A 115,343-nucleotide genomic window follows, 5' to 3' on the forward strand; every position below is an offset into this window, starting at 1 on the left:
AAAAGATCGAAGTGGAATTTGATTCGGGACCCGCTGCGGATGATTACGGCCGATATTTGGTCTATGTGTATGCAGATGATGAAATGATCAATAAAGTACTTGTAAGGGAAGGCTTGGCAGAAGTGAAATATGTCAATCCCCCAAATGATACCCACGCTGATCTGCTTTATGAAGCGCAGGAGGAGGCACAGTCGGAAAATTTGGGTATCTGGTCTCTAAGTAATTAAAAAATGAGCGTTCCCTTCCATTATGAAGAGAGACACTCATTTTATTGGTGGGTTTCGGTCAAATCTGTCTCATCAGACGTTGTGGGTGGAATCCAGTCCTGGGACCATTGCTCAATATCTCTTAAGACAGGTTCAAGAGAACGCCCTTTGTCTGTAAGTGAATATTCGATTATGACAGGAGTTTCGGGGTATACGTCTCTTTTGACAAGACCCTCCCGCTCCATATCTTTAAGTCTGTCGGAAAGTACCTTGCCACTTACACCGACGGCTGACTGTATAGCGCCGAATCGCTGCGGTGCGTCAAGCATCTGGTAGATGACCAGCGCCGTCCATCTCTGGCTGAGTAATGAAACAGCTTTTTCAAACCTTGGACAAAGTGCCGATTGTTTCATTTCTTATCACTTCCTTCCAACATATTGTATCATAACAACCAATTAATTAAAAGATATTAAATCCCTTTACATAATTAATTAATTATTATATACTTAGTTACATAAAGTAATTAATTAAAATCAATGGAGGACACAAAGATGAATTTTCATACACCACCTGCTGTACATGTAGAACACGTAAAGTTGAACGTCTCCAATCTGGAGCATTCAATTGAATTTTATACAAAGACATTGGGTTTTTCCCTATTGGACAAAAATGACCAGTCTGCAAGCCTGACCGCAGATGGAGAAACGAGCTTAATTTCTCTCCACCAGCCGGAAAATGCCAAACCAAAAGGCAGAACTTCAGGATTGTACCATTTCGCGATTCTGCTACCGGAGCGTTCAGACCTTGCTGCGATCACTTTACAGCTTGCCCATAAGAACATCCGTTTCGGATCTGCCGACCACCTGGTCAGCGAGGCTCTCTATCTGAACGACCCTGATGGAAACGGCATTGAAATATATATTGACCGTCCGGCCGAAGAATGGAGCTGGAAAAACGGACGTGTTGACATGACGACCGACCCGCTGGATTTCGAAGACTTATTGAAATCATTCGATCCCAATACACAATGGGACGGCATGCCGGCAGGCACTGTGATGGGCCACCTTCACCTGCATGTGGGAAACATCGGTGATGCAGTCAAGTTCTACACAGACGGTCTCGGCCTTGAAATCGTCTGCGACCTCGCCGGCCAGGCGATGTTCATGTCCACAGAAAAATACCACCACCATATCGCAGTGAATATATGGAATGGAATCGGCGCCCCTGCTCCGGATGAAAACAGCGTCGGCCTCAATCATTATGTTCTTAGATACCCTGATGAGACTTCAAGGGATACTGCAGTTTCAAGACTTGAAGAAACCGGATTTAATGTCACACGAGAAGATGGCAGGATATTTTCCGCCGATCCTTCAGGAAGCCGCGTGGAACTTGCCTTTTAAATTTATATATGCAGTCAAAAAAGCTATCCTCAACAGGATAGCTTTTTTATCATGCTCTTACCAATTTTCGGTTATTGCTGTTAAAATGGCAGGAGATAAGAAAACAATGAAATGCAGGAGGCAGACATGAAACTACGTCCGTTAGAAGAAAGAGACCTTGAATTCATCCATGAACTCGCCAATGATTACTCATTGATGTCATATTGGTTCGAAGAACCCTATAATTCATTGGAGAAATTGAAAGAACACTACCGGAACAACACTTCCGGAGAATCTGCAAGAAGATTCGTTGTCATGAATGAACTGGACAAGGTTGGAATCGTGGATCTTGACTATATCGACTTTATCCACCGCCATTGCGAAATCATGCTGATCATCAAGCCCGAGTTCAGTGGAAACGGCTTCGCAAAATTCGCATTCAAAGAGGCGACTAAATATGCTTTCGAAGTGTTGAACATGCACAAAGTGTATTTGTATGTAGATGTTGAAAACGAAAAAGCAGTGGGAATATACAAAAAACAAGGGTTTAAAAATGAGGGTGTCCTCAGAGAACACTTTTATGCAAAAGGAAAGTACAAAGATGCTGCATTCATGTCCATATTGAAGCATGAATGGCTGAAAGAAAGAGCGGAAGGACGATAAAATCCCAAACGTTCGTCTATTTCAGACCAATCCCCTGAAAGAGGTTCGTCTATTATTTTATAAAGGCTGTGCCACATTATATGGAAACATTCAGAGTTACTGTCGCCCCATCATTGGATGAATATCTTTCACTTATAAACTAAGACACAAAGACTATTTTAAGCGCTTGACCTTCTTCACCTGATTCGGAAAAATTTCATTCCCGTTCAGCATCAAGTGTCCACGGCCCTCTTCCTTGGCCTTCTGTATCGCTTCCTTCAGGCTCTCAACTGTGTGGATATTGGTATAGATGGTCTGCCGCAGCCGGTTCTTATATATTATTCTGAATTTCTTTATAGTAATCCCCCCTCAAAATCCCTCTATCTATAATTTTAATATTATGTAAAGAAATTATCAAATCATTAAACCGTTAAAATGAAAAAGACCCGTAAACACATGGTTTACGGGTCGAAACGGAGATGGAGGGATTTGAACCCTCGCGCCGGGAAAACCGACCTACACCCTTAGCAGGGGCGCCTCTTCAGCCACTTGAGTACATCTCCATGGCTCCACAGGTAGGATTCGAACCTACGACCGATCGGTTAACAGCCGATAGCTCTACCACTGAGCTACTGTGGAACAATGTTATTTTTTCAATCGAACATTTACAATTATATCTATTCCCACAGAGTTTTTCAAGCGTTTCAGGCCATGTTTTATGTTAAAATTTACACCCCTCCCCTTGATTGCAGGCCGTTTATATAATTTATATAGGAGTGGTATATTGTTTCATGGATCTGGGCGGATTCACCTCTTCCGAGTGCCGGATACTGGAAGTGCATCCCCATCTCTTTCTTCTGGTACTTTTCCTTCTGCTGATTGAACCGATAATGCAGTTTAAGTGCATTCAGGTACTGGTTGTTGAATGATGAATAGGAAATATCCACTTCGAGTTCTTCATTATTGGAGAATTGTATGCGTGTCATGCCATTATTGTCCCAGTAGGCCTGGATATGCTTTATATTGAACCAGTTGTTCTCCTGGACCCTGTCTGAGTTTGTGCAGAAATATATGTATGCTCCAAACAAATCCACAATCACCGGAATTTTACTTGTGATATTCGTCAGGGATTTTGTAAGGTCTTTTCTGGCGATGTAGTTCTGAGAATGGTTCCGGCAGTTCCTTTCTATCACTTTGTTGGGAGTGAGCTGGCACCTGCGGCTGTCCCCATAGGTTTCCCCCACCCTGCTCTCAATACTGCCATCATTGTTGACTGAAACGATGTACATCGTTTCTTCATGTATCTGATATTGGAGTCTGTTCATGCTGTTCCCCCTTATCTAAATATTCTAAATACATGATACCATATGTTAACTCATTTGTTAACAATAATATGGTTTAATTGAATTATTTGTTAATAAAAGTCAAATAGTGTAATATTACATTAATAAATAGTCTAAATATTCAAAACTCTGTTTGACCTGACCAGAAACGTGTTATATAATTTGTAACAACCATTTAGATGAAGGGGGAATAGGGATGAATAAACAAGTATACCCGGTTAATCAGTTGCGAGTCTTCATCAACACGATCAATGACCTTTCTGCTGAACTCCTGTTACAAGAAGCGATGGATGAATACAATCGTAAATCATACAATGATAGGATTGAAGAAGCTCTCTTGGAAAAAGACGAGGAAAAGTTCATTAAATACACCACTCTGCTAAAGGAATTGACTGATGAAGATACAGAAGATGATGAATGACGATAAAAAAAGCTGACTTTACCTGTACTGAGTACATAGCGTAAAGTCAGCTTATTTATGTTATACGATAAGTTCCAGCAGCTCTTCACGGGTGATTCGGCCCAGATAATGGGAAATGTCCACATCTTCCAATGCTTCCGCAATTTTTCCCCTGTCATGCTCCACTCCGATCAGCCTTTCTTCTATGACATCAATTTCACCGACACCAAAGAAATCACCGAAAATTTTTGCGTGCTCTATCCGGCCTTTCTTTACATCCAGCCTGATATCCAACAGCCCTGCCGGAAACTTATGGGATACATTGAAGTTATATTTTGGATTTTTACCATAATTCCAGTCCCATGTCTGGTATTTCTCTTCAGAAAGCTTATTGATTTTCTTCCAGTCTTCGTCAGTGAGTACATATTCTTCTATATGGTCGTCACCGCCGAAAATATACCTCAGTATTTTACGCTTGAATTCCTCTATATCAATTTTCTCATCCAGAAAATCATTGATATTCCCGACACGGCCCCTGACGGATTTTACTCCTTTGGATTCAATCTTTTTGGGGTTTACTTTGAGTGCATTCTGCACCTCTGAAACATCACTGTCGAGCATGAGCGTACCGTGTGAAAACATCCTGCCCCTCTGGCTGAACATAGCATTACCCGATACTTTCTTCCCATCAATTTCCAGATCGTTTCTGCCCGACAGCTCTGCCGGTATGCCCATATCATTAAGCGCATCGACGATCGGCTGCGTGAATTTGCTGAAATTATGGAAACTGTTTCCGTCATCCTCTGTAATAAAACTGAAATTCAGATTCCCTTCGTCATGATACACTGCTCCACCGCCCGAGACACGCCTTACCACTTTGATGTCGTTCTCCCTGATGTATGATTCATTGATTTCTTCTATGGTGTTCTGGTTTTTACCAATGATGATCGAAGGCTGATTCACATAGAACAGGAAATAGGAATCATCAGTCGGTATTTCACGGAGGACATACTCCTCCATGGCAAGGTTGATCATTGGATCAGTAATATTTTTGTTTGATATAAACTTCATTTTTCCCCTCCTCAAAAAAATGACCGGATATTATTATAATAACATTCCGGCCTCAAGATTCCATTTATTTGGTTATGCTTTCCACAGCTGCCTTTGCCTGACTGACACAATCCGGCAGACCCACACCATGATGGGATGCCCCTGTAAGGACGATGCCCGGGTAGTGCTCCGTCATATACTTCCGGACTGCATCCACTCTGGATTTGTGCCCCACTTTATACTGCGGCATGGAGCGCTTCATCTTCGTAACGATTGTGAACTCGGGTTCACCTTCAAGATCCATGATCTTATCCAGGTCCTTCCTTGCCAGGCTGGCGATTTCACTCTCACTTTTCTCATGGACGATGAAATCTCCCGGTCGGCCGACATAGGCCCTGAGGAGCGCCTTCCCTGATGGAGTGGAGTGCTTCCATTTCTTGCTTGTCCATGTACATGCTGTAATGGAAGTATCCATCCTCCGTGATACGACGAAGCCTGTGCCGTCGATATCATTTTTCACCTGATGCTGATCAAATGCCATGACGACTGTCGCCACACTGGTTGCTTCCATATGTTTGAAATACTCAAGGGGCAGGTCGTCGAACCATCTCTTGTACTGGAAATGGGGGGTAGTGATGATTATGCGGTCGTACTCTTTCACCCCACCATCCACCTGCACCGCATATGTTTCACCATTTTTGGTGATGGCTTCCACATCACTCCCAAAATGAACATTGACCCCGCTTTCAATATTCACTTTCAGAAGACGGTCGATGAAAGACTGGAGACCGTTCCTGAACTGCAGGAACTGGCCTACTTTCCTGCCTTTGGGCTTGTCCGATGAAGCCGGCTTCTCCGCAATGGCACCTTTGATGAGACTGCCATACTTCTCCTCTCTCTCTTTGAAGTAAGGAAAGGTGGACATCAGGCTCAACTCATCGATGTTTGTCGCATATATCCCCGAAAGGAGCGGCTCTATCATATTTTCGAGAACATCATCCCCGAGCCTTCTTCTGAAGAAGCTTCCCACAGATACATCCGTATACAGAGGTGTGGGTTTCTTGAAGAGATCAAGTCCGGCGGCGAGCTTTCCGGTGGCTGAGACCAGATCGGTGGTAAGGAACGGGCCGAGCTCCGTCGGCACACCGAGCACAGAACCTTTTGGCAATGCGGATAATTTATTGTTCGAATATATATAGGACTGCCCGGTTGAATTCCTTACCAGGTCATCCCCCATGCCGATTTCTTCAGCCAGTTCGGTCATTATCGTCTTTCTTGCCAAATAGGATTCCGGGCCGAGCTCGATGGTATAGCCGTGCCTCTGGTGCGTCCTGATCTTACCGCCGGCCCGGCTGTCTTTCTCAAACAGGTCTATTTCCAGATCACTGTGCTTTGAGAGGTAGAATGCCGCTGAAAGTCCGGTAATACCTGCTCCGATTATGGCTACTTTCTTCACTTTGATCAGCCTTCTTTACTACAATTTGTTAATTTCGTTGATCATCGCCTGTATGAAGCGGTCATCCGTATTCGGCATTGCAGGGCGGTGGTATCCCGCCCCCACTTCATCACACACTACTTTACACTCATAGTCATTATCATACAGTACCTCAAGATGTTCACACACAAAGCCAACCGGCAGGTAGATGAAATGACTGTAGCCGCGGGATTCATGAAGGTTTCTGGTCAGATCCTGGACATCCGGGCCAAGCCACGGGTCCGGTGTGTTGCCTTCAGACTGCCAGCCGATATGCACGTTCTGGAGGTCCGCATGCTTTCTGATAAGCTCCGCAGTAGCTTCCAGCTGGGCCGGATACGGATCGTTGTGCTCTTTGATTTTTTCTGGAAGACTGTGTGCACTTACAATGACTGCTGTATCCTGCAATTCCGCTTCAGGTATTTCCATGAGAGAAGATTTCACGGCTTCTGTCCAGAAATCGATGAAGGGCTCCTGCTCATAGAATGATTGAACAGACTTGATGCTGATGCCATATTTTTCCCCCTCAGCCTTCGCCCGTTCATTGTAGGTGCCTACTGAAAACTCGGAATAATGCGGTGCCAGTACAACGGAAACCGCTTCTTTGATACCATGATCGCTCATGGATTCGACCGCATCCTCTATGAACGGGTCGATATGCTTGAGTCCGATGAACAGTTCATATTCGACTTCGTTTTGCGATGCGTTCAATTTATTGACGAGCGCTTCCGCCTGCCGTTTGGTGGTATCTGCAAGCGGAGAGATGCCCCCGATTGCTTCATAACGGTCTTTCAGATCCTGAAGTGCTTCCTCTGAGGGTTTTCTCCCGTGTCTGATATGTGTGTAATACGGTTCAATGTCTTCCTCTTTGTAGGGCGTACCATACGCCATCACCAATAGTCCCTTTTTCACTGCCATTCCAAATCACTTTCCTTTGCTGTACTCATGTACAAATGTAGTCAGTCGTTTCAATGTTTCCGGCTCGACTTCGGGGAATACCCCGTGCCCCAGATTGAAGATGTGGCCATCGTTCCCGCCCTGGTCAAGGATTTCTTTCGCCCTTTGTTCAATGACTTCCCAGTCGGCGAGAAGCAGTGCCGGATCCAGATTACCCTGGAGGGCTTTTGCCACGCCCATTTCACGTGCTTCACTGATGGAGGTTCTCCAATCGAGGCCCATCACATCCATGTCCAGCTTATTCCACTCCGGGATAAGATGGGATGCACCGATACCGAAGACGATGACTGGCACTCCCATATCCCTGATACTGTCGATTATCTGGTTCATGTAAGGCGCAAGGTAATGTGCATAGTCCGCTTTGTTCAATGCACCGCCCCAGGAATCGAATATCTGGATAAGTCCCGCACCCGATTCAACCTGTGCCCTGAGATAGCGGATGCTCATTTCAGCCAGTTTTTCCATGAGTCTGAACCACGTATCGGGCTGATTATACATCATTGATTTAGTTTTATGATAGTTCTTTGTCGGCCCGCCTTCAATCATGTAGCTTGCCACCGTAAACGGCGCCCCGCAGAAACCGATCAAGGGAACATTCAATTTCTCTTTGGTCAATATTTCGATCGTCTTATAGACATAGTCAAGATCTTTATACGGATCAAGCTCACCAAGTTTCTCCACATCACTGATGTGGCGGATAGGATTATGGATTACAGGACCAACTCCCGCCTTTATCTCCACGTCTATACCGATGGGAGCCAGCGGGGAAACAATATCCTTGTACAGCACTGCAGCGTCAACGTTATAATTTTCGACAGGGGTCGCTGTCAAGTATGCAGTCAGCTCCGGCTGATGCGTAATTTCCATAAGGGAATATTTCTCTTTGACTTTATTGTACTCCGGCTGGCTGCGTCCAACCTGTCTCATGAACCAGACAGGAGTGTAATCCGTCTTTTCCCCTCTTGCCGCTTTGATGATAGTATCATTGAACAATGTATTTTCCTCCAATATTCTATATATCACTCAATATTCTAACATACTGTTGATAATAATTATTAATTACATGCATAATGTCAAAAAATCGATTTATTTGGTTTGCGTTTAGTGAAAGTTGATTTAAGGTATGTATATACCAAGACTATTTAAGAGGTGAACATAATGGAACTACATTTGACAACAGGAACACTGAGGTATTTGAAAGACATCAAACACGAACATCCGGAAGTCCATATCGGTGCAATGGGCCAGGATGCCATCCTTTTTTATGAAGATGACAACAATGATTCATTTTTCACTTCACGCCACACCTACGATATCAAACATTCAAAAGGGGAACTTGATGATGAAAATGCCACGTCGGCGCATTTCATTCCCATACCCGACAACAAAAAGGGAACGATGCACGGACACCTTTCCGACCTGGTGGCAGCATTAGAGACTGCAAACGGGGTAATGGCCTACAGAACAGGGGAGGCCGTAAACGATGAGTCTTTTGTCGTCATGATCCAATGGGCACAAGCATCCACATACAGCGATTTCAAACATACAGATGTATATCACTCATACCTGAGCAGCGAGGTATTGAAAAAATTCCGTACAGCGGAGTCACTATTCCACCAATCCATCTCCGCAAAGTTCTTCCTGCCGCTTAAGGACAATGATGAACAGGCCGAAGACTCTGAAGACGGATTTTAAGCGACTGATGACATCAGTCGCTTAATTCCTGTTCTTTTTTATATACAGCTCTGCTGAACACTCTGTTTGTCAAGTATCCCCATAGCGGGAAGACAAAGGCGATGTAGGCAAACCCCGGATGGACGATGGCAAAAATGATGCCGAAGACCAGCGTTACGGCGAATACCGCCTTGTGTGAGAATGTAACATAGCTTTTCTGGATGAAGGAGCGGTCGACCGGCCACACTTTCGGCCAGAGCAGATAGGCCTGGGCCGAATAGATCTGGGACATCTGAAGCACTATGACATATATCCCGAACAGACCTGTGACGATGGAAACGTAGAGGTTGCCCATCCATACCATCACGATGCCGAAGAGTATGATGAGCCTCAGTATGATCATCGGCAGGTCATGGTCCCTGGCAAACGTTCTGTAGAAAAGGAACTCATACATCTTCTCCTTGCCGAACGACATACCCGCCGGCTTCCACAGTAGCGGGTCCAGGTATTTCCTTCTTTTAAACTGCTTGTCGATATGGTTCACATTGGTGAACATGGAGACATTTCTGTAATACCGGTTGAGTTGCACTTCCTCATGTTCTATATATGCATTCCAGTCGAAAGCGGGGTGCTCACGCCCCTTTACGTATCTGTCCGCCGCCAAAAGGAATACCAATGATAATATCAGCCATACCGGGTGCTGCAGCACGAGTATCAGACTGAGTACATCCATTACAAAGAGGATGACGGTCATTAAAGAAATGGAAATTCCGGTATTGATGACGCGCTTCCTTACATGGAAGTTGACAGTGTAATGGATGAGCGCCAGGAGCAGGAACAGCATTATTCCAATCGCCCCATGCCCGACTGTCAGGAGGAGCAGGGCAATCACTGCAGCCGTGACGGCTTTTGAAATACCGAGCATGAGCGAATACCGGCCGGCATTTTTAAGATAGGTTCCCATATGTGTTTCATACGGCAGCAGAAAGATGCCGTCTGCAGGCTTCAGGAGCGAACGGTACCCGGGCAGCAGGAACAGGGCTACCACGGCAGAAGCAATCAAATCCAGCCATACTGATGGTTCCAGTGTCTGGAGTATCCCGAGCAGCGAATAAATGAATACGCCGCCGGCGATGGTGAGGAATATCAGAAAATGGCTGTTGAATATGAATTTACCGTAGTAGCTGCGGCGCCTTATATCTTCATTCACCCTCGGTCTGAATAGATTATCGGGCATCGGCGGAGGTACCTCCTGTAATCTTCAGATAAACCTCATCAAGAGAGGCAGCTGCCATATCAAGGGAAATGCGGAGTTCCTCGAGAGTGCCGTCCGCAACCATACGTCCGCTGTCGATGATTGCAAAACGGTCGCAGTATTTTTCCGCCGTGGCCAGTATATGTGTACTCATCAGTATAGAGCGCCCGGCGTCCCTCTCCCTGACCATCAGGTCGATGAGCGAATCTATGCCTAATGGGTCAAGACCTAGAAACGGTTCATCGATGATGTACAGGTCCGGCCGGGCCAGAAATGCACAGACCAACATCACTTTCTGCTTCATACCCTTGGAGAAATGAGTAGGAAACATATTGATCTTCGAATCCAGCCTGAATATTCCAAGCAGTTCCCCCGCCCGTTCCAGTGCATCCTCTTCCTCTATACCGTATGCCATGGCGGTCATCAGTATATGTTCTTTGAGTGTCAGTTCCTCATATAGTACAGGGGTTTCCGGTATATATGCGAGGCGCTTCCTGTAGTTTTCGGCATCTTCACTGATTGTGGTGCCGGCCACACGGATTTCACCCGAATGCGGCCGCAACAGGCCCAGTATATGCTTGATGGTTGTACTCTTCCCTGCACCGTTCAGGCCTATGAGCCCGACGATTTCCCCTTTTTTTATATCAAGGGAGACATCATGTATGACAGGTGTCTTCGAGTACCCACCCGTCAGATGTTCTATTTTCAGTACCATAACCGACTTCCTTTTATTTGTAATCATTTATTTGTATACTTATATTAAATTAATATATCATAACTGAACAATGGAGGTACAATGAATGACTAAAACAATTTTCGAGAAAATAGCCGACCGTGAAATCCCTTCAAACATCGTATATGAAGATGAGGTATGCATCGCTTTCACGGATGCTTTCCCGCTTTCCAAAGGGCATACACTCGTCATACCGAGGAAACCTGTGCCGGATATATATGACCTGGATGACGAAACCGGCGCACACATCATGAAAGTGATCTCCAAAGTTGCAAATGCCATAAAGGATGCTTTCGAACCGGCCGGACTGAACATTGTCCAGAACAATGGTGAATATGCCTCACAGACTGTTTTCCACCTCCACTTCCATCTCATACCCAGATATGAGGACGAATACGACGGGTTCAGCTACAATTGGCAACAGGATCCTGATGAACGTACAGATGAGCAGAAAAAAGAGATCGAAGAGTCAATCAAAAACCAGCTCGATGTATAACTCTTCGACGCTTTGGGTAAAGAGACATAAATGGCAAAAAGGACGTGACACTTAATGAAACTCAGAAACGCAGGTATCGGTTTCCTCGTCGGTGTAACCGGGGGGACACTGATTGCAATGCTCAACGCCCCAAAATCAGGGAGCGAGCTTCAGGCATCGCTGAAGTCCGGTTCGGGCAACATGAAATCCCAGATGGATCAGCTGAAAATCGAAGCGGATGAAGTCAAATCTTCTTTTCTGAAGACAAAGCATGAATCCCAGGAAGTGTTCAAAACACTGGGAGATGAAATCAAGACAATGATCAGCAACTACCAGGCGGACATTTCACCGAATATTGAACGCATACAAAAAGACGTGGAAAATCTTCAGAACCGCGGTGAAGAGGTCCAGGAATCAGTGGGGAAAATCCAGGATAACTTCAAATTCAAATTTAAATAGGCCTTTACACAGCAGCAGGGTACAAAGATTTGTGCCCTGCTGCTTTCTTGTGATATATTAGCCTCTGTAGTCTAAACTAAAGGAGACTTGAACAATGAAAAAGAAATTAGCTCCGATTGTCATTAGTTTCGGACTGATTGGCCTGGCCGGCTGCTCAGACGATAATGGAAGCGGAAACAGTGAAAATGATGAAACGGAATTCGGCAGCGTACTCTCAACGAGTGATGCGGGGGATGTCACTACAGACGATATCCTGAACCAGATTGGCACAAGTACGGTTGCAAACCAGACATTCCAGCTCACCCTCGACAATATCCTGCAAGATAAATACAGTGAAGAAGTTGACACTGAGCAGATTGAGTCCCAGACAGATGAAGAGATTGAACAGATGGGCGGAGAGGAACAATTCTCCATGGCACTTCAACAGCAGCAGCCCGGCATGACTGTTGACAAATATAAGGAACAGCGTATAACAAACGCCTACCATGATAAATTCTTCGAAGAAAAGTTTGAAGTGACGGATGAAATGGCGATGGAAAACACAAGGGAAGCTTCCCATATACTTATTGCAGTGAAGGATGAAGAATCTGAGGAATCCGCACCGCAGCAGCAACAGGCATCCGAAAGCGATCTGACTGATGAAGAGGCGAAGCAAAAGGCTGAAGACCTTAAAAAGCAGCTTGACGAAGGTGCTGATTTCGGGGAACTCGCCAAGGAAGAATCACATGATACCGGCAGTGCCGAAAATAACGGGGCCCTCGGCTACGTCCAGAAAGGACAGATGGTAGAAGGTTTCGATAAAGCATTGTTCGAACTGGAAAAAGGTGAAGTTTCTGATGTGGTCAAATCAGAATTCGGCTATCATATCATAAAGCGCCATGATGAGGAAAACATCGAAGACGAACTGCCGCAGATTAAAAAACAGATGGTGAGCAAGAAAATCCAGGAAAACCAGGATAAAGTGCTTGAATACTACAAAGAAGTGCTCGAAGAGTATAACGCAGACTTCGAAAACGAAGACATCAGGACGTTCATCGAAGACACTTATCTGAACCCTGAATCCCAGCAGTCACCTGAGCAGCCGACAACAGAACAGCCTGCAGAGAACGAAGATGCTTCTGTAGAGGAATCCTCTGAAGAAGAAACTTCAGAGGAGGAAGCCACTGAAGAAAACGCAGAATAACAAAAGACTGCCGCGGAATTCCGCGGCAGTCTTTTGTGTCATTCAAATTTTTCCGGACGGTAGAACGCCCGGTTCTCGAGCGGAAATATACGGTCGGTAAATGTCCCCTTATCCGTCTGGCCCGTGTGTTTGTCCATCATCATCATGCGGGCATCGATGTTGTCTATGAAATGCAGGATCTCCGCCTCTTTGATCATAGGTTGCTTTGGAGATCCGTATTCAAGTTTTCCATGATGGCTGAGTATCAGGTGCTTCAGAAGCATGACTTCCTCGCCTTCGATGTTCAGTTCATCAGCCACGCGTGTAATTTCATCATTCGCTATCACGATATGACCGATGAGATTCCCTTCCACGGTATAGGTGGTGCCCACCGGTCCGGTCAGCTCCTTCACCTTGCCTATATCGTGCAGGATGATTGAACTGTACAGAAGACTCCGGTTCAGGGACGGATATATGTCACAGAGTGCTTCTGCCGTCCTGAGCATATAGTGGACATGGTATGCGAGTCCTGAGACGAAGTCATGATGGTTTGTCATGGCTGCCGGGAATGTCAGGAACTCCCTGCCGTATCTATTAAGAAGCTGGCGGACAATCCTCTGCAGACTGCCGTTTTCAATCTTGATCACATAATCCATTATACTTTCATAAAGCGTGTCTTCGTCCATCGGCGCTTTTTCAACGAAATCTTTGGGGTTGAGGCCGTCCTCCTCTTTAGCTGTTCTGAAAGTGGCTATTTTCATCTGCCTCTTATTGCGGTAGTCGATGACGTCGCCTTTGACTTTGATCAGTGTTTCAGGCTTCAACACCTCCATGTCCTCTTTTGAAACTGTCCACAGTTTCGCTTCTATTTCTCCCGTGCGGTCCTGGAGGAATAGAGTCATATAGGGTTTCCCCTGTGTGGTTACCCCCTGCTGACTCCTTTTTATAAGGTAGAAAGTTTCCACGCTGTCCCCCGGCTTAAGCTTTGATATATTATTAATCAGAGCCACCTCATTTCACTTTTTCTTTTAGTTTTATCGTCTGCTGGGAAGGTATCGAACTGTCAAGATTGCAAGTAAAGTACAACACCTGATCTGTCACTTCATTGCGGAGATAATCCATGATGATTTTTTTGCGTTCCCTGTCGAAATGTACAAAAGCATCATCTATGATGAGCGGAAGCTGGTAGTAGCCCTTTAGTGCTTTGATCAGGCTCAGTCTGAGACTGATGTACAGCATTTCCTTGGTGGACTGGGAAAGCTCCAGCGGATGGAACAGCTGTCCGTTGCTGTGCCTCACTTTGATGCCGTCCTCATCGTATATCACATTGATGTATCTTCCGCGCGTCACACTTTCAAAAATGGACCTTGCCTCCTCTATGACGATCGGCAGGCGCTCATCCTTGATCGCTTTGATGTGGGTTTCAATCAATATGCGTATATAGTTCAGGGACATATACTCTCGGGAGAGTCCCTGGATCTGATTTTTGCGCATTTCAAACATATGGTTGAGTTCACTGAGCTTCCCGTCGCTTTCGAGGCCGGCGATTTCAGAGTTGATTTCCGCAAGTGCCTTCTGTTCATGCTGGATCTTGCTGTTGAACTCCTCGATCTGAGTTGAAATATTCTCTTCTTCCTCTTTCAGGTCGGCAAGCAGGAAGCGGGCCAGTTCATTTCTTGAATCATAATCGAAATGTTCTTCATCAAGCTTCGTAGTCAGTTCTTTGAACTTTGCGATATTGTCATGATATTCTTCATGTTTCCTCGCATAGTAGTAATACTCTTCCTCGTCTTCCGCATCCACATATTCAAACAGTTTCTGGACTTTCTGTGCAGAGACGGAATTTCTTTCTTCCAGAACATTGATTTCATTTTCAAGCAGTTTGATCTGATCATCCAGCCTTGTGTAATGCGACTGGTCCTTGTACATTTTTGAAACCGTGCTCTTCACATCATAAAAAATACTGCTGTCATCATATTGCATATCCATTGAAGAAATATCATTTTTCACTTCAGTCTTAAATTCCCGGAGTTCTTTTTTGATATTGTCGATTTCAAGTTTATGCCTGTTGATCTGATTGCGTTTCTGCTTGATCTCCCGGATTGTGTGGATGGCATCCACAATATATTTGTTCTCAATATCCGGGTTTACCCTGAGATTTTTTTTCACATTGAGCAGATCGGTGTTGAGGGAGTCATTAAGCGCTTCTTTTACGGAAAGTGCCTCCTTCATCTCTTCAAGCTTCACATTGGAAGAAATCCGCTTTGTGTTCTGGGTTTTCAGATCCATTTTCAGATTCCTGGCATCATTGATATCAAAATCCACATCATTGTTCCGTTTGATTGTATCGATGATGTCCTCGAGCTCATGGACTTCCTTCTGGTAGTCCGTCTTCAATGATTCATCCTCTTTCTGGTTGGTGAGCATGAGCAGCAACAGGGTCACGATACCGATGGCTGCAAACACACCGCCCATCAGCCAGTTCGATGAGAACAGATAATAGATTCCAATCAGCAGTGCGATGACACTGATGCCGATTATGAGGATGGACTGCCCTCTTTTGACTTTGTTCCTCTCCCGTTTTTCCCGCTCATAATCCTTCTCAATCAGCTTAAACATCTTCTCTTTCTCTTTGAGTTCATACTCGCGGTCTATCAGCTCTTTTTTGATGCGCAGGCGTTCTTCGCCGATCTGTGAATCTTCGAGATGTTCAATGTCCTGATCAAGCTGTCTGATATCGGACTTCAAATGGTCTATTTCCCTGATCAGATACTGCTCTTCAAGTACTGCCTCATCCAATTTTGAAAGAAGCTTCTGGACGGATTCCTTGACTATATTAGAGTCATCCACATCGTCATATTCCTGCTGCCAGCCGATATCTTTCTGAAGATTATGGATATCATCCTCGAGATTTTCAACAGCTGTATTGAGCCGGGTGACTTCGAGTTTCTTCTGCTTGATATCCGGCTCCCTCTTCTGGATCCTTTCAAGACAGGCAAGGTGATCTTTATCAGGCAGATCTATCAATGAAATTTCGTTTTTCAATGATTTCAGTTTTTCCGCCCTTAACCCGATATCCCTCTGAATCTGCTGACTCTGGTTTTTCAGACCTTCGTACCTTTCCACCCCCTGTTCAGGGAACACGACAGGTTCTATGTTGAGTTTGTCTTCAAGCGACTTCCATGCTTTGATATCAGAGTGATACATGACTTCCTTCATCTTCTGTTTCCTGATGGTTTCAAGCTGATGCAGGGCATTCTTCTTTGCATTCAAGCTTTCTTCGGTCTTAGACTGCTCATTGATGAGCGTCTTATACCTCTCTTCGTGCTGTTCGAGCTTTTTGATTTTCTCATTCACACCTGCGATTTCTTCAAGCTCCTGGTTGACCTTCGGATTGATGCCGTTCTTTTTATAGATCGATTTGAGCTCCGCATCGATTGCACTCAGCATTTCATCATATTCATGTGATCCGAGGGCACCGGCGCGGAGGAGGTATTCCTGAAGCTTGTCTTCGGTCATATTTTTATGGATATCCTGCAGACCGAGTACATCAAATGAAAATATCGACCGGTATGTCTTCTTGTCGATGAAGTTCAGTTTCTTGATCAGCCAGTCCTCGCTTCTCACAGTACCGTCATTGAGATATATTTTTACATCACCCTGCACCTTCCCCTTGATGCGTTCTATCTCAACCGGCCCCGGTTCATCGGGGAATTGGACCGTCAGCTTCCCCCCGTACAGGTTATGCATACGGGGCTCCCTTCTCGGTTCCTGTTCCTTCCTCGTCGGAAAACCGAACAGTATGGAATGGATGAAGGACTGCATGGTTGATTTACCCGCTTCATTCTCACCGAATATCTGGACAAACTTCTGATTTGTATTAAGTTCCGTTTCTGTAATCTTTCCGTAACCGTATATATTCAACGATATGATCTTCATATACCCACTACTTCCTCATAAGCATTTTAAGGCGTTCTTCGCCCTCATCCAGCAGATCTTCCTGTTCCAGTTCCTGGATAGGCAGAAGATAGCGGTTAAGTCTCGGATCCATGTACATTGAATTGACAGCCTCTTTGAACAATGTATCATTGGATGAATAACTCGCTTTTATGTCATTTAACAGTGCTATGCTGTCCTGATTCATGTACTTGAGATGCAGGTTGTCGATCCATACAAAATCCTTGAGGTCCCTCTCATCTTCCTTAAGAAGTTCGATAACTTCATTGAAATCCGGTTCCGATATTATTTCATCACCATCATGGTAGAGTGTCAGCTGTATAATCTGTTTGCCTTTCTCCCTGAGCCTGTGCTTGAATTCCACTATCGACTGGTAAAGGTCCTGCTTATTGAGTGAAGAGACATCAAGTGTATATTCAGAAAACATGATGTCCTGAACAGGGATGAATTTCGTATCGAGGTATACATCATCCCCCTTCACATAGATGAACCCTTTCTCCCCGTATTCATTTTTATGCCGTCCCTGTATATTCCCCGAATACTGGATCGGCGGCAGGTCACTCAGCTGTTCCCGCTGATGGATGTGGCCGAGCGCCCAGTAATGATAGAGTTTCTGATTCAAAGTTTCGAGGTTGAACTCCGTATACCTTTCCTGCCTGTAGCTTCCTTTGGAATATGTCCCGTGCAGGAGGCCGATATGGATGCCTTCATTCATCGTGTTGACGGGATAGCCGTCCAGCTTGTTTTCATAGGAGTCATCAAGGAAATAGCTGAAACCATGCAGGAAGATTCTCTCGCCTTTCGAACTGATCATCTCATATGTTTCCACATTCTCTTTAAATACAGTGACATTATCCGGCCACACGGTTTTAAAACCATCCGTCAGAGGATCATGGTTGCCATGGATGACATAAGCGAAAATACCATTTTCCTTGAGCCTGCCAAACTGCCGCTTCATGAATATTTCCGATTTTAACGTACGGTTCGCCCTATCGAAAACATCACCGGCTATTACAATGAAATCCACTTTGTTTTCTATGGCGAAATCGATCATTCTTTCAACGCTTTTATATGTGCTGTCCATCAGAGCATTCAGGATTCCACCCGGCATCCTTGTTCTGGATTTGAAGGGGCTGTCCAGATGCAGGTCTGCACAATGTATGAATTTGACCATTCGTCTCACCTGACTTTTCATAAAATCATTTATGTATAGTATACCAAAAAACAGAAAAGAAAGAGGCCTGTAACAGACCTCTTTCCATATTATTTTTGATTCTCGAGACCGTAGAGTTCTTCAATCGGTTTCATGATCACTCTATTGAGATCCTGAATAAGCTGGCTCATTTTCTGCTCTGCTTCCATCAATGATTTGATGTTTTCATCTTTTTCAATATCTTCAGCAGACTTCTGAGCTTTCTGAACTTCCTCTTCCTGGATTTCCTCACCCTGCATCTGCTTTTGTTGAAGATTCATCTGGATCTCCCTGAATTCATCAAAAAGTGCTTTTGATTCAGGATTTTCATTTACTTTGCCGTAGAACTCCTTCATATTCTGGAATTCTTCAGATTGACGGAGTGCACTCTCAAGTGCGTTCGCCTGATCATATACGTTGACTGTCATTAGTTTAAAACTCCTTTTTACACAAGATATAACTACTGTAACACACTTGCCGCTGTTATAAAAAGGCTACGATGATCCCTTGGGAAACTCCTATGATGCCGCCCAGAACGAATCCCAGCACTTTGATCATCTTGAATTCCTTATCTGCAATATCAAGGACCAGTTTTTCAATGTAGCTCAGTTCAAAACTGTCGATCTGCCTTTTTATCACCTGTGCGAGGTGCAGCTTTTCAAATATCCTCCCGGTATTGCGCCCGAGATATTCCACAATATTGTCAAGCAGCCTGTACTTACCCCGCTCTTTGAAGGATTTGAACATTTCCGGATTGAAGTCGGCAATCGGTCGATCCAGGATTGCATCGATATTTATGCGCGCCTTCAGTATATCCGAGACACCCTCTAAAAGCCTGTCCCTGTCCTTTTCACTCAGCAGCTCACTGAGTTCATATGCCTTCACCCTCGCGTACTCTTCTTCTATGATCCGGGTCTGTATATCTGTCATCTTGGGATGATGGATAAGTTTGATGAGTTCACTCTGAATATTTTCGACGATGGATTCCTTGCTCATGATATATTTGATCGATCTCGCAAGTTTTCCCCTGTTCTCTATGAATTCATCCGTCATTGTATAAAGGTCCCTGTACCCCTCTTCAGAGAGCAGATACGCCTTTACTTTCATCATTGCCTGCGGCTGGATTGCTCCCACTTTGTCATCCATGGCTTTCAAGGCATCGGGCGGTATCAATTCATGGATCTCCCTATGATAGAGCTTTTCCCCTTCGGATGACACTTTATCTTCGATCTCCCTGTTGAAGCTGTAGACTATCTTATCAGACAGACCTTCACTCAGCCGCTCCAGAAAATACCTTGGACTCAGCTTTTCATGCTCGATGGTGTCGATCTGCTTATCTATGAACAGCATGATGAAATTTCTTGTTTCCGGACTCTCTATCTTTTTGATGAATACGTCAGGTGTCAGAAGATGTCCTATGATTATATTGCCAAGTTTTCCGGAAGCCTCGTCCCTCCGTCTCGGTATGACACCCGGTGTAAAAGGCAGCCTGCGTCCGAACAGGTATTTTGCTTCATATGGCCTGAACAGCATCTTGATCGCAAGTATGTTGGTCAGCCCGCCGATGAATGAACCGACGACTCCCATGAAAATTATCATTGTCACTGCATTCAACTAGAATCCCTCCAAAGTATTGCCATTATCCTGTGAATTGTCCCTGGATAAAAGAAAAGCACCTTCCGGTGCTTTTCTGAAAATATATTAAACCGGCTGCAGATCTGTCTGTCTCATAAAGAACGTGCGGATTTCACGCTCGATATACGACGCATGGACCGGATGATTGTCAGGGTCAATGACCCTGTATATATTATTGCTCTTATTGAATTCCAGACTGTAACCATTTTTCCTTTCGATTTCTTCCCAGTAGACCGCTTCTGCTTCATAGTTCGGGTATACACAGTGGCCTCTTGATATCACCTGTGCAAGCTCGAGAGGATCTCCGCCAAAAGTATTTGTGAGCACTTCGCTCTCTCTGAACAATGCACACAATGAAATGCAGGTAGTCCAATTTGGCAGAATACGTTCCTTTTCTATTTGTACGAGCGTCTTCTTTGAGAGCCCGATGGTATGACTCATGGAGTCCTGGGTATAACCCGCTTCAGTCCGGACCATTTTGAACTTGGACTGCAGTATCTCAGTAAAATCCTGTTTATCCATTTCTTTCTTCCTTTCAAATCTACCTTTTATATTGTAATATTTCCATGCTATAATAATACACTTTTAATATAATAATATATTTCGCCAAAAAATAAAAGGGGCATGCATCATTATTCATCAAGTGTTCATGATGTGCCCCTTTTAATTATTCATTTATCAGTCTGATCAGGCGTTCGGTTTGGTGCTCTGCAAACCTTTTTTCTCTTCCTTGACATCCTGCTGATGATCAAGGACTGTTGCAATGGCTGCATCACCTGTGATGTTCGTCATTGTCCTTGTCATATCAAGCAGACGGTCAATTCCGATGATGATGCCGATTGCCGCCGGATCGAGCCCGACCGCTGTGAGCACCATAGCGAGCATGACCAGGCCGACACCTGGAACCCCGGCAGTACCGATGCTCGCAACTGTAGCGATGACAACGACAGTCACCATCTGACCCAATGTCAGGTCCACTCCTGAGAGCTGTGCGATGAAAACTGTTGCAACCCCCTGCATGATTGCAGTGCCATCCATATTGATTGTCGCTCCCAGCGGCTGGACGAAGCTTGATATACCTTTACGGATCCCAAGCCTTTTCTGGGCAGTTTCCAGAGAGATAGGCAGCACAGCGCTGGATGAAGATGTACTGAATGCCACACCCATCGCCGGCGCAAAGTTTTTAATGAACCATATGAAACTCTTTTTCGCCATGAACTGTACCATCGAACCGTACACAAGTGCCAAATGGATGAACAATGCCAGCAGAACACAGATGAAGTAGAGTCCCAACTGTCTTATCGCACCAAATCCAGCCTGCGTAAAGGCAGTAGCAACAAGGCCGAATGCACCGATTGCTGCGAAATATTTCATGATTGCCATTACAATCCACATAACAACTTCATTGGCCTGTTCGAACAGATCCACAAGGCGGCCGATCTTATCTTTTACGGATATCATGGCGATACCGATGAATACGGCAAAGGCGATGACCTGGAGCATGTTGTCCGTTGCCATGGCATCGAAAACATTCGTCGGAATGATGTTGATCAGTGTCTGATCGACTGTCTGTTCAATCGCTTTACCGGTTTCCCCACCTTCAAGTTCTGAAGTACGGTAGTCTGAAACCTCCTCCGAATCGAGGAGTTCAGACTGTCCGACACCCGGGTCCAGAACGTTTGCTGTGATCATGGCAATTGAAATCGCAATTGCTGTAGTCAGCAAGTAAAATCCTATCGTCTTGACCCCCAGGCTTCCGAGCGTTTTCGGATCTCCGACATTATATACACCCAGCACAATGGAGATGAATACAATAGGCACAACCATCATGAAAATCATGTTAAGGAACAATTGTCCGATTACATTGAATATGTACTGGTCGATCCATTGAACCCACCCCTGATCTGTCATAGGGCTGAGTACTGAACCAACCGCTATACCTAAAATCAAACCTAATACGATATACAGAGTCATTCTGTTACCGACTTTCATAAAATCCCCCCATAACTTTGAAAGTGCTCGTCTCATTATAAAGCTATGCATTCAATTTTGTAAACTGATAATTTGTAACCGTTTACCATAGTGATACTGAAGGTCTGGCTAAAACTCCACGATGTTGTATTTGATGGCATAGATTACCGCCTGCGTCCTGTCTGAAACTTCCAATTTATTCAGTATGTGACTTACGTGGGTTTTCACTGTCTTCTCACTGACAAACAGCGCTTCACCGATTTCCTTATTTGATTTCCCTTTGACTATCTCTTTCAGCACTTCCAGCTCCCGGGCAGACAGTTCATTTTTTTCGTGCGGCATGTCACCTTCCCTGTCGATTACTTCCAGAATGTTCGGGTGAATGACTTTTTCGCCTTCTATCACATCTTTGATGGAAGCTATCAGTTCCTCCGCTTCCATTTCCTTTATAATATAACCGTCAGCCTGGGCGGCGAAAACAGGGCGGATATACTCCTCACTCGTATAGCTTGAGAGTACAAGCACCTTGACGTTCGGGTACTCTGCTTTTATCTGCTTTGTCACTTCGATTCCGTCCATCTCAGGCATCACCAGGTCAAGCAGGACCAGGTCTGCCTCTTCATGACCCGAGGACAGGAACTCCAGTGTCTCCGCGCCGGTGCCAAAGTCAGCGACAACCCTTATATCATCTGTCGTGGACAGCAAGAATTTCATGCCCTCCCGGACGATATGGTGATCATCCGTCATTATAATTTTATACATCTTAGGATTCTCCTCTCGGTATGGAAACTTTTACAGATGTTCCCTCACCCTGTTTTGATTCAATCTCCAGCTTGCCACCGAGCTTCCTCACCCTGTCTTTCATATTCCCGAGGCCGTAGCTGTACCCACTTTTGTCTTTCTGGTCGAAGCCGATGCCTTCATCTTTTATCCCTATCAGAAGTTCATCCGGCCTGGAGACTATGCTGATTGACGCCTGAAGAGATCCGGAGTGCTTCCGGACATTGTTCAGTCCTTCCTGCATCACCCTGTAAAGGCCGATTTCCACGTTATCCGGCACGTCATAGAAGCCTGTTACACTGACTTTTATTTCCAGACCCAGAAGCCCTGCATACTTCTCTATGGCGTCGATGATGCCCTCTTCCAGACCGATCGGCTTCAGCTGCCAGATCAGTGCCTTCATTTCACTCATGGCATGCTTCGAAGTATTTTCTATGGTGTCGAACGCATCGGACAGTTTTTCCCTGTCTTTAAGATTTTTGGCCGCATGGGAAGTGATACCTATCGAAAACAGCATCTGATTGACCGAATCATGAAGATCGCGGGCCAGACGCTGGCGTTCCCTGATTATCATGTTTTCCTGTTCCTGGGCGGTCAGTTCAATACGTTTTAAAGTCGAACCGATCTGGAAAGCAACGGATTCCAAAAGATCAAGTTCATCTTTGGCAAACTGCTCGGTGTCCGGACTCGCCACATTGAGCAGACCGAATGACTCATCACCTGAGAGCAGGGGGACTGTGGCATGATGGGTGATATTGTTGTTTTCCCCGGGATATGCCATCCTGGCCTTTTCCAGACGGGAACAGACGAATATGTTCGTCGCCCGTTCGAGTTCCCTTTTGTTGTATTTGTTGACACACCAGCACTTCCCCTCACAGAGATGATGATACCCTTCTCTTTCAAGAGAAGTTGGCAGCCGGTAGTGTGCCTTCAGCTCGGGATTTCCTTCACTATCTATGAAAAACAGCCAGCCGGTTTCAAACTCAGAATGGTCGACAAGAAGTTTCAACGCCCCCTCTATCATGGTATCCCTATCGGTTTCCTCATTCAGGAATTCTGCAATATCCTTCAAAAGCTGCAGTTTACTTTTCATAAGTCACTCACCTGCCATTTTTAAAGTTACTCAATTTGTAAAATTATTGTTACCATTTATCCAGAGGTATATTTTATAATGATATAGTATGCACTGCATACAAGTCGATAACAGGAGGTCAAGGATGGACCGCAGAAAATTATATCTACAATTGCTGTTTTTCACTTCGCTCATTTCAACCATGGGCTCTCTCTACTTCAGTGAAGTCAGACAGTATGTTCCATGTGAATTTTGCTGGTACCAGCGTATTCTCATGTATCCTATCGTCATCATTTCGCTCATCGCCCTGATAAGACAGGATTTCGGTGCAAAATATTATATCCGTGCCCTAAGTATACTCGGTATCGTCATGGGAGGTTACCATTACGCACTTCAGAAAGTGAGTTTTATCGGAGATGGCATGGCAGCCTGTGAAGGAGTGTCATGTACAGTCCAATATATAAACTGGTTCGGTTTCATTACAATCCCTTTCCTGTCGTTCATCGCATTCACTGTCATTATAATTCTAACATTTCTGATCAAAAAAGATTAAAGGAGAAATTTAAATGGGAAACAAAATATTTTACGGCATCATTATCTTGGTCGTCGTCATCTTTGCCGGGGTATTCATCTTCATGAACAGCGGCAGTGATGATCCGGAATCTCTCAGTGAATCGGGGTATTATCCATACACTGACAAAGAACCCGGTGATCTTGAAGGATCAACGATCGACAAACTCGACAACGAGGACTATCATCACAATAAAACGCCTGATGAAGTAAATGACCTTGTAGGCTCGGGTGAAGGTGAATTCGTTTATTTCTGGAGCCCTACATGCGTGCACTGTGAAGCTGCAACACCGTTTCTGATGGACGCATTCAACTCAGAGGACCAGGAGATTACCCAGCTGAACGTCCTTGAATACCAGCAGGCATGGCAGGATTATCAGATTGAGGCGACACCTACACTCATCTACTTCGAAGATGGCAAGGAAGTCGACCGCATAACGGGCAATCCGGGCAATTCCGAAGACTATGTATCATTCATCAACACCGTGACCGGAGAAGAATAGATGAAATTTATTGTACACGAACGGTTCGATTCGATGACACTTGAAAATATGCTTAAAACGCTGCATGTTCCAAAAAAAGAAATGCACCTTCTGAGGATGTCAAAGGACATCGCAATCAATGACGAAAAAATGCCACTCGTCAGCACTCTGTCGGCAGGTGATATAGTGATTCTGCCCGATGATCACGGTCCGAGCAGCTATAAACCGAGCTATCGCACCTGCGAAATCCTGTATGAAGACAGATACCTGGCCGTTCTTCTGAAACCGAGAGGTGTCAAAACCCATCCGAATGAGATGCATGAAACGAACACCCTGATGAACCATGCAATCTACACACTCGATACACCCTACCTGGAGCCGGTCCACAGGCTGGATCAGGAAACAAAAGGTGTTCTGCTTGTGGCAAAGCATCCACTCATCAAAAAGATGCTCGATCACATGCTTGCCGAAAGGGAGATAAAAAGGACTTACATTGCAAGGGTTGATACTAAAAAGCTGATTGAACCGCAGACCATCAGCCAGCCGGTTGCCAAAAATCCGAAAGAGCGCAACAAGTACCATGTGACGGAGAAAGGCAAAGAGGCAATCACCCACCTCCTTGGTTCCAAAGTGCATCAGGACTACTGTGAAATTGAAATCGAGCTTGAAACAGGAAGGACCCACCAGATAAGGGTCCACCTTGAACACATCGGCCTGCCCGTCATCGGAGATACACTTTACGGTGGCGCAACACTCCGCGACCTGCAGCTCTTCAGCTACAGAATCGCTTTCATACATCCAATAACACAACAGGAAGTCCTTGTCCAATTAGACAGAGAAACGATATGACAAAAGGCAGATCGATCAGATCTGCCTTTTGTCATATCTTCACTTTTATACCTTCAAGGACATTCTCAAGCATTTTTCTGCCATCAGCCGAGCCGATGGATTCCGGATGGAACTGCACGCCCTCAATAGAAAAGTCCCTGTGCCTTATGGCCATTACCTCCCCTTTTTCATTCTCTGCGCTCACTTCAAAACAGTCCGGCAGTGAAGCTCTGTCCACGACAAGTGAATGGTAATTCATCACTTCCGTCCCCTGCGGAATCCCACGGAATATTCCTATCCCGTCATGATGGATCTGTGACGTCTTTCCATGCATAAGCCTGCCCGTTTTTACAATATTACCACCGAAAGCATGTGCAATCGACTGATGCCCCAGACAAACGCCAAAAATAGGAAGGATTCCTTTGAATTTGTCTATCACTTCCAGCGTCATCCCTGTCTGTTCAGGTGTACGCGGCCCCGGGGACAACAGTATAAGGTCGGGCTGCAGCGCCTCTATTTCATTGAGCTGGACTGCATCATTCCTTCTGACTGTAATATCTTCGCCGCATTCTCCAAGAAATTGGACGATATTGTAAGTAAAGGAATCATAGTGATCGATCATATATATCATTTTATCTTCCTCCTGTGGACTTTGAGGACGTGGGCATTCCCCTGAACACGAGTTCCGCCAGATGAACGGCTTTTGCAAGCGCACTCGCCTTATTGATTGTTTCCTGATACTCCATTTCCGGATCGGAATCCGCGACAACGCCGGCGCCCGACTGGATATGAAGGTCACTCCCCATAAGGGTCATGGTCCTTATAGTTATGCATGAATCCATATTACCGTCAAAGCCGAGATAGAGGATACTGCCGCCGTAAAGATTCCGGGCCGTGGGTTCGAGTTCCCTCAATATCTGCATGGCCCGTACCTTCGGAGCTCCCGAAAGTGTGCCGGCCGGGAAAGATGATATGAAAGCATCGATCGGTGATACCTCTTGTCTCAGCTCCCCATTCACTTTGCTGATGATATGCATGACCTTTGAAAATCGCCCTATGGTCATATAATCGCTGACTGCAACTGAGCCGTATTCTGCGACCCGTCCGATGTCGTTCCGGGCAAGATCCACCAGCATGCGGTGCTCCGCGATTTCTTTGTCATCGCTCAGAAGATCCTCTGCAATCCGCTCATCTTCTTCCACGGTCTCTCCTCGTTTCCTGGTGCCGGCAATCGGATGGATTTCAAGCCTTCCATTTTGCACCTGGAGCTGCCTTTCAGGGGAACTTCCGATGACTTCCACATCATCGAATTTCAAATAATACATATAGGGTGAGGGATTAACATTCCTCAGAACCCTGTACAGTTCGAATCCTTCCAGCTCAGTCTTCGTCTGGAAACGCTGTGACAGGACCGCCTGGAGAATATCCCCTTCCTTGATATATTCCTTTACTCTGCAGACATCCCCCTTGAATTGATCTTTGGCATAATTGCTTTCCATTTTGGGGGGCGGAGTATCATACAGGTCAACCGGCATCATTATGTCAGTCAGCCCGCTTTTTCCGACCAGCTGTTCCCTGACGTGCCTGATGTGCTGAAGCGACCTGTCAAACACCTCCCGCCTATCCGCCTCTTCATCGACCCTGGCAAATGTGAGTATCGTTATCTTTCTTGTACGGTGGTTGTAGGCGAGCAGCGTCTGGCAGAATAAAAGATGATAATTCGGCAGTTTTTTCTCCGACCCGGTTCTCACGGGCACCGGCTCATAGTCAGAAATGGCATCATAGCTGATATACCCGACTCCTCCCCCTTTGAAAGGGATATCGATTTCCGGGATTTTAACATCCAGCTCCAGGAGCACTCGCTCGAATGCCTCTTTGAAGGAAGATGCTTGCGTTTTCGAACCATAATGCAGATCACTGATCACGAATTCTCCGGCTGTTTCCACCACATCCATCATCGGATCTACACCTATAAATGAAAAATTCGACCACGGCGATTCCGGTTCCTGACTTTCCAGCATATATACCGCTTCATCTTTAAGGGCATGGAACATATGTACCGGTGTCAGTACGTCTGTGTAAAAAGACTGTGCCACCGGCACGGTCCTGTGATTCCCGGCATCATGTACAAACGATTCATATGTAGTCAATTCATCACCTCATTCATATTGACTGAAATATATGTGAATAGTCTATAGAATTCAGAAAACAAAGTCAATCGAATACAAAAACTTCCTGACATACATATCTACTAAGATACCTGTATGTCAGGAAGGCTCATATGAGACCGGCATTGCCCTTGAATTATCGTTTCCTCTTTTTGAAACGCTGTCTCACTTTCAACAGAAGTTCGTTCTCTTTTTGGACTTGTTGTTCGCGGCCGTAACTCTCAGCCCTTCTCATAAGTTCGTCCTGGGCGCTGACTGGCTCATATGCATTTTTTACATACTGATATGTCCCATCAGGTTTCTGGGCACGGGCCTTGATATTATCCATGAGATAGAGCCGGTTGATGGATTTCAGCTCATCAAGTATTTTTGGATCGTTTATCGGAAAAAGTATTTCAACCCGTTTGATCATGTTGCGTGTCATCATGTCGGCAGAGGACAGATACATCTTTTCCTCTCCATTATGGTTGAAATAATAAATTCTCGAATGTTCGAGGAAACGTCCGACAATACTGATGACACGTATGTTGTCACTGACGCCTTCAATTCCCGGTTTCAGGCAGCATATGCCCCTGATGACAAGGTCCACTTTCACGCCTTCCTGGGAAGCCTGGAGCAATTTATTGATGACTTTTTTATCAGTGAGTGAATTCATCTTGGCAAAAATATAACCATTGCCGTTTTCCTTGTGGAGTTCTATCTCCCTGTCGATGGATTCGCCGAACAGATCCCGTATTTCAAACGGCGCAACATGCAGAGAATGGTATTCAGGTTTAAGCGAATATCCGCTCAGGTAGTTGAAGAAATTGATTGCGTCAATTCCAATGTTCGGATCTGTAGTAATAACCCCCATATCAGTATACTGCTTCGCAGTTGAGTCGTTATAGTTGCCTGTACCCAGATGGACATATCTCACTATCCTGCCCTTCACCCTTTTGACGACAAGTGTGATTTTGCTGTGGGTCTTGAGATAATGCATTCCGTAGATGACATGGCATCCCGCATCCTCGAGTTCTTTCGCCCACTGCACATTGTTCTCCTCATCAAAACGCGCCTTCAGCTCGACCAGGACGGTGACCTGCTTGTCATTTTCTGCAGCACGCTTCAGTGCATCGATGACAGGGGAATCGCTTGAAACCCGGTACAGTGTCTGCTTGATTGCAAGCACATCCGGGTCTTCCGCCGCCTCCTTCATGAAATCCACAATAGGTTCAAAGCTCTCAAACGGGTGATGGAAGAAAATATCTTCATCCAGCGCCTGTTCATAGATGTTCTGTGAACCGAGAAATTTTGGTTCCTGGGGTACAAATGGCTGATATACAAGGTGCGGCAGACGTTCTTTAAGCCTGGAAGACAATTCAAAAAGGAATGTCAGGTCAAGCGGACCATCGAATTTGTAGACATCATCATCATGCAGGTCGAGTTCGCTCCTGAGAAATGATCCATTTATCGTCGGATCTTTGCTGATATCTATTTCGAGACGGACAGCCGCCCCTTTTGTCCGCTCTTTCAGAAAGCGCTCTATCTCTATAAGGAGGTCTGCCGCCCCTTCCTCATGGATTGTCAGGTCGGCATTCCTTGTTATCCTGAACGGGAAGGTTCTGTCGATCCGGTAGCCCTTGAACAGCTTTTCGATATACGTTTCGATGATATCTTCTGTGAGGACGTAGTATGTGTCCTCCCCGTCCTGCATTTCATAGAATCGTCTGATGACCGTCGGCAGCTGGACGATTGCTGTCTGGTCACCGATATCATCCGACAGATTGACGAATATATTTATCTTCTTGTTCTTCAGTTTCGGGAATGGGCGGTAGGCGTCAATACCGAGCGGTGTAAGCGAAGGATAGATTTCCGAATTGAATATATCTTCAAGCTCAAGGCGCAGATGCTCAGGCAGCTCATGCGGGTGTCTGAAATATATATTATACCTCGCAAGTTCATCCTTCAGCTTATGATAATATTCATATTGTACCTTGCTGTTTTCCCTGTTCAGTTCCCCTATGCCCCTCAGTTGCTGTCCCGGGGTCAACTGTGTTTTTGTATCCGGTTCATGATAGTTCATCTTCACCTGGTCTTTCAGTCCGGCGACACGGACCATGAAGAATTCATCCAGATTTGAGCTGGTGATTGCCAAAAACTTCAGACGTTCCAGAAGAGGATTATTCGGGTCTATCGCTTCCTGGATTACTCTGTAGTTGAATTGGAGCCAGCTCATCTCCCTGTTGTTGTAATAGTTTCGGTCATTCAATTTGTATGCCATCTCAATCCTCCCCTTCGATATTATACAATCTGAATATTAAGCTTTTGTAAACCTCAGTTCCACATTTTCATCCATTATTTTCTCGATATGCTTCTTCTGACGGTTCGCCTGGTAGTCTTCTGCAATCGGGTCCCCCTGATACTCGACTGTCAGCACCATCCCACCATCCTCCTCCTCGAGGTAGAGCTCTTTGACAACGCCGGTATCAGAGACATTAAGCGCATTTGCGAATTTCAATATGCTGCCGAGGGCATGTATATCCTCCACTTCATCATCATCAAACCAATCCGTCTCATCCGCATAGAACTGCAGCAGAGTCTTGTTTTTGTAACTGGCCATCAGTGCAAGCCTGACCCTGTCCTTGTGCACAATGCCGTTGATATTACTGTTGGAAATAAGATAATAGGTATGCTGGCTCGTGGCATCACGATCTATGAAATCTCCCAGATAGAAGAGATAGGCTGCATTTTTCATCAGATTCTTCTCATGTTTCTTAAAATCAATGTACTGATGTTTTTCCAGCTCATGAAAAATCCTCTCAGCCAGTTCGGTCCGCCGCTGCGCTCCGGATGGTTTGATTTTGAAGTCATTTGCCAGTTCAATCAGCGAATCCCTGAACACCTCATGCTTGTCAAATGCATCCGGAAAATCTTTTGAGATGATCGAAATCGCCATCCCTTCACGTATCCCTTTCCGGCTGAATTTGAACTCGTCCGCTTTGACGACATCATAGAGCGCCCTGAACACTATGACACTCGGCAGAATGATGTCACTGCGGTCTTTGCTGAGTCCATCTATATCGTCGAGGTCATCACTGTCTGTATTTTTCAGCAGACTGTATACACCTTTCAGGTCCCCTTTGGACATGGAGTACCCGTGGACACCTGCAATGGGATAATTTGTCTGTGACTGATGGATTCGGGCGATGTTACGTGCACTGCCCCCGATGGCGAGGATCGGTACTTTCCGCTTCGAAAGCCATTTTACACCCTTCAGCTGTTCCTTGACGTATTTTTCTGTCTCGGCAATCGCTTTTTTATCATTATGATCACTGTCTTCGAAAAACATCGATTTCAACGTCACCACGCCGAAAGGCAGGCTGATGGAATGTATGAGTTTCTTATCTTCAAAATAGGTGAGCTCAGTACTTCCACCGCCGATATCAATCGTTACGGCATCAGTGTTGCTGATCGTGTGAGTGACCGCGTGATATCCATAATATGCCTCTTCTTTACCGGTTATGACCTTGAGTTTCATGCCGACTTCCGCCTCGACCCTATCGAGTATTCCGTCGACGTTTACAGACTGCCGGATAGCTGCTGTGGCAACAGGATAGATGTCTGAAACATCATACTTTGCAGCAATCTGTTTGAAGCTGTTCAATATGGAGATGAGGTTGTCTATTCCCTCATCTTCCATTTCATGATCTTCATTCAGAAATTGTGCCAGTCTGGCAGGCGTCTTAATATTCTGCAGTTCCTTAAGTCCGGTACTTTCATCATATGCGAAAAGTACTAGACGGATGGTATTTGAACCTATATCCACTAAACCGATTCGTTTCATAAAATACCCCTTAATCTCTGGATTGAATCATATCTTCCGGTTTGATCCACTCATCAAACTGTTCTTCAGTCAGCAAACCGGATTCAATTGCAGATTCTTTCAATGTAAGCCCTTTTTCGTGCGCATTCTTGGCGATTTTGGCTGCATTCTCATAGCCGATATGCGGGTTGAGTGCCGTAACGAGCATGAGTGAATTTTTCAGGAAGCGACCGATGTTCTCCTCGATTGGTTCGATGCCGACAGCACACTTGTCGTTGAATGTCTGCATGCCGTCTGCGAGAAGATAGATGGACTGGAGCGTATTATAGAAAATCACAGGTTTGAACACATTCAGCTCAAAATTACCTTGTGAAGCTGCAAATCCGACTGATGCATCATTTCCGAACACCTGTGTCGCAACCATCGTCAGCATTTCAGACTGCGTCGGATTGACTTTTCCCGGCATGATGGACGAACCCGGCTCATTTGCAGGAATCTCGATTTCCGCAATACCTGCCCTTGGGCCTGAAGACAGCCATCTGACATCATTCGCAATCTTCATCAGGTCTGCAGCCAGGGCCTTCAATGCACCGTGGAGGTAGACGACTTCATCATGTGCAGTGAGTGCATGGAACTTGTTCGGTGAAGAGATGAATTCATATCCCGTCTGGCTGGAAATCTCTTTGGCAACTCTGTCACCGAATTCCGGGTGTGCGTTGATGCCCGTGCCCACAGCTGTACCGCCGATTGCCAGATTCTTAAGCTGCTCCTTCGACTCGCCGATCAGCGTCTCACATTTTTCAAGCATGTATCTCCAGCCGCTGATTTCCTGACCGAGTGTGAGCGGTGTAGCATCCTGAAGATGGGTTCTCCCGATTTTGATGATATTTTGAAACTCATCCTCTTTTTTCTGGAATGTTTCCTTAAGATTCTCAAGTGCCGGAACCAACTGCTCTTCGACAGACTGATAGAGAGCAACATGCATTGCTGTAGGATAGGTATCATTCGAACTCTGTGACTTGTTTACATCATCATTCGGGTGGACCTTCTCATCAATCCCTTTTTCAGACAGATACTCGTTTGCCACATAGCTGACCACTTCATTTACGTTCATGTTGCTCTGGGTACCGCTGCCAGTCTGCCATACTACAAGCGGGAAATGCTCATCCAGCTCACGCGCAATGACTCTGTCGCATGCATGGACGATCGCATCTTTTTTATCATCTGAAAGTTTACCCAATCCATTATTCGCTACCGCTGCCGCTTTTTTCAGATGTGCGAAAGCTACAATGACCTCAATAGGCATCTTCTCCTTGCCCACCGGAAAGTTCTGTCTGCTCCGCTCTGTCTGTGCAGCCCAGTATTTTTCACTCGGCACCTTGATTTCACCGATAGTATCTTTTTCTATTCTGTATGCCAATTTAAAAACCTCCTGAAAAATTAGTATTCATTGAATATTTTATACTAATTTCCAGGAGGATTCATCTGTTATTGTTGTTTTTCATTTCCATTCGGGTCCATACCATGCGACTCATCATCTGAGGAATCAACCGGATAGTCCTCATTTTGGGATATCTGTTCCATCTCTTTACCGAGCGCCCTGACATCTTCCATATCTTCAGTCATCTCGTTTTCTTCCGGTTCGACGTCTTTTCTGTAGTCAAAATCCTTTTCCTCTTTCAATCCTGCCACCTTCTTTAAGCAAATTCAGACGTGTAATAGCCTACGATATCCTGGTCCAGTTCGGATGCAGCTTCTTCATCAAGCACCACGGTCACCATGCGGTGCTGTTTGATGCTGCCGAAGGCACCCCCGCCATTTTCCTTTGCGTTGTACAGTTCCCTGACCATCTTCGCCTTATCCTTCCCTGATGCGACGAGTATCATTTCCTTCGCATCGAATAAAGCATCGTTGCTTCCGGAATCACCATATCCTACGCGACCGTCCTTATCAATTGTAAGAAACGCAAGGTTCACCCGTTTTTTGCTGTCCAGCACATCATTAAGTGCCTCTGCTGTGCCATCGGTTCTCAGCTGGCTCTCCGGTATATCCAGTTTGCTGAACACATCTGCATCTCCCCCTTTGCCGACACCGACAAGGTACACCTGGGAAAAATCAGCCGGATGCTGCTTCGCTTCCCCGACAAATTTCTCATATGCCCATGCAAGGTCTTCATCCAGCTGCAGAGCCATGATGCTGGTCGGATTATTATGAACCTGCTTCCTTAGAATATCAGCAGCATATATGCTGAGCAGTTCGTTGTCTTTGTAGATTTTGAAATTCATAGCCATGATGATTCCTCCTAGTTTCTTCACTGTCAGTCCTATTGTACCCTGATTTCTACAGTTTCTAACAATAAAATTTATCCGTATACGGCTTTTTTCTTGCCTCACTTTAGTTTATAATGAATGTATGTATTGAACACAGGAGGGCCAATAATATGAAAGCATTTCTTATACTTATGGTTTGTGTCTCCTTTATGACCGCCATCATGACAGCGTGCCGTGAGTCTGAATGGGGTTATAAGGATAACGGGGAAGAGAAACTCAACTGATTCCTAAAAGAAGTCATGCATATTCTGCATGACTTCTTTTTTACTGTCCTAAAAACCCCTGTCCTTTGATGACCGCATCTACATCAATCCTCTGTTTCTTCGACAGCATGCCGATGACCTGATCGCTCCATGTATCATCCCTCCTGCCGCCACTCCGCTCTTTATAGTATTCACTTATTTCCTTGTCATATGCGTCAATACTGTCTTTCACATCCTCAACAGGTTTATACATATTTTCATGATATATGACCTCAAACGGCAGCCTTTCCTTCCGGCTGCCCGCGTGGTCCGGTTTTCCCACGACCATGCCGAACAACGGTATCACACCTTTTGGCAATTCAAGTATTTCAATCACTTTGGCCATATCGTTCCTGAGTGAACCGATGTAACACATGCCAAGCCCCATGCTCTCCGCCGCCACTGCAAGATTCTGTGCCGCAAGTGCCGCATCGACTGTGCCGACGATCAGCTGTTCCGTCTTGTCATATGCAATCGGTGTCCCTTTATCTTGCGACAGTTCATAGTGCCGGTGATAGTCTGCGAGAAAGACGAACAGATGGCCGTTATTTTCAACATAGCTCTGCGTGCTTATTTCACTCAATGCCTTTTTCCTGGCCGGGTCTGTCACTCCCATGATTGTATAGGCCTGTACATAGCTTGATGTACTCGCACTCTGTGCGGCTTCCACCAATTCCCTGACAGTCTCCCCATCCAAACTTTCATCTTTGAACTTCCTGATCGAGCGGTGGTTTTTCAGAATATCAATAGTTTCGTTCATCTTCATGTTCCTCCTAATGTAGTTCGCGGTATCCCTGCTGCCTCAAAGCCTCATACAGAAGTATCGCCGCAGTATTGGAAAGGTTCAATGACCTTATCTTATCATTCATCGGAACCCTTAGCGCATTATCTGCATAGCTTTCCATAATCCATTCAGGAAGACCGGAGGTTTCGCGTCCGAATATGAAGTAATGTGCTTCGTCAATGTTGCTGAAATCCGCATCTGAATAGAATTTCCCGCCAAATTTTGTCAGCAGATAATAAATGCCTTCGGTCTTCTCAAAAAACTGTTCAGCCGAATCGTAGTATCTGATATCCATATGATTCCAGTAATCGAGTCCCGCCCGCTTCAGCATTTTATCATCTGTCGAAAATCCCAGCGGGCGGATCAGATGCAGAGTTGTATCCGTCCCGGCACAAGTCCTGCCAATATTGCCGGTATTTGCCGGGATTTCCGGCTGATAGAGTACAATGTGATTTGCCATATCTAGTCGCTCCTAAATTGCTTCCTGGATGCCTTTCAGCATCTCTTCTTTGACTTGCCCGTCCGTTTCCACCTGAAACCTTTCATTAATATATACAAGCGCATCATTCCCCATGATGCGCCCGATAGCCCAATACGCCGTCCCTTTGATCACCGGGCGCTGATCTTTCTCAGCCACTCGCTTCAGAATCTCCACTGATTCCACTTCTTTAAAATGGGCAAGTGCGATAATCGCATTTCTCTGAATTGGTTTCTTTCCTCTCCACACACCTGCCAGATGACCATATGTTTCCTTGAAATCCCGGTTGGAGATCTCCAGAAGACCTGTAAGTTCCGGCTTCAGTATTTCCGGCTCCAGCACAATATCCTCGTGGTGGTCGGTGTTTATACCTTTGTTCCTCGGACATACCTGCTGGCAGGTATCACAGCCATAGAGGCGGTTTCCGATCTTGCTCCGGTATTCGTCGGGGAGGAAACCTTTTGTCTGTGTCAGAAACGAGATGCATTTCTGTGAATCGAGCTGGCCCGTCCCGGTCAGTGCACCAGTGGGACAGCGGTCTACACAAAGGTTGCAGTCGCCGCACGAATCTATCAGTTCCTCATCCGGTGGAAACGGATAACTGGTGATCATCTCACCCAGGTACGAGTATGTGCCGAGTTTCTGATTTATCATAAAACCATTTTTGCCGATGTAACCGAGGCCGCTTCTCCGCGCCACTTCTCTGTCACTCAGCACCCCTGTATCCACCATGGATCTTGTCTCGATATCCGGATCGAGCGACTTGATATACTCTTCAAGTTTTTTCAGTCTGTTATTTAACAGCGTATGATAGTCCATCCCCCATGATGCACGGGCGAAAAGCCCCCGACGCGCCCCTTTCCTGCTCTTCGGTGCATCAGGAAGCCTGTTGGGATAGCCTACCGCAATGGAAATAATACTTTTGGCGGATCCGAGACTTCTCCGAGGTTCTGTCCGCTCACCGACTGAACCTTTTTCGAAACCTGATTCATATCCCCTTTTATGATAATCGATCAGTTTTTCTTTGAATTCCAAAAACGGCTCGGCATGGGTGAATCCAATCTCATCTATGCCGATTGAATGGGCGTAATCCATCACTTTTTGCTTGAATTCACTGCGTTCCATTTAAATCCCCCTTTTATATATATTGAAATCCCCTGTTTTTTCATTTATCATTAAAAGTAACTATTAAACGAAATGGGTGAACTTTAGGCCGATGAAGTAATTATCTTTTTTCCACTGTAATTGATGTGACGTATGCGCAAGTCTGTTTTGTCGTGCGCAAAAATCATGTTGGAAAAGGGATAATTGAACGAGTCTGGCCACAATATCATTGATGTTCACCTTATGCGGCAAGCACACCTTCCATCATTGTATTATACAGCCCGGCTCCCTTTTCTGACAAACAGAATCGAGGGGATTTTTTATGTTCGAAATAAATGACGCCAGGATTGAAGTACAGGGTGAAACCATTCTTACTATCGACCGGTTGAGAGTACAATCATCAAAAACCATTGCACTCATTGGAAGGAACGGCAGCGGCAAGACTACACTGTTCAATTATATATACGATAACAGGATCAGGATTGCAGGCAGCAACGCCATCAAGCTGATTCCACAGATCAAAGAGAAAGACACCAGAAAAAGCGGCGGTGAAAACACAAAATCATATTTGCAGGAAGCGATGAAAGTGAATGCCCACATCATGCTGTTGGATGAACCCACCACCCATCTGGATGAAGGAAATGTCCGCTGGCTCGCCGGAAAACTCAGGAGATGGCCAGGCATCAAAATCATCATTTCCCACGACCGGGATTTTATAAACCAGGTGGCGGATGAAGTGTGGGCAATCGAAGAGCATACCGTAATGGTATATCCGGGAAACTATAATAAGTACCGTGAAATCAGGGATCATAAACTGAAAAGGCAGCATGACGAATATGACAAGTATATCGCAGAGAAGAGACACCTGGAAAGCGCAGCTGCGCACAAGGCAGCCAGATCCCAGTCCGTAAACAAACCTAAAAACAAGCATGATTCCGATTTCAGACAGACCGGGGCAAAACCATACTTCAACAAGAAAAAGAAGAAGATGGAACAGGTCGCGGCAAGCATCAAGACAAGGATTGACCAGCTTGAAGTCAAAGAAAAGCCGTATGAAGAGAAGGCCATTCGTTTCCATACACAGCATATCGAAGACCTCGGCAGCCGGACGATCATCAAACTCGAAGATGACGATATAGCCATTGAGGAAAAATCCCTTATAGAGAGTGCAAGACTTTTTATACGTGCAGGTGAACATATTGCCTTCACAGGAGCCAACGGCTCAGGAAAGACAACCCTATTCAACCACATCCAGCAGAAATATGATGGCGGCGTCCCCCACATCGGTTATTTCAATCAGCAGCTGGAATCATTGGATAATGATAAAACAGTCATTGAAAACATCATGGAGACAAGCATTTACAACGAAACAGCGGTCAGGACCGCCCTGGCAAGGCTTGCAATCGTCAAAGATGAAGTGTATAAGCCCGTCTCTGTCACAAGCGGGGGCGAGCGGGTCAAAATCCAACTGGTAAAGATACTGATGTCGGATGCTGCAGTCCTCCTCCTTGATGAACCGACCAATTTCCTGGACATCCATACAATCGAAGCCCTGGAAGGTATGATCAGGGATTTTCCGGGCACCGTCCTGCTTGCCAGCCATGACAGGATGTTCAGGGAAAACACTACAGAGAAATCCTACACAATCAAGAATAAAAAACTGACTGAAGAAGTCAGCATCAGGGAACAGGACGAGGCGAAAGAGGAGCTGATGGTGATAGAAACAAAGATCACAGAAGTCCTGGGCCGGATGGCCGAGGGGTCAGATGAAGCACTGGATGCGGAATTCCAGCAACTTCTACACAGAAAAAAAGCACTCATGGACAGATAGACCAAAAGACCAGTTGCCGTGAATTATCGGTGGGTACTGGTCTTTGTTCTATTATTCTACAATGTCTTTAGCGAGCCCGGCTGCACCGATGACCCCCTGGTCATCATCCAGTTTCGGCGGAGTGATATATGACTCAATGTCCTCAATTGTAATATAGTCATTCAAAATCCTTTGGAATTCCTTTCTGATCATCGGATACAAATGAGACTGTTTCATTACTCCGCCTCCGATGATGATGCGCTCCGGGCAAAGTACCAATGTATAGTTCACCAGCGCCTGGGCGATATAATGGGCAACACTTGCCCATACCGGATTGTCAACACTGATATCTGCCCCGTTGATGCCAGCACGTTTTTCGATTGCAGGACCCGAGACGAGCCCTTCAAGACAATCGCCATGGTAAGGACAGACGCCTTCAAAACTGTCATCATCCATCCTGCTGACTTTGATATGCCCCATTTCAGGATGGGTAAGTCCTTTGAACACCTTGCCTCCCTTTACGAATCCGGCACCTACCCCCGTGCCTACTGTGATGTACACAGCGGAATCAGCATCCCTGCCCGCCCCGAATCGGAATTCCCCGAGACAGGCGGCGTTCACGTCTGTATCCACAGCAACCGGTACGCCGAGCATCCGCTTCAGTTCTTGACGCAAAGGGAAATATTTCCATCCGCTTTTAGGGGTATTCTTTATCATCCCGTAAGTTTTGCTTCTGTCATTCAGATCAATGGGACCGAAGGCCCCGACACCAAGCGCGTCAATCCGATGCTTCCTGAAAAAATCAACGGCTTCCGCCAACGTCTCTTCCGGCCCCCTGGTCCTGATCACACATCTATCTCTCATTTCATTGAATTCATCCAACACGGAACAGACGAATTTGGTTCCGCCTGCCTCTATGGCACCTATCAGCATTTGGGACACTCCCGACATTTATTTGTATGTTTTATAATACAGGACCGGAAGCTGGTTTAACAGTTCCGGCCCTGTATATGATATCTAAATGAGTACACCCCGTTCAGGCATATTCGTTCATTGCTCTTTGGATACGTTTGGGAATCATGCATACCGAAGCTTTCATATCTTCTGGTCTGAATGTCTTATCGATGCATTCCTCCCAGAATTTGAGATGCGTCTCATCGATTGGCGGATCATCTTCATCCAGCTCTTTTCCGGTTTCATCCTGCACACTGTACCAATACAGGTATTCATGATTTCCTTTTTTTTCACGGAAGATAGTCTCAACGAACATTTTTTCTCCTTCAAGAGTGACAAGAACATCATCCATATGCTCCTGCATGTACTCAATCCATTCGTCCACACGCTCACTTTTATTTTCTTTTATCCTGAATTTGGTCAGTTCCACTTTCATTTAAGACTTCCCCCTATAACGGCTATTATAGTAACTATATGTCAGCTTATTAATTGTCTATTTGAAACACTACAATAATCTACACCATAAACACGAAAATTTAAAGCCTTTTTTAAAGTTTTTCACCTTTTTCCATTCCATTCTGCGTAAAATTGTTCCAGGTAATTTTCCAAGAACACATGCCTGTCATCGGCGATGCTTCTGGCGGCATTTGTATTCATCAGGCCCCTCAGCTTCAGCAGCTTTTCATAAAAATGGTTGATCATGGTATTATCCTCATTTTTATACGCTTCAAACGTCATATTTTCGCGGGCGCCCGTTTTGGGATCGTACATTTCATGCCCTTTGCTTCCACCGTATATAAATGTCCGTGCGATACCCACAGCACCCAGTGCATCCAGCCTGTCAGCATCCTGCACTATTTCATCTTCCAGACTCTCCGCTCTTACAGGGTTGCTCCCTCCTTTGAAAGACACTGCACGCATAGCATGGATGATGCGTCCTGCGGTTGTTTCATCCACATCATTTTCCCTGAGAAATACTTTCACTTTATCGGTCTGTTCATTCTCATCATCCGTCAATTTATAATCGATAAAGTCATGGAACAACGCAGCCATCTGAACGACGAATAGGTTGCCCCCTTCTTGAGATTGAATATGTAATGCATTGTTATAGACCCTGATGACATGCCAGTAGTCGTGCCCGGTGCGGTCATCCTTATGATACTTTCTTAGAATCTCATGCGCTTCTGATATGATTTTGTTTTTATCCATCATCATTACTCCAGTCTCTCTCCAAATCAATCACCCTGAATCCCTCTATCACAGGACATTATAACATGGTTCGTGATTAATGGAAGCTTTCCCGGAGATTACACAGAAAAGGATTGGCCGGCCGCCAATCCTTACTGTCTGATTAATTCTGCAATTTGTATTCTGGAAGCTGTCCCCTCTTTTATGGGATATAATGGAAAATTATGATTCATCCTATTATATTCAAAATAGTTATGCCCGATTCCTTTCTCATTTAAGATACGGGACAGTTCTGCCGCATCCGGAAAGCATATCTCATGTGTTCCGATAAATATGGAAATCCTCCCCATATTTTCAAAATCACCATAAATCGGCGACAGACGGTATGAGCCGGGGGATGACCCGCCGGCCCACATTCGTCCGATTTGCCTCAGATTGTCCACATTCAGCATCGGGTCCTTCTTTTCATATTTTCTGATGTCCTTATGCCCCAATGATATATCCAGCCAGGGGGAAATCAGTATCATCTCTTTTGGCTGCTGTATATTTTCATTACGGAGCATCTGGGCAAACCCGAGTGCCATCCCGCCGCCTGCAGAATCCCCCATCAGGATAATTTGCCGATAACCCTTGCGGACCAGTCCTGAATAGACTGTCATCAGCCGGGTATATGCCGATTTGTAGGAGTATTCTGGGGCTTTGGGATAGATTGGAACAAAAAACTCTGTATCCGTTTCCTGAACCAGCCTGTCGAGGAACCACCAGTGGAATAATGACGGCTGGTTGATGTATCCGCCCCCGTGGAGATACAGCACACATTTTTTACCCCCTCCGGTTTCAGGGGACATTCTGTAAACTTTCATGCCTTCGGTGGAATGGCTGTCCAGATCTGAATCTACAATGATACCGGCCGGTATTATATATTCCCTGCTGTTTTTCCTTTTCATTTTCCTGATGTAATTATCATCAATCTTGTCCGGCCACATATGCGCGAGAGCAACGGCCGCCTCCGCCAGTCTGCTGCCGACACTTCTTTTTTGTATGCGGACTGTGTACAGGGAGAATATCAGAGAAGCTGCTCCGATTGTAAGCATGCCCCATCCACCGGTTTTTGACAAACTGCGCATATGACTTCACCTCTTACCTTTAAATAGCCTGCCGGAGCAACGGTTAAACAAAAAGACCATATCCCTGCAGGGATATGGTGTATATATTAACCTTCCTGTTTTTCAGAGAACTGGAGTTCCAGCTGAACTTTAACATCTCTGCTTACAAGCACGCCGCCTGTTTCAAGCTGGGCATTCCATGTCAGGCCGAATTCTTCGCGGTTGATTGTGAATGCTGTTTCAAAACCATGAACTTCCTGTCCACCCATTGGACTGATGCCTTTACCGTTGTAAGTCAGTTCAAATGTTTTCTCTTTTGTTACACCGGCAATCGTAACATCACCCGTCACCTTGACAGTGTCTCCTGACTTTTCCACCTGTTTTGAAGTGAATGTGATCTGAGGATTGTTTTCTGTATCGAAGAAATCATCAGATTTCAAATGACCGTCACGGTCAGCATTTCCAGTGTTGATACTTGCTGTTTCAATTTCCGCTGTTACTTTGGCATCTTCAAATGTTTCAAGATTATCAGTTTCGACTTCGAAATTGAATTCTTCAAAACTGCCTTTTACTTTTGAGACCATCATGTGTTTGACCTGGAATTCTACTTCTGAGTGAACTGCATCTGATACATAAATTGTCATGTTTAATTGCCTCCTAGGATAACTAATTGAATTATCTCTAATTCGAGATAAACCTATAATACAACACTTACTTACTTTTAGCAACCAATAAACTAAAAATAACTTAATTAACCTTCACAGTCACCTATTACCCATGAAGGAGAAGAATATGCACATCCCCCATAAATTTACTGAAAATTAACATCATAATCTAAAAACCCTCCGATGTATGGATCGGAGGGGAGTACATTCAAGTTATCAGTTTACCGCTGAATCTACCTGCAGCAGCCCGTTGCCATACCAGTTTTTGTCACTTCCGATGTACTTCGATGCTGCCTCCATCATAGATCTTACATCACCAGCTCCTGCATCAGGATATGCTCCTCTGATGACTGCCCCTGCTCCCGCCACATGTGGTGAGGCCATTGATGTACCGTTGAGGCTGGAGTATCCATTACCAGGTACTGTGGAATTGATGTCAACACCCGGTGCTGAAATATCGACCGCCGGCCCTGTTGAAGAGAATGATGCACGCTGATCGTTCTCGTCTGTTGCCGCTACGGCGAACGCAGAATCATATTGCGCTGGATAACCTACAGTATCCCCTGTACCTGAAGCATTACCCTCGTTTCCGGCAGCCGCAACCACCAGAATATCATGATTGTAATATGCTGCATCGACTACGTCCTGAATAGCCTGGGAATGTTCGGAAGAACCGAGGGACATATTGACGACATCCATCCCGTTCTGGATAGCCCATTCAACACCCCGGGCAACTCCGGAAGAAGAACCGGATCCATTGCTGTTCAGTACTTTGACTGCGTAAAGATCTGCATCCGGCGCCACGCCCACAACACCAACATTGTTATCAAGTGCTGCAGCAGTGCCGGCTACATGCGTACCGTGACCGCTCCCGTCATAGTATGGATCTGCATCCACTCCGGACGTAAATACCGAGTAGCCGCCCAAAACATTAAGGTCTTCATGAGTTCTGTCAATGCCGGTATCGATGACTGCAAGCTTTACACCATCACCAGTATCTCCGCTCTGATGAGCAAGCGGTGCCTGGACTTTGTCGATGCCGTAGGGTATATCCTGCTGATAGGCATAGACCGGAATATCTTTTTCCACATAGCTGACGTTGGGATTTTCCTCCAGTTCAGCCGCTTTTCCCTCAGTGAGATCCGCTTCGATCATATCTACTGTCTCAAATTCGTAACGGACTTCCTCAGAGGCAATGTCAAAAGATGAATATGTAGTAAAATCAGATGTCTCTTCAAATTTTACTAAGTATTTTTCCTTTGTTTCCTGCGCAAATGCTGTAGCTGACAAAACAAAAAATGCCGTAATGACTGTAAGCAACGTAAAGAATTTCTTCATAAACCAAGTTTCCCCCTTTGTCTAATCTATCTCCATGATAAATCTTATAAATGTGCTATCAATATTCAGGTGTGCAAAAACTTTGTCCGTTTTCACACAGGGGAAACAATTCAACTGTGCAAGCTTCCTATTTGGTTCCCTGACCATCGGTATGCTATCATCATTATAATTCCTAGTTTTTATATATGTTTTAATTAGTAAGGAGTGGTTCATTTGAGTAAAATTCCATTTATTGTTTCTACAGATTGGCTGTACAAAAGGTTGGATGATCCGAACATCAGAATCCTGGATGCCACAACCTTCCTCCGTCATTCAGAAACAGGCTATTATGATATATGGTCCGGCAAAGAGGCATATGATGAGACACATATCCCCGGGGCAGTGTTCGCGGATATATTGAATGACCTGTCTGACCCTGAAGCGAAATACCCGCTTACAGTACCTTCCCGTGAATATTTCACACACAAAATTTCAAAATTGGGGATTGGGGACCCGGACACCTACGCAGTTGTCTATGATCGCGGAGCCGAAGTGGATAATTCCATTGCTTCAGCCGACTGGGCATCAAGACTCGCCTGGCAGATCCGTTACGAAGGATTTGAAAATGTCGCAGTCTTGGATGGTGGGCTTCCAAAATGGCAATCAGAAAACAAGCCCGTAACCAATGAAGTAAACACCTATCCCCAGGCTGAATTCACCGGCGCGAGAAATGATTCTCTCTTTTCCACAAAAGAGGATGTTAAAAGGGCACTTGATGATGATAATACCATCATCATCAACAGCCTTGATCCAGAGACTTATAAAGGCAGTAAAAAGACATATGCGCGTGCCGGACACATTCCGGGCAGTGTGAACGTATTTTTCGGCAATCATTCCGACCCGGAAACAAAGGCTCTATTTGATGATGATGAAATCCGTAAAACTTTTGAAAATATAGGCGCACTGGATCCGGACAAAAAGGTGATCACCTATTGCGGCAGCGGAATCGCAGCAACATGGAACGGCACCATTCTCAACAAACTCGGTCAGAATAATGTTTCAGTCTATGACGGTTCACTGACTGAATGGACAGACGATCCCACCCTGCCGCTGGAGACAGAAGATTAAAAAAGCAGCCTAACGGGCTGCTTTTTCCAGTCAATTCATGCTTATTCTGTAAGATAGCTTATGATTTTCCCATTCATGTCATCGAGATTTTTCCTCCTTATGAACGTATGACCTTCATTTTCATATGCGGTAAAAGTTACATCCTGTCCATTATTTTTCATACGGTCTGCCATCTGCACCGACTCTGTAAAAGGCACCCGGGAATCATGATGGCTGTGAAATATCATCAACGGCACTTCTACATTCCCCGCTCTCATCAACGGGGATATTTCATTAAACATTTTATCATCAAGGCCCAAAAACCCGTATTCCTCCGACCGCAGACCTCTTCTCCAGGCAGGGGTATCATTCAGGAATGTCGTCAAGTCGGATATGCCTACGATATCCACTGCCCTTCTCCATAATCCGGGATGGTGTGTAACCAGAAGAAGCGTCATGAATCCTCCGTAACTGCGGCCCATTATCGAAATCTCTTTATTGTTCATACCCCGCCTGTCAATAAGATGTGTTCTCAAAGCCACAACATCCTCCATCGCATCCAGTCTCTTTTCACGGTCATCCGCTTCCAGATAGAAGCGTCCGTAACCGAGGCTCCCCCTAATATTGGGCACCGCAACAGTGATTCCTTTTTTATATAATCTATAGTATAATTCATTGAACTCTGGCCTTGCCTGTGACTCAGGTCCGCCGTGTACATGGATTACCGCAGAACCGTGGCCGTTTTCCGGCTCATATAAAAAGTAAGGCACTTTCAGTCCATCAAACGAAGTAAAGGAAAGCATGCGCCATCTGACTTCTTCTGTATCCTCATAGTTTTGAAGTATGATCTTCTGTTCTTTCCTCTCCATATCCAGCCGATAGATGCAATGCGGCACGTCTGTCGAAGAAAACAGCAAGTATAGTACATCCGGGTCCTGCCATACCAAGGAATGGACGACCCCGTCCGCTCTGAAATCCATTTTTTGAGCTTCATGATTACCCAGATCATAATGATACAGAGTGGAACACCCGTTTTCATTCACAGCAATCACAGCTGACTTCCCATCATCAGATAGTTTACAGTGTTCTATATCCCATGGGAATGATGTCATCTTCACATAGGACCAGTCGGTAAGATTCAGCCTGTACAGGTTCAGGCACCCGTCTCCCCAATCGGATACCGCATACGCAAACCCGTCATCGCTATTCAGTGAAATGCTCTTGAAGCGCCCTTTAGGCATCGGTAATTTCGACAGTTTGCCTTCACGTATATTGTATGAATAGATTTCTTGATCGATGTTGTCCACATCAAGCGTCACCAGCAGTGTATCTTCATCCAGTTTCTTTTTTATGTAGGCGGGTGACTCGAACTCTTCCAAAACAACAATTCCTCCCTGCGTATTGTAACTGCACAGCTCAAATGCGGAAGATGAATGATGATTGCGGGTGACCATAAATTTTTCATTTGTGTCATCATAGATTCCGTAATGATGGAAATAATCCGGTTCCTGTATAAACGGCAGCGCCCCATCCCCTTCAAGTCTGTGCAGCTGGTTCCTTTCATTACCGTTATGATCAATCGCAAGTACCATTCCATATTCTTCAAGCCAATAGCCCTTTATATTTTCCTCTTCATATGTCACCTGCGAAACCTCACCATTGACAAGGTTCATTTGCCATAACTCCCTCTTGCCGCTTTCATCACTGATATAGAATAGCCTCTCTCCATTTTGCCCTGACTTCATGGCAGAATACTTTATGTAGTAACCCATCAATAATTCCCCTCTCCGCTTTATAAGCCCATTATAGTACAATGATTGATTATTCCGTCAATTATATTTTAATCCTTTCATGGGATAAATCATGAAATTGAAGACGAGCAGTTCATTCACTGGGAGGGGTATGCAGTATTTATCATCTATATCGAATAAAAACCTCCATCCACAATAATGGATGGAGGTTTACGGTTATATATGAAATCTTCTGCCCAGCTGTGTGAGAACTGCCTGCTGAGCAAATATCATCATGATTATTATGACCGATACTGCATATGCTGCGGCAAGCGCGCTCGGCCATATGACAGTGGTGACTCCCGCCGCGTATAGAGCCGCAGGAAGAAAACCGAGGATGAGCATCATGATCATGAAGCTGAAGTAGCTGCTCCATTTGATGCGTCTGAAAAAAACAATCGACGTTATCATGACCATCCCTGAAATGATCAGGAACGGAACGACATAATTCACCGACCATGAGAGGAACTCTGCCCCCGATTGTGAATCTATCAGCAGAAGCAGGATTGTCAGGCTCATTACCTGCATGACAATCTTACTTCCGAGATGAGACTTTGATAAAATCGTATGATTGAAGGAAACGAGCATATACATCACCGCACCCGCCACGTGGAAAATCCATAAAAATTGAGGCATGATTACAATATTGATCAGCAGACAGATTAAAACGGCTGTGATGCCTGCAAGCATAGTTATTCTCGGCGTCCGTCTCCTGGAGAATTTCCTGTCCGCATATGATGGATACCTTTCTTCTCCAGTTCCATCACTTAAACCTTCCATGCTTCCAAGGCATAACGGACATGCAGCATGGCTGGTCCAGATCCTGCATTCTTCACATTGTTTCATCATGTTTCCCCCACTCGTTTGAATAGACTTCTATGTCTATATCAACATGCTTCATCAGTTCGTTAAAAAAGTTTTTGATAATATCCGTTTCAGAGATGGATAGTGAAAATGTCACCGTCATCGTGTTGTTTGCCGTAGCAATTCCACATCCAACCGGACTTTTTACTGTTGTATAAAAAGCCAGTTCCACCCGTTCAATATGTCTGCTCATGGATGGCGGCAATGACACATTTCCCATATTGGTCATTGTCAATGCCTTTGTTCTCTCACCGATATAGTTAAATCCATAGCGCATCGCCGGATATTTCAGAAATACCGGAATTGTCCGTGTCATGAAGCTGTTTTGGAGATAGACATGCTGGTTGATGCCCTTTTGAAGTGATGTTCTCCCTGTGCGTTTCGCCAATTCCTCATTTACAACCTTTAAAATATCTTCAAAGGAAGTCGTTTTGTCTATAGTTGCTCCGATATTCGCAACTGAGAAGAAATTCCGTAATGTTTTCGACGGAAACTGTCTTCTAAGGTTTACCGGAACCGCAATTGTAACTTTCTTCGGTCTGCTGGATTTCAACAGTGCTTCTCTGCCTATAACCTGAATCATAATGGCTGAGAGGAATCCTGTCAACGTTGTCCCAAGGCTTTTGGCATATTTGTTAACAACTGACGCATCCATTATACCATGAATCATGTTCATTCCTTCAGTCCTAAGCGGAGTTCCTGTTATCTGGTAAGACGGTTTATCCTCTTTTCTGAAGACATTCCTGTCCACATTGTCAGCATACTGACTAAAGCTATCTTCGGTCTCCAATGAATCCGGTTCATCCTCAGGCATCAGGATGAGACCATCATCCATGACATTCCTTTTCCTGTACTGTAGATATTGATACACGAGCGTTTTCAGAAATTCAGTCGCTCCCGTGCCATCTGTCAGTGAATGAAATACTTCCACTGAAATCTTTCTTCCAAAATACAAAACCCGCAGCAGATATCCTCTGCTCTCCGCCGGTTTGATGGGCGCACACGGATAGTCTCTCTCCTTTTGAACAAGAAGCGCTTCATCATTCTTCTCCATATAATCCCAGAACAAACCTTTTCGAACTCTTACAGTCAGTGTAGGAAAACGGGGACTGATCACATCCAGTGCCTCCTGAAGTATTTCAGGATCCACTTCCTCTCTCATCACCATGGACACACGGAACACATAGGAATTATCCGTATTCGATACAGCGTGGAATACCTTACCCGTATTATCAATCCTGTACCAGCTGTCCATCCCATCCCTCCCCATTTCTGTATATGTCCTATTATACATGCCCATCCATTATTCTAAAATCATTAAAAAACACTCATGCATTGCATGAGCGAACAAGTATACTGTTAACGTCTTTTTAGAATTTCTTTGACCGTCTGGACTATGTCCTTTGTCTCTTGCTTATTATCCGTATTTTTCCTCTCCTTTACAGCAATTAATTCCCTAGTGTTCAACCAGGTTTTAAAGCGGGCAAAATAAAAGACGATCAGCGTTGAACTACATCTGATCGTCTTAAAATATTGAAATACTTTATATTGAATCAATTTTATAGTTAATTTAAATACCACCGGCCGGGATCGAACCGGCACTCCCGCAATGGGAACTGGATTTTGAGTCCAGCGCGTCTGCCAATTCCGCCACGGTGGCAAGACATTATCAAGCAATTGAAAATGGAGCGGAAGATAGGATTTGAACCTATGTCTTGCTTCAGGAAGAAGCATATTCTGAGCACTAAACTACTTCCGCTTGTCATTAGTTAAAATGGAGGCGCCAACCGGATTTGAACCGGTGATAGAGGATTTGCAGTCCTCGGCCTTACCCCTTGGCTATGGCGCCTTCTACTGGGCTAGAAGGATTCGAACCTTCGCATGACGAGACCAAAACCCGTTGCCTTACCGCTTGGCTATAGCCCAAAAAGGGGCGGATGATGGGAATCGAACCCACGAATGCCGGAGCCACAATCCGGTGCGTTAACCACTTCGCCACAACCGCCATATGGCAGGGGTAGTAGGAATCGAACCCACACCAAAGGTTTTGGAGACCTCTATTCTACCATTGAACTATACCCCTATATAAATGGAGGGGGGCAGATTCGAACTGCCGAACCCGAAGGAGCGGATTTACAGTCCGCCGCGTTTAGCCACTTCGCTACCCCTCCATCAGCTAAATGGTGCCGGCCAGAGGACTTGAACCCCCAACCTACTGATTACAAGTCAGTTGCTCTACCAATTGAGCTAGGCCGGCTTAATTTAAAAATGGTGGTTCAGGACGGAATCGAACCGCCGACACTGTGAGCTTCAATCACATGCTCTACCGACTGAGCTACTGAACCACTGCATATTGTATTTTAAAATGGCGGTCCCGACGGGAATCGAACCCGCGATCTCCTGCGTGACAGGCAGGCATGTTAACCGCTACACCACGGGACCTATTGAAAATTGCGGGAGGTGGATTCGAACCACCGACCTCCGGGTTATGAGCCCGACGAGCTTCCAGACTGCTCCATCCCGCGATAATGATAATAATAAAAATGGCGGAGGAAGAGGGATTCGAACCCCCGCGAGCCGTTAAGCCCCTGTCGGTTTTCAAGACCGGTCCCTTCAGCCAGACTTGGGTATTCCTCCGTATGATATCAATTGTACCAAAAACATGGTGGACCTTGCAGGACTCGAACCTGCGACCCAACGGTTATGAGCCGTTTGCTCTGACCAACTGAGCTAAAGGTCCAATATGGCGGCGGAGGGGATCGAACCCCCGACCTCACGGGTATGAACCGTACGCTCTAGCCAGCTGAGCTACACCGCCATGATTAACATAAAATTTAAATGAATGGTGGAGACTAGCGGGATCGAACCGCTGACCTCCTGCGTGCAAAGCAGGCGCTCTCCCAGCTGAGCTAAGCCCCCATACATATGATAAATGGTGAAGCGATGCGGGTGAAGGGAGTCGAACCCCCACGCCCGAAGGCGCTAGATCCTAAGTCTAGTGCGTCTGCCAGTTCCGCCACACCCGCTGACTTCTTAAAGAGTCGGGAAGACAGGATTCGAACCTGCGACCCCTTGGTCCCAAACCAAGTGCTCTACCAAGCTGAGCTACTTCCCGTAATTAAACTAAAAGCGCGCCCGAGAGGAGTCGAACCCCTAACCTCTTGATCCGTAGTCAAACGCTCTATCCAATTGAGCTACGGGCGCATGTTATAAAAGGTTTTAAATCTGGTGCCGAGGACCGGAATCGAACCGGTACGGTAATTACTTACCGCAGGATTTTAAGTCCTGTGCGTCTGCCAGTTCCGCCACCCCGGCTTAATAATGGAGCGGAAGACGGGATTCGAACCCGCGACCCCCACCTTGGCAAGGTGATGTTCTACCACTGAACTACTTCCGCCTATTATAAACCTAAATGGTGCGGGTGAAGGGAGTCGAACCCCCACGCCCGAAGGCGCTAGATCCTAAATCTAGTGCGTCTGCCAGTTCCGCCACACCCGCTTGGGTTATGAGCCATAGAGGATTCGAACCTCTGACCCTCTGATTAAAAGTCAGATGCTCTACCGACTGAGCTAATGGCTCATATTAGTAAAAATGGTGCCGGCCAGAGGACTTGAACCCCCAACCTACTGATTACAAGTCAGTTGCTCTACCAATTGAGCTAGGCCGGCTATTATTAATGGTGGAGAATGACGGGTTCGAACCGCCGACCCTCTGCTTGTAAGGCAGATGCTCTCCCAGCTGAGCTAATTCTCCTGTAGGAAGATGTAGATATCAAATTAATGCAACACTGCCCGGCAGCGTCCTACTCTTGCGGGACGTCAGTCCAACTACCATCGGCGCTGGAGAGCTTAACTGCTGTGTTCGGCATGGGAACAGGTGTGGCCTCTCCGCCATCGCCGCCGGACAATGTCATATGCGAATGTGTCAGATCCAGTGTCACTGCATAAACATCTGCAGTGCCCCGTTTCATGTCACATTCAAAACCGGATAGAAGCAATAGATTGCGCATAAACCGAAACACGGTTTCTTCATCATTCTTGAATAAGTCATCGATCGATTAGTATTCGTCCGCTGAATGTGTTGCCACACGTACACGCCGAACCTATCCACCTCATCATCTCTGAGGGATCTGATGGGGAAATCTCATCTTGAGGGGGGCTTCATGCTTAGATGCTTTCAGCACTTATCCCGTCCATACATAGCTACCCAGCAATGCCGTTGGCACGACAACTGGTACACCAGGGGTATGTCCATCCCGGTCCTCTCGTACTAAGGACAGCGCCTCTCAAATTTCCTGCGCCCACGACGGATAGGGACCGAACTGTCTCACGACGTTCTGAACCCAGCTCGCGTACCGCTTTAATGGGCGAACAGCCCAACCCTTGGGACCGACTACAGCCCCAGGATGCGATGAGCCGACATCGAGGTGCCAAACCTCCCCGTCGATGTGAACTCTTGGGGGAGATAAGCCTGTTATCCCCGGGGTAGCTTTTATCCGTTGAGCGATGGCCCTTCCATGCGGAACCACCGGATCACTAAGTCCGTCTTTCGACCCTGCTCGACCTGTATGTCTCGCAGTCAAGCTCCCTTATACCTTTACACTCTGGGAATGATTTCCAACCATTCTGAGGGAACCTTTGAGCGCCTCCGTTACTCTTTGGGAGGCGACCGCCCCAGTCAAACTGTCCACCTGACACTGTCTCCCGCCCGGATCACGGGCGCGGGTTAGAATCCCAACCACACCAGGGTGGTATCCCACCACTGCCTCCGTGTAGACTGGCGTCCACACTTCCTCGGCTCCCACCTATCCTGTACAGGTGAGGTCAAGATTCAATATCAGGTTACAGTAAAGCTCCACGGGGTCTTTCCGTCCTGTCGCGGGTAACCTGCATCTTCACAGGTACTATGATTTCACCGAGCCTCTCGTTGAGACAGTGCCCAAATCGTTGCGCCTTTCGTGCGGGTCAGAACTTACCTGACAAGGAATTTCGCTACCTTAGGACCGTTATAGTTACGGCCGCCGTTTACTGGGGCTTCGATTCGCACCTTCGCTTACGCTGAGCGCTCCTCTTAACCTTCCAGCACCGGGCAGGCGTCAGCCCCTATACGTCACCTTTCGGTTTGGCAGAGACCTGTGTTTTTGGTAAACAGTCGCTTGGGCCTATTCACTGCGGCTCATATCTCTATGAGCACCCCTTCTCCCGAAGTTACGGGGTCATTTTGCCGAGTTCCTTAACGAGAGTTCGCTCGCTCACCTTAGAATTCTCTTCCCAACTACCTGTGTCGGTTTACGGTACGGGCGGTGGCTGTCCTTGCCAGCGGCTTTTCTCGGCAGTGTGAAATCAATGGCTTCGCCTACTCTTTTCGGCTCCCCGTCACAGCCCATGGTTACACAGGGCGGATTTGCCTGCCCTGACCACTCACTGCTTGGACGTGCCCTTCCGGTCGCACGCTCCATCTATCCTACTGCGTCACCACATCACTCAAACGGACATCACCGGTACAGGAATTTCGACCTGTTGCCCATCGCCTACGCATCTCTGCCTCGGCTTAGGTCCCGACTAACCCAGAGCGGACGAGCCTTCCTCTGGAAACCTTAGTCATTCGGTGGACGGGATTCCCACCCGTCTTTCGCTACTCACACCGGCATTCTCACTTCCAATCGCTCCACATGTCCTCACGGTCATGCTTCCCCGCCATTGGAACGCTCTCCTACCATTAATACTTCGTATTAATCCACAGTTTCGGTAATATGTTTAGCCCCGGTACATTTTCGGCGCAGCGTCACTTGACTAGTGAGCTATTACGCACTCTTTAAATGATGGCTGCTTCTAAGCCAACATACTAGTTGTCTGTGCAACGCCACATCCTTTTCCACTCAACATATATTTGGGGACCTTAACTGGTGGTCTGGGCTGTTTCCCTCTCGACAATGGACCTTATCACCCACTGTCTGACTCCCATGAAGCACATCGATGGCATTCGGAGTTTGTCTGAATTCGGTAACCCGGGATGGGCCCCTCGTCCAAACAGTGCTCTACCTCCACGATGCTCTCATGAGGCTATACCTAAATATATTTCGGAGAGAACCAGCTATCTCCAGGTTCGATTGGAATTTCTCCGCTACCCACACCTCATCCGGTCACTTTTCAACGTAAGTCGGTTCGGCCCTCCATCCAGTGTTACCTGGACTTCAGCCTGGACATGGGTAGATCACCTGGTTTCGGGTCTGCAACCCCATACTCTGTCGCCCGCTTCAGACTCGCTTTCGCTGCGGCTCCGCATTCGCTGCTTAACCTTGCATGAGATCACAACTCGCCGGTTCATTCTACAAAAGGCACGCCATCACCCATTAACGGGCTCTGACTACTTGTAGGCACACGGTTTCAGGTTCTCTTTCACTCCCCTTCCGGGGTGCTTTTCACCTTTCCCTCACGGTACTGGTTCGCTATCGGTCACTAAGGAGTATTTAGCCTTGGGAGATGGGCCTCCCGGATTCCGACGGAATTCCTCGTGTTCCGCCGTACTCAGGATCCACCGTGCCAGACAATGCCCTTCGCCTACGGGACTGTTACCCCCTACGGCCGGCCTTTCCAGGCCGTTCGGCTCCGCATTGTCTCGCGTCTCGGTGTCCTACAACCCCAGCCGAAGCTGGTTTGGGCTCTTCCCGTTTCGCTCGCCGCTACTCAGGGAATCGATTTTTCTTTCTCTTCCTCCGGGTACTGAGATGTTTCAGTTCCCCGGGTCTACCGCCGCGCCAGCTATTGATTCACTGGCCGGCAACACATAATCATGTGCTGGGTTCCCCCATTCGGAAATCTCCGGTTCAACGCTTACTTACAGCTCCCCGAAGCATATCGGTGTTGGTTCCGTCCTTCATCGGCTCTTAGTGCCAAGGCATCCACCGTGCGCCCTTCATTACTTAATCGCAATGAATTTGTGAGTGTGCCGCCCGAAAGCGGCACAACGCGTGTTTGTGTGAACTCTTTTTAATTTCAGTTCTCGGTTTTCTACGCTTTGATTTTCGGTTAAAAATCATTTATTGCTTCTCTATCCGGTTTTCAATGTACATGATACTGAATACAATATGTCAACCATTCCGTTCCGTAATTATCCTTAGAAAGGAGGTGATCCAGCCGCACCTTCCGATACGGCTACCTTGTTACGACTTCACCCCAATCATCGGTCCCACCTTCGACGGCTGCCTCCCGTAAGGGTTGGCCCACCGGCTTCAGGTGTTACTGACTTTCGTGGTGTGACGGGCGGTGTGTACAAGACCCGGGAACGTATTCACCGTGGCATTCTGATCCACGATTACTAGCGATTCCAGCTTCATGGAGTCGAGTTGCAGACTCCAATCCGAACTGAGAACAGTTTTATGGGATTCGCTCAACCTCGCGGTCTCGCTGCCCTTTGTTCCTGTCCATTGTAGCACGTGTGTAGCCCAAATCATAAGGGGCATGATGATTTGACGTCATCCCCACCTTCCTCCGGTTTGTCACCGGCAGTCTCACTAGAGTGCCCAACTCAATGCTGGCAACTAGTCATAAGGGTTGCGCTCGTTGCGGGACTTAACCCAACATCTCACGACACGAGCTGACGACAACCATGCACCACCTGTCACTCTGCCCCGAAGGGAAGCCCTGTCTCCAGGGCGGTCAGAGGATGTCAAGATTTGGTAAGGTTCTTCGCGTTGCTTCGAATTAAACCACATGCTCCACCGCTTGTGCGGGTCCCCGTCAATTCCTTTGAGTTTCAGCCTTGCGGCCGTACTCCCCAGGCGGAGTGCTTAATGCGTTTGCTGCAGCACTAAGGGGCGGAAACCCCCTAACACTTAGCACTCATCGTTTACGGCGTGGACTACCAGGGTATCTAATCCTGTTTGATCCCCACGCTTTCGCACATCAGCGTCAGTTACAGACCAGAGAGCCGCCTTCGCCACTGGTGTTCCTCCATATCTCTGCGCATTTCACCGCTACACATGGAATTCCACTCTCCTCTTCTGCACTCAAGTCTCCCAGTTTCCAATGACCCTCCCCGGTTGAGCCGGGGGCTTTCACATCAGACTTAACAGACCGCCTACGCGCGCTTTACGCCCAATAATTCCGGATAACGCTTGCCACCTACGTATTACCGCGGCTGCTGGCACGTAGTTAGCCGTGGCTTTCTGGTTGAGTACCGTCACACAGGTAGCAGTTACTCTACCTGTCGTTCTTCCTCAACAACAGAGTTTTACGAGCCGAAACCCTTCTTCACTCACGCGGCGTTGCTCCGTCAGACTTGCGTCCATTGCGGAAGATTCCCTACTGCTGCCTCCCGTAGGAGTCTGGGCCGTGTCTCAGTCCCAGTGTGGCCGATCACCCTCTCAGGTCGGCTACGCATCGTCGCCTTGGTGGGCCGTTACCCCACCAACCAGCTAATGCGCCGCAGGCCCATCCATCAGCGACAGCCGAAACCGTCTTTCAACTCTCCACCCCGCGGTGGAAAGGATTATCCGGTATTAGCCACGGTTTCCCGCAGTTATCCCCGGCTGATGGGCAGGTTGCCTACGTGTTACTCACCCGTCCGCCACTCGATCCGAGGGAGCCAAGCTCCCTCTTCTCGCGTTCGACTTGCATGTATTAGGCACGCCGCCAGCGTTCATCCTGAGCCAGGATCAAACTCTCCATAATTGGAAAGCCCATCTCGAGCTCCTGCCGTGCCGTCTCCGGCACCGCACTGCGTTTATATTGTCCGCCTCAATCTGTGACACACTGTGTGTGTCGCTTTCTCGGAATTAACGTTGACATATTGTCATTCAGTTTTCAATGTTCTCTTTTGTGTCACTCGTTTTTTCTCACTCTTAGTATGTTACATCAGCTGCAAGTTTTATTCAAGCGTAATTTTTACACTTTCGAAAAACTATTTGCTGTATGAAATACTGTCTTGTTGCTGAGTTAAAAAATTTACGCCGCTCAAATCAGCGACAAGATATATCATAACAAGTGTGCATTTTAATGTCAACAACTTTGCTGAAGAATTTTAAAATCTTTTTTTGCGGCTGCTTTGTTCATCAAATGCTAAATATTAGGTTATCATAATGGCTCATAATTGTATATAATGAATTTCAGAGGTGAAAGTATGAAAAAGAAAGGCAATAAGATCCAACGGATTCGCGGCTATGCTCTGGCACTTGTGTTCATAGGCATGGGTATAATGTACCTGGGAGTATTCTTCAGGGAGTCGCCGATCATTTTCAGCATCTTCCTTATAGTAGGACTGCTTCCGATAATGCTCAGTTTCATCATATACTTCTGGGTCGGGATGATCAGCACCCGGACAGTCACCGTCCAGTGCCCCAATTGCGAAAAGCACACGAAGATACTCGGTCATGTCGACTTCTGCCAGCATTGTAAAGAACCCCTTACCATCGACAAGGAACTTGAAGGCCAGGATTTCTCGCTGGATTATAATGTAGAACATAGGAGAAACCAGGCAATCGATGAAATCAATAAAGAAACCGGTCAAAATGACCGGTCTCAGGACAAATAGGAAAAGCGGCCGCATGGCCGCTTTTCCTATTTTCTGTATGAATCTGTTTTTGCATTCTAAATCTCTTCCCTGCATTCCGGACAGAGCCCGTATATCTCGAGTCTGTGGTGACTCACATCATATTCTGTCACAGAACCGGCAAGCTGTTCCACTTCTTCGAGACCCGGATAATGGAAGTCTGTAATCTTGCCGCAATTGCTGCAGATGATATGGTAATGCGTATCTGTTATGAAATCGAACCTGCTGGATGAATCCCCGTAGGTGAGTTCCTTTACCAGCCCGGTATCCTTGAAGAGTTTCAGGTTATTATATATTGTAGCTACACTCATATTAGGATATTCACTGGACAACGCCTTGAATATATCATCAGCAGTCGGATGTTCTTCAGTTTCTATCATATACTTGAGCACTGCTTTTCTCTGTGGTGTAATCCTGACACCAGTCTTTCTGAGTGCATCAATCGAATCAGTGAACTGTTCATTGGCATCCATCATCTTCATATTGATACCTTCTTTCCTATATCAGACTACTGTAATATATTTATTGTACTTTGTCATTAAATTGTTTGTCAAATCAGATTTTCAGTAGCCGCGGGCATTATCGATGATATTCTTCATGGAGTTGAAATCATCAGCCCGTCTCAGATTATATATGAAGATATCGAATGCACGTGTCAAATATTCCGGCGTTTTGGATGATGCATGCGGTGTTATTGTCAGATTATCATATTCGTAGAATTTGTGATCGGACGGCAGCGGTTCCTGATTGAACACATCCAGGATCATGTGTCTGATATATCCTTCTGATAGAACGGCATTCACGGTATCATCTGTCATGATATCCCCGCGTCCGATATTGACGAATATAGCCGTGTCTTTCATTTTCCTGAATGTTTCTTCATTGAGCATGCCCCGGGTGGATCCGGTACTCGGTAGTATGTTGATCACTATATCCGCTTCGCCGATATGTGCATGCAGTTCGTCAACAGGGAGGGTCTGATCAAAATTTTCAACTTCCCCGCCCTTCGTATTGTAGCCTGTCGTTTCTGTGCCGAATGCCTTCAATACTCCAGCCAGGTGCGAACCGATGCTTCCTGTGCCGAGGATATGGACAGTTTTGCCGTATATTTCCTCGGTCACCGCCTGTTTCCTCCAATACGCCCGCTCCTGCTCAAGATTCAATTGATGGATACCCTTGTAGAAATTGAGCAGGAGTCCTATCGTGTATTCCGTCATCTGTATCTTATGGATGCCTTTGGCATTCGTGATGTGTATGCCCTCCATCTCTGACAGGGGCATATCATCCAGGCCGGCACTCATCACCATCACCCACTGCAGATTTTTGAAAGCCTGCATATCTTCTGCTTTCATGTCAGAGCCGTAAGTGACGAATATATCCGCCCATTCCCGGTCACTGTCTGTCACGTCACGTGATTTCACAAAACGGAATTCATATCCGCCGAATTCATTTTCAAGCTGATCCAGCATATCTTCCCTTAGTCTTGTTGTAGAGAGGATGTTCTTCATCAACCTACACCTCTTGCAAAAATTCTTTGAGGGAGTCCATATGCTCTTTCGCTTTTACATTGTCATACCGCTTCAGGATGTTGCTGTTTTCATCCACGACAAAAGTGGTCCGGACAATCCCCTTCGATTCCTTGCCGAACACTTTCTTCATCCTGTATACATCAAGACTCTCGGCGAGTTTGAAGTCATCATCCACCAGGAGGTCGAAGTTCAGACCCTGCTTCTCGATAAAATTCTGATGTTTCTTCTTGGAATCGCCGCTTACCCCGTAGACCGTTACTCCAAGGTCGTTGAGTAAATCCATATTGTCCCTGAGATCGCATGCCTGGGTGGTGCATCCGGGTGTGTTGTCTTTAGGGTAGAAGTAGATGACCGTCTTTCCTTTCAGGTCTTCATTGGAGACTGTCACCCCGTCCTGGTTTTCAAGTGCAAATTCCGGAAATTTATCCATCTGTAATCCTCCTATATAGTTTTATATATACTGATGATAACGGACTTCTGCATAACTCACAACACAATGAACCTCGCTTAATAATGGAAGGTATGTGTGATAGAATAACTAATATAAAAAATTGCAGTTAAAAGGATGAAAACGAATGTTCAGTCATGAAAAATCAAAAGCACTCAAAGATGAAGCGAACAAAGTCATACTGGGCGGTGTCAACTCCCCTTCCCGATCATATAAGGCAGTCGGGGACGGGGCACCGGTCGTGATGGAACGCGCAGAAGGCGCATACTTCTATGATGTGGACGGTAACAGATACATAGATTATCTGGCTGCCTACGGTCCGATCATTACAGGCCACGGCCACCCCCGTATCCATGAGGCCATTGCCGAGCAGAGCAGCAAAGGCATCCTGTACGGCACACCGACGACCCTCGAAATAGATTTCGCCAAAAAGATCCAAAAAGCAATTCCTTCACTGGAACGCGTAAGGTTCGTAAACTCCGGGACCGAGGCCGTAATGACCACTATCAGAGTGGCCCGTGCCTATACCGGCCGCAACAAGATCATCAAGTTCGAAGGCTGCTACCACGGCCACTCTGATCTCGTCCTGGTTGCTGCAGGAAGCGGCCCTTCCCAGCTCGGTACACCGGATTCCGCCGGCGTCCCTCAAGGGGTGGCCGAAGATGTAATTACCGTGCCGTTCAATAATATAGAAGATTTCAGAACCGCAATCAGCCATTTCGGTGATGAAGTCGCCGCAGTGCTTGTTGAACCGATCGTCGGTAACTTCGGCATCGTCGAACCGTTCGACGGTTTTCTTGAAGAGGTGAACCAGACTGCACACGACAACGGTTCACTCGTCATCTATGATGAAGTGATCACCGCCTTCCGCTTCATGTACGGCGGTGCACAGAACTTCCTTAACGTGGAACCGGATCTGACTGCAATGGGTAAGATCATCGGCGGCGGAACACCTATAGGTGCCTATGGCGGACGACTGGATATAATGGAAAAGGCAGCCCCTCTCGGACCGGCCTACCAGGCGGGGACAATGTCAGGCAATCCGCTGAGCATGGCAGCCGGAATCGCATGTTTGGAAGTGCTTGAGAAGCCCGGAGTCTATGAAGAGCTTGAGCGTCTCGGAAAAATGCTTGAAGACGGACTCACAGAATTGATTGGAAAATACGGGATCCAAGCCTCCATCAACCGTCTTGTCGGCGCACTCACAATCTATTTTACAGACAGGACGGTCACCGACTACAGCATGGCTGAGGAAAGTGACGGGGAAGTGTTCTCAAAATTCTTCAACGGTCTCATTCAGAGAGGCATCAATATTGCACCATCCAAATACGAAGCCTGGTTCCTCACAACAGAGCATACTGAAGACGATATCAGAGAGACGCTTTCCATCGTCGAAGAAGTTTTCAAAAATGATTTATAGGAGATGGTGCCATGCGTTTTGGTGCTAGAGTTTTTAAAACCGGAATCACCGTTGTATTCACTCTCATGATCACCAAACTGCTGAATCTTGAGCCCACACTGATTGCAGCCATCGCCGCGGTCTTCGCCCTGCAGCCGAACGTGCACCGCTCGGCAAAACGGCTGTGGGAACAATTCCAGGGAAACACCCTCGGCGCTATATCGGCAATTTTGATGGTCCTCTTATTCGGCAATAACATCATCATCATCGGACTTACGGTCATACTGGTGCTTGCCGTCCTGCTGTTCTTTAATCTGCAGAGTGTCTCGACACTTGCAGTGGTGACGATGATCGCCATCATGGACGCCCCCCAGCTGATGGGTGAGACGACAACATTGGAGTTCCTGGAAGCGGCCGGCATCAGGTTTTCACTTGTGATGATCGGTGTATTCTGTTCACTCGTCGTCAATCTGGTCTTCATTCCGCCCAAGTACGAAACAAAAATGTATCACAACTGCTTTAATATCACGAGTGACATTTTCAAATGGATCAGACTTGAATTGAATGCGGTAAGTGAATACCAGGTGGTAAAGAAAGACATCGAATCACTCAGGACGAGAGTAGTGACTCTGGAGACCATGTACCTATGGTACCGGGAGGAAAAGAACTATTTCAGCAGAAGGTATTTCGCAGAGGCACGCCGCAAGATTTTATTCCAGCAGCTCATTTCCTCCACGAGAAGGGCATTTGAACTGCTCCGCAAGATAAACCGGTTCGAAAATGATTATAACCATCTTGATGAAGACTTCAAGTACAGGATCAAATATGAACTGGAACAGCTCATGGCCTACCATGAGCAGATATTCATGAAAATAACCGAGAAGATCAAACCCGAAGTCCCGGCTGACGCTTATGATGTCGATGACCAGTTCGAATTTTCCATGATGGACAACTTCGTCACGCTGTATAATGAAGCAGAAACTGACGAGGAAAGGGTTCAATACGAAAATATACTGGAAGTGATCTCGTCCATCCATGAGTATTCAAACTCACTCGACAGGCTCGACAGGCTGACATCCAGCTTCTTCAGGTTCCATGCCGATAACAACAAGATCAACATCCAGGATGAAACGCTCGATATATAAAAAACCAGGTATCCAAAAAGGATACCTGGTTTTTTAATGCTTCCATCCATTGTTTTCGGACACCCGGCCTTTGAATCTGCTGATATGCGGGTTCCCTTTTATGATGAAACGGTAGGGAAAGTCGACCGCTTCTTCCTTCGTTTCAATACCGATGCGTTTTGTCGCTTCAATGACCGCCGGTGTTTTCCCCTCTCTCAACGTCAATATTCCATTGTTCAGTTCCATACCATTATGAAGGTCCCTTTTTATGCCAAGTGCCTCAGTAAGTTTTCCCGGCCCGGCTGTAAGATCATTCCCCCTGCCACGGCGGCGGGCCATGGCATCCTTTCCGGTATTCGGTTCGATGCCGCGGATCAGCACCCCTTCCGGATGCTCCTTTTCGCGGGTCAGGAAATTCATGCAGTTGTGACCGTGCATACTGTAGACATACAAGTGGCCGAAACTGTTGAACATCTTCTCATTCTTCTTTGTCATCCTGCCGCCGAAAGTATGCGCGGCCCTGTCCTCCAAACCGAGGTAGGCCTCTGTTTCGGTGATGAAGCCACTGGTCACTTCGCCGTCGATTTCGGTAATGATTTCCTTTCCCAGAAGTGCTCTTGCCGCTTCCAGGGTACTATGCCTCAGGAATGAAATATCTGCTTGTCCGCTCATGAACTCATCCTTTAATCCTATTTATTATAAGTTTTGAATGCTGTAAAGATCATAGTATGCGCCCTGTCTGTTCATCAGCTCATGATGTGTGCCGGATTCTTCTATCTCCCCGTTGCTCATCACGAAAATCCGGTCTGCATGGGTAATTGTCGAAAGCCTGTGTGCCACTATGATAGTCGTCCTGTTATTTGACAATTCAAGGAGGGTTTCCTGTATGATGCTCTCACTCTCAAGGTCGAGTGCGCTCGTCGCTTCATCCAGTATGAGGATCGGCGGATTTTTCAGGAACACTCTGGCAATCGCAATACGCTGTTTCTGTCCGCCGGATAATTTGACACCGCGTTCGCCCACTTCTGTGCGGTATCCATCAGGCAGCCCCATTATGAATTCATGGGCATTCGCCCGTTTAGCAGCCTCGACAACCTCCTCCTCGGTCGCATCCGGTTTGGCAAGCATTATGTTTTCCAAAATTGAATCCGAAAATAGGATGTTGTCCTGCATCACGAGACCGATATTATTCCGGAGGGACTCTATCGTATAGTCTCTGATGTCTTTGCCATCCAGCATCACCCGTCCCTCTGTCACATCATAGAATCTCGGTATCAGAGTGACGAGGGTGGACTTTCCCCCGCCGCTCATGCCGACGAACGCGACTGTCTCCCCGCTGCCGACATTGAAATCAATATCCTTAAGCACACTCGTATCCTCGCCGTCATAGTCAAAACCTACGTTGCTGAACTCGATATTGCCGTCGGTACGGCCCAGTTCTTTTGCACCTTTACGGTCCTGGACGTCGTATTTCACATCATAGAGCTGGAACACCCTGTCCATGGAAGCAATACTCTGTGTGAGAGTCGTAGAGGAGGATACAAGTCTGCGGAGCGGACCGTACAGCCTATCGAGATAGGCGATGAATGCCGCCAGCGTACCCACCGTCAGATTCCCGTTTATCACCTGGTAGGCACCATATCCAACAACCAGCAGCGGACCGATGTCAGTGATCGTATTGACGACTGAGAAGCTTCGGGCAGTCCACTTTGCGTGATTTGTCGCTTTATCAAGGAAATTGGAATTCCTTTCATTGAAACGGCCTTCCTCATTCTTTTCGACAGCAAAGCTTTTGATGACGTTTATACCCTGGATCCTCTCATGCAGGAATCCCTGCACTTCTGCAAGCGCCTGGGACCTTTCCCGTGTCAGTCGTCTCAGCCTGCCGAAGAAATACCATACACCGAATATATAGAATGGGAAAATGACCATGGACACGACCGTCAGCTCCCCGTTCATGCTGAACATGATCACGAGGGCGATGATGATCGTCACGAGATCGAGCCAGACGTTCATCAGCCCTGTCATGATGAAATCCTTCGTCTGTTCCACATCATTGATGACACGCGAAATTATCTCCCCCACTTTACTGTTCGAATAAAATTTCGCGCTCAGCATCTGCAGGTGGCCGTACATTTTCTTCCTGATATCATACAGTATCTTATTGCTCGTCCACTGGGCAAGGTACTGTCTGAAATATTCGACCGGCGGCCGGATCACCACAAAGATGAAGGAAAAGATCAGAAGGACCCTGATCAGCATGTTCATCTGGTCTTCAACCGTCAGACCGTCAGCAAGAATAATGCTGTCAATTACGTATTTGATCAGCAGCGGCAGAAGAAGCGGAATCCCGAACTTCAGGATGCCGATGAGGATCGTCAGTACAATCAGCCACGTATACGGCTTTACAAATTGTAGATAACGTTTTATCAATTAAAAACTTCCTTTTCAAAAAAACAATCAACCGTCCCCAGTTGATTGGTCTTCAGTATGATTTGAAATCGTTGTTGAATCTCTGTTGCCACACTTTGACGAAATCGGGAGCGAAAGGCCCCTTCTTTCTTTCGATCCATTGCTGGAGTATATCCACATTGCGCCTCAGAATCTTGTCTATGTCATCCGGGTACTTCATGCGCTGCTTATGGACACGGTATTCGTCTTCATCGAGCAGATGATACTTGCCGTCAGGATACACTTTTATATCCAGATCGTAATCAATGTATTTCAATGCTTCTTCATCATAGACAAATGGCGAGGAAAGATTGCAATAGTAGTATACCCCGTCTTCACGGAACATGCAGATTACGTTGAACCAGTAGTCCACATGGAAATAGACAATCGCAGGTTCGCGGGTTACCCATGTGCGCCCGTCGCTTTCAGTGACCAGAGTACGGTTGTTGCCGCCGATGACAACATGATCCGTCCCTTTCAGTATGGTCGTCTCGGACCACACGCGGTGGATGCTCCCGTCATGTTTATAACTCTGGATTTTGACCCTGCTGCCTTCTTTGGGTATGGATTCGAAACCCATATTCCACACCACCTTTATAATAATACCTCTGTATTATATCATAGACGCATTTATATTCACATTTTTTGGTTCTACATTTCCAACTGCCTGTATATCTTCTGCATGGCTCTGCTCATGGGCAGCTTCTCCACCTCTGTCCTCGGCACGAAATCATCGTGTGTCCCTTTTGTATATAAAACATAGCCTTCCATATACCAGATCTGATGGGTGAACACATGCTTCACACTGCCTGTGTGGATATCCGGGTGATCAAGTGGCAATCCGAGCTCCTCTTCGATTGTTTCAAGCGAAGTATCGATATCATATTTGGGCAGTTCGTACATTCCGCCAAGCAGTGTGCCCTCCTGCTTTTTGAGTATGATCTCCTCCTTATCATTGAGTATGAAGTAGACATTGTAGTATACCTCCTTTTTGCTCTTCGCCCTCTTTTTCACCGGCACCCCGGACACCTGCCCCTCTTTGTATGCCTCGCAGTGTTCCTGTACAGGGCACATGATGCATTTCGGTGTTCTCGGTGTGCAGACCACTGCCCCGAGTTCCATCAGAGCCTGGTTGAAATCGCCCGCTTCAAGGGGCATGATTGCTTCAATATCCTGCTTGACAGATTTCTGGACGGAGGTTTTGGTCATATCCCTGTAGTCAAGGTTCAACCTTGCCATGACCCGGAGCACATTCCCATCCACGGCGGCGAGCAGATTGTTGAATGCAATGCTCTGCACGGCCCCCCCGATATACGGCCCGACGCCCTTGAGGCTGAAAAAGGCATCGGGATCGTCCGGTACCGTCGAATCATATGTATTCTGCACTTCCTTCACTGCGGCATGGAAATTGCGTATCCTGTTATAATAGCCAAGCCCTTCCCAGTCCTTCAACAGACTCCCCTCGTCCGCATCGGCCAGAGTATCAAGATCCGGATAATTGGTTATGAATTTTTCAAAATAGGGTATAACAGTAATAACCTGGGTCTGCTGCAGCATGACTTCACTGAGCCAGATGTAGTACGGATCGCTCGTCCGCCGCCATGGCAGGTCTCTTTTATTTGCCTGGTACCATGCCAGTAGGTTATTATTAAAATCTGAAATGTTCAGCATCGTAACATCTTCCTCTACATAAATATTTCTCAATTGAATGGGGAGTCTTAATATGGATACTCTAACACATACCCTGATGGGCGGAACAATAGTCGGCCTGGCCGCAATTGATCCTGCAATCGACCCATTATCCATCGGTTTCATCACCACTGTCGTGGGTGCCTCACTCGTCCCCGATGTGGACACAGTCATGAAGATGAAAAACAATGCAGTATACATTACACACCACCGCGGAATCACCCATTCCCTTCCCTTTACATTCTTCATCTGGCCGGTTCTGCTCACAGTCCTGTCTGTGCTGCTTTTCGACCTCCCGACATTGAACATGTACCTGTGGATACAGTTTGCAGTCTTTCTGCATGTTTTCGTCGACATATTCAATTCTTACGGCACACAGGCCCTCCGGCCGATAAATAATACCTGGATACAGCTTGGTGTCATCAATACCGTCGATATCCCCATCATCATAATGCATGTATTCTACTTCGTACTATGGTTCCTCGGCATGTCACCGGTCGCGCTCTTTTTCATACTGTACGGCGTCATGCTGGTCTACTACATTGCACGCGCGGGCATGCAGCGTTTCATCAACAGGAAAGTGGAACGGCAGCTCCCCGGGGAATATATAACGCGGGTCTTCTGCATGCCGACCATCCACTTTTTCGAATGGCGGCTCGTAGCCGTCACACAGAACGCATATTACGTTGGCAGGAGTTTTCGCGGAAACATCATCTTTTACGACCGTTTCAATAAGAGCGCACGGATCGATGAAGAACTGTTCGAAGCGGTGAAGGAAGACCTGAATTTCAAGGCCTTCACCTTCTTCTCCTCAATCTACCGCTATGAAGTGAAGGAACTTTCAGAGGACCTGGCTGAAATAAGATATGTCGACCTCAGATATCTGAAAGACGGCCATTACCCGTTCGTCTGTATCATGCAGATAGATAAGAATGATAAAAAGGTCATACACAGCTACACCGGCTGGGTCTTCTCGGAAAGCAAGCTTCAGCGCAAACTGATAAATAATTAAAACGACAGGATGTCAGGCATCCTGTCGTTTTTTACTGTACTGGTAGAGATTGAATTTCATCTTGCTGTAGAACCCGAGCATCCACAGGTATAGGAATGCAGTCTGTGAAAAGAACAGTATATCATGCGGAAGCCTGTCGATATTCCAGGCAAGCTGCACAGCGTTCGCCTGAAGTCCGTTCACTACATAGTAGAACGGATTCAGGCTGAGTATATTCTCAAGCACAGCAGGTATCGATTCGGGCAGATAGAGTACCGGCACAACCAGTACCAGCACTGTAAAGACCGCCACATTCACCTTTCCGAGGTTCGGAGTCTCTACTGTCAGGAACAGCAGGATGAAAGGTATGATCAATATGACACCAAGAACCGTGTAATACAGGAGGGAGAATATGTCGATCAGCCAGTCATCCACCACAAGTGCTGTGAATGCACTGTACAGAACAGTGAACATCACAAATATGAAAGTCTGGAAAATGACTGTAGGAAGCATTCTGAAATACAGCGGGACATAACTGACTTTGACCACTGAATCTTTATAGAATGTGGCGTTCCTGTTCAGGACCACCATACTGAAGAGCCACACAGCCCCCATCAGGCCGACAATCGTATACAGATAGCGTATGATCCCCTCCGGTCCCATGAATGTCATCGCCCCGAGCAGAAATACGAGCCCGATGGCATAAAACAGGAGGGGCGTGAGATTGTGCTTCGAAAAATATCCCGTCTGATCCAGGAACTGCCTCCACAAATATCTTACTTTGTAATTCATCTTTCCCCTCCTACTGGTCAATGTACAGCCATGTTTCATTTGATGCATCCAGTATCATGAAGCCCCCGTCCTGGAGCCTGAATATGACATCTTCGGAATTAAGTCCATATTCTTCACGGAGTCCATCGATATCGGAGGCGGGCATGGTCATTGAAAATACGTAGCCATTTCTGAAATGATAAGTAACAGGGAAACCGGAAACCGTTGCATGGCGCTCGTCGGATGATGACAGGCTGAAGTCGTCAGTCACTTTCTCCGCCTGTCTTCCCACATACCGTGTATAGAACTGATAGGACTCAAGGAATCTGTCACTCGTGTAAGGCAGGAGTGACTCAAAAGCAGCTTCAGGATAGAGGCTCGCCGGATTGAAATAGATCAGGCTGTTCTCACCGGTCTCATATTCCGAGCCTCCCACCATTACCGTATACCCGTCCTGGTAATCAGAATCCACTTCCACAAGGCTCATGTGGGAGAGCACCTGGCTGCCGAACTCCATATCATCTTCTGCAGTGATTGCATAATACGTACGCGCGCTCTCTTCCTCTTCCGGCACAGTCACTCTCTGATCCTGGTTGCTGTTCGCCTCGCCGGTAAACGTAATATCCATGAATATGACAAAGCTCGACATCAGCATCATGAACAGCAGTACAACAGACAGGATGATCTTCCGGATGTTCAATCCGTCGATGATGCCCGTCTGTTTACGGCTCAGCCGCTTCAGGGAATGTTTATATCTTGCATACTCCGAGACGTTCTGTTTCCATTCAAGGTCGAAAAGGGCCTCTTCATCCACGCTCTTCAGCTGACTTTTCTTACGCATATATTCATTATATGTATCCACGCCTTTTTTGACGCTGCCGTCATAGCGTATCTGCCCATAACTGAGCCATAGGAAATAGTTCGCCAGCATGCTGATCGGTTCAATATCGCTCTCAAGCAGGAGGAGGCCGCGCTCCGAACGCTCCAGATTATCCACGGTGTTCCTGAACATCTCTTTATCCCGGCCACTCAGATGACGGTACATATTACAATAGATGATGATATCCGCATCAGTGACTTTGGACATCTCAATAAGAATCAGCGCGATTTCTCTGCGTGGAAGATTCCTGACAGGCGTAGTCCATCTTTTTCTGAACAACGGCTGCTCTTTGAGTTCCTCCATCACTCTCAATGCCGCATCCGGCCGCATATATTCATCCAGAAGTTCCGAAACGAAAATATTCACAGGATGCCTGTGATGGACATGGTCCATGACATCCAGACTGAGTATGGAACTCCTGGTCTTCACTTTCCCTTTTGTCGCATCGAGTGTGCCACTGACAACCTCTTTCAAATAATAGAGAGTCTTATAGTCCGACAGAATGCCGAGCACTTCTCCCTTGTAAAGATGGAAAGTGACATCCTTCAACATCAGACCTTCAGCACGGCTGAGTATCCGGTCTTTGAATTTCACCGGTTCTTTGGCATAAGTCAGGTCGCGCGCCCTGAGCAGAATGATGTCGTGCATCGAATCAACCTTTCCTGCTTAACTGGAGCATGCTTACTGGAATACCTGTCTCTTTTTCATTTCCGCCGAGGTAGAAGCCCCAAGCGAAGACCCCTTTTATATATTCCACTTTAAAATAAAAATCCTCGTTGCTGACAATCTTATATATTTTCCCCGGTTCAATCTGGGACAGATCGATCAGATAGCTCTCTGCAATCAGCACCTGGCGTTCATACACCCGGTATTCATTTTCGATCCCCATCATTTCCGCCTTGCGCATCTTTTCCCGTTTATCGACAATGTACGCTTCTATCTCACGTCTTGTCATTGTGTTAAATGAACTCATCATCTATACCGCCTAACTTTTCCTGGATCATATCGTAATTATAACCTCTCCGCATCAGCGCCTGGACCAACTTCTGCCTGGCAGCATACGAGCCGTCCATTTTCATATGCTTATTGTAGTACTTTTCAAAGTCTTTCTCAAAATGGGAGGTCTCATCGAATTCGTCATCATCAAATGTGATCATGTCCATATGGTCTTTATTATACCCTTTTTGATAGAGCTTCTCATGCAATTTCATCCTGAACTGGCGATAGGCCCCCCTGTGCTTTTTCAATTCCCTGGCTTTTATCCGGTTCATGCGCTCGTTATCGATTTCCGAGTCGAATGCATCCGCCGTGCGCATGATGATATCCTGGTCGATCTGATGTTTCTTAAGTTCACGCACGAGTGAGCCGGGGCCTTTGTCACTGGTGTTCAGCATCGTATTCTTCAATGCTTCGGCATAGTGGCTGTCATTGAGATAGCCTTCGCCCTTAAGCCGGTGTATGGTCTCTGAAATGACATCAGGGCCGTAGTCTTCTGATAGATATTCACGCATTTCACTGATGGAACGCAGTTTATAGCTGATATGTTTTAGCGCATCTACATAAGCCCGGTCATACTGGATCGCCTGCATGATCCTTCCGTATTCCGCCTCGTCAAATTCGGCGCCCTTCATCAGACGGTAACGGACGAGTGATTCCTCATGGGCCTTGAAGGAATCACCATTGTCCATGACTATTTTGAACATGCCGCCCTTTTGTTCAACAACTTTTACAATCTGCATTCAACTCACCCTAATCAAAAAGATCATTCGCAAAGAATTCCCTGAGCGCCTTCGATCTGTCGCGTCTGTGCTTACGGTGTTCAGCCCTTTCCTCACCGGTTTCGTCCAGCCATTTCAGTCTGTCATTATCCGGTATGAGTGCCGGAACGCCGATCGGTTTTTTGTCGTCACTGAGTGCCACAAAAGTCAGGAAGCTGAAAGCTGCAAGACTCATCGCCCCGGACTCTTCCAGTTCCTCTTTTGAAATCTTGACCAATACTTCCATCGATGAGGTACCGGTATGGGTGACCATCGCCTCCAGAATGACAACATCCCCCAGATTGATCGGTTCCAGGAAATCCACCGAGTCGATGGATGCTGTCACCACTTTCGATCTCGAATGGCGCCTCGCTGCAATCGAAGCCACATCATCTATGTATTCCAACAGCCGTCCGCCGTAAAGTGTCTGATGATTGTTCGTATCAGGCGGAAGTACATTCGAAGTCTTTACTGTATATGACTCTGACATTTTCTTTTCCATGCTATCCCCTCCATGTTCAGCAATACTATAATAGCATATTTTGAGCATAAAAAAAGAAGGGATAGACGATATCCCTTCCTGAAAATCATCGGTGTGGATGATTTATATTTTACGCTCCAGCGCTTCCTCCGGAGTATCGACGACCAGCGCATCCTTGCCGGGGAGCGCTTTGGTCAGAAAGTACGACAACACTGCCGCAAATGCGAAAATGGCAAAGACAAATGCTGCAAGTACTAGAAACATCATTGCAAAACTCATAGGTATCCTCCTATTGGACTTTTCTTATTAACTCAATTTTATCATATTTTCAGCTTTTTGCATCAAGAATTTAAAACGCCCAATTGCCTTTGTCAAAGATTTTTTCTTCGTTTCCGTCTTCATCGACGCCGTATATATTGAGTTCTTCAGAACCGATCATGAAATCCACATGGCTGATGGAATCATTGAGTCCGGCTTCCTCAAGTTCCTCCCTCGACATCGACTTGCCGCCCTCTATGCAAAAAGCATACGCGCTGCCGAGTGCGATATGACACGAAGCATTCTCATCAAACAATGTGTTATAGAATAACTTACCAGTATTTGAGATCGGCGAATCATGCGGAACGAGTGCAACTTCACCAAGATACCTTGCCCCCTCATCGGTGTTCAGCAGGTTTTCGAGCACATCATAGCCTGTTCCCGCTTCAAAATCCACCACTTTCCCGTGCTTGAATGTAAGTTTGAAATCATCTATTATGTTGCCGCCGTAACTGAGCGGCAGCGTATTCGAAACATACCCGTTCACGCCTGTTCTTTTCGGGACACTGAAAACTTCCTCAGTTGGCATATTCGCCATGAAACGTTCGCCGTCTTCATTCACACTCGAAGCCCCCGCCCAGAGATGCCCTTCAGGCAGTTCCATTACAAAGTCTGTGCCCGGCGCCTCATATCGCAATGCTTTGTATTTCCTGCCGTTCAGATAATCCACTTTCTCATGCAGCGAGCGGTCAAGTTCTTCCCACGCTGCAACCGGGTCCTCAACATCCGCCCGTACAGTGTAGAGGATGAGGTCGAGCAAAGCACTGACAGCTTCTTCCTCGCTCTTATCCGGGTAGACAAGCTTCGCCCATTCGACGGAAGGATAACCTGCCACACACCAGCTATGGTAGTCGGACTGGATCCTGTTCGAAAAGTCCTTGAATGCGCGGCCCGAGGCAACCTGCATCGCCTGAAGCTTTTCGGGATCCACGCCTTTCAGCAGTTCCGGGGAAGATGAAGTAATGCTCAGGAAGCCCGCTTTTTCATCCGAATAGTACATCCTTTCATCAACGGTCCACTGATGGATGGTGCTCAACTCCTCCCTGGACTGATTCTCTGCATGCATGCGCGTCAGGGCATCATCGGTCATACTCACTTTAACTTCTTTCGCACCCTTTTCATATGCTTTTTTTGTTACAAGTCTGATTAGGGGCAGGGCATCCACGCCGGATCTTATAAAAACCCTTCCGTCCTTTTGTACATTCAAACCGGTCTCCACCAGCAGACCCGCATATTTTTCGAGTTTTTCCTCAAGCTGTTTCAATTGTGTTTCCCCCTTTTTATGAATTTCTGAGTTTGGAAAGTTCTTCGATGATGGCGGACTGTTCAATCGCCGAAATCGATGTCCTTCCGGTCACCATGCTGTGTATATCTTCAATTTCACCAAGGCTTTCGTCGTTGAAGTCCTCCGGCTTGAACATACCTTTGTTCACCACATTCAGTTTATCTTCAATATCATTGAGCATCGTACCTTTGTCCATATGTAAGCCCTCCGTTTCGATTCTTCGACATATTCATATTAACAAAGTTCCTTTGATAATAAAATTTAAAATCACGTTATTGGATGAATATAGTTTGAATTTGTTTTAAAATGGTTATAAGCAACTATATCAGTACTCATAAAGGAGAATTTACATGAAAAACAAACTTATTCCCGCAATCCTGATTGGTGCAGCTGTTGGTGCAGGCCTCAGTCTGATTGACAAGGGCACCAGGGACTCAGTGATGAGCGGCTCCAAAGATCTTAAATATTATGCCCAGAACCCGGATGAGGCAAAACAGAAATTCTCTTCCGATTCCCGTCAGCCATCCAAATTCGATTCGCTCAAAGATGAAGTGATGTTCTGGAAAGATACAATCGAGGAAATCAGACAGAAAAATCCTGAACTCGAGCAATCCATCATGGATGCCAAAGATACATTCATGAAAAAGCGCGACCAGAAACATCTGAATTAAAAATCCGGATATGCGGAGGGCTGACGGCAGTTGGCCCTCTTTTGTTAAAGAGGTGAAATTTCATGGCAGAAAACAAGAGCAGCTCAAACTATCTGAACGAGGCGAAGATGACGGAAAAAAAGAACAAAACCAAAGAGGCCGGAAGAAACAGTGACGACATATTCGTCGATGAGGTGAAGTTCAAATCCAAGGCTCCCAAAAATCCCGGCGAGGAGATATATGTTTCCAAAATCAACAAGCCCGCAAAGATAAAGGGGGATCCAAATTTCTTCCAGAGCCTGATGTTCCAGTTTTCAAAAGATAATACATCGGGGATGGCTGCACAGCTTGCCTACTATTTCCTGCTGGCAATCTTCCCGCTGCTGATCTTCCTTCTGACACTGGTGCCTTTATTCCAGATTGACCAGGCCACAATAACTCAGATGATCCAGGACTATGCACCCGCTGATATTGCCGGCACGCTGGAAGGAATAATCAGCGATGTCATGACATCATCAAGCGGCGGTCTGCTTTCTGTCGGCCTGATTGTTACCCTATGGTCCGCTTCAAACGGCATGACAGCCCTTATGAATGCATTCAATGTTGCATATGACATAGAAGATAACAGGAACTTCATCGTCGCAAAGTTCCTGTCCATAGTATTCACAGTAATACTCGCCCTGTCCGTCATACTGACTTTCGTACTTATTGTATTTGGTGAGCAGATTGGTAATCTCATGTTCGGTGTGATTGGCCTGGACCAGCAGTTCCAGACACTATGGAATCTTATCAGGAGCGTTCTGCCGCTGCTTCTCGTGTTCGTCGTATTCCTTGTCATGTATACGACAGCACCGAATATCAGGCTGAAAGTGAAGTCGGTCATCCCCGGCACATTGTTTACGACAGTCACTTTCCTTGTGGCTTCATGGGGCTTCAGCTTCTACATTTCCAATTTCGGAAACTACTCAGCGACGTATGGCAGTATCGCCGGTGTGATTATTATGATTTTATGGTTGTACATCACTGGTGTTATCATTATATTAGGCGCACAGATAAATGCGATTATGCATAAGCGTACTTTACGAAAAGAGAAAGAGGAAGACAGACAAGATGAGTCTATTGCATGATTTACTCGAGTACAACCAGCAGTTCGTAGAAAACAAAGAGTACGAGAAGTACACGACGACGAAGTCACCGGACAAGAAGATGGTGCTTGTATCCTGCATGGATACAAGGCTCACCGAATTATCCACGAAAGCACTCGGCCTTAAGAATGGGGACATCAAGCATATCCAGAACGCCGGCGCCATGATTGCCCACCCTTACGGCAGTACGATGAGAAGTATCCTTGTGGCAGTCTATATGCTCGGTGCGGATGAAGTCATGATCATGGGCCACCATGACTGTGGTTTCGGCGCCCTCCAGCCTGAACCGGTAATGGAGGAGATGGAAAACCGCGGCATCAACCCAGATGTCTTCGACACATTGAAACACTCAGGCATCGATATAAAAGAATGGCTGAAAGGTTTTGACAGTGTGGAAGAGAGTGTGACAGAGAACGTCGCGAAAGTCAGGCAGCATCCGCTCATGGTCCCTGACATCCCTGTACACGGAGTCGTCATCAATCCTGACGACGGCAAGATTGACCTGGTGACAGACGGCTATGAATACAACTAGAAAATTGAAGTAAGGTGTTATTTTATACCGATTTGAGGTATAATACAGATAAGGAGGGGATGAAGATGAACTTCAAGGAAAGAGGCACTCCTGAACGTGGAATTGACCGCATGCAAAACGAAGGCGGCGGAGGCTCTGCTCTCAAAGACTTGCTTGAAAGACATCCTGACGAAGAGACTCCCCAAAATACCGATAGCCCTCCAGAAGATCAGAAGCATGGGAAAACCGGCAGGCAGGATGACATGAAAAATCCCGCCTGAACAGGCTGATCTTTGGCTGAGGGACGGCAAAAAGGACCGGAGACCTGGTCGATACCAGAGTCTCCGGTCCTTTTTGTGTATGTTTTTGGTATGCTATCAGTCTTCAATCAATGTGAGGAGTTTCGGTCCCGCAGCTGTCACCAGGATGGTGTGTTCTTTCTGGGCGACGAAACTGCCATCTTTAGTCTCAAACGCCCAATCATTCTTGCCATCGGTGACGAATGACGCATTGGAGGAGATGAACGGCTCCACTGCTATGACCATCCCCTCCTTCAGCAGTTCATGATTTGTCGGGTCAAAATAATTCATGATATGCTGCGGGGCATCATGCAGACTTTTCCCGACACCGTGGCCAGTCAGATTCTTTATGACGCTCAGGCCGTTTTTGCGGGCGACTTTGTGTACTGCACGTCCAATCTGACTCACTTTGGTTCCCGGTTTAATCTTTTTGATCGCCTCATCCAGGGCCTCTTCACACACGTCTACTACTTTCTGTTTCATCGGATCTCCAGTTTCACCCACGATGAATGAAATGCCTGTGTCGGCAAAGTAGCCATTCTTTTTGGCGGACACATCGATATTGACGAGATCCCCCTCTTTCAATTCCCTTTTTCCAGGGATACCATGCGCCACTTCCTCGTTGACGCTTATGCATGTGAATCCGGGAAAATCATATTCGGAGACCGGCGCGCTCTCCGCCCCCATCTCTTCCAACAGCTTTCCGCCAAGCTCATCTATCTCTTTGGTAGTCATCCCCGCCTTTGTTGATTCCACAAGTGATTTCAGCACCCTGCCGCAAATCTGGCCAATCTCTTCAAGATGTTTCAGTTCTTCATCTGTTTTGATAATCATTATATTCCCTACTTACTTTTAAAAATATGTTTTCAGCTTTTATTATAACAAATTCTTCATGCTATACTGACTATACCGCTTAAATTTAAGAGAAAGAAGTTATGATATGAGTTTAGATATCCGTAAGATCATTGGACCGCGAATCATAAAGACAGGGATTTCCACTTTCCTCACAGCAGTGATATGCATTGTACTGAACCTGCCACCAATATTCGCGGTAATCACGGCAATCGTTACCATAGAACCGACCGCCTACGCTTCTTTGAAAAAAGCATATGTAAGGTTTCCCGCCTCAATCATCGGTGCGTTTATCGCAGTCGCCTCCCTCTACCTTTTCGGGGAGAGCGCATTGACATATTCACTGGCTGCAACGCTCACCATTTTTGTTACCTACAGATTGAAACTCCATGCCGGCGTCCTCGTCGCTGCTCTCACAGCCGTGGCCATGATTCCTTCTGTCGGTGATGCGTATTTCTACAATTTCTTTTCACGTCTGGCAACAACTACAATCGGTCTGGCTACCAGTACACTCGTCAATTTTTTTATACTGCCTCCAAAATACACCGATCAGGTAGAAAAAATGACTGAGGCAACCACCAAAAAGACACATCAGCTGCTCGTCAAAAGAATCCATGAACTTACAGAAGGCAGATTCGTCTCAAAAAAATCCGAAAGAGAATACATCACCATCCAAAATCAGATTACCGAATCTGAAAAACTGCTGAAATATCAGCAGGATGAATTCAAGTATCACAGATCCAACCGCAGTGAGATGCGTCTCATGAACCGTCTTGAACGTGAGAGCCAGTTCAAAAAGCTCTATTTCATCCATGTCGGCAATCTGATCTACCTGCCGGAAAATATAACCATGGACTTCTCTTTGGAGGAGAAAGAGGCGATGGGAAACATTGCACGATGCCTCGCGGGCGATCTCTCCACACTGAAAATGACGAATCCATCCATTCGGTCGTTAAGACGCTGTATCAGAAGGATGGACGGAGAAAATGACGCTTTTAAAATTCATGTCCTCTATGAAATCATCATCATCTATCAGATGATCGTCAAGCATGAAAGGGTCCCCGGGGAAAGTAGAAAGGTGAATACTCAAATAAACGCAGATTAAATGCACTATAGGAAGTCATATATTGTCAGGTTGCGGTATGTCCGCTCTGACAGGTGTGATACCGTCACCCCGATGAGCCTTATGGGTTCTTCGGGGCTTTTTACATCATGATAGAGCGAATATGCGTAATGGAATATTTCTTCACCACGGTAGATTGGATTGTCCGTCATCATCTGTTTTGTATGCGTGGCATAGTCCGCCGTCTTGGTTTTCACTGTGACTACCCTTCCCGCGAACTGATGCCTGTCGAGGTTGCTGCTCACTTTCCCGCTCAAAGTCTCAAGCACCCTCAGAATTTCAGCATCATCATTGATATCATAATTGAAGGTTGTTTCTTTGCCAACTGATTTCCTGACCCTTTCGACGCTGAGCTCTGCTGTACCGATGCCTCTGGCCTTCTGGTAGAGGCCGGAACCCCGCTTTCCGAACTGCCGGACCAGCTCATCTTCAGGCCAGTTGTAAAGATCCTGTCCGGTGTGTATCCCCAGGTCTTTCATCTTTTGTTCCGTTACTGCGCCCACCCCCGGGAACTTTCCGATGGGCATCCCGTTCAGCACGTCCTGCACATTTCCATAGTGCAGCACTGTAGTACCTGCAGGTTTATTCATCCCTGAAGCAATTTTGGCCAGATATTTGTTATAGGAAACACCGCTTGAGGAGGTCAGCTTTGTGGCATCATAGATCTTCTTTTGTATGCTGAGGGCAATCGAACGTGCCGTCCGTTCCCTTGAGACAAGATGAGTGACATCAAGGTAGGCTTCATCAAGTGAGAGCGGTTCAACCACCTCGGTATATTTCAGGAAAATTTCCATCACCGTTTTTGATATTTCCTTATATGTCTCGAACCGGGGAGGCAGATATATACCGTCCGGACACAGTTTATGCGCCTGTTTCGTCGGCATGGCAGAGTGCACGCCGTATTTACGCGCTTCGTAACTTGCAGTGGAGACCACCCCCCTGCTCCATGATTTCCCGCCGACGATGACCGGTTTGCCACGATACTCCGGGTAATCCCGCTGCTCCACCTGGGCGAAAAATGCGTCCATATCAATATGAATTATTCTTCTCTCCATTTTTCTCACCTGACATTAATTCTTAATCAGTCCATTATAACACAAAAGCGAACTCACGTTCGCTTTTTCATCCGTCATCAGGCCGTGCTTCATACAACGTCATGCCTACATCCGTATCTTCGGCATATTCCAAATTACTGTATTTCATCATCAGGTACACATAATAGAAGTCACCCGCGCAGCCGCCTGTGTGTATGGCCAGTATATATTTAATGGAAGGATGCAAAAATGCAAACATCAGAATAAGCAGCAGCACTGAGATTACAATGAACGGCATTAAAATGATGACCATATACTGTTTCCTTGTATACACCGAACCCGGTGCTGTGGCATAAAGCATTCCTGATGTGTAGCCGAATTTTATCCGGGAGGAAGAAGAAAACAATTTGAAGAACAGCCCGTGTATGCCTTCGTGTACGGTAAACACCGCAAACAAGAGTGCCAGTGCAAGCAATATATCACCAAAAGCGATCCGGAACTCCACACCGCCATCCGTCATTTGAGACAGGAAAACCCTGCCATCTACAAACAGCGGCGGTATCAGCATGACGATGGTGATGACAAGCGAAATCACCGCTATTTTGTTCATTGTCTTCCTGTCTTCAAAGATGTCCAGTACATACTTATCGATTTCCTCTCACCCTTTTCAGCACGATACCATAGTGATGCGCTTCGTGTATCTTCGCTAATTTCACTGCCTGAATGATATTCGGGCAGCCGGCTACCGGATCAGGATATCTGATCCGGTAAAGCGCATTGCTGTCCAGACCGTCCAATATCTTTTTAAGCTTCTCTGTCTCATCTTCAAGCATCATGCGGAGCTCACCTTTGGAGTATTCCCTCTTCATATCCGGTACCAGGATGAACGGTGCCTTCATAGTTTCTCCAGCGTATATATTTTCCATATGCGCGTCATACTCAGCCGGCGATTGCCGGGACAGCATTAAAAATGCACGCGCCGGCGTATTGTACATACACGAAAACATACGAAAATACTTTAAAAGCAGCCAGCAATGGTAGATCACCTCTCCTACACTCCACTTATCCGGCACGTCTCTTCTGTACAGTTCATCATTGAACTCGACAGTGCTGAAATAATCGTTGCGCAATACCTCCAGTTCCTCAAAAATCTCTTCAAGTTCCCTGTTCATCTATAACCACTCCCTGTAATCTATAGAGGCTCAGTCCAGAAACTTATAACCGACGCCCCACACCGTCTCTATGAATTTTGCCTCCGGGCTCTCGATCTTTTCCCGGATCTTCCTGATATGGACCGTCACAGTGCTGATATCCCCGACAGCCTCAACACCCCATAGCCGGTCGAAAAGATGCTCCCTTGAAAAGACCTGATTGGGGTGTGTGGCCAGAAAATGCAGCACATCGAATTCCTTTGCAGTGAGACTGACTGTTTCACCATAAAGCGTGACCACCCTTGATTCCGGGTCTATGGCCAGACCGTTTGTTTCCGTACTTCCATCTGGCGAATATTTATCTTTTATCCGTCTAAACCTCGCCAGATGGGATTTGACCCTGGCGACGAGTTCGGCAGGACTGAACGGCTTGACAATATAATCATCCGCCCCGAGATTTAGCCCCCTTACAATATCGATATCCGATTGTTTGGCTGTCACCATCAGAATCGGCACATCCACTTCATCGCGTATCTTTTTGAGTATTTGAAAGCCATCCATATCCGGCAGCATTATATCCAGCACAATCAGGTCATAACTTCCGGTATAGATCATACGGACGCCTGCGTTCCCACTCAGTGCGATATCTGCATGGATACCGCCCACTTCCAGATAATCCCGTTCAATTTCGGCTATGCTCTCATCATCTTCAACAATTAATACCCTTGTCATTTTATACCCCCGCTCAAAGGAAGTCCGACTGTAACCTTTGTACCTCTTTCCGGCTCGCTTTCAATATCTATATACCCGTCATGGTTCTCGATGATGCTTTTTACAATTGAAAGACCAAGACCGCTGCCCCCTGTATTCTTATTGCGGGAGGAATCTTCCCTGTAGAATGGCTGGAATACTTTGGACAATGCCTCCCTGCCGATTCCTTTTCCGTTGTCGCTGACTATGACCCGGGCATGATCGTCTGCAGTACTGAGCTGGACCCAGATCCTGTGTTTTTCATGCATCCTGTATTTGATACTGTTATTCAGTATGTTCACAAATACCCGGAAAATCTTCGACCTGTCTGCCGGAATGATGGTTTCACCTGCAATATTTTCAAACGACAGTTCAATGCCTGACTCCTCCAATTCAAGTTTCATCTCATCAATGATGTGGCTTAAAAGCTGGTCCAGTCCGATATTTTCGGTAAGAAGTCCAGCACGCCCCTCATCCAACCTGGAAAATAAGGATAACTCGTCAATCAGAGTATCGAGTTCATCCGCTTTGGCAGCAATCGTCTTCAAATATTTCTCCCTCTTCTCAGGAGTTTTGGCCACGCCGTCTATGAGCCCGTCCACATAGCCCTTTATGGAGGTTACGGGCGTTCTGAGATCGTGGCCGATACCCGCAATCATGTGCCTTTTTTCTTCTTCATTCCTTTCGTTCAGTTCATTCTCCATCTTCAATCTACGGCGCATCTCATCAAACTCGCGGGCGAGTGCGGAGATTTCATCCCTTCCTCCGGTCTCCACTTTAACATCAAGGTTCCCCTCCCCCATTTCCTTTGTTGCAGCACTCAGCCTGTCAAGGGGACTGATGATGCTTCTTGCAAGCATGAGGATGAGCAGAGTATTGATGAGGATGACTGAAAGTACGAAGAGTACAAATCTCACCGTTATGAATTGACCCATGTTTTCTTCATTTATATCCATCCCCGGAGCGATGAAAAATAGATAGCCCAGACTTATTTCAATGACAAAGAAGGCTGACACAGGCAGTATGATCAGCAGTACACTGGAAAGCGCCAGCCTTTGTTTTATCGTCATTGTGAATCTCTCCCTTTTTTTACTATCTTATCAACTTGCGTATGATGAATGCCACCCCGCCGAGCAGAACTCCCATCATTGTACCTGTCACGAGGCTGCTTACCACAGCCGCCATCCGGGTAACGATTATGCTGATGTAATCCGGAGCGCCTGCGAGATTTCCCCCGAGTTTCAGCACGTCAGGGAAAGAAACAGTCCAGAATATCTGATGAACCAGTGCCAGCATAATGCCAAAGACGATGCCTGCAGCGAGCAGCATCCTGAATGGATGTGCATCTTCACACCAGACCGCCGCCGCAACCCAGATGAGAACCGGAACAAAAACAAACAATGAATTGATAAATGTACCTTCCGTCAACCATCCCAAATCATGCAGGACAACGCGCGGCACAGCGAGCAGTGCCAAAAATATAATTCCCCAAAATGATATACCCGTAAATTTTCTCATGATCATTCTCCTTTTATTATGCTTTAAACAAAGGATAATCGATGAAAATGATCAAATTCTGAAGTATGTATTAAATATTTCTTAAGTTTTCCACATACCATCATTTCAGTTTGCGTTATAATGTTCCACGGGAGTGATTTACATGTCAACATACACAATTGTTGGAGGCGGTATTGCGGGTGCCTCCATCGGCTATCATCTTGTGAAGGCAGGACATACGGTTACATTGTATGACCGTGCGGATTCCGGGCAGGCCACTGCTGCTTCAGCAGGCATCATCGCCCCATGGATCAGTCAGAAGCGCAATAAGGACTGGTACCGGCTGGTGACCGCCGGAGCGAAATACTATCCGGAATTTGTCAAAAAGATTGAAACTGAGACCGGCGTCTCGACCGGGTACAAGCAGGAAGGTGTACTCTCTTTGTTCAAAGATGATACGGTACTCGAAAAAGGATTCAAACGGATCCATTCGAAGAAGGAAAATGCCCCTGAGATGGGGGAGGTCTATAAAGTGTCACGGGAAGATGTTAAAAAGATGCATCCCCATCTTACCGACCTCTATCCTGGCGTCTATGTGGAAGGCGGCGGCCAGATAGAGGGGGCCAGCCTGCTGAAGGCTCTCAAAGCGGGATTCCTCCATCATGGCGGCCTATGGATCAATGAAGATTTTAACCCAGGCAAGGCTGAGGGACTCCTGATCTACGCATCAGGCGCCTGGGCCATTGAACAGGGCTACGCCCCAAAAATCCGTCACCAGCGTTCCGAAGTGTTCCATTTCGAAGTCGATGAGGCGGAGAGAGTGAAGGATACACCGGTCGTTATGGCCCTCGGACCGATCTATCTGGTCGAACTCGGGGCAAACAAATATGCAATCGGTACGACGCACACAGAAACTGAAAGTTTCTCCACTGAACCCTCCAGGGAAAACTATGACTATTTGAGAGGGCTCGCACAACGGTATTTTCCCGATTCAAACATCAGAGATATCAGCATGATGGTCGGTCTCAAACCATTCGCACGCGATTATATGCCATATATAGGGTATGCCGAAGAGAACGTGTTCATAGTAAACGGTCTCGGCTCTACCGGACTCACAGCAAGCCCGGTGCTCGGAAGGGAAATCGTAAAGTTCCTGAATGGTGAAGAGACAGAACTTGACTTCGGTGACTATTCATATATCTAAATGAAGCTGGGGCATAAGTCCTGAAGATATATATAACTAATCGATTATACTTTAAAAGACGGACGTTAGACTTCTGGGGGAATAGCATCTGCGTGAGACTACAGGCTCACGCGATGCCCCGGAAAAGCTAACGTCCGTCTTATTTATGACGGGAATAGTTTTGTCCCAGCCTTGTTTTCATATCAAAGCGATGGTCACGGTAAGAACGTAATATATGAGCAATACTGCATTTATGACGAGCAGTACTGTCGACAATGTATTTTTTCTGAACCTGAAATTCACCGTGCTGAATAAAGTCCCCAGAATCGAGAGCAGGGAATTCAGGACCCAGATATACGAAGGTTCGAATAAAACCGCAAGGATGACAACCAGTAATGGAATCACTGCACAGAATACTATCAGCATAAGATCCCCCCTATGCGTTCGAACAGCCGGGTTGCCATTTGATCCTGAATTCATCAGTAGGCATCGCATGCCTCTTAGCGAAAAATGCCCCCTGCAGTCCCATTTTGATCTCACCGTAATTCATCAGTCGTGCCGGTCCAGTACGAAAAGCCCCCTCATACAGCTTTGCCGGCATTTCAGCAACCTGTTTGAATATTAAATATGGATTGACGGCCATTTAACCTTCCCCCTTCAAAAGTAAAACAATATTCCTGAAGAACCCCTTTAAACATTTTTCATCATTCAGAATATTACAGTATTTTCAAAATAAAATCAATATCCCGTCTTCTCCATGCTTTAAATATCGCCTGCCCCGGCTACTTCAGAAAATTAACTTTGAAATCCATGCTCCCTTTGGACTATAATGGATGGAAATAGTTTAATTTTGAACGTATCTGGTCCTTGGAAAGAAGGTAGGATATATGAGTATTTTATACAACCAGAGCATTCTGAAAAACTTCTTTTATCTTTACGCAGCACTTTTCATACTGTTCTTATTTAATTTCTTTACAGATATTGCAGCTTTAGGAACCATTGTCAGCTTCACGGCATTCGCCGTACTTTTCATCTCGTGGCTTTTTGCATCCCGCCTGTTCAGGATGATCGGTGCTGCATTCGTGTCAGTGGGTGTCATTTTGAGCCTGACTGCCGGGGAGTCACTGATGACGGTCGTTACCAATACAACGAGCAATCTGCCACTTTTATTCTTCTTCAGCATACTTCCATGGATTGGTACTGTTGTCAAAGTCGGCGGTCTTGATGAGAGCATCACCGATATGGTCCAGGATGAACAGAACAGGGTCGAGAAGATTTACGGCAGAAGTCTGTTCACCACCTACTTTCTCGGTGTGTTCCTGAATCTTTCCGCAATATACATAATCCAGCAGGTAATAAGTGACCTTTTTAAAAAGGCAAGTGTGAGCCTCAGGCACGAGTTCATCATAAAGTCCACACTCCGGGCATTCTCACTGGCAGTGATCTGGAGTCCGCTCGAAGTCGTTGTCGGATTGACCGTCGATTCCACAGGATTGTCCTATTTCACACTGCTGCCGTGGCTTATACTGTGTTCCCTCGTGACCTGCCTGTCCGAAATCTATATTTCGCGCAAAGAGTTCAGGAACGTAACGCTCGATGCGCCATTCAAAAATGTAAACAAAAAAGAGCTAAGACATTCGATCCTGAAAATGATCGTCCTTCTTGCCAGCTTCATGTCACTCGTAATGACACTCAACATCTTCTCCAGCCTGGGATTCGTAATGACGGTCGCACTGATCATCATTCCATTCTCGTTCATCACCGCCCTCATAATGCAGAAATTCGAACTGTTCCTAAAAGGCGGCTGGACAGCGTGGCGCAACCATAACAACACGTTGCAGAACTTTGCCGTGCTGTTCCTTTCCCTCGGAATTTTTTCCGAAGGATTCAATGTAAGTCCACTTCCCGGGCTGATGCAGCAGGTGTTCGGCTACATCGACTCATTTGTAGTACTGATACTCATTCTGATCATGCTCGTCATTTACGCCCTGGCCATGTTCGGTGTCCACCCGATTGCCACACTCGCCATTCTTTTCGAAGTCCTAAACCCAATCATCAATGCGGATAATGTGCTGAGTATCGCCATCGTCATGATAGTATGCGGCCTGTCCATTGCACCGGCAGCACCATACGGCCTTAACGCAACAATGACTTCACAGTACCTTGGCATAAATCCTTACAGAATCACTAAAACAAACATCGGATTCGCATTCAGGATGGGCTTCATCACAATCGCCATCGCAATGATCCCAATGCTGTTCTGAGCCACGCAAAAAGCCGGGATCCCCGGCTTTTTCTTGTGTCCAGATCCAATTACGCCATCAGCCCCTGGTACATGTATATGAAGATGAACAGGAGCAGCAGGCCGATGATGACCAGGTTCAATATTCCGGCGAGCATCAGCACCACCATCTGCCATCCTTCATAATTGCGGATATACGTTACCAGTTTGTAGCCGATGAAAAAGATGAATGGCGCAACGAACAGATAAGAGAAGATCAGCGGTGAATTCGTCCTTGGTCCCAGTTGCAGGACGAATACCGATAGAAGGAATGCCAGTGTCAGGACGATGAAATACAGCAATGAAATGACCCGGATCACCCGGTGCTCATTCCTTCCCAAGAAATACACCACCCCGAGAATAGCTGCTATGTAGAATAAAGCGATAAAATAAACCATGTATGAATCTCACTTTCGTAAAAATTATATGATTTTCCGGCGTTCAAACAGACCGTAAACCATCGGCCAGAACACAAGGACCAGTATGACCGGCAGCATCCATCCCCCTAACAGGGAGGTTTCATTGATGGCAACACTCAGCATTTCCAAAATGACTATTGAAAAAATGATGAAAACCATGTTTTTCGTCAGGTTCAGAATCTTTCTGCTGTTAAGATAAAACTCCCTTCGATTGGAGGCATTCAGCCTGAGCGGATAGTTATGGACCTCAGGATGTTTTTCAAGTATTTCCATTACCATTCCCAAAATAATTCCAATTACCGGCAGCATCAATAACTCAAAATCTGTGTCATAACGGTCCGCCCCGCCCGACGCATTGAAATGGACCGGGACCTTTTCCGGGAGACTGTCCCAGGCAAAGATCATCAGGACAAGTGTGAGTGCAAATAGACTGTAGCCGGCTATATTGGCCATTTTCTCCAAAGTTGTCTTCGGTAGCTCAATGCGTTCTTTTTTGGACACAGCAACCACCCTCCCAATGATTCGGCCATTCTCAGTATACTATATCATGCCTCATAAATAAAAACTGCAGGCCGCTTGGCGGCCTGCAGCACACACTATTTAATAGTCAACATCCGTATCCAGATTCTCACCATTGGTTTCAATCACCTGCTTGTACCAATTGAAGGATTTTTTTCTGTACCTGTCGAGCGTACCGTTGCCGTCATCATCCTTGTCCACGTATATATATCCATACCGTTTTGACATCTCACTTGTAGACATGGATACGAGGTCGATTGGACCCCAGGACAGATAGCCCATCAGATTCACACCATCTTCGATTGCCTCACTCATCTGCTCGATATGCTTTTTGAGGTAATCGATACGGTAGTCATCGTAAACCTTCTTGTCCTCAGTCAACTCGTCATACGCACCGAGACCATTTTCGACGATGAACAATGGTTTCTGATACCTGTCCCACATGTCGTTCAATACGACTCTGAGACCGATCGGGTCAATCTGCCAGCCCCAGTCCGATGCTTCAAGATATGGGTTTTTGACACCTCTGACAAGGTTGCCTGAAGTTTCCTCTCCGCCTTCGCTGGCTGAAACTGTCATCGACATATAGTAACTGAAGGAAATGTAGTCGACCGGATATTCCCTGAGAAGTTCAAGGTCCCCGTCTTTGATATCAAGCTCTATGTTATTCTCTTTGAAGAAACGTTTGATGAAATTAGGATATTCACCTCTTGCATGAACGTCCGTGTACATCAGGTTTTTCTGATTTTCCTGCTGGGCAAGGAGGACATCCGCCGGATTACTCGTATAAGGATAGAATGACATCCTCGCAAGCATGCATCCCATAAGGGCATCCGGGGCTATCTCACGCAGCTTTTTTGTTGCGATGCTGCTTGCAACAAACTGATGGTGAAGTGCCTGATAAGATGTCTGCTTCGGTTTTTCCTCCAAATCGCTCAGTACACCCCCGCCCGTGTAAGGGCTGATGTTCATGATATTGATTTCGTTGAAGGTCATCCAATACTTGACGTAGTCCTTATACCTGTTGAAAACAGTCTCTGCATACCTTACAAAATGGTCGATGACTTCCCTGGATTTCCAGCCGTTGTACTTTTCAATCAGACCGTACGGTGTCTCGTAATGTGACAGGGTGACAACAGGCTCGATGTCATATTTCTTCAACTCTTTGAACATGTCTTCATAGTACTGCAGTCCGGCCTCATTCGGTTCCCCATCATAACCTTTAGGGAAAATGCGTGACCAATGGATGGACAGTCTGAATGACTTGAAGCCCATTTCAGCAAACATTCTGATATCCTCTTTGTACCTGTGGTAGAAGTCAATGCCCTCACGTTTCGGGAAACGGCCGTCATGACCGCCTGCCAAAATCCTTTTGATGACTTCAGAATCCACTTCCATCGAGTTATCCTTTTCCCTCTTTTCTTTCGGGATATACTCCACGAAATCAGCAGCACTGAGTCCTTTGCCCGCTTCATCATAAGCACCTTCAATCTGGTTCGCTGCTGTAGCACCGCCCCACAGGAAGTCTTTTGTAAATGCCATTATTAATCAACCTTTCCTTCTAAATTTATATGTTCTCTAACTTATTCCTCAAATCAGTCCAAAGTGGCGGAATGCATTATAAAGGCCGTCATCTTTCACGTCACCGGTGATATAATCAGCCGCCTCTTTGATTTCCGGCCCGCCATTTCCCATCGCGACTCCGACACTGCAATGGCCGATCATCGGTATGTCCACCTTGGCGTCACCGAAGGCAAGAGTATCACCGATATCTTTCTCAAGATGTTCGATCAGGATATCGACGGCTGTTGCCTTTGTAATATCTTTCAGCGTAACATCTCCGAACAGGGCTTTTTCTTTGGCACCACCCCAGGTGCCGACTTTCAGTTCAGGAAATCTGGCTTTTGCCACAAGATAGTCATCGTAGCTGTCCAGTATGAAACTGATCTTGTTTATATCACCGCGGTAAGGGTCTTCACCGAATATCATGTCCGGAAATACTTTACGTACAGTCATTTTATCTGCATCAGGCTTGCCCTTGTAATCCACATACTGCTGGATGGTGCTTTCACCGCGGTCTTCAAATCTCCCGCTTCCGAACAGCCCGGCATTGCTCTCAAGATAATATTCAAGATTGCGTCCCGCCAGCCAGTCCACGATGCTTCTCGTTTCCGTTTCGGATAGCGTTCTGTGCAGAATAACCTCATCATCGCTCTCCACATAGCTGCCGTTGCCGCCGATATAGCCATCAAACCCGATATCCAATATATAATCATACATTTCAGCCTTGCTGCGACCTGTCACTGTATAGATTTTATTGCCGTTCTTCCGTGCTTTTCGGATGGCACTCACGGCCGATTCCGGTAATTTATTTTCGTAGGACACAAGCGTGCCGTCCACATCAAGAAATACGATCTTTGAATTCAATTCCATTCCTCCATCACGTATGGTTGAAGCTTTTCACTAATTCAGATGCCTGGTCCTTACTGATCATCCCCCCTTTCCACTGTCATGATCAGTTCTTCCTGTTTGATATGGTCAGCATCATTAAAACCGATGTCTGGGAAATCAGCAGAATTCGTCACGATGATTGGGGTAACGGTGCTGTAACCCGCTTCTTTGATACTTTCAATGTCGAATTTTATAAGAGGATCTCCGATTTTGACCCGCTGACCATCTTTGACCAGAATCTCATAATGCTGTCCCTGCAGCTGTACAGTATCCAGCCCGATGTGTATCAGTATTTCAATACCGCTGTCAGACTTCAGCCCAGCTGCATGACCGGTCGGGAACACTGTGACGACTTCCCCGTTGAACGGTGCGACAGCCTCGCCCAGTTCCGGCTCTATGGCTATGCCCTTACCCATGCTTTCACTAGCAAACACCTGATCTTCAACATCTTTAAGCTGAATCATCCTGCCATCCATTGGGGACATGACATCATTTTCATTTAACGCAGGCGCACTCACTTCTGCTGCCTGTACATTCCCAGTGGAGACATTTTCTTGATTGATAGTCTGAGGAGCAGCCGCAGTACCTTCTTTGTATGTGAAGTAAACGATAACGAACGCGAGGACAAAAGTTATAATAGTGGCAAGCACTGCCATCACAACCGGGAAGCCTATCCCTTCCGGACCGATAAAGGATGGATAACTGAAAATCCCCAATCCACCGAGCATATAAAAACCTGCTCCGGCCAGACCGATTATACCCCCGCCTGCTGCAGAAGCGACACAGCCCCATATGAACGGCCATTTCTTAGGAAGAGTCACACCGTATATCGCCGGTTCTGTCACACCGAACACCCCCGATATGAATGCGGGTATGCTTAACGTCTTCAGTTTCTCGTTTCTTGTTTTCAGCATGACCGCAAGAACTGCACCGATCTGCCCGAATGACGGGATGGCTGCTGCGGCCAATATAGGGTCAAAACCACCTGTGGCGATATTGTTCAGACCGATTGGTACAAGCCCCCAGTGCAATCCGAAAATAACAAGCGCCTGCCAAAGCCCGGCTACAAGCACTCCCATAAGAATCGGCGACATTTCATAGATGCCTGATGCTCCTGAACCGATGATCTGACTGATCCATGTAGATATAGGACCAATGACCATGAATGTCAGAGGTACTACTATAAGCATTGTAAAAAATGGAACCAGGAATAATTTCACAACATCCGGAATAACTTTTCTTGCGAATTTTTCAATATATGATGCAAAATAGACCGCCAGAATGATTGGTACCACTGAGGTAGCATAACTCATCAGTATTATTGGTATCCCGAATAATTCAATATAGATCGGTGTTTCAAATATCGTTCCTCCGAAAATTGTGTATAATGCTTCCCCCTCCATAACCTCTGCTATGGCCGGATAAGTAAGTGCAGCACCGATTCCCATACCTACAAACGGAATCACATTGAATTTCTTGGCTGCAGCATATCCGAGGAATATCGGCAGGAAGTGGAAGAACGCATCCCCTGTTGCATTAAGCAATATATACAGGCCATCCTCCTCTGTCACCCAGCCAAATGCAAGAATCATGGCAGTCAATCCTTTAATCATGCCGGTGGCGGCAAGCACTCCGAGTATCGGCTGGAAGATGCCGGAGATGATATCGATGAGGGTGTTAAATACAGATCCTTTTTTCCCGTCTCCACTCCCATCATTTTGCGAATTGTCACCTTCGCTGATGTTCGCAGTATTTGTAACAGCTTTATAGACGTCCGGCACATGGTTGCCGATGACCACCTGGTACTGTCCGCCGCTCTGCATCACAGTGACGATTTCATCATTATTCTTCAACATATCTGTATTCGCCTTATCCTCATCTTTCAATTTGAAACGCAGGCGTGTGATACAGTGTGTCAGTGAATCGATGTTCTCTTTACCACCGACATTTTCGACGATGAACTTTGATAATTCTTCGTACTTCATGATTTTCCTCCCTCTGACCTCAAAAATAAAAACCTAAACATCGCGATATTTGCCGGCCGATCAGTTCCGGTATATCATCAAAGTTTAGGTTTTGCCTGATTGAACAGTTACAATCCTTCATATTTAATTTTGAACAAAAGAAAAACCCACATAGAATCCACCTGTAGCATGGAATCAATGCGGGTTTTGCCTGATTGAACAGTTACAATCCCAACGTACGTTTTGTTGTTGAATCAAATATAATACTAATCTATGGAAATGTCAACGCTTACATCTGAATCTTTCTTCTCAGCCGTTCAATATGCAGCACCAGATACATCTCTTCATCCGTTGACAGTGCATATCCGTAGTTGTTTACCAGATACGAATCGATTTTGGGAATGACTTTGAAAGTATCCCCGTGCTTCTTTTTCAACAGATTGAACATTTCCTCGTCTGTGATGCCTTCCAGGGTCTCGTTATGTGTCACGCGCTGTGCGAAGAATTTGAGATGGGTGATGAATCTCATATACTGGATGGAGTCTTCATCAAATTTCAAATTAAAATGGTATTTGACGATGTTCAGCATATCTTGTGTAATTTTGGTGATATCACGCAATTTACCCACATCCTCATTCATGGCACCATTTGCCAGATGGAATGCGATGAACCCCGCCTCGTCAAGCGGCAGTTCAACTTCCAGCTCATCATGAATATGTTCAATGCTTTCCAGCCCCAGCTGATATTCAGCACGGTAAAGGTTCTTGATTTCATAGAGCAGAGGATTTTTAATTTCCATACCTTCTTTTGCCCTGACGATCGAATAATTGATGTGGTCCGTCAATGCCAGAAATACTGTGGTATTTATCCCCCTGTCCAGTTTTTCTTCGGCCTTTTCCAGAATATGCTGGCACACTGTCATCACTTCATCCGGAATTTCCGAAATCAGTTCATCGACATAATTCCTGTTCTCGGATTTCACTTCAAAGATTTTATCAATTTTCCCGTTATCAACAAAGTCGCCTTTCTTTTTACCAAAAACGATTCCTCTTCCGGATATGATGACTTCTTCACCTGCGTCATTCAGAGCGCTGGCTATATTGTTATTATAGATTTTTTGAATTTTCATAGCGCCAAACTCCCCGTTCACTTGTTGCACATTTTAGCTTGCCGTTCATTATAAATATATATGTATCTTAACAGAAAATAAAGGTTCAATAACGAAAATAGAGGGAGACAGTTTTCTGCCTCCCTTTCGTATCAGCTTTCCGAGCTGGTTATTTTACTGTTGCTTTGACATCCACAGGGATGCCATTCTGGGTCATCTTGGAATAAGGGCACACCTTATGTGCATCCTGCACATACTGATCGGCATCCGATTGCTCCACACCCTCAAACTCAACTTCGATTTCAGCAGCGAGTTTGAATCCGCCGTCAGATTCATCCTTCTGTAGTTTAGCAGTGGCAATGACCGTTCTTTTTACATCATCTGCACCGGCTTTCTTCAGTACGCCATCAAGTGCACTGTTGTAGCAGGCACTGTATGCCGCTGCAAACAGTTGTTCCGGGTTCGATTCATTCGTATCCTCTCCGGACATTTCTCTAGGCTGTTTCACGTTCATCTTAAAGGAATTGTCTTCACTGTGCACTTCGCCGCCGCGTCCACCGGTGTTAAACACTTTTGCTTCATAAATACTCATCTGTAATTCAACTCCTTATTAATTGTACATTCAGTCTATTCCTTTAAAATCCCAACCTTAAACATGTTGGATCTTCAGTCTGCGGATAGAATGATTGCTGAATCTTCCAGCGCTGCAGCTGCAGGTCGATCCAGTTCCCGATTACGCCAATGCTCCTGCCCTTATCCCTTCCGTTAATGTATCCACGAACTCTTTTGTTCCAAAGACGGGGGCAATGTGTGCAGAGCTGCCGGCTTCGTCAAACGGCGGTTCCCCCGCTGTTTTCGATTTCCTGTTTTTTCAGTTCCCTTCTTAAGATCTTGCCACTGATGGTTGTTTTGGGCAATTCTTCCATGACCTCGATCTCTTTGGGTGCGACGTGGGCGGCAAGGTTGTTCCTGACAAACACCCTTATTTCTTCAAGCAGGTCCGGAGACTGGACAAAACCGTCGCGTAGCACGATGAACGCTTTGACGATTTCCCCACGGACTGGGTCAGGCTTCCCGATGACTCCAGCCTCCTGTATCGCTTCATGCTCGATCAGTTTACTTTCGACTTCAAACGGACCGATTCTCTCCCCGGAGGAATTGATCATGTCATCGTCCCGGCTTTGGAAGAACACATAGTCCTCGTCGTCCTGATATGCCAGATCGCCTGACAGATACCACCCTTCATACTTGAAATAAGAATCGAATTTGTCCTTATTGCCCCAGATCTCCTTCATCAGTCCCGGCCATGGTGTCCTGACCGCCAACTGGCCTGTCGTACCTCTTGGAACAACATTCCCTGCTTCATCCAGTATGCCGACTTCGACTCCCGGAAACGGTCTGCCCATCGAACCCGGTTTGATCTTTTCTCCGGGGAGATTGACGACAAGGTGTGCACCGGTCTCCGTCATCCACCATGTATCGTGGATTCTGACGCCCAGTTCTTCCCATGCCCAGTAGATCACTTCAGGATTGAGCGGCTCACCGACACTCAGTATATGTCTGAGTGAAGACAGGTCATATCCTTCAAGGATATCGCCTTGGGACAGCAGCATCCTGAAGGCTGTCGGCGCGCTATACCAGATGGTCACTTTCAGTTCAGCAATGAGCTTATACCAGTGTTCGGCCTTGAAACGGCCACCCTGTATGACCACCGTAGCACGGTTCAGCCATGGCGCAAAAAGCCCGTAGACACTGCCTGTCACCCATCCCGGGTGGGATGTGCACCAGTAGACATCATCATCTTTGATATCCAGCACCCATTTGCCGGACTGGTACTGATGGGAAACAACTCTGTGTGCATGCAGTACACCTTTCGGCTTTCCTGTCGAGCCGCTTGTATAATGGATGAGCATGCCGTCATCCTCCTCCATCCATTCCACAAGACCCTCTCCGGAACTTCTGGATGGTGCCGCTTCGATATCTTCAGCAAACAGGATTGTTTCGAGCGACGGAATGTCCGCTTCCGGCACACGCCTGACCATCTCTTTATCTGTGATCAGTATTGAACCATGGCAGTCGTTGATGCGGTCACGGATTGCATCTTCCATGAACGCTTCGAATAATGGAGCCGCAATCGCACCGATCTTTATGACACTGAGGATGGCTATGTAGCACTCCGGAGTTTTAGGAAGGAATACGAATATACGGTCACCTTTTTCTGCGCCGTTTTCCTTCAGTATCCGGGCATAATGGTCCGTCTTCTCTTTGACTTCCCTGAATGTGTAGCTTATCCTTTCATCGCCATTTACATAATGAAGTGCAGTCTTATCTCCACGTCCGTCATCCACATGTCTGTCTATCGTTTCGTACGCAATGTTCAACCTGCCCGTCTCATTGAAACTCAGACCGTTTTTGGCATCTTCCCATTTGAAGTTTTCCCGGACTGTAGTGTAGTTCTGCAGATTATACTCACCCGGTACCGGCTCAATGATTTCCAGTTGTTTCAAAGTCATATGAAAAGCCCTCCTTGATCTTGTCCCCGGCCCCTGTTTGGGACCGGATCATATTTCACAGGCATAAGTTGATATAGTTCCCAGGAGACGCTGGGCTTCCTTGTAGGTGCAGCGGTTATGGACAACCTCCATCCCGCCGTCTCTTGCGATATCAGCAGCCTCCGGGGAAACGACCCCTTCCTGCAGCCAGAAGATTTTAGCATCCACCCTGAGCGCCTCCCCGGCAATCTCTATCGCCGCTTCCGGGCTTCTGAATACCTGTACGACGTCGATTTTAGCAGGCACACTTGCGAGATCCGGATATGCCTTCTCTCCCAGAATCTCCGTCTCACGCGGATTGACCGGAATAATCTTATATCCCAGCCTCTGCATCTTACGTGCCAGCCGGTAGCTCGGTCTCGCTTCCTTGCCGCTCAGACCGACAACCGCCAGCGTCTTTTGCCGGGGCGTTTCATTTCCGCTTTCATCAACCACTTTCTCGACCGGTGAATTCAGCACCCACCTGATGACGCCCTCATCGTTGATGACAATCTCTTTTTCGTCCCGTACACTAAAACCTGTCGCTTTTGACAGGGCCTGGTCCAGGTCATTTTGGATATCCCTCACAGATTCGATGCCTACTGACAGCCTGACCAGCTCTTCATATACTCCCGTTTCTTCCAGCTGTTCTTTGGACAGCTGCTGGTGGGTGGTGGAGGCCGGATGGATGATCAGGGATTTGGCATCTCCGACATTCGCCACATGGGACCACAGTGCAACATTATCAATCAATTTTTTTCCTGCCGCTTTGCCGCCTTTGATGCCGAATGTGATGATGGATCCGAAACCATTCCTGAAAATCCGCCTGGCAATCTCGTGAGAAGGGTGGTCAGAAAGTCCCGGATATGTAACCCACTCCACAGCCGGGTGATCATTGAGGAAACGTGCCAGCCTTTCAGCATTTTCATTATGCCGTTCCACTCTGACATGCAGTGTCTCAAGCCCCTGAATCAGCTGGAATGCATTGTTCGGGCTTAACGAGGCGCCGAAATCCCGGAGCAGCTGAACACGGATCTTGGTACTGAAGGCAAGCGTGCCGAAATCCACTGCATACCGTATGCCGTTGTAGCTGCTGTCGGGTTCTGTGAACTCAGGGAATTTCGCCGTATTCCAGTTGAAACGGCCGCCGTCCACGACGACGCCTCCGATGGAAGTTCCATGTCCACCGATCCACTTTGTGGCGGAATGGATGACGATATCAGCACCGAGGGTAACCGGTTTGCATGTATGAGGCGTTGCAAAAGTATTGTCGACTATGAGCGGTACCCCCGCTTCATGTGCAATATCAGCAACCGCTTCGATATCCAGTACCTGCAGACCAGGGTTACCGATTGTTTCACCAAACACCGCTTTGGTCTTATCCGTAATCGCTGCCCTGAAGTTCTCCGGGTCGGACGGATCGACGAATGTCACATTGATGCCGTAGCGCGGCAGCGTCACAGCGAACAGATTGTATGTGCCGCCGTATAGATTCGAACCGGCAACTATTTCGTCACCTGCACTTGCCAGATTGAGGATGGAAAGCGTAATCGCCGACATGCCTGATGAAGTTGCGACTGCCGCAACCCCCTCCTCAAGAAGCGCCATCCGCTTTTCAAAAACTTCCACGGTCGGGTTGCCGATGCGTGAATATATATTGCCCGGTTCATCCAGCGAAAACAGGCTTTCAGCATGCTCAGTGTCATGGAATACGTAAGATGTGGTCTGGTAGATCGGCACAGCCCGTGAACCTGTCGTCGGATCCGGTGCCTGTCCGCCATGCAGGGACAGTGTCTCCAGGTCATAAGTGGAATTGTGTTCGTTCGTCATATTCATTCCTCCAATTTCTATGTATGAAAAAAGCCCTCTTCTTTTATAAGAAGAGAGCCTCTGTCCTCCTCTTATCTCCCAGGAAAGAACCCTGCAGGAATTAGCACCTTTTCAGACAATATGCCTGATGGTTGCCGGGCATCACAGGGCCAGTCCCTCCGCCTCTCTTGATAAGCTGATTATATTAATTTCTATAATGTTTACTACAATACTATGATTAAACACATTTGTCAAAACATTTCTTCAATACAAAATATTAAGTCTAATTAATCACTCCGCATAATATTCGTAAAGCCCGCCGTGGTCGTTATCCCCTTTGCCCTGGTTAATCAGTTCATTCATGATCTCTTTAGTCTTTGAAGTGACCGGAAGATTCATACTTTCATCAAGGCTTCCGAAGACATTATTGAGATCTTTCATATGAAGATCCATCCGGAATCCAGGTTCATATGCCGCCTCCAGCATCCGTCCGATTTTCGCATCCATCACATTACTGCCTGCAAGTCCGCCTTTTATGGCATCATACATCGTATCAAGGTCAAGACCCAGCTCCTTTGCGACAGCAACTCCTTCCGAGAGAGCAATGATATTGTTTGCCACAATGACCTGATTGACAAGTTTCGTGGCATTCCCGAGACCGACCCCGCCCGTATGTGTCACACTGCCGCCCATGATTTCAAGGAGCGGCATCACCTTCCGAAACGAATCATCTCTTCCACCTGCCATGATGGACAATGTTCCCTCAACCGCTTTTTCCTCTCCGCCGCTGACCGGTGCGTCGATATAATCCGACCCGGCATTCCTGAGATATCCAGCAGCTTCCTCACTCATTTTCGGCGTGATTGAACTCATATCGACAACAATTGTTCCAGTTTCAAGTTCTTTATAAAGACCGCTTTTGATTATGACATCATGGACATCCTGTGAGTTCGGAAGCATGAGTATAAGCACGTCTGAGCGTTGGGCCACATCCATGTAACTCTCCATCACAGTTGCACCCAGTCCCTCCAATTCATCATTGGTTGATTCCCTGCTGCTTGCAATATACATTGCAATATTCTGGGAGAGCAGATTTTTGCACATCGGTTTTCCCATTATGCCGAGCCCTATGAATCCCACTTTCATAATATACACACTCCTAAAAATCAAAATTTGATTCCATTTCCCACTCATGAAGCTCATAATACCTTGCACCATTCACTATATATGGATCAGCTCTGACCTTACTTTCAACCGCATCCAGCGACTCTCCCTGATAGATTACCAGCCCTCCGGCGCCATCAACAAAGCGCCCATTCATAAGGATTGACCCTTCATCCCTGCCCTCTTTCAGAAACTCAAGATGCTGTGGGCGGAAATCCCTGCTTTTCTGTTCATCCTTCATCGGAAGGAATACAGCAAAATACTTCATCATTCCCCTCCTAATTTATAGAAAGTTTAGATTGCTTCATTTAATATTATCAGATGATGCATGGTTTTTCTTTTCGCGGCTCCCGTAGAAGTACAAAACACCAACCATCATACGGTTGGTGTTCATAAAAAATCATTGATGTTTATCTTCTTCGTCCTGTTCAACATCCTCTTTAAGATTTCCAGCTTTCTTTTCGATTACCTGCTCCTCTGCGAGCTTCCTGTCCCTGGCATCCAGTATGAAGTTCTTCGTATTGTTCATCTCTTCATGAATTTCAGACATCTTCTCTTTAGTCAGCGGATAGAACCTGAGAGCAATGATTGACGCAACCCACCCCAGTATGGGAAAGCCGAGCATGCACATCAATCCAACCCAGAGGATTCCGGTCGTCTGTTCATCCGTCACTGTCGGAAATTCATCAGCAAATCCAATCATTGATACCATCGCCCCCACTACGAACGGCGTCAGACTCGAGACCATCTTGTCCACAAATGAAAACAGTGTCGCAATCATTCCCGGGATATATCTGCCTGAGGTATATGTTTCATAATCAGATACATCGCCGATCATCGGGATGACGATTGATGGCGTCAGTGAACTGATGGCCCGTCCGAACGAGTAAAGGACCAGAAATGCGATGGAGAGCACTCCCCAGTCATCAAAGGCAAAACTTTTTGTGTCGAATACGAGCATCATTATGAAAAGGAGCACGAAGGAAATTGCCCCTACATATGAAAACAGGACCAGAGCGCGCCTCAAGCCGAGGTTCTGTGCATATCTCACGCCTGCGAAAATGAATATCAGACTCGGCACAAGGACAATCAGGCTGATCTGGCCGCTCAGCGCAAAGTTTCCAAGCAGTATGCCGAAGAACATGACCTGGACCACCTGCTGGTTCATGAACATTGCCGCAAATTTATCGGTCGCCGCCGATATGACGAGCATCTGCAGGGCCCTGTTGCGCTTTAATACCGGCCAGTAGTCCCTGAACCTCGTCTGGACATTGATTTCTGCTATGCCATAGAATTCCTTCCTGTCCTTGGTCCGGATCGCAAATACAGCGAGTACTGTAAACAGCAGTCCGACAGCAGCAAAAGTGAATGACAATTCTATGAAATAACTGTAAGTGAAATCACCGTACTTGCCAATCAGATACTGCGACGCGTAAATCTGTCCGAACGTAAACAGTGACAATGTGAATATAGCATCGAAAATTGAGAACATCGGCCGCTGTCTTGGGTGGTTGGTAAGGACCGTCTGCGCTGCCCGTGTTACAGTCGTCTGCATCGTGTATCCGAGGATATAAAAGAATTGCAGCAGCACGAATACGACGAACTGCAGATTTTGCGGGAATAGATGCAATACGTTGAACATGAGAAGGAACGTAACCAGCAGCACGATGTTCCCGATGACCATGATGGGTCTGAATTTGCCAAATTTAGTCTCTGTCTTATCCAGTATGAAGCCCAGTATCGGATCCGTAATACTGTCGAAAACGCGCATAAGACCAAGTATCGTACTAACAGTCATGACTGCAAGTCCGGCGACACCGGTCGCATAATAGGTGACAAACCCCATACCAAACAGGAAAAGATTCGTTGCACTGTTGTTCAGCGCAAAAAATGCAATCTGCCATATTTTTGCCGTGTGATATTTCTCTCTTGAGAAATCCCCTTCCAATTCCGGTCTTGCCATAAATACCCACTCCCCCTGTCAAGTACTTTAAAATCCATTTAATTTATAAGTTAAACTAATTAATGGTTTGAATATATCACATTGAAAACCCTTACACAATGATTTTTACTGATTTTTTCGAATAAGATGATTATTTTGATTTAATGGATAAACAATATGTTTACATACAGGGGTTTTGAATATATTTCAGCCATAATAAAAAAATGGTGTCCGATAACCCCGGAAACCATTTTCATAACTACTTGCTGTATAGTATATTTACCTTATATCATTCAGCATCCGGTTGATGACCGACAATGCCCCTTTGTATGCTGTTTCTTCGTATACATGCCCCAGTGATTCTTCATCAATGTTCTGTCCTTTCTCCAGCCACAGCTGGTACAGGCTGATGAGTCCCGCGATATGATATTCTATGACATACTCGAAATCTTCCACTTCTTTGATCTCCAGATCTTTTGCATAGCTGATGATGATCTGTCTGAGGCGGGCTTTCAGTTCATGTACAAACCCGGGATCACCATTCGGGCCGAGCAGCACCGCTACTTTTTCACCGTTCTTTTTAAGGTAATCATTCGTCCCCTCTATCGGTTCGATGATCCTGCCGTCGTTTTCCTTCAGTTCTATGAAAGGGTTGATGATCATTTCCTTGTCCGGCATCAATGACGCTTTCAGTATTTCCAGCGCTTCATCGATATCTATGAAATATGTGTAGAATGTCCCCCTGTTATATCCCGCCCTGTCTGTGATTTCCTTTACTGTAATTTTTGCCATGGGTTTTTCTTTATAAAGTTCCCAGAAGGCATCGAGAAGGTTGTTTTTAGTTACTTCTTTACGACTCATTTTAGACATATTCCCCCACTTTCAACACTTTCGCTCTGATTGTTTATTGATTCAGGTCCACAAATTAATTAACATATAGTATTGTACAACACGTTGTTGGATTAGTAAAAATAAATAATTCTATATAAGGAGAGAATATATTTTGAAGCTATCGGATTTTTCCATAAGGCGCCCGAACTTTACCATTGTAGTCATGATCATCCTGCTGCTGCTCGGCGCTGTTTCCCTTACCCGCCTGCCTCTGCAGCTGATGCCGAATATTGAACCGCCGGTTGCGGCTGTTGCCACTACGTATCAGGGCGCCGGACCTGAGGAGGTCATGGATGATGTGACCAAGCCCCTTGAGTCGGAGCTCTCCTCACTCAGCGGACTGACGAATATTTCATCACAGTCCCAGGAAAGCTCATCAATCGTCATACTGGAATTTGATTATGACACCAAAATCGAAGATGTAGAGAATGATATCACCCGTGCAATGGATTCTGTCGATCTGCCGGATGAGGCTGGTGATCCGTCTTTCCTCAAATTTGATATTTCCATGATGCCAAGTATTCAGATGGCAGTTACATCGAGCGGTGAAAGCGCCGCTGAATATCAGGATCAGGTCGATGACCTGATCACCGAACTGGAAAATGTCGAAGGAGTCGCCTCAATCACCGAAAATGGCTCGGTTACCGAAGAAATCCAGGTCAACCTGGATACGGAGGCACTGTCCCAATATAACATGAGCCAGAGCGATATCGCCGGCATCATCGAAGCGAACAATATATCCATACCGAACGCCACCGTGACGGATACCGAGGACCGCACGTCCATCTCGACCCGGACAGTCAGCGAGATTGACGGCGTGGAATCCCTGCGCGAGCTTGTTCTTGCGGATCTGCCGGATGACGCCGGTACGGTGACACTCGATGATGTGGCGGAAGTGTCCATCGAAGAGCAGTCAAGCGATACTCTCACAAGGATGAACCAGGAAGACGCACTGTCGATTGACGTCATGCTTTCATCGGATGCCAATGCTTCGAGCGTTAATGAAGAGTTCAACAATGTACTCGATGAAAAACTGGACGAGGAAGAATTCGACAATCTGACAGTGGAAACCTTATATGATGAAGGGGAATACATCGACATTGCGATAAACAGTGTCTACACATCTCTGATTTCCGGCGCCGTCCTTGCGATGATTGTCCTGTTCGCCTTCCTCAGAAACCTGAAGGCGCCGCTTATCATCGGTATTTCCATCCCTTTCTCTGTCATTACCACTTTTGCACTGCTGTTCTTCACTGACATCAGCATCAACATGATGACACTGGGCGGATTGGCACTCGGAATCGGTATGCTTGTCGATAACGCCGTCGTCGTAATAGAAAATATATACAGACATCTATCCATGGGCAAAAAGCCCAGGCAGGCGGCAAGTGAAGGTGCGAAGGAAGTTGCTTCCGCAATCATTGCATCCACTTTGACGACAGCGGCCGTATTCCTTCCTGTCGTATTTGTCAGCGGCCTTGTCGGACAGCTCTTCACACCATTTGCAATAACAGTTGCATTCAGCCTGTTCGGCTCCTTATTCACCGCGCTGACGGTTGTACCGATGCTGGCCAGCAGAATTTTGAAGGCACCGGATGAAAACCTGGAGAAGGTCCGCAGCGAACGGTCCTATATGAAAATGCTCAGAAAATTTACCAGATGGTCATTGAACCATCGCGTTCTGGTGATTGTACTCACGACCCTCCTCCTGGTTGTCAGTGCACTCGGCATCTACAACCAGGGCATCAACCTGCTGCCCGAGAGTGACGAAGGTGCACTCACCATTGAAATTGAAAAGGAACAGGGCACGATTTTTGAGGATACATTCGAAACAGTCGAAAACATAGAAAATGAACTCAAGGAATATTCCGAAGTCGATACTTACCTGAGCAACATCGGATCTGCATCTCCGATGATGACGATGTCGGAAGAACCCAACAAAGCGAGCATAACGGCAACACTTGTCGATCCGGACAGCCGGAGTCTCACCACGAATGATTTCATCAACGAAATCGAAGACGACATTGAAGGCATTGATGAATCTGCCGAGATAAACATTGTGCCGATGTCACAGTCAGGCATGGGAGGGGAACCGAATACCTTGACACTCAATGTCTCCGATGATTATGCAGACCGTCTGGCGGAGTCCGAAGCCACAATCATACAGGCACTTGAGGATGACGACCAGATTGAAAGTGTCGAATCCAGCCGTGAAGAGATGGTGCAGGAACTGCAGGTGCAGGTGGACCGTGCAGCAGCCAGGGAAAACGGCCTGCAGCCGGCCCAGATCGGTTCCGCATTGTACGAAGCTTCGAATGGTGTACAGGCATCGACCGTAGAAGATGGCAATGAATTCATATCCATTAACGTGAAGTATCCGGATGACATACTCACAAGTATGGAAGAATTTGAAAATATCGAGATTGCAAACAGTGAAGGTGAGTATATCGCCTTAGAAGAAGTCGCCAATCTCGAGGAAGTGGACATGCTGCCGTTGATCACCAGGGACAGCATGGAGGAAACTAGCGAGCTCACGGTTACGTATGCCGAGGACATGTCACTGAACGAAGCAGGAGCCTACGTGGAAGATATCGTGGCCGACGCTGATTTCAGTGATAATACGCACTACTCCGTCGGCGGAGACCTCGAGATGCTGACAGATGCCATGCCGCAGATGCTGCTGGCGCTGATACTCGGGATTGCATTCATCTACCTCGTGATGGTTGCCCAATTCGAGTCATTCAAACATCCGTTCATAGTAATAATGGCTGTACCGCTCAGTATCATCGGAGTGATGCTTTCACTCGTCATTACGAATAATCCGCTCAGCATAGTATCGTTCGTCGGGATCATAATGCTGCTCGGCATTGTCGTGAACAACTCCATCCTGTTGGTAGACTATACAAACCAGCAGAAGGAAAAAGGTTACCCTACACTGGAGGCTCTTGAGATGAGTGTGCAGCACCGTTTCCGTCCAATCGTGATTACAGCACTCACAACAGCACTCGGCATGCTGCCTCTTGCCATGGGCATCGGTGAAGGCGGGGAAATGGTCGCATCCATGGGTATTGTCGTGATCGGCGGTCTCACAAGCAGTACAGTCTTCACACTCTTCATCATTCCTATTTTCTACAGCTACGTGGATAAGGAAACACGTAAAATGCATAAGAAATACATGACACCGGACGGGGATGTCATCACACAAAAGGAAATCGATGCCAGAAAACGTGAGGAAGAACGCAGCCAAAAAGAAAGTGCAGACAGCGAATACGATTACGAATCAAGGAACACTGCACAGAATGCAGACCCCCGGGCACCTGAAGTCGAGGAAAATCATAATGACAACTACATCAATGAAATGCAGAAACTGCTGGATAGAATGAAGAATGACAAATCTGATGAATAGCAGATAATTAAAATCCGTACGGGAAATTCCCCGTACGGATTTTTGTGATGGATAATATAGTATTACTCAAGTAGGATTTGTCTTTGTCTGTCACTTTATAATACTTTGTTCAAAAAAACAACTGTTATCTGAAAATAAAAAATGACGGTTCCCGAAGGAGCCGTCATCAAATATTCTGTTTCAATTTCCTATTTTTTATAACCTAAGTCGGGGATGCTGTTCCAGCGCTCACTCAGGTAGCGGGCTGCCATCTTCGGTTCCCTTTCCCTTGTGAATACGCCCTTCTTGTTTCCCTGGACACGGTTGATGCCGAATTTTGTCTGGAAATCGGCAAAGTTCCATAGCTGTTCACCGACAAAATTATCAATCTCATCAAACACTTTGCTGTTCATCCTGTAGTAGTCTTCCTGATATTCCTCGCTGAAAGGTTCTCCGTACGGGCTGTGGAAGCCCGCCACTGTGTCAGCACCGTATTCAGTGTACATGATTGGTTTATCAGGGTATTTTTCCTGCCATGCAAGCAGTTCTTTGCGCGTTTTTTCTTCTGCGGTCTTAAGATTCCCGGTATCCAGGTACCAGCCGTAATACCTGTTCAGCGCAATGACGTCCAACAGATCGGAGCACTGGTCGGATTCCGGCGTCGCCATCATTATATAGACATTCGTGAGCGGCCGTTTCTGTGGGTCCAGTTCTCGTGCCAGATTGAACAATGGCTCAAAGTATTCATATGCCCCGTTGGCATAGGTAGCTGCTTCATTGGATATCGACCACATTACGACGCTTGGATGGTTCTTATCCCGATCGATCAGCTCCCGTATGACTTGTTCATGGGCGTCGGAAGTGTCCATAACTTCCCATGTGTCATCTTTGCTGTCCCCTCCTTTCTCGAGTACGGAGAGGTCGAAACTGAAGGAGCCGAACAGACCCACGGCTGGGGTTTCATCGATGACGACGATGCCTTCCCTGTCACACAGGCGCATCATTTCATCGGAGTACGGATAATGGGAGGTCCGGAATGAATTCGCCCCCATCTTTTTCATCAGGTTGATGTCGAGCACATTATAGGCTTCATTGAGTCCCCGTCCGTTGACATAGGTGTCTTCATGTTTTCCGAAGCCTTTGAAATAGAAGGGCTCTCCATTGATCAGGAACCTGCCGCCAGCGACTTCCACCTTGCGTACACCAAACTGTTCTTCATATACATCGGTTGTCTCGCCTCCCTTTATTCCTTCCACTTTCGCCGTGTAGAGATAGGCATCAAGCGGCTGCCAGAGAGCGACGTCATCAATAGCCACGCTGACGGTGTTGCCTGAGCTACGCCCTGCCACATTGCCCTCTTCATCGATGATTGTCACAAGCACCTCATCAAAATCACCCGCTGTTTTTACATCAACTTTTACATCAGCGCGCCTTTTGTCAAGATCGACCTCAGGTGCAATGGAAATATCTTTTATATAATCTTTCGGTGTTGTATAGAGGTGTACGGGACGATGCAGGCCGGCATAGTTGAAGAAATCGAAATTCTCATCCACTTTTCTTACCAGATTCCCATCCTCGTCCCTGTGCTCACTGTAGTTGCCTACCGGCAGCGTCGTGTAATCGAGCAGATTCGAAAGACGGACCGTGAGGCGGTTCGTTCCCTGTTCAAGGAATTCATCGATTTCAACTTCGAATGGCGTGAATCCACCTTTATGATGAGTCACCTCTCTGCCATTCACGTATACCCATGCTTCATGGGTCGCTGAACCAAAGCGCAGAACAATACGTTCCTTCATCAGGGGCTTTGCAATTTTGAATTCCCTTTCATACCATGTATATCCACTGTGTTCACGTATTTCCTTTGTCACCGTCTGATCATTGAATGATGCAGGTACTGCCATGACTTCTTTCGCCGGCAGCGGTTCTGTCGGATCGACAGATTCCACCTCCCTGTCGATCATGAATTTCCATACGCCGTTCAGATTCATCACAACACGGCTTTCGGTATCAATCGGATACAGCATTATTCATTTCCTCCATTCAGGTTTTCATTTATTCTCTCCACTGTCATTATAGAATACCCACCATCTTGTGATTAGCATTTTATTTGCTATAATAGCATTTATATTACTTATTTTTCAGAAAATAAGGAGGGAATAAGAATGACCGATGATATACATGATGATTTTATGAAATCCAGCCGGATCATACACCATACAACAAAAATGGATGTCACACTGACAGACGGCTCCGGTAAAATCGTGCAACAATACAGCAATCATACCATTCCGTCCGTCCTTGGCAGGCCTGTGAATGATTATGTAAATATCAATGCGGTGCTCATAGATGAATCTCCCAATAAATACCTGCACTACACCAATCTTTACGGTATCGAATATATAGCGGCGGGCGTATACAGATCGGATGGATACATTGGCGCCATGATAATCGGACCATTCATCTCCGGCATTTCAATCCTCGATTTTGTACAGGAGGTCATTGCCGAAAATAACCTGCCGATCGGGGAGCGGAAAGAACTGGAACAGTTCTACCAGTCACTGTCTGTTTTGGATGAAATGGATACAAACCACTTCGGAAACCTTTTGGTAAACCTGGTGACCGGAGGTTATATTGAAGCGCAGCCAGCCGGCACCAGTGCTGCTCATCCGGTCATCGATTATGAACAGGTAGAATTGACCAGAGAGGAATACAAAGAGACCATTGAAAAAAGATACCATCATCAGAATAAGATGATGGAGGCCATCCAAAGAGGCGATAAAGAAGGCGTGGAAAAGGAACTGGACACCATGATGGATATATTCGTGGGCTTTTCCGACCGGATACCCGGCAGCCCCATACGATCATCCAAAAATATGGCACTGGTGTCCAATACAAGTTTCAGGGTCGCCGCAGAAAACAGCGGTGTGCATCCCATTTATCTTCACATAATCTCTGAAAGATTCGCCATACTGATAGAAAAGACTGACACACTGACCAATTTAAAAAAACTGATCACTTCCATGGCGAATGAATACTGTGATCTTGTCCATTCCTTTTCAACAGGCGGCTACAGCCCCCATGTCAGAAAGGCGATGGATCATATCATGATGAACCTCGGAGAAACGCTCACTTTATCCGGAATTTCAGAAAAGCTGCATATCAACCCCTCCTACCTCTCCAGAAAATTCAGGGAGGAAACGGGTATTTCCATGACAGGATTCATTACGGAGAAAAGAATAGATGAAGCGAAGATCTATCTCAGGAAGAGAAAACACTCCATAACGCATATCGCACTGCTTCTGGGTTTCAATGACCTCAATTATTTCAGCAGAGTTTTTAAGAAACATACAGGAACCTCTCCTGGACAGTATGCTGCAAAGGCATAGAAATACCGCTTTGATGTGTATCAAAGCGGTATTTGAGACCCGATCATCTGAACACCAGGCCGCCATCGGTGACAATAGCCTGCCCGGTTATATAATCGGCATCATCAGAAGCCAGGAATGATACCAGATTCGCCACATCTTCCGGTTCCTGCGGCCTCCCGAGAAGGATATTCCCCGAGAATTCCCTGAAAGCATCACCGGGTTCCATATGATCATAGTATTTGACCATTTCCTCATCTATCCGATCCCACATGGCTGTACCTGCCACACCCGGACAGTAGGCGTTGACCCTGATATCATATGGGGCAAGCTCCTTCGCTGAAGAATGGGTGAACGATTTTACGGCGTGCTTCGTTGCTGAATATGTCGAGAGCATCTCATATGATTCATGCCCCGCGATGCTGCAGGCATTGATGACTTTGCCTTTCGTCTTCTGTTTCCTGAACTGTTCCGCAGCCGCCTGGGTGCCAAACACCACACCGTTCACATTGATTGTGAACGCCGTGTTCAGCTGCTCTTCATCCACATCGAGAAACGGTGTGACAACATCTATACCCGCATTGTTGACGAAGACATCAAGCCTGTCGAATGCCTCCACCGCCCGCTGCACAAGCAGAAACTGATGTTCCTTTTTGGAGACATCTCCCTGAACACCTATCACATCATGCCCTCTCCCCTTCATCTCTTCCACTGTGGAATTGACCGCTTCTGCATTGATATCATTGACAACAACTTTGAAACCATCTTTTGCCAGACGTTCTGCAATACCCTTTCCAAGGCCGCCACCCGAACCGGTTACAACAGCAACTTTAGACATAATGACCCCCTCCGTTTTTTATCTTTCTATTCAATTATAGTCAATAAAGATCATTGCTTCAATGATATATCAGAAAATTCCGTCAAAATAAGTATTTGACATTTCCATGAATACCCTGTAAATTGGTATCTAGCGATTTACATAATGACTCCGTAGCTCAGCGGGAGAGCGCTTGCTTGACATGCAAGAGGTCGGTGGTTCGAAACCACTCGGAGTCACTAAACACTAAAGAAGCATCCGGAAAATTTCCGGATGCTTTTCTTGTTGAATCAGATATTTAAAATTATAAATCAGACGAACGAATTACCGAGCACGCTGTTTACATCGTTGACAACGACAAAGGCATTCTCATCATATTTTTTGATCAGCCTTTTAAGCCTGACCAGCTTGGATTTGTTGATGACGACGTAGAGGATATCCTTCTCCGTCCTTGTATAGAAACCTTTGCCGTTAAGCATTGTCACACCCCGGCCGATTTCACTGTTGATCAGTGTCCCGAGTGCCTCGGGATTTTCAGAAACAATCGTCACAGCTTTCTTCGGATTCATACCTTCAATGATGAAATCCATGACTTTTACCGCAATATACATTGCAGTGACAGTGAGGAGTACTTTTTCAACTGTAAGGACCGTCAGACTGAGAAGGATAACGATGAGGTCTGCCACCAAAATGGCAGTTGCTATTTTTACATCCAGGAATTTATGGGCAATTCGTCCGATTATTGCCGAACCGGCCGTCGTTGCGCCGATACGGATGACAAGCCCATTGCCGAGCCCGATGAACAGGCCGCCGAATATGACGTTGAGCATTATTTCATCCGACTGGATCGTCCATGTTTCAGTCAAGCCCAGAAACATGGACATCATGATCACTGCAAATATCGTGTAATACATCGCACGTCTCGATAGGTACCGGAAACCCACAATGAGCAGGAGACCATTGAGTATCAGTGTGGATACCGCCGGTGATATATCAAACGCGTACAGAAGGATAATTGCCAGCCCCGTGACGCCGCCTTCACCCAGATTGCCTGCAATCATAAAAGTATTGATACCTATGGAAAAAAGGAATGAACCCAATATCACGACAGCTATATTTATCAATGTCTGTACCGTGATCCTCGGTGTCATGTAGATCCTCATCTTTTCAAAATTGATTCTTCTGCGTTTTCTTCTATTCTTCACAATTACCCTCCTTTAAATCGCTTGAGTACCGCCGATTCATGATAAAGGAGAATGCATGTAAATTTCAACTCTTTTTTTGTATTCCTAATTCTTCATATTTTCAATAATATATATGAAGTACAGGGGTTTCTCCTATCATCTCCAAAATCTGTCATGGTCTTTTTTATCTTCAATATTAAAGTCGATCAGCTTTCTGAGCAGGTCGTAATTCACCGGTTCACTCCATGTCATCCTGATGACATTATCAGTATAACTGTGGCCGACTTCTATGATTTCCGGTTCAAAATGTTTGATTGCCACAGTTTCCGGCGCAACAGATACATGCTTTTGGGCTATGCTGAAAGCGAGTATGAAGGTGCCGTGATCCGTGAACATCGGCTGATTCCATTTAACCGTCTTTCCCAAATCCGGATATTCATCTGAAATCCACTGCAGCACTTCCTCAATTTTAAAACGCTCTTGCCGATTATCCAACTTGTCCAGAAATTCTTTGAATTCTTCCATCTTCTTTCCTCCCAGTTACTCTTATGACAGCAGTTCTTCTATGTGCCATGACTCTCTTTTATACAATTTAAACATGAAGAACATCAGTATTATCACTGCAAAAATCACGCTGTCCTCTTCTATTTCATCATCCATTTTTATGGTAACTTTTTCAGGTGAATATTCAGTGATTACAGCTGCTTTTCTGCGGTCGATGAAAACATCCATGTCGCCTTCTTCGTCCTCTTTTATATACATATGGCGTTCCCCTATATGCCCCTTCACCCTGAATCGCAGCAGGTTTTTTCCCGCCTTTTCCTTGAGGAACATTGCCGTTTCTCCGGCAGCAATAATATAGTTGGCGATATTCAAATCCCTGAATTTGCGCTGTTTCAACCCGACAATCACTTTGGAGCCTTCTTTGGAAGTAAAAGAATACGTATGTTTTTCTTCACATTTCCTCAGTACATCTTTCTCAATGAACCCGGCTGACCCGCCCTTAGCATCGATTATCTGAACAAGCCTGTGATCGTCCGCTTCAATAGTGGCCTGGAACTGGTATTCTTTCATGGCTGCCTCCTCAAACCTTTAACCGGTTATTCATCAGTTGCTTCAATTATAAACATATTGTCCCCGGCTTCAAAGCCCAATCACCGACAAAAAAGAAGTCCGGCCGAAAATACGGCCGGACATGGGAGCTATGTCATACAAACTCTTCGTACTCATTTGGGTGCTGACCTTCCACTCTTCCCTCTTCTCCTTTATCAAGAGAATCAATCTCTTTTACATCTTCGTTGCTCAATTCAAAGTCGAAAACGTCAAGGTTCTCTCTCTGGTGAACCGGCGATGAAGACTTCGGAATGACGAGTACATCATTCTGTACATTCCAGCGTACAATGATCTGCGCGGGCGACTTACCATACTTTTGTGCAATTCCCCTGATTGTTTCATTTTCCAGAACATCATTGATTTCCCGGCCGAAGGGACTCCATGCCTCCGGAACGATTCCAAGACGCTTGTTATCTTCAACAAGTTCATTATTGTTGAAATAAGGATGCCTTTCAATCTGGTTTGTGGCCGGCGTCACACCTGTCTCATCAATGAGTTTCTCCAGATGTTCCGTCAGGAAATTGGATACACCGATCGTTTTTATGAGACCGAATTTCCGGGCATCTATCAGAGCCTGCCACGCTTCCACGTATTTTCCCTGCTTCGGCAGCGGCCAGTGAATCAGATACTTGTCGAAGTAGTCGATGCCGATACGGTATAGGGATTCCTGAATCATCTGGATTGCCTGATCGTAATCATGTGCCGCACCCGGCAGTTTCGAATTGATGATCAGCTCTTCCCTCGGAACGGCCGTACGGCGGATTGCCTCTCCGACAGCCCCTTCATTATCATAATTGGTTGAAGTGTCAATGAGACGGTATCCATTCTTCTCTATCGCAGTCACAATACTGCCGACGCCCCGCGCTCCTTTCAGGCCGACGGTGCCAAGACCGATCGCAGGGGTATCCGTGCCGTCATTAAGTCCATACATTTTATCCACTGTCATCAAGCTTCCTTTCCTATAAAATGATGCGTTTATCCCAAACAATACACTATTCCCGATCACTCCTGCCTTCAATCACAGACAACTCTGCCCGTAAAAAAAGAACCGGCCGAAGCCGATTCTCAGATCCAGAAGGTCATTTATCAATTTTTCTGAGCAGAGATACAACCTCGACATGTACAGTATGCGGGAACAGATCCACCGGCTGCACCTGTACGAGTTCGTATCCGAACTCCCTGAGCCATGTGATGTCATCTGCAAAGGATTCCGGATTGCAGGATACATAAACCACCCTGTCCGTCCGGAGTCTTCCGATTCTTCTCATCACTTTGCCGCCGGCACCGGAACGTGGCGGGTCAAGCATGAGCAGATCTGGTTTCCCCCACGTTTCAAGTACTTCGTCCATGCCCCGCCTCGCATCTTTGGCCAGGAAGAACGTATTGTCTATGCCATTGTCGGCAGCATTCCGTTTTGCAGATTCGATGGATGTCTCCACGATTTCAATGCCGGCAAGCTCTTTGACCCTCGAAGCAAACGGGAGGGAAAAGGTTCCGACTCCGCAGAACAGATCGATCATGCGTTCACTTTTTTCAGCGTCTGCCATCTCAATCGCCAGATCCACAAGTTTCTCTGCCTGTACCGGATTTGTCTGGAAAAATGTATCGAACCAGATCCGGTATTTATAACCGTACATCTCATCATTGATGTAATCCCGGCCGAAGAGTGTATGGGTTTTCTCAGACTGGGCTACATCCGCCCATTCCCTGTTTTCCATCCACATCAGGCTTTTGACGTTGTCGAACTTCTCCGTAATCCTTCGGATCAGATTATCCACCGCCTCTTCAAGCGCGCCATACGGTGATTCAGTTGCAAAGACAGCCAGCATGAGTTCATCCGTCTTCTGTGACTGTCTGACCATCAGATTGCGCAGAAGTCCAGAATGTTCATCTTTATCATAACCGCTCAAATTGAATTCTTTTCTCCATTCTGAAACTTCGAGCATCACTTCGACCATTTCGTTTCCTGCAATCAGGCATGTATCCAGATCAATCACTTTCCGGAAATTACCGAGTTCATGCATGCCGAGAGAACCGTCATGGCCGAAAGTGAACTCCATCTTGTTACGGTATTCCCACGGGCTTGTTGCACCGATCGCGTCTTTGACGACCCCGGTATCGAAACCATGCCGGCTGAGGAAGCGTTTGACCTCCCCTGTCTTATACTGCAGCTGGCTGCCATAGGACCAATGCTGCCAGACACATCCGCCGCACAGCTCAAAATGCGGACAGGCCGGCTCGATTCTCGCGGGGCTGGCCTTTATAATTTCATCAGGGAGAACGCGTGCTTTCTTGCGGTCTGGATTCGGCACTGTCACCTTCACTTCTTCACCGACCAGTGTCTGGGGCACGTTCAATTTAAGCTTCCGGGGATTGTCCCCTCCAGTATCCCGCCAGACTGCGCCCATGCCGGATCCTTTTTTATCCAGTTTCTCTATCGTCACAGTATGAGTTTCAAAACCCTGTTTCGCCACACTAGCAACTCCTTAATATCGATTGCTCAACTTTATGTTCAACTGCTCTATTCATTTTATAGAGTGCGGACTGGATTGGCAATACGTTTCCGCCTGTTTCGCCATCCTCAGATCCAGAATCTGATCAGCAGGCCGACGGCAAGGCCGAACACACCATGGCCGAACGTCCAGTAGAACCATGCGGAGGCATCATTCCAGGCAGGAGGTGTCCGGGTGAGGGCGCTGAGGAAATAAAGCATTCCGCCGCCTGCTGCAAAAACCAGTATATACGGCCACAATGCCATCTCCCGCCCGACAGGGATGAGAAGATAAAAAAGTACGACAGCGCTTGCGATGCAGGTCGCATAATGGAACAGGATGCCGGTGATCCAGTAGTCACTCCATTTTTTGAGGAACGGCATATAATCCATATTGTAGAGCAGTATATCCGCCTTGCTCCCGGTAATAAGCCGGACCACTTTCATGAAGCCCGCAAGAAGGATGCCGGCAATGATGCCTATAAGGATGAGTTTTATAAAGATGACCATCTTAAGCCTCCAAATTGAAGTATAGTTCGAATATACCCGCCGGCGGCCATATTTATCGTCAATCAATCTGATTTTTGGATTATTTACTTTATAAATGACAAAATGGGAATAAGGGAGAGGTGATTTCAGTTGGGACAATTGAACCTTGATGAATATGCGGATAATATAAATCTCTTTAAACCATTCGTGCCGAAAGAAAGTCAGCTCAGTCAGAAAGCCGGGCTTACAGATGATATTCTTTTCATCCTGAGGAATGAAAAAGCGGGCACGCAGGATATTGAAATACCTGAAGACTACAAAGCAAAAAGACGGCTGGTCAGAGCTTTGCTGAATATCAGACAGCCGTTGCCGCTGGACCGGGAAATGATGACGAAGCTGGATACACTGCTTCAGATTGAACTGGAGGAGAAGGTCGTCATTGAAACAGAGCAGATTGAGACAATCAGGGAACGATATCCTGATTCCTCTATATCCCAGGCCGATAAAATGGCGCTCTGGCAGGGGGATATTACCGCTATGCGTGCAGATGCAGTAGTCAATGCTGCAAACAAAGCGCTGCTCGGCTCCATGCAGCCGCTCAGTGACAATGTTGATAACGCCATCCATTCAGCTGCCGGCCCCATGCTCCGTGATGACTGTGCGGAAATCATCCATGTCCAAAAGAATGAAGAGCAGACCGGTGATGCAAAGATTACAAGAGGCTACAACCTTCCCGCAGAATATGTCATCCACACCGTCGGTCCTGTCGTAGAACAAGGCGGCGGCCTTACAGAAACGCACGAGGAACTGCTCTCTTCGAGCTATATCTCCTGTCTTGAACTCGCCACGCAGATGGATGATATCAAGACAGTCGTGTTCCCTTCAATCTCAACAGGCGAATTCGGTTTCCCCGCGCAGCAGGCTGCAGAAATTGCAGTTGGTACTGTAAATGAATGGCTCGAGAAAAACGACCATAATTTCAGTAAAATCATATTCGATGTGTATGGAGATTTTGACAGGGACATATATTTGAATATACTGGAAAAATGATGAACCTCCGGGGCTCCCGGAGGTTCATCATGTCCATTCTTCAATGGGTCTCAGTTTTGCTTCTATTTCCCCGCGCTCATGCTCCAAAAACGGCGGCAGATCGAGGTGGTTCCCCAGGTCTCTGGCAGACGAATCTGCAGTGAACCCCCGTGCTTTCGGGCCCACGATTTCAAACATGACCCCATTGTCTTCCCTGAAATACAGACTTTCGAAATAATACCTGTCCTTCACCCCGGTTGTCCTGTACCCTTTCTCCTTCAAAAGCCTGTCCCATACCTCAAGCGGTCTGTCTGCGGAATGGATCGCCAGGTGGTGGACACTGCCCTTTCCCGGACGTTCTTTATCAGCATGGGATTGTTTTATAAGTATTTCCCCAAATACTTCACCTTCCACAGCCTGCATGACTGCAGCCTCATCATTTTCTCCGGCCTTCTTATATCCAAACAGATTCTCAAGCAGACTGACGAGGGCGGATTTATCCTCCACAGTCATTTCAACTGTACCCATGCCAAGGATAGGGTGCTTCGCGTCAACATCATTTCCTTCCCACGGGGACCATTCACCAGGGACGGCATCTCCCCTGTGGTTGATCAGGATGAGCTTCAGTCCCTCCCGGTCCTCGAAAACCAGTGAATCCCTGCCGGCATAATGGCCGATGCCCTCATTTTTCACTTCCATCCTGTCCAGCCTCTCCTGCCAGTACATAAGTGAATCGTAGGAGGGGACAAGCAGCCCGACTCCGGAAATCGAGTTCGTTCCTTTGCGGGCAGCCCCGGTATTCGGTATTTCGAAGAATGTCAGGTCATTGCCGGCACTGCCTGTCCTGTCGCCGTAGAATACGTGATACATGCCTGTATCCCCTTGGTTCACAGACACTTTCACCCGCCTCAATCCAAGCACTTCCGTATAGAAATGATTATTTTCTTTCAGATCTTTTGTAAACATGGATATGTGATGATGCCCTCTGATCATTGAACGCCACCTGTCCTTCTTTATTATTTGGTGATGCTCATCCACGGCCGTCCGTTCTCCCAGTGCACCTTCACAGGAATCTTATATACTTTGGAGAGCAGCCTATCGGTAAGCACTTCCCTTTTCGGCCCACCGGCCGCAACTTCCCCATCGCGCACAAGGAGTACATGGGTGACTGCATCTGTTATTTCCTCAATGTGATGCGTCACATACAGCAGATGGCTGGATTTCCCTGCGACGTGTTCAGCAATATCCAAAACATCCTCACGTGCCAGAACATCAAGCCCGGAACAGGGCTCATCAAGAATGAGCAGCTCAGGTTTTGCCATCAGTGCACGGCCGATCAAAACCCTTCGCTGCTCCCCCTGTGAAAGCAAATTGTAGGTTTTATCCTTCAAATACAGGAGCCTGAGCTCCTTCAATATCTTTTCCGCACGTTCCCAGTCTTCTGCGGTAATTTCACGGTACAGGCCAAATGAGGCATACTTACCGCTGATGATGATGTTCATCGCCGTTTCGCGATTCATAGTCTGGGCAAAGCGGCCGAGGGAGCTGCTGACGTAGCCTATCTTTTTGCGCAGTTCCGGGATGCTCGCCTTGCCAAATTCGGTATCCAGCACTTTGACCTTTCCTGCAGTCGGATAATTATAGCCGGTGACAATATTCAGGATCGAGGTCTTCCCGGAGCCGTTAAGGCCCAGGATTGCCCAGTGTTCACCCCTGTTCACCGTCCAGTTGATATCCTTCAGTATTTCAACGCCACTCCTTCGCCAATAAACATCCTTCATGGTGATGATCCTGTTCATATCAAGCACTCCCAATCAGATTCACATCTTAAACTTCAATATACATAAAAGGACGGCAGAATCAAAGTCTGCCGTCTTCCAATCATTCATCAAATAAGTTCATGCTCAAATAACGCTCACCTGTATCCGGAGCTATGGCCAGGACACGTTTCCCCGGTCCCAGCCTTTTGGCAACTTCTATCGCCGCAAAGGCAGAGGCGCCGGCCGATGGACCTACGAAGATGCCCTCCTCCCGTGCCAGCCTTTTGAACATGTCGACTGCATCTTCGTCTGCAATCTGTATGATCTCATCGAAAACGTCCGTATTCAATATATTCGGA

The 115,343-nt window shown here is 46.5% G+C and carries 111 protein-coding genes, 27 tRNA genes, 3 rRNA genes and 1 riboswitch (2 of these 142 running past the window's edge); of the genes, 28 read left to right on the forward strand and 113 right to left on the reverse strand.

Going from position 1 to position 115,343, the window contains the following annotated elements:
- Positions 1 to 227 carry the end of a thermonuclease family protein gene (locus C792_RS14440; RefSeq protein WP_017549213.1) on the forward strand. Its footprint begins 337 nt before the window's first position, so 227 of the gene's 564 nt are visible here — the last part of the coding sequence; the start codon falls outside the window, past its left edge; the stop codon is at positions 225 to 227.
- A 41-nt stretch (positions 228 to 268) separates the two neighbouring features.
- On the opposite strand, the gene C792_RS0109390 is transcribed toward C792_RS14440, so the two are convergent.
- Positions 269 to 619, reverse strand: coding sequence for a winged helix-turn-helix transcriptional regulator (locus C792_RS0109390; RefSeq protein ID WP_017549214.1), 351 nt, complete (start codon positions 617 to 619; stop codon positions 269 to 271).
- A 138-nt stretch (positions 620 to 757) separates the two neighbouring features.
- Between C792_RS0109390 and C792_RS0109395 the strand changes: the two genes are divergently transcribed.
- A complete protein-coding gene (locus C792_RS0109395; protein ID WP_017549215.1) occupies positions 758 to 1,606 on the forward strand; it encodes a VOC family protein in 849 nt (282 codons plus the stop codon).
- Positions 1,607 to 1,732: 126 nt separating this feature from the next.
- Positions 1,733 to 2,248, forward strand: coding sequence for a GNAT family N-acetyltransferase (locus C792_RS0109400; protein ID WP_017549216.1), 516 nt, complete (start codon positions 1,733 to 1,735; stop codon positions 2,246 to 2,248).
- Positions 2,249 to 2,701: 453 nt separating this feature from the next.
- Here C792_RS0109400 and C792_RS0109405 read toward each other — a convergent pair.
- The 3 genes from C792_RS0109405 to C792_RS0109415 form a co-directional block, all read right to left on the reverse strand.
- Positions 2,702 to 2,790: transfer RNA gene (locus tag C792_RS0109405), tRNA-Ser, on the reverse strand.
- Position 2,791: 1 nt separating this feature from the next.
- A tRNA-Asn gene (locus C792_RS0109410) sits at positions 2,792 to 2,866 on the reverse strand.
- 89 nt (positions 2,867 to 2,955) lie between these two features.
- Positions 2,956 to 3,552, reverse strand: coding sequence for a competence protein ComK (locus tag C792_RS0109415; protein WP_017549217.1), 597 nt, complete (start codon positions 3,550 to 3,552; stop codon positions 2,956 to 2,958).
- Positions 3,553 to 3,766: 214 nt separating this feature from the next.
- On the opposite strand from C792_RS0109415, the gene C792_RS0109420 reads away from it, so the two are divergent.
- Positions 3,767 to 3,991 carry a hypothetical protein gene (locus tag C792_RS0109420; protein ID WP_017549218.1) on the forward strand — a complete coding sequence of 75 codons (225 nt, stop codon included), beginning with the start codon at positions 3,767 to 3,769 and terminating at the stop codon, positions 3,989 to 3,991.
- A gap of 60 nt (positions 3,992 to 4,051) precedes the next feature.
- On the opposite strand, the gene lplA is transcribed toward C792_RS0109420, so the two are convergent.
- From lplA to hemE, 4 genes are all read right to left on the reverse strand, one after another.
- On the reverse strand, positions 4,052 to 5,041 hold the full coding sequence (gene lplA / locus C792_RS0109425) for a lipoate--protein ligase (RefSeq protein WP_017549219.1): 990 nt from the start codon (positions 5,039 to 5,041) through the stop codon (positions 4,052 to 4,054).
- Positions 5,042 to 5,105: 64 nt separating this feature from the next.
- On the reverse strand, positions 5,106 to 6,476 hold the full coding sequence (gene hemY, locus C792_RS0109430; RefSeq protein ID WP_017549220.1) for a protoporphyrinogen oxidase: 1,371 nt from the start codon (positions 6,474 to 6,476) through the stop codon (positions 5,106 to 5,108).
- Positions 6,477 to 6,494: 18 nt separating this feature from the next.
- Positions 6,495 to 7,412 carry a ferrochelatase gene (hemH, locus tag C792_RS0109435; RefSeq protein WP_017549221.1) on the reverse strand — a complete coding sequence of 306 codons (918 nt, stop codon included), beginning with the start codon at positions 7,410 to 7,412 and terminating at the stop codon, positions 6,495 to 6,497.
- 6 nt (positions 7,413 to 7,418) lie between these two features.
- Complete coding sequence (gene hemE, locus C792_RS0109440; protein ID WP_017549222.1) at positions 7,419 to 8,444, reverse strand: uroporphyrinogen decarboxylase; 1,026 nt, start codon at positions 8,442 to 8,444, stop codon at positions 7,419 to 7,421.
- A gap of 165 nt (positions 8,445 to 8,609) precedes the next feature.
- Here hemE and C792_RS0109445 point away from each other — a divergent pair, with 165 nt between their 5' ends.
- On the forward strand, positions 8,610 to 9,146 hold the full coding sequence (locus C792_RS0109445) for a hypothetical protein (protein ID WP_017549223.1): 537 nt from the start codon (positions 8,610 to 8,612) through the stop codon (positions 9,144 to 9,146).
- Between the two features lie 13 nt (positions 9,147 to 9,159).
- Here the strand turns inward: C792_RS0109445 and C792_RS0109450 are convergent, their stop codons facing one another.
- Positions 9,160 to 10,362: an ABC transporter permease gene (locus C792_RS0109450; RefSeq protein WP_017549224.1), complete on the reverse strand. Its 1,203-nt coding sequence runs from the start codon at positions 10,360 to 10,362 to the stop codon at positions 9,160 to 9,162.
- Complete coding sequence (locus C792_RS0109455; protein WP_017549225.1) at positions 10,352 to 11,095, reverse strand: ABC transporter ATP-binding protein; 744 nt, start codon at positions 11,093 to 11,095, stop codon at positions 10,352 to 10,354. The genes C792_RS0109450 and C792_RS0109455 overlap by 11 nt, the downstream gene beginning before the upstream one ends.
- Positions 11,096 to 11,180: 85 nt before the next feature.
- Here C792_RS0109455 and C792_RS0109460 point away from each other — a divergent pair, with 85 nt between their 5' ends.
- From C792_RS0109460 to C792_RS14445, 3 genes are all read left to right on the forward strand, one after another.
- Positions 11,181 to 11,609: an HIT family protein gene (locus C792_RS0109460; protein WP_017549226.1), complete on the forward strand. Its 429-nt coding sequence runs from the start codon at positions 11,181 to 11,183 to the stop codon at positions 11,607 to 11,609.
- A 54-nt stretch (positions 11,610 to 11,663) separates the two neighbouring features.
- On the forward strand, positions 11,664 to 12,047 hold the full coding sequence (locus C792_RS0109465; protein WP_017549227.1) for a YtxH domain-containing protein: 384 nt from the start codon (positions 11,664 to 11,666) through the stop codon (positions 12,045 to 12,047).
- Between the two features lie 94 nt (positions 12,048 to 12,141).
- Positions 12,142 to 13,230, forward strand: coding sequence for a peptidylprolyl isomerase (locus tag C792_RS14445; RefSeq protein ID WP_017549228.1), 1,089 nt, complete (start codon positions 12,142 to 12,144; stop codon positions 13,228 to 13,230).
- 38 nt (positions 13,231 to 13,268) lie between these two features.
- Here the strand turns inward: C792_RS14445 and yhaM are convergent, their stop codons facing one another.
- The 9 genes from yhaM to C792_RS0109515 all read right to left on the reverse strand — a co-directional run bounded on the left by yhaM (position 13,269) and on the right by C792_RS0109515 (position 23,837).
- Positions 13,269 to 14,210 carry a 3'-5' exoribonuclease YhaM gene (gene yhaM, locus C792_RS0109475; protein WP_026090311.1) on the reverse strand — a complete coding sequence of 314 codons (942 nt, stop codon included), beginning with the start codon at positions 14,208 to 14,210 and terminating at the stop codon, positions 13,269 to 13,271.
- Positions 14,211 to 14,220: 10 nt separating this feature from the next.
- The gene (locus tag C792_RS0109480; RefSeq protein WP_017549230.1) at positions 14,221 to 17,148 is read right to left on the reverse strand and encodes an ATP-binding protein; all 2,928 of its coding nucleotides are present in this window, start codon (positions 17,146 to 17,148) and stop codon (positions 14,221 to 14,223) included.
- Between the two features lie 7 nt (positions 17,149 to 17,155).
- Positions 17,156 to 18,340, reverse strand: coding sequence for a metallophosphoesterase family protein (locus C792_RS0109485; RefSeq protein WP_017549231.1), 1,185 nt, complete (start codon positions 18,338 to 18,340; stop codon positions 17,156 to 17,158).
- An 89-nt stretch (positions 18,341 to 18,429) separates the two neighbouring features.
- The gene (locus tag C792_RS0109490; RefSeq protein ID WP_017549232.1) at positions 18,430 to 18,786 is read right to left on the reverse strand and encodes a YlbF/YmcA family competence regulator; all 357 of its coding nucleotides are present in this window, start codon (positions 18,784 to 18,786) and stop codon (positions 18,430 to 18,432) included.
- A 55-nt stretch (positions 18,787 to 18,841) separates the two neighbouring features.
- The gene (locus C792_RS0109495; protein WP_245537539.1) at positions 18,842 to 19,963 is read right to left on the reverse strand and encodes a DUF445 domain-containing protein; all 1,122 of its coding nucleotides are present in this window, start codon (positions 19,961 to 19,963) and stop codon (positions 18,842 to 18,844) included.
- A gap of 96 nt (positions 19,964 to 20,059) precedes the next feature.
- Positions 20,060 to 20,515 carry an XRE family transcriptional regulator XdrA gene (gene xdrA, locus C792_RS0109500; RefSeq protein WP_017549234.1) on the reverse strand — a complete coding sequence of 152 codons (456 nt, stop codon included), beginning with the start codon at positions 20,513 to 20,515 and terminating at the stop codon, positions 20,060 to 20,062.
- A gap of 165 nt (positions 20,516 to 20,680) precedes the next feature.
- Complete coding sequence (locus C792_RS0109505) at positions 20,681 to 21,985, reverse strand: dicarboxylate/amino acid:cation symporter (protein ID WP_017549235.1); 1,305 nt, start codon at positions 21,983 to 21,985, stop codon at positions 20,681 to 20,683.
- Between the two features lie 108 nt (positions 21,986 to 22,093).
- The gene (locus tag C792_RS0109510; protein WP_017549236.1) at positions 22,094 to 22,726 is read right to left on the reverse strand and encodes a response regulator; all 633 of its coding nucleotides are present in this window, start codon (positions 22,724 to 22,726) and stop codon (positions 22,094 to 22,096) included.
- Between the two features lies 1 nt (position 22,727).
- Positions 22,728 to 23,837: a GAF domain-containing sensor histidine kinase gene (locus C792_RS0109515; protein ID WP_017549237.1), complete on the reverse strand. Its 1,110-nt coding sequence runs from the start codon at positions 23,835 to 23,837 to the stop codon at positions 22,728 to 22,730.
- Positions 23,838 to 23,961: 124 nt separating this feature from the next.
- Between C792_RS0109515 and C792_RS0109520 the strand changes: the two genes are divergently transcribed.
- From C792_RS0109520 to C792_RS0109530, 3 genes are read left to right on the forward strand one after another with little or no spacing between them, the layout of a single operon-like run.
- Positions 23,962 to 24,369 (forward strand): disulfide oxidoreductase, encoded by a 408-nt coding sequence (locus tag C792_RS0109520; protein WP_017549238.1) that lies wholly within the window; start codon positions 23,962 to 23,964, stop codon positions 24,367 to 24,369.
- A gap of 13 nt (positions 24,370 to 24,382) precedes the next feature.
- Positions 24,383 to 24,889: a thioredoxin family protein gene (locus C792_RS0109525; protein ID WP_017549239.1), complete on the forward strand. Its 507-nt coding sequence runs from the start codon at positions 24,383 to 24,385 to the stop codon at positions 24,887 to 24,889.
- Positions 24,890 to 25,717, forward strand: coding sequence for an RluA family pseudouridine synthase (locus C792_RS0109530; RefSeq protein ID WP_017549240.1), 828 nt, complete (start codon positions 24,890 to 24,892; stop codon positions 25,715 to 25,717).
- 31 nt (positions 25,718 to 25,748) lie between these two features.
- Here C792_RS0109530 and C792_RS0109535 read toward each other — a convergent pair whose 3' ends face one another.
- From C792_RS0109535 to queG, 10 genes are all read right to left on the reverse strand, one after another.
- On the reverse strand, positions 25,749 to 26,327 hold the full coding sequence (locus tag C792_RS0109535; RefSeq protein WP_017549241.1) for an anthranilate synthase component II: 579 nt from the start codon (positions 26,325 to 26,327) through the stop codon (positions 25,749 to 25,751).
- Between the two features lies 1 nt (position 26,328).
- Positions 26,329 to 27,846, reverse strand: a complete 1,518-nt coding sequence (gene trpE / locus C792_RS0109540) for an anthranilate synthase component I (RefSeq protein WP_017549242.1) — start codon at positions 27,844 to 27,846, stop codon at positions 26,329 to 26,331.
- 154 nt (positions 27,847 to 28,000) lie between these two features.
- A complete protein-coding gene (locus tag C792_RS0109545) occupies positions 28,001 to 30,124 on the reverse strand; it encodes an RNA degradosome polyphosphate kinase (RefSeq protein ID WP_017549243.1) in 2,124 nt (707 codons plus the stop codon).
- Positions 30,125 to 30,160: 36 nt separating this feature from the next.
- Positions 30,161 to 31,687: a Ppx/GppA family phosphatase gene (locus C792_RS0109550; RefSeq protein ID WP_017549244.1), complete on the reverse strand. Its 1,527-nt coding sequence runs from the start codon at positions 31,685 to 31,687 to the stop codon at positions 30,161 to 30,163.
- A 10-nt stretch (positions 31,688 to 31,697) separates the two neighbouring features.
- Entirely contained in the window at positions 31,698 to 33,086 is a 1,389-nt protein-coding gene (fumC, locus tag C792_RS0109555) for a class II fumarate hydratase (RefSeq protein ID WP_017549245.1), read from the reverse strand.
- A 68-nt stretch (positions 33,087 to 33,154) separates the two neighbouring features.
- A complete protein-coding gene (locus tag C792_RS0109560; protein ID WP_017549246.1) occupies positions 33,155 to 33,349 on the reverse strand; it encodes an SAS053 family DNA gyrase inhibitor in 195 nt (64 codons plus the stop codon).
- Between the two features lie 14 nt (positions 33,350 to 33,363).
- Positions 33,364 to 33,957, reverse strand: a complete 594-nt coding sequence (locus tag C792_RS0109565) for a sugar phosphate isomerase family (RefSeq protein WP_017549247.1) — start codon at positions 33,955 to 33,957, stop codon at positions 33,364 to 33,366.
- Between the two features lie 303 nt (positions 33,958 to 34,260).
- On the reverse strand, positions 34,261 to 34,998 hold the full coding sequence (gene nfsA / locus C792_RS0109575) for an oxygen-insensitive NADPH nitroreductase (protein ID WP_017549249.1): 738 nt from the start codon (positions 34,996 to 34,998) through the stop codon (positions 34,261 to 34,263).
- A gap of 13 nt (positions 34,999 to 35,011) precedes the next feature.
- On the reverse strand, positions 35,012 to 35,482 hold the full coding sequence (gene trmL, locus C792_RS0109580) for a tRNA (uridine(34)/cytosine(34)/5-carboxymethylaminomethyluridine(34)-2'-O)-methyltransferase TrmL (protein WP_017549250.1): 471 nt from the start codon (positions 35,480 to 35,482) through the stop codon (positions 35,012 to 35,014).
- A 12-nt stretch (positions 35,483 to 35,494) separates the two neighbouring features.
- Complete coding sequence (gene queG, locus C792_RS0109585; protein WP_017549251.1) at positions 35,495 to 36,625, reverse strand: tRNA epoxyqueuosine(34) reductase QueG; 1,131 nt, start codon at positions 36,623 to 36,625, stop codon at positions 35,495 to 35,497.
- 301 nt (positions 36,626 to 36,926) lie between these two features.
- Between queG and abc-f the strand changes: the two genes are divergently transcribed.
- Positions 36,927 to 38,435, forward strand: a complete 1,509-nt coding sequence (abc-f, locus tag C792_RS0109590; protein WP_017549252.1) for a ribosomal protection-like ABC-F family protein — start codon at positions 36,927 to 36,929, stop codon at positions 38,433 to 38,435.
- A gap of 51 nt (positions 38,436 to 38,486) precedes the next feature.
- On the opposite strand, the gene C792_RS0109595 is transcribed toward abc-f, so the two are convergent.
- The 6 genes from C792_RS0109595 to C792_RS0109620 form a co-directional block, all read right to left on the reverse strand.
- The gene (locus C792_RS0109595) at positions 38,487 to 39,347 is read right to left on the reverse strand and encodes an ROK family protein (protein WP_017549253.1); all 861 of its coding nucleotides are present in this window, start codon (positions 39,345 to 39,347) and stop codon (positions 38,487 to 38,489) included.
- A 103-nt stretch (positions 39,348 to 39,450) separates the two neighbouring features.
- A complete protein-coding gene (locus tag C792_RS0109600) occupies positions 39,451 to 39,804 on the reverse strand; it encodes a DUF6176 family protein (RefSeq protein ID WP_017549254.1) in 354 nt (117 codons plus the stop codon).
- 122 nt (positions 39,805 to 39,926) lie between these two features.
- Positions 39,927 to 40,577 carry an HD domain-containing protein gene (locus tag C792_RS0109605; RefSeq protein ID WP_017549255.1) on the reverse strand — a complete coding sequence of 217 codons (651 nt, stop codon included), beginning with the start codon at positions 40,575 to 40,577 and terminating at the stop codon, positions 39,927 to 39,929.
- 131 nt (positions 40,578 to 40,708) lie between these two features.
- Positions 40,709 to 41,683, reverse strand: a complete 975-nt coding sequence (locus C792_RS0109610; RefSeq protein ID WP_017549256.1) for an alpha/beta hydrolase fold domain-containing protein — start codon at positions 41,681 to 41,683, stop codon at positions 40,709 to 40,711.
- An 86-nt stretch (positions 41,684 to 41,769) separates the two neighbouring features.
- Positions 41,770 to 42,306, reverse strand: coding sequence for a YceI family protein (locus C792_RS0109615; protein WP_017549257.1), 537 nt, complete (start codon positions 42,304 to 42,306; stop codon positions 41,770 to 41,772).
- Positions 42,307 to 42,543: 237 nt separating this feature from the next.
- Positions 42,544 to 43,665, reverse strand: coding sequence for a S8 family peptidase (locus C792_RS0109620; protein ID WP_017549258.1), 1,122 nt, complete (start codon positions 43,663 to 43,665; stop codon positions 42,544 to 42,546).
- Between the two features lie 213 nt (positions 43,666 to 43,878).
- Between C792_RS0109620 and C792_RS0109630 the strand changes: the two genes are divergently transcribed.
- On the forward strand, positions 43,879 to 44,772 hold the full coding sequence (locus C792_RS0109630) for a sulfurtransferase (RefSeq protein ID WP_017549260.1): 894 nt from the start codon (positions 43,879 to 43,881) through the stop codon (positions 44,770 to 44,772).
- A 41-nt stretch (positions 44,773 to 44,813) separates the two neighbouring features.
- Here the strand turns inward: C792_RS0109630 and C792_RS14675 are convergent, their stop codons facing one another.
- From C792_RS14675 to C792_RS0109785, 30 genes are all read right to left on the reverse strand, one after another.
- Positions 44,814 to 46,523, reverse strand: coding sequence for a S9 family peptidase (locus C792_RS14675; protein ID WP_017549261.1), 1,710 nt, complete (start codon positions 46,521 to 46,523; stop codon positions 44,814 to 44,816).
- Positions 46,524 to 46,718: 195 nt separating this feature from the next.
- The gene (locus C792_RS0109640; protein ID WP_017549262.1) at positions 46,719 to 47,387 is read right to left on the reverse strand and encodes a DUF6320 domain-containing protein; all 669 of its coding nucleotides are present in this window, start codon (positions 47,385 to 47,387) and stop codon (positions 46,719 to 46,721) included.
- On the reverse strand, positions 47,374 to 48,660 hold the full coding sequence (locus tag C792_RS0109645) for a hypothetical protein (protein ID WP_017549263.1): 1,287 nt from the start codon (positions 48,658 to 48,660) through the stop codon (positions 47,374 to 47,376). The genes C792_RS0109640 and C792_RS0109645 overlap by 14 nt, the downstream gene beginning before the upstream one ends.
- Before the next feature lie 320 nt (positions 48,661 to 48,980).
- A tRNA-Leu gene (locus C792_RS0109655) sits at positions 48,981 to 49,065 on the reverse strand.
- Between the two features lie 24 nt (positions 49,066 to 49,089).
- A tRNA-OTHER gene (locus C792_RS0109660) sits at positions 49,090 to 49,164 on the reverse strand.
- A 16-nt stretch (positions 49,165 to 49,180) separates the two neighbouring features.
- Positions 49,181 to 49,254 (reverse strand) — tRNA-Cys (locus C792_RS0109665).
- Between the two features lie 5 nt (positions 49,255 to 49,259).
- Positions 49,260 to 49,331 (reverse strand) — tRNA-Gln (locus C792_RS0109670).
- 6 nt (positions 49,332 to 49,337) lie between these two features.
- A tRNA-His gene (locus C792_RS0109675) sits at positions 49,338 to 49,410 on the reverse strand.
- Between the two features lie 4 nt (positions 49,411 to 49,414).
- Positions 49,415 to 49,488, reverse strand: a tRNA-Trp gene (locus tag C792_RS0109680).
- A 7-nt stretch (positions 49,489 to 49,495) separates the two neighbouring features.
- A tRNA-Tyr gene (locus C792_RS0109685) sits at positions 49,496 to 49,576 on the reverse strand.
- Positions 49,577 to 49,586: 10 nt separating this feature from the next.
- Positions 49,587 to 49,662 (reverse strand) — tRNA-Thr (locus tag C792_RS0109690).
- Positions 49,663 to 49,674: 12 nt separating this feature from the next.
- Positions 49,675 to 49,750 (reverse strand) — tRNA-Phe (locus C792_RS0109695).
- A 21-nt stretch (positions 49,751 to 49,771) separates the two neighbouring features.
- Positions 49,772 to 49,847, reverse strand: a tRNA-Asp gene (locus tag C792_RS0109700).
- 9 nt (positions 49,848 to 49,856) lie between these two features.
- Positions 49,857 to 49,930: transfer RNA gene (locus C792_RS0109705), tRNA-Met, on the reverse strand.
- A gap of 19 nt (positions 49,931 to 49,949) precedes the next feature.
- Positions 49,950 to 50,042, reverse strand: a tRNA-Ser gene (locus C792_RS0109710).
- A gap of 26 nt (positions 50,043 to 50,068) precedes the next feature.
- Positions 50,069 to 50,145: transfer RNA gene (locus tag C792_RS0109715), tRNA-Ile, on the reverse strand.
- Between the two features lie 4 nt (positions 50,146 to 50,149).
- Positions 50,150 to 50,223: transfer RNA gene (locus C792_RS0109720), tRNA-Met, on the reverse strand.
- A 25-nt stretch (positions 50,224 to 50,248) separates the two neighbouring features.
- Positions 50,249 to 50,324: transfer RNA gene (locus C792_RS0109725), tRNA-Ala, on the reverse strand.
- A 25-nt stretch (positions 50,325 to 50,349) separates the two neighbouring features.
- Positions 50,350 to 50,431: transfer RNA gene (locus C792_RS0109730), tRNA-Leu, on the reverse strand.
- 15 nt (positions 50,432 to 50,446) lie between these two features.
- Positions 50,447 to 50,520 (reverse strand) — tRNA-Pro (locus C792_RS0109735).
- 15 nt (positions 50,521 to 50,535) lie between these two features.
- A tRNA-Arg gene (locus C792_RS0109740) sits at positions 50,536 to 50,609 on the reverse strand.
- Positions 50,610 to 50,631: 22 nt separating this feature from the next.
- Positions 50,632 to 50,720, reverse strand: a tRNA-Leu gene (locus C792_RS0109745).
- Between the two features lie 7 nt (positions 50,721 to 50,727).
- Positions 50,728 to 50,802: transfer RNA gene (locus C792_RS0109750), tRNA-Gly, on the reverse strand.
- A 16-nt stretch (positions 50,803 to 50,818) separates the two neighbouring features.
- Positions 50,819 to 50,903, reverse strand: a tRNA-Leu gene (locus C792_RS0109755).
- Positions 50,904 to 50,911: 8 nt separating this feature from the next.
- Positions 50,912 to 50,984: transfer RNA gene (locus tag C792_RS0109760), tRNA-Lys, on the reverse strand.
- A gap of 13 nt (positions 50,985 to 50,997) precedes the next feature.
- Positions 50,998 to 51,073, reverse strand: a tRNA-Thr gene (locus C792_RS0109765).
- Between the two features lie 9 nt (positions 51,074 to 51,082).
- Positions 51,083 to 51,158, reverse strand: a tRNA-Val gene (locus C792_RS0109770).
- 36 nt (positions 51,159 to 51,194) lie between these two features.
- Positions 51,195 to 51,309: ribosomal RNA gene (gene rrf / locus C792_RS0109775) — 5S ribosomal RNA — on the reverse strand.
- A gap of 133 nt (positions 51,310 to 51,442) precedes the next feature.
- Positions 51,443 to 54,333, reverse strand: a 23S ribosomal RNA gene (locus C792_RS0109780).
- Positions 54,334 to 54,525: 192 nt separating this feature from the next.
- Positions 54,526 to 56,077, reverse strand: a 16S ribosomal RNA gene (locus tag C792_RS0109785).
- Together the 16S, 23S and 5S rRNA genes with 24 tRNA genes alongside form the textbook arrangement of a ribosomal RNA operon.
- A gap of 448 nt (positions 56,078 to 56,525) precedes the next feature.
- Here C792_RS0109785 and C792_RS0109790 point away from each other — a divergent pair.
- Positions 56,526 to 56,936, forward strand: coding sequence for a DUF2614 family zinc ribbon-containing protein (locus tag C792_RS0109790; RefSeq protein WP_017549264.1), 411 nt, complete (start codon positions 56,526 to 56,528; stop codon positions 56,934 to 56,936).
- Between the two features lie 56 nt (positions 56,937 to 56,992).
- Here the strand turns inward: C792_RS0109790 and C792_RS0109795 are convergent, their stop codons facing one another.
- The 3 genes from C792_RS0109795 to bcp all read right to left on the reverse strand — a co-directional run bounded on the left by C792_RS0109795 (position 56,993) and on the right by bcp (position 58,913).
- Positions 56,993 to 57,427 carry a Fur family transcriptional regulator gene (locus tag C792_RS0109795; RefSeq protein ID WP_026090314.1) on the reverse strand — a complete coding sequence of 145 codons (435 nt, stop codon included), beginning with the start codon at positions 57,425 to 57,427 and terminating at the stop codon, positions 56,993 to 56,995.
- Positions 57,428 to 57,517: 90 nt separating this feature from the next.
- Positions 57,518 to 58,462, reverse strand: a complete 945-nt coding sequence (locus C792_RS0109800; protein ID WP_017549266.1) for a D-2-hydroxyacid dehydrogenase — start codon at positions 58,460 to 58,462, stop codon at positions 57,518 to 57,520.
- A gap of 4 nt (positions 58,463 to 58,466) precedes the next feature.
- The gene (bcp, locus tag C792_RS0109805; protein WP_017549267.1) at positions 58,467 to 58,913 is read right to left on the reverse strand and encodes a thioredoxin-dependent thiol peroxidase; all 447 of its coding nucleotides are present in this window, start codon (positions 58,911 to 58,913) and stop codon (positions 58,467 to 58,469) included.
- 145 nt (positions 58,914 to 59,058) lie between these two features.
- On the opposite strand from bcp, the gene C792_RS0109810 reads away from it, so the two are divergent.
- On the forward strand, positions 59,059 to 60,351 hold the full coding sequence (locus C792_RS0109810; protein WP_017549268.1) for a glutamate-1-semialdehyde 2,1-aminomutase: 1,293 nt from the start codon (positions 59,059 to 59,061) through the stop codon (positions 60,349 to 60,351).
- Between the two features lie 11 nt (positions 60,352 to 60,362).
- A complete protein-coding gene (locus C792_RS0109815; protein WP_017549269.1) occupies positions 60,363 to 61,475 on the forward strand; it encodes an FUSC family protein in 1,113 nt (370 codons plus the stop codon).
- Between the two features lie 33 nt (positions 61,476 to 61,508).
- On the opposite strand, the gene C792_RS0109820 is transcribed toward C792_RS0109815, so the two are convergent.
- The 4 genes from C792_RS0109820 to mutY all read right to left on the reverse strand — a co-directional run bounded on the left by C792_RS0109820 (position 61,509) and on the right by mutY (position 65,576).
- The gene (locus C792_RS0109820; protein WP_017549270.1) at positions 61,509 to 62,126 is read right to left on the reverse strand and encodes a DNA-3-methyladenine glycosylase; all 618 of its coding nucleotides are present in this window, start codon (positions 62,124 to 62,126) and stop codon (positions 61,509 to 61,511) included.
- A gap of 24 nt (positions 62,127 to 62,150) precedes the next feature.
- On the reverse strand, positions 62,151 to 63,887 hold the full coding sequence (locus C792_RS0109825) for an ABC transporter ATP-binding protein (RefSeq protein ID WP_017549271.1): 1,737 nt from the start codon (positions 63,885 to 63,887) through the stop codon (positions 62,151 to 62,153).
- A 52-nt stretch (positions 63,888 to 63,939) separates the two neighbouring features.
- A complete protein-coding gene (gene ntdP / locus C792_RS0109830) occupies positions 63,940 to 64,485 on the reverse strand; it encodes a nucleoside tri-diphosphate phosphatase (protein ID WP_017549272.1) in 546 nt (181 codons plus the stop codon).
- A gap of 71 nt (positions 64,486 to 64,556) precedes the next feature.
- Positions 64,557 to 65,576, reverse strand: coding sequence for an A/G-specific adenine glycosylase (mutY, locus tag C792_RS0109835; RefSeq protein WP_017549273.1), 1,020 nt, complete (start codon positions 65,574 to 65,576; stop codon positions 64,557 to 64,559).
- Between the two features lie 52 nt (positions 65,577 to 65,628).
- Here mutY and C792_RS0109840 point away from each other — a divergent pair, with 52 nt between their 5' ends.
- Entirely contained in the window at positions 65,629 to 66,606 is a 978-nt protein-coding gene (locus C792_RS0109840) for a metal-dependent hydrolase (RefSeq protein WP_017549274.1), read from the forward strand.
- A 12-nt stretch (positions 66,607 to 66,618) separates the two neighbouring features.
- Here the strand turns inward: C792_RS0109840 and C792_RS0109845 are convergent, their stop codons facing one another.
- The 8 genes from C792_RS0109845 to C792_RS0109880 form a co-directional block, all read right to left on the reverse strand.
- Positions 66,619 to 67,377: a hypothetical protein gene (locus tag C792_RS0109845; RefSeq protein WP_017549275.1), complete on the reverse strand. Its 759-nt coding sequence runs from the start codon at positions 67,375 to 67,377 to the stop codon at positions 66,619 to 66,621.
- Positions 67,378 to 67,387: 10 nt separating this feature from the next.
- Positions 67,388 to 68,884 carry a hypothetical protein gene (locus tag C792_RS0109850; RefSeq protein WP_017549276.1) on the reverse strand — a complete coding sequence of 499 codons (1,497 nt, stop codon included), beginning with the start codon at positions 68,882 to 68,884 and terminating at the stop codon, positions 67,388 to 67,390.
- A gap of 4 nt (positions 68,885 to 68,888) precedes the next feature.
- A complete protein-coding gene (locus tag C792_RS0109855) occupies positions 68,889 to 69,209 on the reverse strand; it encodes a YfhH family protein (protein ID WP_017549277.1) in 321 nt (106 codons plus the stop codon).
- On the reverse strand, positions 69,196 to 69,975 hold the full coding sequence (locus C792_RS0109860) for a RecX family transcriptional regulator (protein WP_017549278.1): 780 nt from the start codon (positions 69,973 to 69,975) through the stop codon (positions 69,196 to 69,198). The genes C792_RS0109855 and C792_RS0109860 overlap by 14 nt, the downstream gene beginning before the upstream one ends.
- Positions 69,976 to 69,985: 10 nt before the next feature.
- Entirely contained in the window at positions 69,986 to 70,495 is a 510-nt protein-coding gene (locus tag C792_RS0109865; RefSeq protein WP_017549279.1) for an acyl-CoA thioesterase, read from the reverse strand.
- 102 nt (positions 70,496 to 70,597) lie between these two features.
- Complete coding sequence (locus C792_RS14970) at positions 70,598 to 70,753, reverse strand: hypothetical protein (RefSeq protein ID WP_017549280.1); 156 nt, start codon at positions 70,751 to 70,753, stop codon at positions 70,598 to 70,600.
- 70 nt (positions 70,754 to 70,823) lie between these two features.
- On the reverse strand, positions 70,824 to 72,056 hold the full coding sequence (locus tag C792_RS0109875; protein ID WP_017549281.1) for an aminopeptidase: 1,233 nt from the start codon (positions 72,054 to 72,056) through the stop codon (positions 70,824 to 70,826).
- 16 nt (positions 72,057 to 72,072) lie between these two features.
- Positions 72,073 to 72,273 (reverse strand): DUF1128 family protein, encoded by a 201-nt coding sequence (locus C792_RS0109880; RefSeq protein ID WP_017549282.1) that lies wholly within the window; start codon positions 72,271 to 72,273, stop codon positions 72,073 to 72,075.
- 154 nt (positions 72,274 to 72,427) lie between these two features.
- Between C792_RS0109880 and C792_RS0109885 the strand changes: the two genes are divergently transcribed.
- From C792_RS0109885 to C792_RS0109900, 4 genes are all read left to right on the forward strand, one after another.
- Complete coding sequence (locus C792_RS0109885; RefSeq protein ID WP_017549283.1) at positions 72,428 to 72,748, forward strand: hypothetical protein; 321 nt, start codon at positions 72,428 to 72,430, stop codon at positions 72,746 to 72,748.
- A gap of 62 nt (positions 72,749 to 72,810) precedes the next feature.
- Entirely contained in the window at positions 72,811 to 73,854 is a 1,044-nt protein-coding gene (locus tag C792_RS0109890; protein WP_017549284.1) for a YihY/virulence factor BrkB family protein, read from the forward strand.
- Complete coding sequence (locus C792_RS0109895; protein WP_017549285.1) at positions 73,838 to 74,404, forward strand: beta-class carbonic anhydrase; 567 nt, start codon at positions 73,838 to 73,840, stop codon at positions 74,402 to 74,404. Before C792_RS0109890 ends, C792_RS0109895 begins: the two co-directional genes overlap by 17 nt.
- A 65-nt stretch (positions 74,405 to 74,469) precedes the next feature.
- Positions 74,470 to 74,664 carry a hypothetical protein gene (locus C792_RS0109900; protein WP_017549286.1) on the forward strand — a complete coding sequence of 65 codons (195 nt, stop codon included), beginning with the start codon at positions 74,470 to 74,472 and terminating at the stop codon, positions 74,662 to 74,664.
- Between the two features lie 96 nt (positions 74,665 to 74,760).
- Here C792_RS0109900 and map read toward each other — a convergent pair whose 3' ends face one another.
- Positions 74,761 to 75,516 (reverse strand): type I methionyl aminopeptidase, encoded by a 756-nt coding sequence (gene map, locus C792_RS0109905; protein WP_017549287.1) that lies wholly within the window; start codon positions 75,514 to 75,516, stop codon positions 74,761 to 74,763.
- Between the two features lie 106 nt (positions 75,517 to 75,622).
- Between map and C792_RS0109910 the strand changes: the two genes are divergently transcribed.
- Positions 75,623 to 76,639: an FUSC family protein gene (locus C792_RS0109910; RefSeq protein WP_017549288.1), complete on the forward strand. Its 1,017-nt coding sequence runs from the start codon at positions 75,623 to 75,625 to the stop codon at positions 76,637 to 76,639.
- Positions 76,640 to 76,644: 5 nt separating this feature from the next.
- Here the strand turns inward: C792_RS0109910 and dinB are convergent, their stop codons facing one another.
- From dinB to C792_RS0109940, 6 genes are all read right to left on the reverse strand, one after another.
- Positions 76,645 to 77,712 carry a DNA polymerase IV gene (gene dinB / locus C792_RS0109915; RefSeq protein WP_017549289.1) on the reverse strand — a complete coding sequence of 356 codons (1,068 nt, stop codon included), beginning with the start codon at positions 77,710 to 77,712 and terminating at the stop codon, positions 76,645 to 76,647.
- Positions 77,713 to 77,779: 67 nt separating this feature from the next.
- Entirely contained in the window at positions 77,780 to 78,301 is a 522-nt protein-coding gene (locus C792_RS0109920; RefSeq protein ID WP_017549290.1) for a DUF3267 domain-containing protein, read from the reverse strand.
- 34 nt (positions 78,302 to 78,335) lie between these two features.
- A complete protein-coding gene (locus tag C792_RS0109925; protein ID WP_017549291.1) occupies positions 78,336 to 78,863 on the reverse strand; it encodes a DinB family protein in 528 nt (175 codons plus the stop codon).
- Between the two features lie 30 nt (positions 78,864 to 78,893).
- Entirely contained in the window at positions 78,894 to 79,574 is a 681-nt protein-coding gene (locus tag C792_RS0109930) for a response regulator transcription factor (protein ID WP_017549292.1), read from the reverse strand.
- Entirely contained in the window at positions 79,571 to 80,662 is a 1,092-nt protein-coding gene (locus C792_RS14455) for a sensor histidine kinase (protein WP_017549293.1), read from the reverse strand. The genes C792_RS0109930 and C792_RS14455 overlap by 4 nt, the downstream gene beginning before the upstream one ends.
- A gap of 22 nt (positions 80,663 to 80,684) precedes the next feature.
- Positions 80,685 to 81,110, reverse strand: a complete 426-nt coding sequence (locus C792_RS0109940) for a hypothetical protein (RefSeq protein ID WP_017549294.1) — start codon at positions 81,108 to 81,110, stop codon at positions 80,685 to 80,687.
- 142 nt (positions 81,111 to 81,252) lie between these two features.
- Between C792_RS0109940 and C792_RS0109945 the strand changes: the two genes are divergently transcribed.
- Positions 81,253 to 82,293 (forward strand): NAD(P)/FAD-dependent oxidoreductase, encoded by a 1,041-nt coding sequence (locus C792_RS0109945; protein ID WP_017549295.1) that lies wholly within the window; start codon positions 81,253 to 81,255, stop codon positions 82,291 to 82,293.
- 177 nt (positions 82,294 to 82,470) lie between these two features.
- Here the strand turns inward: C792_RS0109945 and C792_RS0109950 are convergent, their stop codons facing one another.
- Positions 82,471 to 82,698, reverse strand: coding sequence for a hypothetical protein (locus tag C792_RS0109950; protein WP_017549296.1), 228 nt, complete (start codon positions 82,696 to 82,698; stop codon positions 82,471 to 82,473).
- Positions 82,699 to 82,708: 10 nt separating this feature from the next.
- Positions 82,709 to 82,915, reverse strand: a complete 207-nt coding sequence (locus C792_RS0109955; RefSeq protein ID WP_017549297.1) for a VOC family protein — start codon at positions 82,913 to 82,915, stop codon at positions 82,709 to 82,711.
- Positions 82,916 to 83,159: 244 nt separating this feature from the next.
- Here C792_RS0109955 and C792_RS0109960 point away from each other — a divergent pair, with 244 nt between their 5' ends.
- A complete protein-coding gene (locus C792_RS0109960) occupies positions 83,160 to 84,536 on the forward strand; it encodes a hypothetical protein (protein ID WP_017549298.1) in 1,377 nt (458 codons plus the stop codon).
- Positions 84,537 to 84,585: 49 nt separating this feature from the next.
- Here C792_RS0109960 and C792_RS0109965 read toward each other — a convergent pair whose 3' ends face one another.
- From C792_RS0109965 to C792_RS0110025, 13 genes are all read right to left on the reverse strand, one after another.
- Entirely contained in the window at positions 84,586 to 84,894 is a 309-nt protein-coding gene (locus C792_RS0109965; RefSeq protein WP_017549299.1) for a hypothetical protein, read from the reverse strand.
- A gap of 81 nt (positions 84,895 to 84,975) precedes the next feature.
- A complete protein-coding gene (locus C792_RS0109970) occupies positions 84,976 to 85,473 on the reverse strand; it encodes a DUF1648 domain-containing protein (RefSeq protein WP_017549300.1) in 498 nt (165 codons plus the stop codon).
- Positions 85,474 to 85,572: 99 nt separating this feature from the next.
- The gene (locus C792_RS0109975; protein WP_017549301.1) at positions 85,573 to 87,033 is read right to left on the reverse strand and encodes a glycoside hydrolase family 1 protein; all 1,461 of its coding nucleotides are present in this window, start codon (positions 87,031 to 87,033) and stop codon (positions 85,573 to 85,575) included.
- A gap of 48 nt (positions 87,034 to 87,081) precedes the next feature.
- The gene (locus C792_RS0109980; protein ID WP_017549302.1) at positions 87,082 to 87,918 is read right to left on the reverse strand and encodes a Cof-type HAD-IIB family hydrolase; all 837 of its coding nucleotides are present in this window, start codon (positions 87,916 to 87,918) and stop codon (positions 87,082 to 87,084) included.
- A 56-nt stretch (positions 87,919 to 87,974) separates the two neighbouring features.
- On the reverse strand, positions 87,975 to 89,927 hold the full coding sequence (locus C792_RS0109985) for a beta-glucoside-specific PTS transporter subunit IIABC (RefSeq protein ID WP_017549303.1): 1,953 nt from the start codon (positions 89,925 to 89,927) through the stop codon (positions 87,975 to 87,977).
- A gap of 268 nt (positions 89,928 to 90,195) precedes the next feature.
- Positions 90,196 to 91,035 (reverse strand): BglG family transcription antiterminator LicT, encoded by an 840-nt coding sequence (licT, locus tag C792_RS0109990; RefSeq protein ID WP_017549304.1) that lies wholly within the window; start codon positions 91,033 to 91,035, stop codon positions 90,196 to 90,198.
- A gap of 148 nt (positions 91,036 to 91,183) precedes the next feature.
- Entirely contained in the window at positions 91,184 to 91,606 is a 423-nt protein-coding gene (locus C792_RS0109995; RefSeq protein ID WP_017549305.1) for an Ohr family peroxiredoxin, read from the reverse strand.
- Between the two features lie 238 nt (positions 91,607 to 91,844).
- Entirely contained in the window at positions 91,845 to 93,527 is a 1,683-nt protein-coding gene (gene acsA, locus C792_RS0110000) for an acetate--CoA ligase (protein WP_017549306.1), read from the reverse strand.
- 48 nt (positions 93,528 to 93,575) lie between these two features.
- The gene (locus C792_RS0110005) at positions 93,576 to 95,375 is read right to left on the reverse strand and encodes a PLP-dependent aspartate aminotransferase family protein (RefSeq protein ID WP_017549307.1); all 1,800 of its coding nucleotides are present in this window, start codon (positions 95,373 to 95,375) and stop codon (positions 93,576 to 93,578) included.
- 68 nt (positions 95,376 to 95,443) lie between these two features.
- A riboswitch (SAM riboswitch) is annotated at positions 95,444 to 95,552 on the reverse strand.
- Positions 95,553 to 95,645: 93 nt separating this feature from the next.
- Positions 95,646 to 96,500, reverse strand: a complete 855-nt coding sequence (locus C792_RS0110010; protein WP_017549308.1) for an NAD(P)-binding domain-containing protein — start codon at positions 96,498 to 96,500, stop codon at positions 95,646 to 95,648.
- Positions 96,501 to 96,513: 13 nt separating this feature from the next.
- A complete protein-coding gene (locus tag C792_RS0110015; protein WP_017549309.1) occupies positions 96,514 to 96,786 on the reverse strand; it encodes a YciI family protein in 273 nt (90 codons plus the stop codon).
- A gap of 132 nt (positions 96,787 to 96,918) precedes the next feature.
- On the reverse strand, positions 96,919 to 98,481 hold the full coding sequence (locus tag C792_RS0110020) for an MFS transporter (protein WP_017549310.1): 1,563 nt from the start codon (positions 98,479 to 98,481) through the stop codon (positions 96,919 to 96,921).
- Between the two features lie 258 nt (positions 98,482 to 98,739).
- Positions 98,740 to 99,321, reverse strand: a complete 582-nt coding sequence (locus C792_RS0110025) for a TetR/AcrR family transcriptional regulator (protein WP_017549311.1) — start codon at positions 99,319 to 99,321, stop codon at positions 98,740 to 98,742.
- A gap of 142 nt (positions 99,322 to 99,463) precedes the next feature.
- Here C792_RS0110025 and C792_RS0110030 point away from each other — a divergent pair, with 142 nt between their 5' ends.
- Entirely contained in the window at positions 99,464 to 102,757 is a 3,294-nt protein-coding gene (locus C792_RS0110030) for an efflux RND transporter permease subunit (RefSeq protein WP_017549312.1), read from the forward strand.
- A 188-nt stretch (positions 102,758 to 102,945) separates the two neighbouring features.
- Here C792_RS0110030 and uidA read toward each other — a convergent pair whose 3' ends face one another.
- Complete coding sequence (gene uidA / locus C792_RS0110035; protein WP_017549313.1) at positions 102,946 to 104,760, reverse strand: beta-glucuronidase; 1,815 nt, start codon at positions 104,758 to 104,760, stop codon at positions 102,946 to 102,948.
- Between the two features lie 138 nt (positions 104,761 to 104,898).
- Here uidA and C792_RS0110040 point away from each other — a divergent pair, with 138 nt between their 5' ends.
- The gene (locus C792_RS0110040; RefSeq protein ID WP_017549314.1) at positions 104,899 to 106,122 is read left to right on the forward strand and encodes a helix-turn-helix domain-containing protein; all 1,224 of its coding nucleotides are present in this window, start codon (positions 104,899 to 104,901) and stop codon (positions 106,120 to 106,122) included.
- A 43-nt stretch (positions 106,123 to 106,165) separates the two neighbouring features.
- Here the strand turns inward: C792_RS0110040 and C792_RS0110045 are convergent, their stop codons facing one another.
- On the reverse strand, positions 106,166 to 106,939 hold the full coding sequence (locus C792_RS0110045) for an acetoin reductase (protein ID WP_017549315.1): 774 nt from the start codon (positions 106,937 to 106,939) through the stop codon (positions 106,166 to 106,168).
- Between the two features lie 146 nt (positions 106,940 to 107,085).
- On the opposite strand from C792_RS0110045, the gene C792_RS0110050 reads away from it, so the two are divergent.
- Positions 107,086 to 107,157, forward strand: a tRNA-Val gene (locus tag C792_RS0110050).
- 72 nt (positions 107,158 to 107,229) lie between these two features.
- Here the strand turns inward: C792_RS0110050 and C792_RS0110055 are convergent.
- The 6 genes from C792_RS0110055 to C792_RS0110080 all read right to left on the reverse strand — a co-directional run bounded on the left by C792_RS0110055 (position 107,230) and on the right by C792_RS0110080 (position 112,216).
- Positions 107,230 to 108,069 carry a YitT family protein gene (locus C792_RS0110055; RefSeq protein WP_040608864.1) on the reverse strand — a complete coding sequence of 280 codons (840 nt, stop codon included), beginning with the start codon at positions 108,067 to 108,069 and terminating at the stop codon, positions 107,230 to 107,232.
- 189 nt (positions 108,070 to 108,258) lie between these two features.
- Positions 108,259 to 108,627 (reverse strand): iron chaperone, encoded by a 369-nt coding sequence (locus C792_RS0110060; protein WP_017549317.1) that lies wholly within the window; start codon positions 108,625 to 108,627, stop codon positions 108,259 to 108,261.
- A gap of 21 nt (positions 108,628 to 108,648) precedes the next feature.
- The gene (locus tag C792_RS0110065; RefSeq protein ID WP_017549318.1) at positions 108,649 to 109,176 is read right to left on the reverse strand and encodes a hypothetical protein; all 528 of its coding nucleotides are present in this window, start codon (positions 109,174 to 109,176) and stop codon (positions 108,649 to 108,651) included.
- 133 nt (positions 109,177 to 109,309) lie between these two features.
- Positions 109,310 to 110,161: an aldo/keto reductase gene (locus tag C792_RS0110070; protein WP_017549319.1), complete on the reverse strand. Its 852-nt coding sequence runs from the start codon at positions 110,159 to 110,161 to the stop codon at positions 109,310 to 109,312.
- A gap of 133 nt (positions 110,162 to 110,294) precedes the next feature.
- Positions 110,295 to 111,689, reverse strand: coding sequence for a 23S rRNA (uracil(1939)-C(5))-methyltransferase RlmD (rlmD, locus tag C792_RS0110075; RefSeq protein ID WP_017549320.1), 1,395 nt, complete (start codon positions 111,687 to 111,689; stop codon positions 110,295 to 110,297).
- 107 nt (positions 111,690 to 111,796) lie between these two features.
- Complete coding sequence (locus tag C792_RS0110080; RefSeq protein WP_017549321.1) at positions 111,797 to 112,216, reverse strand: hypothetical protein; 420 nt, start codon at positions 112,214 to 112,216, stop codon at positions 111,797 to 111,799.
- Between the two features lie 129 nt (positions 112,217 to 112,345).
- On the opposite strand from C792_RS0110080, the gene C792_RS0110085 reads away from it, so the two are divergent.
- Positions 112,346 to 113,245: a protein-ADP-ribose hydrolase gene (locus C792_RS0110085; protein ID WP_017549322.1), complete on the forward strand. Its 900-nt coding sequence runs from the start codon at positions 112,346 to 112,348 to the stop codon at positions 113,243 to 113,245.
- 27 nt (positions 113,246 to 113,272) lie between these two features.
- On the opposite strand, the gene C792_RS0110090 is transcribed toward C792_RS0110085, so the two are convergent.
- The 3 genes from C792_RS0110090 to cysK all read right to left on the reverse strand — a co-directional run.
- Positions 113,273 to 114,217, reverse strand: coding sequence for a VOC family protein (locus C792_RS0110090; RefSeq protein WP_017549323.1), 945 nt, complete (start codon positions 114,215 to 114,217; stop codon positions 113,273 to 113,275).
- A gap of 23 nt (positions 114,218 to 114,240) precedes the next feature.
- Positions 114,241 to 115,023, reverse strand: a complete 783-nt coding sequence (locus tag C792_RS0110095) for an ABC transporter ATP-binding protein (protein WP_017549324.1) — start codon at positions 115,021 to 115,023, stop codon at positions 114,241 to 114,243.
- 82 nt (positions 115,024 to 115,105) lie between these two features.
- On the reverse strand, positions 115,106 to 115,343 hold the 3' portion of the coding sequence (gene cysK, locus C792_RS0110100; protein ID WP_017549325.1) for a cysteine synthase A. The gene runs 683 nt beyond the window's last position; only the last 238 of its 921 coding nucleotides appear in the window; its start codon lies off the right edge, out of view — the gene reads right to left on this strand; the stop codon is at positions 115,106 to 115,108.

It is taken from the genome of Salinicoccus carnicancri Crm (assembly GCF_000330705.1).
GTDB lineage: Bacteria > Bacillota > Bacilli > Staphylococcales > Salinicoccaceae > Salinicoccus > Salinicoccus carnicancri.

Bases quoted from the DNA above. Each gene is read 5' to 3' on its own strand.
- abc-f (WP_017549252.1), top strand. From the start codon at position 36,927: ATGTTCGAAATAAATGACGCCAGGATTGAAGTACAGGGTGAAACCATT.
- C792_RS0109390 (WP_017549214.1), bottom strand. From the start codon at position 619: ATGAAACAATCGGCACTTTGTCCAAGGTTTGAAAAAGCTGTTTCATTA.
- C792_RS0109955 (WP_017549297.1), bottom strand. From the start codon at position 82,915: ATGGCCGTCAATCCATATTTAATATTCAAACAGGTTGCTGAAATGCCG.
- C792_RS0109960 (WP_017549298.1), top strand. From the start codon at position 83,160: ATGAGTATTTTATACAACCAGAGCATTCTGAAAAACTTCTTTTATCTT.
- C792_RS0109950 (WP_017549296.1), bottom strand. From the start codon at position 82,698: ATGCTGATAGTATTCTGTGCAGTGATTCCATTACTGGTTGTCATCCTT.
- C792_RS0109900 (WP_017549286.1), top strand. From the start codon at position 74,470: ATGAACTTCAAGGAAAGAGGCACTCCTGAACGTGGAATTGACCGCATG.
- dinB (WP_017549289.1), bottom strand. From the start codon at position 77,712: ATGGAGAGAAGAATAATTCATATTGATATGGACGCATTTTTCGCCCAG.
- C792_RS14675 (WP_017549261.1), bottom strand. From the start codon at position 46,523: ATGGGTTACTACATAAAGTATTCTGCCATGAAGTCAGGGCAAAATGGA.
- C792_RS0109925 (WP_017549291.1), bottom strand. From the start codon at position 78,863: ATGAACAGGGAACTTGAAGAGATTTTTGAGGAACTGGAGGTATTGCGC.
- C792_RS0109455 (WP_017549225.1), bottom strand. From the start codon at position 11,095: ATGGTACTGAAAATAGAACATCTGACGGGTGGGTACTCGAAGACACCT.
- C792_RS0109535 (WP_017549241.1), bottom strand. From the start codon at position 26,327: ATGATATATATGATCGATCACTATGATTCCTTTACTTACAATATCGTC.
- C792_RS0109920 (WP_017549290.1), bottom strand. From the start codon at position 78,301: ATGAACAAAATAGCGGTGATTTCGCTTGTCATCACCATCGTCATGCTG.
- C792_RS0109820 (WP_017549270.1), bottom strand. From the start codon at position 62,126: ATGAGCGGACAAGCAGATATTTCATTCCTGAGGCATAGTACCCTGGAA.
- C792_RS14970 (WP_017549280.1), bottom strand. From the start codon at position 70,753: ATGAGTTTTGCAATGATGTTTCTAGTACTTGCAGCATTTGTCTTTGCC.
- C792_RS0109910 (WP_017549288.1), top strand. From the start codon at position 75,623: ATGAGTTTAGATATCCGTAAGATCATTGGACCGCGAATCATAAAGACA.
- queG (WP_017549251.1), bottom strand. From the start codon at position 36,625: ATGGAACGCAGTGAATTCAAGCAAAAAGTGATGGATTACGCCCATTCA.
- C792_RS0109860 (WP_017549278.1), bottom strand. From the start codon at position 69,975: ATGCAGATTGTAAAAGTTGTTGAACAAAAGGGCGGCATGTTCAAAATA.
- C792_RS0109445 (WP_017549223.1), top strand. From the start codon at position 8,610: ATGGAACTACATTTGACAACAGGAACACTGAGGTATTTGAAAGACATC.
- C792_RS0110005 (WP_017549307.1), bottom strand. From the start codon at position 95,375: ATGACGAACGAACACAATTCCACTTATGACCTGGAGACACTGTCCCTG.
- mutY (WP_017549273.1), bottom strand. From the start codon at position 65,576: ATGCTGAACATTTCAGATTTTAATAATAACCTACTGGCATGGTACCAG.
- nfsA (WP_017549249.1), bottom strand. From the start codon at position 34,998: ATGAACGAAACTATTGATATTCTGAAAAACCACCGCTCGATCAGGAAG.
- C792_RS0109945 (WP_017549295.1), top strand. From the start codon at position 81,253: ATGTCAACATACACAATTGTTGGAGGCGGTATTGCGGGTGCCTCCATC.
- C792_RS0109865 (WP_017549279.1), bottom strand. From the start codon at position 70,495: ATGGAAAAGAAAATGTCAGAGTCATATACAGTAAAGACTTCGAATGTA.
- C792_RS0109620 (WP_017549258.1), bottom strand. From the start codon at position 43,665: ATGAAGAAATTCTTTACGTTGCTTACAGTCATTACGGCATTTTTTGTT.
- C792_RS0109880 (WP_017549282.1), bottom strand. From the start codon at position 72,273: ATGGACAAAGGTACGATGCTCAATGATATTGAAGATAAACTGAATGTG.
- hemH (WP_017549221.1), bottom strand. From the start codon at position 7,412: ATGGCAGTGAAAAAGGGACTATTGGTGATGGCGTATGGTACGCCCTAC.
- C792_RS0109845 (WP_017549275.1), bottom strand. From the start codon at position 67,377: ATGAATTACAAAGTAAGATATTTGTGGAGGCAGTTCCTGGATCAGACG.
- acsA (WP_017549306.1), bottom strand. From the start codon at position 93,527: ATGACTTTGAAACAACTGGAAATCATTGAGCCGGTACCGGGTGAGTAT.
- C792_RS0109895 (WP_017549285.1), top strand. From the start codon at position 73,838: ATGAGTCTATTGCATGATTTACTCGAGTACAACCAGCAGTTCGTAGAA.
- C792_RS0109450 (WP_017549224.1), bottom strand. From the start codon at position 10,362: ATGCCCGATAATCTATTCAGACCGAGGGTGAATGAAGATATAAGGCGC.
- C792_RS0109605 (WP_017549255.1), bottom strand. From the start codon at position 40,577: ATGGATAAAAACAAAATCATATCAGAAGCGCATGAGATTCTAAGAAAG.
- trmL (WP_017549250.1), bottom strand. From the start codon at position 35,482: ATGGCAAATCACATTGTACTCTATCAGCCGGAAATCCCGGCAAATACC.
- bcp (WP_017549267.1), bottom strand. From the start codon at position 58,913: ATGGATAAATTTCCGGAATTTGCACTTGAAAACCAGGACGGGGTGACA.
- C792_RS0109465 (WP_017549227.1), top strand. From the start codon at position 11,664: ATGAAACTCAGAAACGCAGGTATCGGTTTCCTCGTCGGTGTAACCGGG.
- C792_RS0109460 (WP_017549226.1), top strand. From the start codon at position 11,181: ATGACTAAAACAATTTTCGAGAAAATAGCCGACCGTGAAATCCCTTCA.
- C792_RS0109415 (WP_017549217.1), bottom strand. From the start codon at position 3,552: ATGAACAGACTCCAATATCAGATACATGAAGAAACGATGTACATCGTT.
- C792_RS0109545 (WP_017549243.1), bottom strand. From the start codon at position 30,124: ATGGCATACAAATTGAATGACCGAAACTATTACAACAACAGGGAGATG.
- C792_RS14445 (WP_017549228.1), top strand. From the start codon at position 12,142: ATGAAAAAGAAATTAGCTCCGATTGTCATTAGTTTCGGACTGATTGGC.
- C792_RS0109840 (WP_017549274.1), top strand. From the start codon at position 65,629: ATGGATACTCTAACACATACCCTGATGGGCGGAACAATAGTCGGCCTG.
- C792_RS0109400 (WP_017549216.1), top strand. From the start codon at position 1,733: ATGAAACTACGTCCGTTAGAAGAAAGAGACCTTGAATTCATCCATGAA.
- C792_RS0109855 (WP_017549277.1), bottom strand. From the start codon at position 69,209: ATGAGTTCATTTAACACAATGACAAGACGTGAGATAGAAGCGTACATT.
- C792_RS0109550 (WP_017549244.1), bottom strand. From the start codon at position 31,687: ATGAAACGAATCGGTTTAGTGGATATAGGTTCAAATACCATCCGTCTA.
- lplA (WP_017549219.1), bottom strand. From the start codon at position 5,041: ATGAAGTTTATATCAAACAAAAATATTACTGATCCAATGATCAACCTT.
- C792_RS0109490 (WP_017549232.1), bottom strand. From the start codon at position 18,786: ATGACAGTCAACGTATATGATCAGGCGAACGCACTTGAGAGTGCACTC.
- C792_RS0109530 (WP_017549240.1), top strand. From the start codon at position 24,890: ATGAAATTTATTGTACACGAACGGTTCGATTCGATGACACTTGAAAAT.
- C792_RS0109975 (WP_017549301.1), bottom strand. From the start codon at position 87,033: ATGGCATTTACAAAAGACTTCCTGTGGGGCGGTGCTACAGCAGCGAAC.
- C792_RS0110070 (WP_017549319.1), bottom strand. From the start codon at position 110,161: ATGACAGTGGATAAAATGTATGGACTTAATGACGGCACGGATACCCCT.
- C792_RS0110015 (WP_017549309.1), bottom strand. From the start codon at position 96,786: ATGAAGTATTTTGCTGTATTCCTTCCGATGAAGGATGAACAGAAAAGC.
- ntdP (WP_017549272.1), bottom strand. From the start codon at position 64,485: ATGGGTTTCGAATCCATACCCAAAGAAGGCAGCAGGGTCAAAATCCAG.
- C792_RS0110080 (WP_017549321.1), bottom strand. From the start codon at position 112,216: ATGGTCATCTTTATAAAACTCATCCTTATAGGCATCATTGCCGGCATC.
- C792_RS0109615 (WP_017549257.1), bottom strand. From the start codon at position 42,306: ATGACAATTTATGTATCAGATGCAGTTCACTCAGAAGTAGAATTCCAG.
- C792_RS0110040 (WP_017549314.1), top strand. From the start codon at position 104,899: ATGACCGATGATATACATGATGATTTTATGAAATCCAGCCGGATCATA.
- map (WP_017549287.1), bottom strand. From the start codon at position 75,516: ATGATTATCAAAACAGATGAAGAACTGAAACATCTTGAAGAGATTGGC.
- C792_RS0109520 (WP_017549238.1), top strand. From the start codon at position 23,962: ATGGACCGCAGAAAATTATATCTACAATTGCTGTTTTTCACTTCGCTC.
- licT (WP_017549304.1), bottom strand. From the start codon at position 91,035: ATGAAAATTCAAAAAATCTATAATAACAATATAGCCAGCGCTCTGAAT.
- C792_RS0109985 (WP_017549303.1), bottom strand. From the start codon at position 89,927: ATGAAGTACGAAGAATTATCAAAGTTCATCGTCGAAAATGTCGGTGGT.
- C792_RS0109800 (WP_017549266.1), bottom strand. From the start codon at position 58,462: ATGAAGAACATCCTCTCTACAACAAGACTAAGGGAAGATATGCTGGAT.
- C792_RS0109790 (WP_017549264.1), top strand. From the start codon at position 56,526: ATGAAAAAGAAAGGCAATAAGATCCAACGGATTCGCGGCTATGCTCTG.
- C792_RS0109610 (WP_017549256.1), bottom strand. From the start codon at position 41,683: ATGCGCAGTTTGTCAAAAACCGGTGGATGGGGCATGCTTACAATCGGA.
- xdrA (WP_017549234.1), bottom strand. From the start codon at position 20,515: ATGGATAAACAGGATTTTACTGAGATACTGCAGTCCAAGTTCAAAATG.
- C792_RS0109485 (WP_017549231.1), bottom strand. From the start codon at position 18,340: ATGGTCAAATTCATACATTGTGCAGACCTGCATCTGGACAGCCCCTTC.
- C792_RS0109640 (WP_017549262.1), bottom strand. From the start codon at position 47,387: ATGAAACAATGTGAAGAATGCAGGATCTGGACCAGCCATGCTGCATGT.
- C792_RS0109815 (WP_017549269.1), top strand. From the start codon at position 60,363: ATGCGTTTTGGTGCTAGAGTTTTTAAAACCGGAATCACCGTTGTATTC.
- C792_RS0109505 (WP_017549235.1), bottom strand. From the start codon at position 21,985: ATGAAAGTCGGTAACAGAATGACTCTGTATATCGTATTAGGTTTGATT.
- C792_RS0110055 (WP_040608864.1), bottom strand. From the start codon at position 108,069: ATGACACCGAGGATCACGGTACAGACATTGATAAATATAGCTGTCGTG.
- C792_RS0109995 (WP_017549305.1), bottom strand. From the start codon at position 91,606: ATGAGTATTTATGAAGCAAAAGTGTTTAACACCGGTGGACGCGGCGGC.
- C792_RS0109510 (WP_017549236.1), bottom strand. From the start codon at position 22,726: ATGTATAAAATTATAATGACGGATGATCACCATATCGTCCGGGAGGGC.
- C792_RS0109395 (WP_017549215.1), top strand. From the start codon at position 758: ATGAATTTTCATACACCACCTGCTGTACATGTAGAACACGTAAAGTTG.
- C792_RS0109645 (WP_017549263.1), bottom strand. From the start codon at position 48,660: ATGGACAGCTGGTACAGGATTGATAATACGGGTAAGGTATTCCACGCT.
- C792_RS0109525 (WP_017549239.1), top strand. From the start codon at position 24,383: ATGGGAAACAAAATATTTTACGGCATCATTATCTTGGTCGTCGTCATC.
- C792_RS0109515 (WP_017549237.1), bottom strand. From the start codon at position 23,837: ATGAAAAGTAAACTGCAGCTTTTGAAGGATATTGCAGAATTCCTGAAT.
- C792_RS0110045 (WP_017549315.1), bottom strand. From the start codon at position 106,939: ATGTCTAAAGTTGCTGTTGTAACCGGTTCGGGTGGCGGCCTTGGAAAG.
- C792_RS0109930 (WP_017549292.1), bottom strand. From the start codon at position 79,574: ATGACAAGGGTATTAATTGTTGAAGATGATGAGAGCATAGCCGAAATT.
- C792_RS0110010 (WP_017549308.1), bottom strand. From the start codon at position 96,500: ATGAAAGTGGGATTCATAGGGCTCGGCATAATGGGAAAACCGATGTGC.
- C792_RS0110065 (WP_017549318.1), bottom strand. From the start codon at position 109,176: ATGAAAGAATACCAGTTCCAGGCCACTATTGAAGCGGACGATCACAGG.
- uidA (WP_017549313.1), bottom strand. From the start codon at position 104,760: ATGCTGTATCCGATTGATACCGAAAGCCGTGTTGTGATGAATCTGAAC.
- C792_RS0109600 (WP_017549254.1), bottom strand. From the start codon at position 39,804: ATGAAAGTGGAACTGACCAAATTCAGGATAAAAGAAAATAAAAGTGAG.
- C792_RS0109480 (WP_017549230.1), bottom strand. From the start codon at position 17,148: ATGAAGATCATATCGTTGAATATATACGGTTACGGAAAGATTACAGAA.
- C792_RS14455 (WP_017549293.1), bottom strand. From the start codon at position 80,662: ATGACGATAAAACAAAGGCTGGCGCTTTCCAGTGTACTGCTGATCATA.
- C792_RS0109885 (WP_017549283.1), top strand. From the start codon at position 72,428: ATGAAAAACAAACTTATTCCCGCAATCCTGATTGGTGCAGCTGTTGGT.
- C792_RS0110090 (WP_017549323.1), bottom strand. From the start codon at position 114,217: ATGATCAGAGGGCATCATCACATATCCATGTTTACAAAAGATCTGAAA.
- C792_RS0110095 (WP_017549324.1), bottom strand. From the start codon at position 115,023: ATGAACAGGATCATCACCATGAAGGATGTTTATTGGCGAAGGAGTGGC.
- C792_RS0109420 (WP_017549218.1), top strand. From the start codon at position 3,767: ATGAATAAACAAGTATACCCGGTTAATCAGTTGCGAGTCTTCATCAAC.
- C792_RS0110025 (WP_017549311.1), bottom strand. From the start codon at position 99,321: ATGAGTCGTAAAGAAGTAACTAAAAACAACCTTCTCGATGCCTTCTGG.
- C792_RS0109595 (WP_017549253.1), bottom strand. From the start codon at position 39,347: ATGCTGATAGGTGCCATAGAGGCAGGCGGAACCAAATTCGTCTGTTCC.
- C792_RS0110020 (WP_017549310.1), bottom strand. From the start codon at position 98,481: ATGGCAAGACCGGAATTGGAAGGGGATTTCTCAAGAGAGAAATATCAC.
- C792_RS0109810 (WP_017549268.1), top strand. From the start codon at position 59,059: ATGTTCAGTCATGAAAAATCAAAAGCACTCAAAGATGAAGCGAACAAA.
- C792_RS0109795 (WP_026090314.1), bottom strand. From the start codon at position 57,427: ATGGATGCCAATGAACAGTTCACTGATTCGATTGATGCACTCAGAAAG.
- C792_RS0109565 (WP_017549247.1), bottom strand. From the start codon at position 33,957: ATGGCTATGAATTTCAAAATCTACAAAGACAACGAACTGCTCAGCATA.
- C792_RS0109940 (WP_017549294.1), bottom strand. From the start codon at position 81,110: ATGAGAAAATTTACGGGTATATCATTTTGGGGAATTATATTTTTGGCA.
- C792_RS0109890 (WP_017549284.1), top strand. From the start codon at position 72,811: ATGGCAGAAAACAAGAGCAGCTCAAACTATCTGAACGAGGCGAAGATG.
- C792_RS0109850 (WP_017549276.1), bottom strand. From the start codon at position 68,884: ATGCACGACATCATTCTGCTCAGGGCGCGCGACCTGACTTATGCCAAA.
- C792_RS0110060 (WP_017549317.1), bottom strand. From the start codon at position 108,627: ATGGAAGAATTCAAAGAATTTCTGGACAAGTTGGATAATCGGCAAGAG.